This is a genomic window from Pseudomonas sp. NFPP12, assembly GCF_900103205.1.
GTDB lineage: Bacteria > Pseudomonadota > Gammaproteobacteria > Pseudomonadales > Pseudomonadaceae > Aquipseudomonas > Aquipseudomonas protegens.
Genome location: NZ_FMWW01000003.1, coordinates 169499 through 281193, shown reverse-complemented (window position 1 = coordinate 281193; position 111695 = coordinate 169499). Strand labels below are relative to the sequence as shown.

Sequence of the window (111695 nt, the reverse complement as noted above, 5' to 3'; positions counted from 1 at the left end):
GGTGGGCCTGACCCTGGGTGGCTGGATCGCCGACAAGATTCATCAGCGGGTAGCCAATGGTCGTTTGTTGTTCGCGGCCTGCAGCCTGATCATCTCGACCCTCGCCACCGGATGGGCACTGCATGCCGGGCGGGTGGAGGTCGGGGTGTTCGTCGCGGTATTCAGTGTCGGCTGGCTGTTTGCCTACAACTTCTATACCTGCGTCTATACCGCCCTGCAGGATGTGGTCGAACCGCGCTTGCGCGCCACCGCCATGGCCCTGTTCTTCGCCGGCCTGTACCTGTTGGGGGGCGGCTTGGGGCCGGTGGTGGTGGGGGCGCTCTCCGACCACTTCGCCCATTCGGCAATGTATGCCGCAGGCGCAGAGCTGATGACCGAAGAGTTCAAGGCCATCGGTCTGCACGATGCGATGTACCTGATTCCCGTGGCCCTGTTCCTGACCCTGCTGTTTCTGTTCCAGGCAGCACGCTGTTTTGTCCGTGACGCCCAGCGGATGAAAGAGGGGCTGGCCTGTGGGAATGCCGCTGATGCCCCAGCAGAGGTGAGTCTGCCGGCGATCAACGATGGTGCAGTGAGCCGCTAGGGCGCGTTGCTGCATTGGCAGGCGACAGGCAAAAAAAAGGCCCGCACAGTGCGGGCCTTTTGTTCAGTGCTGACAACCGGGCTATCAGCCCGCCACCAGCACCCGGATCGCTTCCAGGCGCAGGGCGGCTTTTTCCAGCATGGCCAGGCCCTGTTCGCGCTGTTGACGCAGGGCCACCAGCTCGCTGTCACGGACAGTCGGGTTGACCGCCTGCAACGCGGTCAGGCGCGCCAGTTCTTCGTCGGTGTCGGCTGCCAGGCGGCGTTGCGCCTCGGCCACGCGTTCGGCGTGACGCGGTGCGACCTTGGCTTCGCCGGCGTTGATCTTCGGCGCCAATTGATCGCGCTGGGCCTGGATGAACTTGTTGGCGCTGGCCTTGGGCACGCTTTCCAGCTGGTCGTTCAGGGTCTCGAAGGCGACCCGCGCCGACAGGTCGTTGCCATTGGCGTCCAGCAGGCAGCGCAGGGCAGCCGGCGGCAGGTAGCGGCCCAGTTGCAGCGAGCGCGGGGCGACCACTTCACTGACGTACAGCAGCTCCAGCAGCACGGTGCCGGGTTTGAGCGCCTTGTTCTTGATCAGCGCCACGGCGGTGTTGCCCATGGAGCCGGACAGCACCAGGTCCATGCCGCCCTGCACCATGGGGTGTTCCCAGGTGATGAACTGCATGTCCTCGCGAGACAGCGCCTGGTTGCGGTCGTAGGTGATGGTCACGCCTTCGTCGTCGCCCAGGGGGAAGCTGGCGTCGAGCATCTTCTCGCTGGGCTTGAGGATCAGGGCGTTTTCCGAATGGTCCTCGCTGTCGATGCCGAAAGCGTCGAACAGGGTTTCCATGTAGATCGGCAGGGCGAACTGATCGTCCTGTTCGAGGATCGCTTCCACCAGGGCGTCGCCTTCGCCGGCACCACCGGAGTTCAACTCCAGCAGGCGGTCGCGACCGGTGTGCAGCTCGGCTTCCAGGCGCTCGCGTTCGCCGCGGGCGGCATCGATCAGTGCCTGCCACTCGCCGTCATCGGCATTTTCCAGCAGCGGCAGCAGGCGTGGGCCGAACTGGTGCTGCAGGGCGTTGCCGGTAGGGCAGGTGTTGAGGAAGGCGTTCAGGGCTTCGTGGTACCACTGGAACAGGCGCTCTTGCGGGCTGGTTTCCAGGTACGGCACGTGCAGTTCGATCACGTGCTTCTGGCCGATCCGGTCGAGACGGCCGATCCGCTGCTCCAGCAGGTCCGGGTGCGACGGCAGGTCGAACAGCACCAGGTGGTGGGCGAACTGGAAGTTGCGGCCTTCACTGCCGATTTCCGAGCAGATCAGCACCTGGGCGCCGAACTCTTCATCGGCGAAGTAGGCGGCGGCACGGTCACGTTCGAGGATGTTCATGCCCTCGTGGAATACCGTGGCCGGGATGCCGGAGCGCACGCGCAGGGCGTCCTCCAGGTCCATGGCGGTTTCCGCGTGGGCGCAGATCACCAGCACCTTGGTGCGCTTGAGCATTTTCAGCTGGTCGATCAGCCACTCGACCCGCGGGTCGAACTTCCACCAGCGCTGTTCGTCATCGCTGACGTCGGGCTGGGCCTGGAAGCTGACTTCCGGGTACAGCTCGGCGTGTTCGCCCAGGGGCAGTTCCAGGTATTCGTCCGGGCATGGCAGCGGGTAGGCGTGCAGCTTGCGCTCGGGGAAACCCTGCACCGCGGCGCGGGTGTTGCGAAACAGCACGCGGCCGGTGCCGTGGCGGTCCAGCAGTTCACGCACCAGGCGTGCGCTGGCTTCGCTGTCGCCGTCGTTGACCGCGGCCAGCAGGGCTTCGCCTTCGTTGCCGAGGAAACCGTGGATGGTCTTGTGCGCCTCGGGAGACAGGCGGCCTTTATCCATCAGTTCCTGCACGGCTTCGGCCACCGGGCGGTAGTTCTCGCTCTCGGCGCGGAAGGCCGCGAGGTCGTGGAAACGGTTCGGGTCCAGCAGGCGCAGGCGGGCGAAGTGGCTGTCCTGGCCCAGTTGTTCCGGGGTTGCGGTCAACAGCAGCACACCAGGAATGGTCTCTGCCAGCTGTTCCACCAGGGCGTATTCCGGGCTGACCTGGTCTTCGTGCCACACCAGGTGGTGGGCTTCGTCCACCACCATCAGGTCCCAGCCGGCGGCGAACAGCGCGTCCTGGGCCTTCTCGTCGTCCACCAGCCACTCCAGGGCCACCAGGGCCAGCTGGGTGTCTTCGAACGGGTTGCTGGCATCGCTTTCGATAAAGCGTTCTTCATCGAACAGTGCCACTTGCAGGTTGAAGCGCCGGCGCATCTCTACCAGCCACTGGTGCTGGAGGTTTTCCGGTACCAGGATCAGCACTCGGCTGGCGCGACCCGAAAGCAGTTGGCGATGGATCACCAGGCCGGCCTCGATGGTCTTGCCCAGGCCCACTTCGTCCGCCAGCAGGACCCGCGGCGCGATGCGGTCGGCGACTTCACGGGCAATGTGCAACTGGTGGGCGATGGGTTGGGCGCGCACGCCACCCAGGCCCCAGAGCGAGGACTGCAGCTGGCGGCTGGTGTGTTCCAGGGTGTGGTAGCGCAGGGAGAACCAGGCCAGCGGGTCGATCTGCCCGGCGAACAGACGGTCGCTGGCCAGACGGAACTGGATGAAGTTCGAGAGTTGGGTTTCCGGCAGGGTGACGGCTTCGTTCTGCCCATTGAGGCCGTGGTAGACCAGCAGGCCGTCGACATCATCGACTTCCTGTACGGTCATTTTCCAGCCTTCGAAGTGGGTGATGCTGTCACCCGGAGAGAACCTCACGCGAGTGAGGGGCGCATTCCGTAGCGCATACTGGCGGGTGTCGCCAGTGGCCGGATAGAGCACGGTCAGCAAGCGACCGTCCTGTGCCAGAACGGTGCCTAAACCCAGCTCGGCTTCGCTGTCACTAATCCAGCGTTGCCCCGGTTGATACTGCTGCGCCATGCTGCCTGACTCCCGCTTTGAAAAAGCCGACTATCTTAACGGAACGACGCTTCCAGTCCAAAGAACTCTGATCAATCCCCTGGATTAAAAGGTAGCGTACGGCGTGCATTCGTCGGGTGGCGGGGCACTATCGGCTGACGACTGGGTCACAGTTTTGCGACCGATGGCTCAAGTCGCCCATGCCGCAGCCGACAGCCTGCCGACAGGAGACCAATAATATGCTGCCACCGATGCTCCCCTTGAGTGCCGTGCCGATCACCGCCCAGCAGGATCCGATCCGCCAGCGACCGGACATCCCGCCTGTGGTACCGGTGCAGGAAAGCTCCAACGAAAGCACCATCGACCTGCAAAAGCGCGACCCCGAGGAGTCCGCCCTGCTGCTGCGCGAGGAACAGCGGCGCCAGCAACAGAAGCAGCGCCGTGAGCGTGAGGCCGAGGACGACCCCGAAGAGCACCTGGCAGTGCCCGGCGATGAACTGAACGCCGACAACACCGTGCCGGTTGTGCCGTTGATCGAAGATGCTCCGCGCCAGGGCCTGTGGGTGGATGTCGAGGTCTAGGAGCGCTTGTTCCCCGCCAGTTCCCCGAGGGCCTGCAACAGGCGCTCGATTTCCTCTTGTGTATTGAAGTAACTCAAGGCGATCCGGGCAATGTTGCCCAGGCCTCGGGCCTGCATGTCCAGTGGTGTGTAGTTGACGCCATTGGCGCCGATATTGATGCCGCGCCGCGCCAGTTCCTCCTTGAGTGCCAGCCCGTCCCAACCTTCGAGAGTGAAGGCGATCAGGCCCGATTGCTGCCCCGGGCTGCCCAGGTCCTGGAGTTGCAGGCCGGGCAAGCGCTGCAGCTTCTTGCGCAGCGGCTCGCTCAAGGCACTGATCCTTTGCGCAATGGCGGCCACGCCGATGCTTTCGAACTCCTGCAGGGCATTGGCAAGGCCAGCCAGCAGCACCATCGACACTTCACTGGTTTCAAAGCGCCGGGCATCGTTGCGCAGAGCGAAGCCCTGGCCGTCCCAGGGCGCCGACAGCACGTCCCGCGGCAGCGGATTCAACTGCTCGAGGAAGCCGGGCCTTATATAGAGCAGGGCCGTGCCTCGCGGGCCGCGCAGGTACTTGCGCCCCGCGCCCTTGAGCACATCGCAGTTGAGCGCCTGCACGTCGCAGGGCACCTGGCCCAGAGCCTGGCCGGCATCGATGAAGTAGGGGATGCGCCATTGGCGCGCCAGTTGGCCGATGGCTGCGGCCGGGTTGATCAGCCCGCCATTGGCCGGTAGCCAGGTCAAGGCGATGAGGCGCACCCGGGAGTCGAGCATGGACTCCAGCGCCGGGACTGAAACCGCACCGTGGCTGTCACAGGGAATGACTTCCAGCCGCGCGCCGGCGGCCACGGCCGGGGCCATGCAGGCCAGGTTGCCGGCCCATTCCTGGCGCCCCACCAGGATCCGGTCGCCCGGCTGCCAGGCGGGCAGGGCGTTGAAGGCCATGCCCCAGGCCGCCGAACCACTGCTGGTAAAGGCGATGGCTTGCGGGCAGGTGTTGAGCACTCGGGCGGCGGTCTGTCGCGCCTGCTCCTGCAACTGGGCGCCGGCGCCGGCCGCTTCCATCGGCCCGCTGTGGGCCTCCCGCTGCAGTTGCCCGGACATGGCGTCCAGGGTGCCCTGGCTGGGCAGGGACCCCCCGGCATGGTTGAAGTGACAGACCCGGGTGCAACCCGGTGTGGCCGCCCGTAGCCGGGCGATGTGGTCCGGGTTCAGGGGCATCACGGCTTGAGCTCGAAAATCCCGTCGACCTCCACGGCGACGCCGGCAGGCAGGCTGGCGACGCCCACCGAAGTGCGGGCATGCCGGCCTTTCTCGCCCAGGGCATTGACCAGCAGGTTGGAGGCGCCATTGGCGACCTGGCCATGGCCCTTGAAGTCGGCGCTGGCGGCAATGAACACCCCCAGCCGGCTGATGCGTTGCAGCCTCGACAAGTCGTCCCCCAGGGCCGCCGAGAGTTGCGCCAGCAGGGCCAGGGCCGCCAGTTCCGCAGCCTGGGCACCTTGCTCGATGCTGAGGTTGTCACCGAGCCGGCCCAGCAGATGGGGATGCTGCTCTGCTTGCGGTGTTTGCCCGGAGATGAACAGCAGGTTTTGGCTCTGGGCATGGTTGACGTAGTTGGCGATCGGCTGGCCGGGGATCGGCAGTTCAAGACCCAGTTGTTGCACTCGTTGCTGCAGAGAGTCGCGCATGGCAAGTCCTCGAATGGAAGGCTTGCAGCATCGGTGTTCAGGCTGGGGGCGACAAACGGATAGATCTAATCCGACGTATCTGAATTTTTCATGGGTCGCTCCCTTGCTCCAGCAGCCATTGGGCGAAGCACTGCACCGCCGGATTCGCCGGACCTTCGGCGGTCACCAGCCAGTAGCCGATCTGATCGTTGTGCAGAGCCGGGAGGTCGAAGGCATCCACCAGGCTGCCCTGGGCAAGGTGGCGCCGGATCAACTGGCGGCGGCCCATGGCGATGCCCTGGCCGGCCACCGCCGCTTCCACCACGATGTTGTAGTCGTGGAGCATGACGCTGGGGTGAGGGCTGAGGTCAACGGTGTTCTGCCTGCTCCAGTCGTCCCATTCAAAGGGCCGGTGGGAGCGGGCCATCAGCAAGGTGCCGTTGGCCAGGGCTCCGGCCTTGAACTCGGGGCTGCACACCGGTGACAGTTGCTCGGCGAGAAAGCGCGTGGCCTGGACGTTGGGCCAGTGGCCCTTGCCATAGCGAATGGCCAGGTCGACCTCGGCACCGGCCACATCTGCCAGGTTGATGGCCGGTTGCAGCTCCAGCTGGATCTGAGGGTGGCGGCGGCTGAAGTCCGCCAGGCGCGGCGCCAGCCACAAGGTGGCGAAGGAGGCCAGCAGGCCGATGCGCAGAACCTGCGATGGCTCTGCTGCCAACAGCGTCCGGGTGGCTTCGGCGATCTGCTCCAGGGCCGGCTGGATCTGTTGGTAATAGCTGGCGCCGGCGGTGGTCAGGTCAATGGCCCGGGTGCGTCGTACAAACAGCGGCTGGCCCAGGTGCTGTTCGAGTTTGTGCACTTGATGGCTGACCGCGCTCTGGCTGACGCACAGTTCCCGGGCCGCCTTGCTGAAACTCAGGTGCCGGGCCACGGCCTCGAAGGCGCGCAGGGCCAGCAGCGGGGGCAGGTGCTTGGGCATTTCCACATGCGGTTTCCTGTGGGGAGGGGCGGCCATTGTGCGGATAAAAAGTCTTCCCGGCAGCGACTTTATTGCAGTCGCCTTGGTCTGATCACTGGTCAGGTGCGGCGCCACGTCGCATTATTGGCACATTCGCCAGGGCCGCCCGCTGCTTCAAGGCGTGCGGCCGATATAGACCATGAGTGATGCAAGCCAAGCCATGAATCAAGACGACAAGCTGATCGACCTGAACGCCGAGCGTGCCAAGCGTGTGCATGATCTCAATGAAAAGCGCCTGAACGAAGTACGCCAGGCATTCGAACACGCCATGCCCTTGGGCAAGGCCAAGAAAAAACCGAAAAACAAACCGAAAAAGCGCTGATCTGGGCGCTTTCTGTTGATGCAAGTCACTTATTCCCCCTTCCTCGCGCCCAGTCATGGGCGACATTGACCCCGGTCAATTTCCCCCGCCTCCCGTTTGGTTAACTTAGCCCCATCGCAACAGGGCAAGAGCAGGAGGCCAGTCATGTTTTTCGACAATGTGGTGATCGCCGGAGTGCTGACTGTCGGCCTCATGGTTCTGTTTTTCGCAGGGTTTGGATTCTTTATCTGGAAAGACGCGAATAAGCGCAAGAAGCCTTAAGTCTTTCCAGGGCAACGAGCACGCAAGGCATTTTGGGCAACTTCGGTTGCCCTTTTTTTTGCCTGCAAGAAAGCTCAAGGCATAAAAAAAGGTGCGTCCCTGGGGACGCACCTTTTTTGTTGCCGGCTGGGGTATCAGGTACCCAGGATCTTGGAGGCTGCCCAGAACAGGCCGGCGGACAGGGCCACGGTCGCCGGCAGGGTCAGGACCCAGGCCAGGAGGATGGTCCGTACCGTTCCGCTCTGCAGGCCGCTCTTGTTGGCGACCATGGTCCCGGCCACGCCGGAGGAAAGTACGTGGGTGGTGGAAACCGGCAGGCTGAAGATGTTCGCCAGGCCGATCAGGCCGGCGGCGGTGATCTGTGCCGACATGCCCTGGGCGTAGGTCATGCCCTGCTTGCCGATCTTCTCGCCAATGGTCTGCACTACGCGCTTCCAGCCGATCATGGTGCCCAGGCCCAGAGCCAGGGCGACAGCCAGGATGACCCAGAAAGGTGCGTATTCGGTGGTGGCGGTCAGGTCTTTGCGCAGCTTGTCCAGGTCGGCCTTTTCACGGGCCGAGATGCCTGGCAGCTTGCCGACCTTTTTCGCGGTGTCATCCAGGCAAAGCAGGTAGCGACGCACTTCGATGCGGCTTTCCGGCGACAACGAATGGTAGTCGGAAACGCCCTTGAGGCTGCTCAGGAGCGCGGCGATGGTCGGTTCGGTTTGCTGCGGATTGCAGCGGAACTTGCCCGGCAGGTCGTCTTTCACGCTTTTGCCCAGGGCCAGGAACTCACCCAGGGACTCGTGATTGCGCTCGTAGAACTGGCTCAGGTGCAGGGTGGCGTCGCGGGTGCGCTCGATCTGGTAGGTGGTGCTGTTGAGGTCCATCACGAACTGGGCAGGCACGATACCGATCAGTACCAGCATGATCAGGCCGATGCCTTTCTGGCCGTCGTTGGAGCCGTGCACGAAGCTCACGGCCATGGCCGAGATCACCAGTACCAGGCGGTTCCAGAATGGCGGGTGCTTCTTGTCATCGACTTTGCGGCGCTGTTCCGGAGTCTTGTGCATCTTCGAGATCGGCCGCCACCATTTCAGGCCGATCAGTACCAGCGCTGCAATAATGAAGCCCGCCATCGGCGAGAACACCAGGGAAGCGCCGATGTCGATTGCCTTCTGCCAGTTCACGCCATCCCCCAGGGGGATGTCGCTGAGCAGGGCATTGGCCAGGCCGACACCGAGGATGGAGCCGATCAGGGTATGGGAACTGGAGGCCGGAATGCCGAAGTACCAGGTGCCCAGGTTCCAGGTAATGGCCGCGGCGAGCAACGAGAAGACCATGGCCAGGCCGTGGCCGGTGTTGACGTTGATCAGCAGCTCGACCGGCAGCAGGTGGACGATGGCATAGGCCACGCCAACCCCGCCCAGCAGCACACCGAGGAAATTGAACACACCGGAGAAGAACACGGCCAGGTGCGGCGGCATGGCCTTGGTGTAGATAACAGTGGCAACCGCATTTGCGGTGTCATGAAAGCCGTTGATGAACTCGTAGGCGAGGACAAAAGCCAGGGCGAGCAAGAGGCTCACAAGCACCCAAGCATCCAGTCCGCTGAATAAATCGATCATGAAGGTTTTCTGACCCGGTCATAAGGGGGCGCGATTATGCCAGAAAACCCCGCTAATCAATGCACAAGGTGCTCGCCGGTAACATTCTTCAACGAAAAAACTGACCGGGAGCAGAGTTTTCGCACATACCCCTCAAACACGGCAAGCCATTGAGTTTATTGGGCACGAGCGGTCAATCCGATGGCCTGGGCGCGGAAATCAGAGGGTTAAAACGCGTGTATGAAATTTCAACCAAAGGGCTTGCCCGGTAGCCTCTCTCGCTGTGGATGGGCGAGATGGCCATGGGCCCGGGGTAACGAGCATCAATGGTCTGCCTGGCCGCCGGGATGATCGGGCGGGCAAGTAGAGCAAGCCCTGAATGAGTCAGGCTGCCAGCATTACGGCTGTTCGGCCTTGAGCTCTTTTTCCATCTTTTGCAGTTCTTGGGTGAAGGCCTGATCGAGAATACTGGCGCGTTTGCGCCAAGGTTTGCGTTCAGGTTCCGGCTGGGCGGCATAACGGGTGATCTCGCCGCCGTAAACTTCCTTGTAACGTTGCTCCTGGCGCTCAAGTTCCGCGCGCAGTTCATCTTTCGTCACAGTGTTACCTAATTGAGTGAAGGTCCAGTCCGGTGCGACGCATTGCTTGCGGGCATCTACGCAGAGCTGAAGTCAGTGCCAGTCTGGCCTTGACTTCGAGTCTCTCAAGCGTGCCGTTAATTGCATGCGGCCACGTCACCGGATGAAAACAACTGTCGTAGCAACAGTGTTGTTGGTTGCAAGCGGGCTGGCCAAATCTGGTTCGGGGTCAAGCGCTTGCGGCAGGTGACCGATTACCGTCTCAAGTCACCCGAGAGAGGAGCATGGGGCAACTGACTCCACATTCCTCACTCCGGCAGTATAGCTTCGGCGAAGAATAACTCTATGGGCGGCAAGTTTAAAATGACCAACTTTATTGTGAGCGTTTTGTGACACAAAAGTTCTAACCATTTCCTACACAAGGAAAGCCTGATTCTTACTCCGCTGGTACAAGTCTATATGGGGAGTCTGCATCTTGATGCAAGTGGTCGGTTGCAAAAGACTCGGGATAACCGGGTATTCCACGGGTGATTATTACTATGGTTTTTTGCAATAAACCCAGGGGCTCACTGCCGCGGATGCCAGGCTTGGCGGATTGCGATTATCGGTCGATGGTTCGATAATCGCCCAATGTTGCCGGCCCCAGCTTGTGCTTCTTCGCCAATACGGCTTGTAATACCGAAGAATTTCGTCGCAGAGAGCCTGAAATGAACGATCAGATGCGTAATTCCTTTACCTCAGTGGCCCCGCCGATCGTGGCGTCTGCGGCAAAGAGGATTCAGGCGTTGACCGGTGACCCGGATTTCATGACCTCTCTGGCCCGGGGCCTGGCGGTGGTGCAGGCGTTCCAGGAGCGCAAGCGGCACTTGACCATCGCCCAGATCAGCCATCGCACGGAAATCCCCCGGGCTGCGGTGCGCCGTTGCCTGCACACCCTGATCAAGCTGGGTTACGCCACCACCGACGGGCGTACCTATTCATTGCTGCCCAAGGTGCTGACCCTGGGCCACGCCTATCTTTCGTCGACGCCTCTGGCGGTCTCCGCCCAGCCCTACCTGGACCGCATGAGCGAGCAACTGCACGAGGCGTGCAACATGGCCACCCTGGAAGGCGACGACATTCTCTACATCGCCCGTTCCGCCACGACCCAGCGGCTGATCTCGGTCGACCTGTCTGTCGGCGGCCGCTTGCCAGCCTATTGCACCTCCATGGGGCGCATCCTTCTCGCGGCCCTGGACGATTCGTCACTGCATGAATACCTCGACCATGCGGACCTGCAAGCCAAGACCAGCCGCACCCTGCACACCCCGGAAGCCTTGCTGGAGTGCCTGCAGCAAGTGCGCCAGCAGGGCTGGTGCATCGTTGATCAGGAACTGGAGCAGGGCCTGCGCTCCATTGCGGTACCGGTGTACGACGCCTCCGGCCAGGTGCTGGCGGCGCTGAACGTCAGTACCCACGCCGGGCGGGTCAGCCGTGCCGAGCTGGAGCAGCGCTTTCTCCCCGGTTTGCTGAGCGCCAGCCGCGACTTAAGCGCCCAACTGTTTGCTTAAGCTGTTCGATAAACGCACAGATACGCCTTTGGCGAATTGACGCTGTTTCCCCTGGCTCATTAATGTCGCGGCAGCGTCATCGGCGGCAAACAGGCATGTGTGCCCGCCGCTGGTGGCCCGCCCAATAATAAAGAAGAGGCCAACACTCATGAGCACGCTTTCCCTGCGTCGTTGCCGCGACCGTTCCTGCCGTCCCGCTCGCATCGCCTGATACTGCCACCCCTTTAGTGACCTGATCAGCCCTGGCGGCCTGTGCTCGCCTGCGTTTTAGCGTGGAAATAACAACAATGAACCAACCCCAATCCGCTGTAGGGAACTGCCTTGATGTGCAGTCCTTCATCAATGCCCAGCCGCTGTCCCGTTACCAGTGGCGCGTGGTGATCCTGTGTTTCCTGATTGTCTTCCTCGATGGCCTGGACACCGCGGCCATGGGCTTCATCGCCCCGGCGCTGTCCCAGGACTGGGGCATCGACCGCGCCAGCCTCGGCCCGGTCATGAGCGCTGCATTGATCGGCATGGTCTTCGGCGCCCTGGGCTCCGGCCCCCTGGCCGACCGTTTCGGCCGCAAGGTGGTGCTGGTGGGGGCGGTGCTGCTGTTTGGTGCCTTCAGCCTGGCTTCGGCCTACAGCACCAACGTCGACCAGTTGCTGGTCCTGCGTTTCCTTACCGGCCTGGGCCTGGGGGCGGGCATGCCCAACGCCACCACGCTGCTTTCGGAATACACCCCCGAACGCCACAAGTCGTTGCTGGTGACCAGCATGTTCTGCGGTTTCAACCTGGGCATGGCCGGCGGCGGTTTCATTTCCGCCAAGCTGATCCCGGCCTTCGGCTGGCACAGCCTGCTGCTGATCGGCGGGGTCCTGCCGCTGATCCTGGCCCTGGTGCTGGTGCTCTGGCTGCCGGAGTCCGCGCGTTACCTGGTGGTGCGCAATCGCGGCACCGACAAGGTGCGCAAGACCCTGGCGCCGATTGCCCCGGCCATAGTCGGCGAGGCTGGCAGCTTCAGCGTGCCGGAACAGAAGACCGTGAAGGCGCGCAACGTGTTCGCGGTGATCTTCTCCGGCACCTATAGCGTCGGCACCCTGTTGCTGTGGCTGACCTATTTCATGGGGCTGGTGATTGTCTACCTGCTCACCAGCTGGCTGCCGACCCTGATGCGCGACAGCGGGGCGAGCATGGAACAGGCGGCCTTTATCGGCGCCCTGTTCCAGTTTGGCGGCGTCCTCAGCGCGGTGGCCGTGGGCTGGGCCATGGACCGTTTCAACCCGCACAAGGTGATCGGCTGTTTCTACCTGCTGGCTGGGGTCTTTGCCTACGCCGTCGGGCAGAGCCTGGGCAACATCACCCTGTTGGCCACCCTGGTGCTGATCGCCGGCATGTGCGTCAACGGTGCGCAATCGGCAATGCCGTCGTTGGCCGCGCGCTTCTACCCGACCCAGGGGCGTGCCACCGGGGTCTCCTGGATGCTTGGCATCGGCCGTTTCGGCGCCATTCTCGGTGCGTGGATGGGGGCGACCCTGCTGGGCCTGGGCTGGAACTTCGAACAAGTGCTGACTGCCCTGGTGATTCCGGCGGCCCTGGCCACCACCGCGGTGGTGATCAAGGGCATGGTCAGTCACGCAGACGCGACCTGACCGCGGACTACCCTGTAGCCGCTGCCGCAGGCTGCGGCCGGGCTCGAAGGGCCCGCTGCTCCTGAAGGGCGCAGAGGGTTCTTCGAACGTTATCCTCGCCCGCAGCAGCGGCCCCCGAAGGCCGGCAGGGCTGTTGCGGGGTTGAGGAAAAGCAATCGATAGCCCTGCAACAATCTGTTCGATAATCGAACGCTCAGTCGATTATCGGATTGTTTGGGGTTTGGCCCCGGCTTAATCTTCAGTCACTGCGGCGCGCCCAGAGCGCCTTTTTCTCCAGTCGCTGAATAACAATCGGGAGACCCCATCCATGGCTGAAATCCTTTCGCTGCACGACGCGGTGAAGCAATTCGTCAACGACGGCGACACCGTCGCGCTCGAAGGCTTCACCCACCTGATTCCTACGGCCGCAGGTCATGAAATCATCCGCCAGGGCAAGAAAGACCTGACCCTGGTGCGCATGACCCCTGACCTGATCTACGACCAGTTGATCGGTGCCGGTTGCGCTCGCAAGCTGATTTTCTCCTGGGGTGGCAACCCGGGCGTGGGCTCCCTGCACCGCCTGCGCGACGCCGTGGAAAAGCAATGGCCACAGCCCCTGGAGATTGAGGAACACAGCCACGCCGACCTGGCCAACGCCTATGTCGCCGGCGCCTCGGGCCTGCCCTTTGCCGTCCTGCGGGCCTACGCCGGTTCCGACCTGCCCAAGGTCAACCCCCTGATCAAGACCGTGACCTGCCCGTTTACCGGTGAAGTGCTGGCGGCGGTGCCTTCGGTGCGCCCGGACGTCACGGTAATCCACGCGCAGAAGGCCGACCGCAAGGGCAACGTGCTGCTGTGGGGCATTCTCGGGGTACAGAAAGAGGCCGCCCTGGCCGCCAAGCGCTGCATCGTCACCGTCGAGGAAATCGTCGACGACCTGAACGCACCGATGAACGCCTGCGTACTGCCGACCTGGGCGCTGAGCGCGGTCTGCCATGTGCCTGGTGGCGCCCATCCGTCCTACGCCCACGGCTACTCCGAGCGCGACAACCGCTTCTACCAGGCCTGGGACCCGATCGCCCGCGACCGTGACGCGTTCACCGCCTGGATCAACGAATACATCCACGGCAGTGCCGATTTCAGCGAATTCCAGGCCAAGCTGGCCGCAGCTTCGGAGGCCCAGTAATGACCTACTCCACCAATGAAATGATGACCGTGGCCGCGGCCCGTCGCTTGCAGAACGGCTCGGTGTGCTTCGTCGGCATCGGCCTGCCGTCCAAGGCCGCCAACCTGGCACGCCTGACCTCATCACCGGACGTGGTGCTGATCTACGAGTCCGGCCCGATCGGCGCCAAGCCCAGCGTCCTGCCACTTTCTATCGGTGACGGCGAGCTGGCGGAAACCGCCGACACCGTGGTGCCTACCGGCGAGATCTTCCGCTACTGGCTGCAGGGCGGGCGCATCGACGTGGGTTTCCTTGGCGCGGCCCAGGTTGACCGTTTCGGCAATATCAACACCACCGTGGTCGGCGACTACCACCGGCCCAAGGTGCGCCTGCCGGGCGCCGGCGGTGCTCCGGAGATCGCCGGTTCGGCCAAGAGCGTGCTGATCATCCTCAAGCAATCCTCGCGCTCCTTCGTCGACAAGCTGGACTTCGTGACTTCGGTCGGCCACGGCGAAGGCGGCGATTCGCGCAAGCGCCTGGGCCTGCCAGGGGCGGGGCCGGTGGGGATCATCACCGACCTGTGCATCATGGAGCCGGAAGCCGGTACCCACGAATTCGTCGTCACTTCGCTGCACCCGGGCGTGACCCGCGAGCAGGTGGTGGCCGCCACTGGCTGGGCGATCCGCTTCGCCGACCAGGTGGCCGAGACCGCAGCACCCACCGAGGTTGAACTGACCGCCCTGCGTGACCTGGAAGCGCGCACCGCCGCGGCCCATGGCCAAGCCCCTGGAGAAGCCTGATGCGCGACGTATTCATCTGCGATGCCATTCGCACCCCCATCGGCCGTTTTGGTGGCGGCCTCTCGACAGTGCGCGCTGACGACCTGGCGGCGCTGCCGATCAAGGCCTTGATGGAGCGCAACCCCAGCGTGGACTGGAGCTCCGTGGACGAGGTGTTCCTCGGCTGCGCCAACCAGGCCGGCGAGGACAACCGCAACGTGGCGCGCATGGCTCTGCTGCTGGCCGGCCTGCCGGACAGCGTGCCCGGCGTCACCCTCAACCGTCTCTGCGCCTCGGGCATGGACGCCATCGGCACGGCCTTCCGCGCCATTGCCAGCGGCGAGATGGAGCTGGCGATTGCCGGTGGCGTCGAGTCCATGTCCCGCGCGCCCTTTGTCATGGGCAAGGCCGATACCGCCTTTTCGCGCAACATGAAGCTGGAAGACACCACCATCGGCTGGCGTTTCATCAACCCGCTGATGAAGGCCCAGTACGGTGTGGATGCCATGCCGCAGACCGCCGACAACGTGGCGGATGACTACAAAGTGTCCCGCGCTGACCAGGACGCCTTCGCCCTGCGCAGCCAGCAGCGTGCCGCGGCGGCCCAGGCCGCCGGTTTCTTCGCTGAGGAAATCGTTGCGGTGCGCATCGCCCACAAGAAGGGCGAGAGCGTGGTGGAGCAGGACGAGCATCCCCGTGCCGACACCACCCTGGAAGCCTTGGCCAAGCTCAAGCCGGTCAACGGCCCGGACAAGACCGTTACCGCCGGCAATGCCTCCGGGGTCAACGACGGTGCCGCGGCGCTGATCCTGGCCTCGGCCGAAGCCGTCAAGAAACACGGCCTGACCCCACGTGCGCGAGTACTGGGCATGGCCAGCGCCGGGGTTGCGCCGCGGGTCATGGGCATCGGCCCGGTGCCGGCAGTGCGCAAGTTGATCGAGCGCCTGGGCGTGGCGGTCAGCGACTTCGACGTGATCGAACTCAACGAAGCCTTCGCCAGCCAGGGCCTGGCGGTGCTGCGCGAGCTGGGCCTGGCGGACGATGCGCCCCAGGTCAATCCCAACGGCGGCGCGATTGCCCTGGGCCATCCCCTGGGCATGAGCGGCGCGCGGTTGGTGCTGACGGCTTTGCATCAGCTGGAAAAGAGCGGCGGCAAAAAAGGCCTGGCGACCATGTGCGTCGGCGTCGGCCAAGGGCTGGCGCTGGCTATCGAGCGCGTTTGACTGCCTGCCTTATATAAGAAGAGAACGAGGAACCACCATGAGTGACAAGCCCGGTTACCGGCGCCCGCAAGCGGGCACTCAGCCTGATTACCTGCACCCGGCCTACCAGTCGACCAACACCCGCTCGCCGTCCAAGCCGCTGGTGTTCATTCCCCACTCGCTGTCGGAAATCACCGGCCCGAGCATCGGCGCCGAGTCGATCCAGGAACGGGACAACGACCTGACGGCCCAGCACGAAGGGCAGCCCCAGGGCGAGCGCATCATCATCCACGGCCGGGTTCTGGACGAGAACGGCCTGCCGGTGCCGGGCATCCTGGTGGAGATCTGGCAGGCCAACGCGGCCGGTCGCTACAACCACGACCGCGACTTGCACGATGCGCCCCTGGACCCGAACTTCACCGGCACTGGGCGCACCGTTACCGATGCCGAGGGCTGGTACCAGTTCCAGACCATCAAGCCTGGGGCCTACCCCTGGGGCAACCACCACAATGCCTGGCGCCCGGCGCATATCCATTTTTCGCTGTTCGGGCCGAGCATTCTTACCCGCCTGGTGACCCAGATGTATTTCCCTGGCGACCCGCTGCTGGCTTATGACCCGATCTACAACTGCGTGCCGGACACCCGCGCCAAGGAACGCCTGATCGCCAGCTTCGACCTGGAGAAAACCATTCCTTCCTACGCCCTCGGTTACCGTTGGGACATTGTCCTGCGCGGCCGCGACGCCACGCCGATGGAGAAATAACGTGACCCTGACCGCGACTACATCCCACACCGTCGGCCCCTACTACCACATCGGCCTGACCTGGCTGAACCGCGAAGACCTGACCGAGGAAGGCACCCTGGGCGAGCGGGTGGCGATCACCGGCCAGGTGGTGGACGGCAACGGCAACTTCGTCAACGACGCGATGCTGGAAGTCTGGCAAGCCAACGCCGCCGGCAAGTACCGCCACCCCGAAGACGATCAGGACAAACCCCTGGACCCGAACTTCCAGGGGTTTGGCCGGGTGCCGGTGGACGCCGAAGGGCGCTTTCGCTTCACCACCATCAAGCCGGGCACGGTGCCGGGCCTGAAAGGCACGACCCAGGCCCCGCATCTGGTGGTACTGGTGTTCGCCCGTGGCCTGGTCAAGCACCTGCTGACCCGCATCTACTTCGAGGGGGAGCCGGCCAACGCCAGCGATCCGCTGCTGGCCTGCGTGCCCGAGGAGCGCCGAGGCACCTTGCTGGCCAAGGCCGATGCTGACGGTCACTACCAGTGGAACGTGATTCTCCAGGGTACTGACGCCGAAACCGTGTTCTTCGACTACTGACCCGGCCTTGTGTGGCCACTGCCGCGGGTTGCGTAGCAGGCGCGGCGGGCTTGAGACCGGCAGGGGTTCGGCTTGAGACCGTCAAGCAAGGCCCTCCGGGCCTTTTCGCAGCCTCGCCGTGGCTTGGCAGCGGCTACAGTCGCTACAGGTTGATAGGGTCGATTGACCTCTGCCCGGGAGAGGGCAGGGCGCTATCCGCAGGGAACGGGAATGTTGCCAAGTGTGTCTAGACTCACACTGTCCCCCATGAGTGAAAAAACCATGACAACAACGACAAGTCACTACACCGGAGAGGAACGCAGCAAAAGGATCTTTGCCATTGTCGGCGCCTCCTCCGGCAACCTGGTGGAATGGTTCGACTTCTATGTCTATGCCTTTTGCGCCATCTATTTCGCCCCGGCCTTCTTTCCCTCCGACGATCCGACGGTGCAGTTGCTCAACACCGCCGGGGTGTTCGCCGCCGGCTTTCTGATGCGGCCCATCGGCGGCTGGCTGTTCGGCCGGGTCGCCGACCGTCATGGGCGCAAGAACTCGATGATGATCTCGGTGCTGATGATGTGCGCCGGCTCCCTGGTGATCGCCTTCTTGCCGACCTACGCCAGCATCGGTGCCTGGGCGCCGTTCCTGCTGCTGGTTGCGCGCCTGTTCCAGGGCCTGTCGGTGGGCGGCGAGTACGGCACCACCGCCACCTACATGAGTGAGGTGGCGCTCAAGGGCCAGCGCGGCTTCTTTGCCTCCTTCCAGTACGTGACCCTGATCGGCGGGCAACTGCTGGCGGTGCTGGTGGTGGTGATTCTCCAGCAGTTTCTCGATGAGGCCGAGCTCAAGGCCTGGGGCTGGCGCATTCCCTTCGTGATCGGTGCCATCGCCGCGGTGATCTCGCTGCTGCTGCGCCGTTCGCTGAAGGAAACCACCAGCAAGGAAATCCGTGAGGACAAGGACGCCGGCAGCATCGCTGCGCTGTTCAAGAACCACTCGGCGGCGTTTATCACCGTGCTCGGCTACACCGCCGGCGGCTCGCTGATTTTTTACACTTTCACCACCTACATGCAGAAGTACCTGGTGAACACCGCGGGCATGCACGCCAAGACCGCCAGCTACATCATGACCGGCGCGCTGTTTCTCTACATGTGCATGCAGCCGCTGTTCGGCATGCTGGCGGACAAGATCGGCCGGCGTAACTCGATGCTCTGGTTCGGTGCCCTGGGTACGCTGTTCACAGTGCCGATCCTGCTGACCTTGAAGACCGTCACCAGCCCGTTCCTGGCCTTTGTGCTGATCACCCTGGCCCTGGCCATCGTCAGTTTCTACACCTCCATCAGCGGCCTGGTGAAGGCCGAGATGTTCCCGCCGCAAGTGCGCGCACTCGGGGTGGGCTTGGCTTATGCGGTGGCCAATGCGATCTTCGGTGGCTCGGCGGAATGGGTGGCCCTGAACTTCAAGAACATGGGCATGGAAAACACCTTTTACTGGTATGTCACGGCGATGATGGCGATTGCCTTCCTGTTCAGCCTGCGCCTGCCGAAACAGGCCGCCTACCTGCACCACGACCTTTGACCTGTGTACCTGCGCCCGGCTCGGGCGCAGGTTTGCCAAGGACTGTTTATGACCCTGACTGCGAGCAATCAGTTGTTCGATGCCTACTTTACTGCCCGGGAAATGCGCGGGGTGTTCTGCGATCAGGGGCGGGTCCAGGCCATGCTCGATTTCGAAGCCGCCCTGGCCCGGGCCCAGGCCCGCGTCGGGGTGATCCCGGCCAGTGCAGTAGCGCCCATCGAGGCCGCCTGCCATGCCGGGCTGTATGACTTCCAGATGCTGGGCGAGGCGATTGCCACGGCCGGCAACTCGGCCATTCCCCTGGTCAAGGCCCTGGGCCGGCAGATCGCCCGCAGCGATGGCGAGGCCGAGCGCTTTGTGCACCTGGGAGCCACCAGCCAGGACGTGATGGACAGCGGGCTGGTGTTGCAACTGCGCCGCGCCATGCTCCTGCTGGAGCAGGACCTGGAGCGCCTGGGGGACATCCTTGTTGCCCAGGCCCAACGTTACGCCACGACCCCGATGGCCGGCCGCACCTGGCTGCAACATGCCACGCCGGTAACCCTGGGGATGAAGATCGGCGGCTGGCTGGGGGCATTGACCCGCAGCCGCGAGCGCCTGCAGCAGCTCAAGCCGCGTTTGCTGGTGCTGCAGTTCGGCGGCGCTTCCGGAACCCTGGCGGCTTTGGGCGAGCAGGCCTTGCCGATTGCCCAGGCCCTGGCCGACGAGCTGCAATTGGCCCTGCCGGAGCAGCCCTGGCACACCCAGCGCGACCGCCTGGTGGAGTTCGCTTCGGTGCTGGGCCTGTTGGCCGGCAGCCTGGGCAAGCTGGGGCGGGATATCAGCCTGCTGATGCAGACCGAGGCGGCGGAGGTCTTCGAGCCCTCGGCGCCGGGCAAGGGCGGGTCGTCCACCATGCCGCACAAGCGCAACCCGGTGGGCGCGGCGGTGCTGATCAGCGCCGCGACCCGGGTTCCCGGCCTGCTGGCGACGATGTTTGCCGCCATGCCCCAGGAGCACGAGCGCAGCCTGGGCCTGTGGCACGCCGAATGGGAAACCCTGCCGGAGATCTGCTGCCTGGTGTCTGGCGCGTTGCAACAAGCATTACTGGTGGCCGAAGGCCTGGAGGTCGACAGCGCGCGCATGGCGCACAACCTCGACTTGACCCAGGGCCTGGTGCTGGCCGAAGCGGTGAGCATTGCCCTGGCCCAGCGCCTGGGCCGGGAAACCGCCCACCATCTGCTGGAACAATGCTGCAAGCGCGCAGTGGCCGAGAAACGCCATCTGCGTGGGGTATTGGGGGAGGATTCCCAGGTTACCGCCGAGCTGTCGGCGGCGGACCTGGATCGTCTATTGGACCCGGCGCACTACCTGGGCCAGGCGCAGGCCTGGGTCGAGCGCGCCGTGGCTGAACATTTTGCCTTGAAGGCCTGAAGGAGACTGCTGTGGGATTCGTGAAACTCGCCGAGGGCGAACTGCACTATCAACTCGAAGGGCCCGAGGGCGCGCCGGTACTGGTGCTGTCCAACTCCCTGGGCACCGACCTGCACATGTGGGACAAGCAGATGGCGGCCTTCACCCGGCACTTCCAGGTGCTGCGCATGGACACCCGTGGCCACGGCCGTTCCCTGGTCACCGAAGGTCCCTATAGCATCGAGCAACTGGGCCGCGACGTGGTGGCGCTGCTGGATGCGCTGGATATCCAGCGTGCGCATTTCTGTGGCCTGTCCATGGGCGGGCTGATCGGCCAGTGGCTGGGGATCAATGCCGGCGAGCGTCTGCACAAGCTGGTGGTGTGCAACACCGCGGCGAAGATCGGCGACCCGTCCGTATGGAACCCGCGGATCGAGACCGTGCTACGTGACGGCCAGGCGGCCATGGTGGCGCTGCGCGATGCCTCCATCGCCCGCTGGTTCACCAGCGACTTTGCCGAAGCTCACCCTGACCAGGCCAAGCTGATCACCGACATGCTCGCGGCCACCTCGCCGCAAGGCTATGCGGCCAACTGCGCGGCGGTGCGGGACGCGGATTTTCGTGAACGGCTTGGGGCGATCAAGGTGCCCACCCTGGTGATTGCCGGCACTGAAGACGCCGTGACACCACCGTCCGGTGGGCATTTCATCCAGCAGCATGTGGCGGGCGCGGAGTATGCCGAGTTCTATGCTGCGCATTTGTCCAACGTCCAGGCCGGCGACGCTTTCAGCGCCCGGGTCGTGGATTTTCTGCTGGCCTGAGAGTCGATTCAAGGAGCCCTTTGTGGACGAGAAACAGCGTTATGACGAAGGCATGCAGGTTCGCCGCGCGGTGTTGGGCGATGCCCATGTGGACCGCAGCCTCAATGCCCTGACCGAGTTCAACTCGGAGTTCCAGGAAATGATCACCCGCCATGCCTGGGGCGACATCTGGACCCGCCCGGGCCTGCCGCGACACACCCGCAGCCTGATCACCATCGCCATGCTGATCGGCATGAACCGCAACGAGGAGCTCAAGCTGCACCTGCGGGCCGCCGCCAACAATGGGGTGAGCCGCAGCGAGATCAAGGAAGTGATCATGCAGAGCGCGATCTACTGCGGAATCCCGGCGGCCAACGCCACCTTCCACCTGGCGGAATCGGTGTGGGACGAACTGGGCATCGAATCGCGCCTGTAATCCATTCCATGACCCAACGAAAAGGCCAGCCCGATCACCGGGCTGGCCTTTTCGTTGGGCGTTTCGCCGTTACAGCAAGTTCAACGGATAGCTGACGATCAACCGGTTTTCATCGAACTCGTTGTTGCTGAAGTCCCGACGCATGGTGGAGTTGCGCCACTTCAGGTTGAGGTTCTTCAGTGTGCCGCTCTGGACCGTGTAGGCCACTTCGCTTTCCCGGCCCCATTCCTTGCCGTCGCTGACGGTGGCGGTGTGCACGTTGCTGCCGCTGATGTAGCGGTTCATTAGGGTCAGGCCGGGAACGCCCAGCGCGGCGAAATTGTAGTCATGGCGCACCTGCCAGGACTTCTCCTTGGCGTTGTCGTAGCTGGCGTTGTAGCTGTCGTTGGCCAGGGTGCCGCCGCTGGTGCCATTGACCCGCATCCAGGCGCTGTCGCCAGTGAGCTTCTGCAGGCCTACATAGAAGGTGTTGCCGCCATATTTGGCCGAGAACAGGCCGGACCAGGTGCGGTTCTCCATGTCGCCGGCGCGGGCGCTGCCGTCTTCCTTGCCATAGAAGAAGCCCAGGTTGGCGCCCAGGGTCCAGTCGCCCAGGGGTTGGCTGTGGATCAGGTTGATGAACTGCTGGCTGTAGATGTCCTTGAGCTGGGCATTCCACAGGGCGATCTGGGTGCGCTTGTCGTTGAAGGCATATTCGGCGCCCTGGAAGTTGAAACGGTCGGAGGTGAAGGCCGCTTTGCCGAACATGCTCATGTCACTCATGCTGCTGTCGTCACGCGGGCTGTTGGCGCGGAACTGGCCGCCATAGAGGGTCAGTCCGGCAATTTCCTTCGAGGTGATCTGGCCGCCGCGAAAGGTCTGTGGCAGCGAGCGGCCGTCGTCGGAGCGCAGGATCGGCAGCACTGGCATCCATTCGCCGACCTTGACCTCGGTCTGAGACAGTCGCGCCTTGAAGGCTACTCCCAGGCGTCCGAAGTTGTCCGCCGGCCGACCGTCGTGATCCAGGGGCAGCAGTTGGGTGCCGCCGGTGCCCTTGCCGCCGTCGAGTTTCAGCGAGTAGAGGCCCAGCACGTCCATGCCGAAGCCGACGGTGCCCTGGGTGAAGCCGGACTTTGCATCGAGGATGAAGCTCTGGGTCCATTCCTCGGCCTTGCCCTGGGCCTTGGTCGGGTTGGTGAAGTTGCGGTTGAAGTAGAAGTTGCGCAGGGTCAGGTTGGCCTGGGCATCTTCGAGAAAGCCCGACTCTGCGGCCAGTGCCGGCAGGGCGGTGCTGCTCAGCGCCAGGGCCAGGAGGCTGGGTAGAAGGTAGGACGGCGGGGTGCTTGGCTTCATTCGTCGGTCTCTCTAATTGTTAGGGGTGCAGCCGGCCAGTGCCGCGCAAAGGGTCTGGGCACAGGTTTCAGGGGAGCAGGGTGGAACCGGAGGTATCAGCCGTAGCGGGCAGGGCGTGGGGGCATGGCATCGGACCTGTTGTTATTGGTGTGTCCAGGTGCCGGGAATGGTGCTTCGCGGATCAGGGCCAATCAATTGGACGAAACACTTTTTGGGCGGTAATCGAACACAAATGTTCCAGTTGGTACATATAAAAAAACCCACCGTCAGGTGGGTTTTTCATATGGCCAGGTGACGCTTCAGAACAGGTGCAGCGCCGGGGCTTTTTCCGCCAGTGGCTCGTTCTTCGCTGTCTGTTCGCTCCAGCCACCGCCGAGGGCCTTGTACAGGTTGACCTCGCTGGTGAGCTGCGACAGGCGATCGGTGATCAGTGCCTGCTGGGCGCTGAACAGCGACCGCTGGGCATCGAGGAAGGTCAGGTTGCTGTCGACCCCGATACGGTAGCGGCGCTCGGCCAGACGATAGTAGTCCTGGTTGGCGTTGACGAAATCACGCTGGGCCTGCAACTGCTGGTTGTAGGTCTGGCGTGCCGCCAGGCCATCGGAGACTTCCTGGAAGGCGGTCTGGATGGATTTCTCGTACTGCGCGACGGTGATGTCTTTCTGGATTTTCGAGTAGTCCAGGCTGGCGCGCAGGCTGCCGGCGTTGAAGATCGGCAGGTTGATCTGCGGCTGGAACAGCCAGGTGCCCGAGCCCCCCTTGAACAGGCCCGAGAGATCCGGGCTCAAGGTACCGGCATTGGCGGTCAGGCTGATGCTCGGGAAGAACGCTGCCCGCGCCGCGCCGATATTGGCATTGGCCGCCTTGAGCTTGTACTCGGCTTCGAGAATGTCCGGGCGCCGTTGCAGCAGTTCTGACGGCAGGCCGGCTGGCAGGTCGCTCAGCAGGTCGGCCGAGAGCGGTTGGGCCGCCGGCAGGTTGGCCGGAATCGCCGTGCCCAGCAGCAGGGTCAGGCTGTTTTCATCCTGGGCCACCTGGCGGGTGTAGCGCGCCAGCTGGACCCGGGCGTTTTCCACCGAAGTCCGCGACTGGCTCAGGTCCAGGGCCGAGGCCACGCCCACTTCGTTGCTGCGCGAGGTCAGCCGGTAGCTTTCCTCGTAGGCGGCGAGGGTGTCCTGGGTCAGCTTCAGCAGTTCCTTGTCGGCCTGCCAGGTCATGTAGGCGTTGGCCACGCTGGCCACCAGGCTGATCTGGGTGCTGCGCCGCGCTTCTTCGCTGGAGAAGTAGGTCTGCAAGGCCTGCTCGCTCAGGCTGCGAACGCGGCCGAACAGGTCCAGTTCATAGGCACTGACGCCCACGGTGGCCGAGTACTGGCTGGTGATCCCGGCTTCGCCGGTCTGCGACATGCGTGCCGGAGTGCGCTGGCGGCTGCCGCTGGCGTTGGCCGAAACCGCAGGGAACAGGTCAGCCCGCTGGATCTGGTACTGCGCGGCATAGGCATCGATGTTCAGCGCCGCGACCTTGAGGTCGCGGTTGTTTTCCAGGGACGTCTGGATCAGTTGCTGCAGCGCCGGGTCATGGAAGAACTGCCGCCAGCCCTGTTCGGCGGCCGCCACGTTGGCGGCCTCCTTTGGCGAGTAGGCAGGGCCTTGGGGGAACTGCGCCGCCACCGGCGCTTCCGGGCGCTGGTAATCCGGGATCAGCGAGCAACCACTTAGCGCGATGGCGGTGATTGCCAGGGAGAGTAGCGACTTGCTCATTGGCCAGCCTCATTAGGGGTTGCAGTAGTTTCTGACAGGTCCGCTTTCCTGCGGCCCATGGACGATACGGTGACAAAGAACAATGGCACCCAGAAGATCGCCAGGATAGTCGCGGTGAGCATACCGCCGATCACCCCGGTACCGATCGCATGCTGGCTACCCGAGCCGGCGCCCGTGGAGATGGCCAGTGGCACGACCCCGAGGACGAAGGCCAGGGAGGTCATGATGATCGGCCGCAGACGCATCCGGCAGGCTTCCACCGCGGCGTCTACCAGGCTGCGGCCCTGCTCGTGCAGTTCCTTGGCGAACTCGACGATCAGAATGGCGTTTTTCGCCGCCAGACCAATGGTCACCAACAGACCCACCTGGAAGTACACGTCGTTGGACAGGCCGCGCATGCTGGTTGCCATCAGTGCACCGATGATCCCCAGGGGCACAACCAGCATCACTGCGATCGGAATCGACCAGCTTTCATACAGCGCCGCCAGACACAGGAACACCATCAGCAGGGACAAGGCGTACAGCGCAGGTGCCTGGGAGCCCGACAGACGTTCCTCGTAGGACAGGCCAGTCCAGGAGATACCGACACCCGCCGGCAGCTTCGCGGCAATGGCCTCGACTTCGGCCATGGCTTCACCGGTACTGTAGCCAGGGGCCGGGGCACCGAGCACTTCCATGGCTTCCACGCCGTTGTAACGGGCCAGCTTGGGCGAGCCGTAGATCCACTCGCCTTTGGCGAAGGAGGAGAACGGCACCATGGTTCCGGCGCTGTTGCGTACGTACCACTTCTTCAGGTCTTCGGGGCTCATGCGGGCACCGGCCTGACCCTGGATGTACACCTTCTTCACCCGACCACGGTCGATGAAGTCGTTGACGTAGCTACTGCCCAGGGCAATCGACAGGGTGTTGTTGATGTCGGTGAGGGTCACGCCCAGGGCACTGGCGCGCTCGTCGTCGATGGTCAACTGGTACTGCGGTTCATCGTTCAGGCCGTTCGGACGCACCTGGGACAGCACCTTGCTCTGGGCTGCCATGCCGAGGAACTGGTTGCGTGCAGCCATCAGTTTCTCATGGCCGATACCGGCGCGGTCCTGGAGGAACACGTCGAAACCGGTGGCGTTACCCAGCTCCAGTACCGCCGGAGGGGCGAAGGCGAACACCATCGCGTCACGGAAACTGAAGAAGTGCTGCTGGGCGCGGGCTGCCAGGTTGAACACGTTGTTTTCCGCGGAACGCTCGCCCCACGGCTTGAGCATGATGAAGGCCATGCCCGAGCTCTGGCCGCGACCGGCGAAGTTGAAGCCGTTCACGGTGAACACCGAAGCCACGGTGTCCTTTTCCTTGTCCAGCAGGTAGGCGCGCATTTCGTCCACCACCACCTGGGTCCGCTCGGCACTGGAGCCGGCCGGCGTCTGTACCTGGGCGAACAGAACGCCCTGGTCTTCTTCCGGCAGGAACGCGGTCGGGATGCGGGTGAACAGCCAGATCATGCCCAGGACGATCAGCACGTAGGCCAGCAGGTACGGAACCTTGTGGTGCAGCATGTTGCCCACGCCGCGTTCGTAGCTCTTCACGCTGCGATCGAAGGTGCGGTTGAACCAGCCGAAGAAGCCGCGCTTCTCGGTGGCGTGTTCGCCTTGCGGTACGGCCTTGAGCATGGTGGCGCACAGGGCCGGAGTGAAGATCAGGGCAACCAGCACCGACAGAGCCATGGCCGAGACCACGGTGATCGAGAACTGCTTGTAGATCACCCCGGTGGAGCCGCTGAAGAAGGCCATTGGCAGCAGTACCGCGGACAGCACCAGGGCGATACCCACCAGGGCTCCCTGGATCTGGCCCATGGACTTTTTCGTCGCCTCCTTGGGCGACAGCCCTTCCTCGTGCATCACCCGCTCGACGTTCTCCACCACGACGATGGCGTCGTCCACCAGCAAGCCGATGGCCAGCACCATGCCGAACATGGTCAGGGTGTTGATGCTGAAACCGGCCGCCGCAAGGATGCCGAAGGTACCCAGCAGTACCACCGGCACCGTCATGGTGGTGATCACCGTGGCGCGGAAGTTCTGCAGGAACAGGAACATCACCAGGAACACCAGGACGATCGCTTCCACCAGGGTTTCAACCACACCCTTGATGGATTCGGTCACCACCGGGGTGGTGTCATACGGGAACACCACCTTCATCCCTTGCGGGAAGAAGGGTTCCAGGTCCTTGATGGTGTTGCGCAGGGCCTTGGCGGTGTCCAGGGCGTTGGCGCCGTTGGCCAGTTTCACTGCCAGGCCGGACGCCGGCTTGCCGTTGAACTGGGCGCTGATGGCGTAGTTCTCGCCACCCAGGCCGACGTCCGCGACATCGCCCAGACGCACTTGCGAGCCGTCCTTGTTGACCTTCAGCAGGATCGCCTTGAACTGCTCGGCAGTCTGCAGGCGGGTCTTGCCGATGATGGTGGCGTTGAGTTGCTGGCCGGGCAGGGCAGGCAGGCCGCCGAGCTGGCCGGACGATACCTGGACGTTCTGCGCGGCAACCGCGGTCTTCACGTCCACCGGGGTCAGGTTGTAGTTGTTCAGCTTGGCCGGGTCGAGCCAGATCCGCATCGCGTACTGGGCACCGAATACCTGGAAGTCACCGACGCCCGCGGTCCGCGAGATCGGGTCCTGCATGTTCGACACGATGTAGTTCGACAGGTCGTCCTTGGACATGCTGCCGTCCTCGGAAACCACGCCGATCACCAGCAGGAAGTTCTTCACTGCCTTGGTCACGCGGATGCCCTGCTGCTGCACTTCTTGAGGCAGCAGCGGAGTGGCCAGGTTGAGCTTGTTCTGTACCTGAACCTGCGCGGTGTCCGAGTTGGTGCCCTGTTCGAAGGTCGCAGTGATGGTCATGCTGCCGTCGGAGTTACTTTCCGAGGACACATAACGCAGGTTGTCGATACCGTTGAGCTGCTGCTCGATCACCTGAACCACGGTGTCCTGCACGGTCTGTGCGGAAGCGCCTGGGTAGGTCACGGAGATGGCGATCGCTGGCGGCGCGATGCTCGGGTACTGGTTGATCGGCAATTTGAGGATCGATAGAGCCCCGACCAACATGATCACCAGGGCGATTACCCAGGCGAAGATCGGACGGTCGATAAAAAATTTCGACATGGTTTACTCCCCTTTGCCGCCTGCAGCTTTGTCAGTTGCCTGTGCAGGGGCCGGGTTCTTCGCTGGAACGTTGGTTGCTTCGCTGGCCTTGACTTCAATGCCCGGCTTGACGAACTGCAGGCCTTCGGTGATCAGGCGATCGCCGGCTTTCAGCCCATCTTCCACCAACCACTGGCTGCCGACCGTGCGGCTGGCCTTGAGTTGACGCAGCTCGACCTTGTTATCCGGGCCAACCACCAGGGCGGTCGGGGTGCCTTTCAGGTCGCGCGTCACGCCTTGCTGGGGAGCCAGGATCGCCGCGCTGTTCACCCCGGCTTGCAGCTGGGCGTGGACGAACATGCCAGGCAGCAGGGTGTGCTCCGGGTTCGGGAACACTGCGCGCAGGGTCACCGAGCCGGTGGTTTCGTCCACCGAGACTTCGGAGAATTCCAGCTTGCCGTCGAGCTTGTACTGGCTGCCGTCTTCCAGGGTCAGTTTGACCTTGGCGGCATTGTCGCCGACTTTCTGCAGGCGGCCGCTTTCCAGTTCGCGACGCAGTTCCAGCAGTTCCACCGAGGACTGGGTAACGTCGACGTAGATTGGGTCCAGCTGCTGGATCACGGCCATGGCATCGGCCTGGCCATTGCTCACCAGGGCGCCTTCGGTCACCGAGGAACGGCCGATTCGGCCGGTCAGTGGCGACAGCACTTTGGTGTAGCGCAGGTTGATCTGGGCGCTTTGCAGCGAGGCTTCCGACTGCAGGCGGTTGGCCACGGCAGTGTCGTATTCCTGGCGGCTTACGGCCTGTTCGTTGACCAGTTGCTTGTAGCGATCAGAAATCGACTTGGTCGATTGCAGATTAGCCTCGGCACTCTTCAGCGTTGCCTCATAGACCGATGGATCGATCTGATAAAGCTGCTGACCTTCCTTGACGTCTCCACCTTCTTTGAACAGACGCTTGAGAATGATCCCATTTACCTGTGGGCGAACTTCGGCGATGCGGAACGCAGTGGTCCGGCCCGGGAGTTCGGAAGTCAAGGTAAAGGCTTGTGGTTGCAGGGTAACGACGCCGACCTGAGGGGCTTGAGGGGCAGGCGCCGCCTCTTCCTTTTTACATCCGCTGAGCAGCGATGCCAGGGCGACGGCAGTGACCAGAGCGGTAACAGCTGGCTTGAGTTGCATGAAAATCCTCGGGTCAGGCACGCAAGATGCGCACAAGAAAAGTGGAAGGGTAAAAATGCTTGGCTGAGTGGATAAGTAGCTTGCTAAGGAATATACTTACGTTCATGGTTGTTTGTAAATACCCCTGCGGCGTACCCATCCGGTTACAAAAGCCCCTGTAGGTGTTGAATTGTAGGCTGGGCAAACGGCACTCGAGATGCCGTTCCATATTTATTCAGAAGGTCTTCACGCATCGCTGAAAGATCCTGATCGAGGTTTTACTGCCATGGTCCGTCGTACCAAAGAGGAAGCTCAAGAAACTCGCAGCCAGATACTCGAGGCCGCCGAAAAGGCCTTTTACGAGCGTGGCGTGGCGCGTACCACCCTGGCCGACATCGCGGCGCTGGCGGGAGTCACGCGAGGTGCCATCTATTGGCACTTCAGCAACAAGGCCGACCTGGTGCAGGCCATGCTCGACAGCCTGCGTGAACCTTTGGATGAAATGGCCGCGGCCAGTGAGAATGTAGATGAAATGGACCCGTTGGGCTGCATGCGCAAGCTGCTCATTCATTTGTTTCATCAAGTTGCCCTGGACCCGAAAACCCGACGCATCAATGAAATCCTGTTTCACAAGTGCGAGTTCACCGACGAAATGTGCGACCTGCGCCGCCAGCGTCGCGCTGCCAGCCTGGACTGCAACGTACACATCGAGCTGGCGTTGCGTAATGCAGTGAATCGTGGGCAATTGCCCGAGAATCTCGATGCGGCGCGGGCAGCTATCACGCTGCATGCATTCATCGATGGCATTCTCTACCAATGGTTGCTGGCCCCGGACAGCTTCGCCCTGCACACCGAAGCAGAGCGCTGGATCGACATCGGGCTGGATATGCTGCGCTTGAGCCCCAACCTCCGTCATTAAGACAAAATGCGTAATTGAGTCCGGTTGTGTCAACATTTAAGGCGAGGGACGTTCATACCCGGGGTCGCACTTCACAATGGGGTGCTTTTATATACGGGCTTGCTGCAGGTTGATAGATAGCGAGCTACGTATTTTGTAGGGATTTTGTTGCGGGTGTGTGAATGAGTGTGAGCCCTTCACCGTTCAACGGCGCGGAACACCCCATCAAGGGGATCGCCCTGATCTGCCTGGCGGTCCTGCTGTTTGCCAGCCACGACACGTTATCCAAATACCTGTCGGCTTTTTATCCCATCGTCATGGTGGTCTGGGCCCGCTATGTGGTGCACACCCTGTTGATGCTGGTGGTCTTCGTGCCGCGCAGTGGTTTCTCTGCGGTGGTGCGCACCAAGCGCCCCGGGTTGCAATTGCTGCGGGCCCTGTGCCTGATCGGCACCAGCCTGCTGTTCACCACCGGCCTGCGCTATATCCCCCTGGCAGAAGCGACCGCGGTCAACTTCCTGGCGCCCTTGCTGGTGACTGCCCTGTCGGTGCCGTTTCTGGGGGAGCGGGTCAGTCGCGCCCAGTGGCTGGCAGTGCTGGCGGGGTTCGTCGGGGTGCTGATTGTGGTGCGTCCCGGTGGCGCGTTGTTCACGCCGGCAATCCTTCTGCCGCTGGGGTCGGCGCTGTGCTTCGGCTTCTACCAGTTGCTGACCCGCAAGCTCAGTGGTGTCGACAGCCCGACCACCAGCAACTTTCTCACCGGGATCCTCAACAGCCTGATCATGAGCGCGCTGCTGCCGTTCTTCTGGAGCACGCCGACTTTGGTTCATGGGCTGTTCATGATCGGCCTGGGCACCTGCGGCATGCTCGGCCACATGTTGCTGACCCAGGCGTTCCGCCATGCCGCGCCGGCGATGCTGGCGCCTTTCAGCTATGGGCAGATTCTTTTCGCCGGGCTCTTTGGCTACCTGATCTTCGACCATACCCCGGACCAGTACGCCCTGGTCGGTATCGCGGTCATCTGCCTCAGCGGCCTGGCGGTGGCCTGGGCCCAGCGCAAACGTTGAATGGCTTTCTGTAGTCGCTGCCGCAGGCCGCGACAAGGTCCGCAGGATCTTCATCGAACTTGAGAGGGTCGCGCCCCTTCGGGGCGACCGTGCGTACGCGGCCCGAGCCTGCGGCAGCGGCTACAACGAATGTGCAGGTCATGAAAAAGCCCCGGCTCGCGAGAGTCGGGGCTTTTTATCGAGCGAAGCAGGCTTACAGAGTCGGATAGTCGATATAGCCGACCGGGCCCTTGCCGTAGAAGGTTTCCGGGTGCGCTTCGTTCAGCGGCGCATCGGCCTTCAGGCGGGCTGGCAGGTCAGGGTTGGCGATGAAGGGCACACCAAAGGCCACGGCGTCAGCCTTGCCAGCGGCCAGCCAGGCGTTGGCGCTGTCCTTGGTGAAGCGTTCGTTGGCGATGTAGGGGCCGCCGAAGGCTTCTTTGAGTTGCGGGCCCAGGCTGTCGGCGCCTTCTTTCTCGCGGGAGCAGATAAAGGCGATACCGCGTTTGCCCAGCTCCCGAGCGACGTAGGTGAAGGTCTCTGCCAGGTTGGCATCACCCATGTCATGGGAGTCGGCACGTGGTGCCAGGTGCACGCCTACCCGGCCGGCACCCCAGATCTCGATGGCCGCGTCGGTGACTTCCAGCAGCAGGCGGGCACGGTTTTCCAGGGAACCGCCGTACTGGTCGGTACGCTGGTTGGTGCTGCTTTGCAGGAACTGGTCCAGCAGGTAGCCGTTGGCGCCGTGGATTTCCACGCCGTCGAAACCGGCGGCCTTGGCGTTTTCCGCGCCGACCCGGTAGGCATCGACGATGTCGGCGATTTCAGCGGTTTCCAGGGCCCGCGGAGTTGGGAAGTCGGCCAGCGGGCGCACCAGGCTGACATGCCCCTTGGGCTGCAGGGCGCTGGGTGCCACCGGGGTTTCGCCGTTCAGATAGGACGGGTGGGAGATGCGTCCGACGTGCCACAGCTGCAGGAATATCTTGCCACCGGCGCCGTGTACTGCCTTGGTCACATTGGCCCAGCCACGCACCTGGTCGTTGGACCAGATGCCGGGGGTGTCCGGGTAGCCCACGCCCATGGGGGTCACCGAGGTGGCCTCGCTGAGGATCAGGCCGGCGGAAGCCCGTTGTACGTAGTATTCGGCCATCAGCGCGTTGGGTACGCGGCCGGCATCGGCGCGGCAGCGGGTCAGCGGCGCCATGATGATGCGGTTGGACAGTTCGAGATCGCCGAGTTTGATCGGATCAAAGAGAGTCGTCATGGAATGCAGCCTTCTTTAAGGGATAAGGAGCGGATCAGTGGGTTGCAGGAGCCAGTTCGGCGTTGCCGCCCTGGCGAAAGGTAATCAGCGTCACCAGCAGGGCCAGGATCGCCAGGGCCGCAGCCGCCAACGGCACGCTGGTCAGGCCGAAGCCGTGGGCGATGACGCTGCCGCCGACCCAGGCACCCAGGGCATTGCCGATGTTGAAGGCGCCGATGTTCAGGGTCGAAACCAGGTTCGGTGCGGCCTTGCCGAAGGTCACTACGTTGACCTGCAACGCCGGCACTGCGGCAAACGAAGCGGTGGCCCAGAGGAACAGGGTGATCTCGGTGGGGATCAGCGCCACGCTGGTCCAGGTCAGTACGGTGGAGACCACGGCCATGGCCGCGAACACGCCGATCAGGGTGGCGCCCAGGCGCTTGTCCGCCAGTTTGCCGCCGATGATGTTGCCCAGGGTCAGGCCCAGGCCGATCAGCAGCAGGGTCCAGGTCACGCCCTTGGGCGAGACACCGGTGACATCACCGAGCAGCGGTGCAACGTAGGTGAAGAGGGTGAACATCGATGCGGCGAACAGCGCGGTCATGCTCAGGGACAGCCAGATACCCGCGCCCTTGAGGGCCGCCAGCTCCGCACGCATGTCGAGTTTTTCCTCGTCGCGCTTGGCCGGCAGGAAGCGCAGCAGGCCGATCAGCGCCACTACGCCGATCACCGTCACCACCCAGAAGGTTGAGCGCCAGCCCGCTGCCTGGCCCAGGGCGGTGCCCAGGGGCACGCCAAGGACGTTGGCCAGGGTCAGGCCGGTGAACATCAGGGCCACGGCCGAAGCGCGCTTGTTGGCGGGCACCAGGCCGGCGGCCACCACTGAACCGATACCAAAGAAGGCACCGTGGCACAGCGCGGTGATCACCCGGGCAAACATCAGCACGTTGTAATCACTGGCCAGTGCACACAGCAGGTTGCCGACAATGAAGATTCCCATCAGCGCCACCAGGGCTGCCTTGCGGGGCAGGCGGGCGGTGGCCAGGGCCATGAAGGGCGCGCCGATGGCCACCCCAAGGGCGTAGCCGGTGACCAGCCAGCCGGCGCCGGGAATCGACACCCCGAGGTCCGCCGCCACATCGGGCAGCAGGCCCATGATGACGAACTCGGTGGTACCGATGGCGAAGGCACTCAAGGCCAGGATGAGAAGCGAAAGGGGCATTGTCGGGTCCTTGTCAGGTCAGAGCTGTTGGCTCATTTGCGTGAGGAACTGCTGGATGGTTTCCTCGTTGCGTTTGAAAAAATGCCATTGGCCGACTTTCCGGCTGCTGATCAGGCCTGCGCGTTGCAAGGTGGCGAGGTGGGCGGACACGGTCGACTGCGACAGGCCGCAGCGTTGGTCGATCTGCCCGGCGCAGACGCCGTGCTCATTGCTGTGAGCCTGATCGGGAAATTCGACAGTCGGGTCTTTCAGCCAGTGCAGGATTTCCCTGCGAACCGGATGTGCCAGGGCTTTTATTATTTCGTCGAGGTCGAGGGACATGGCGGTGCTCGTTTTTTGTGAAACGTTGTATCGCGATGAAGCGAAATTTAAATCGTTATTTCGCGATATACCAATATGATTTTGGTCTTAAATGATTACTTATCGGTATATCGGGTTATAACGATATGTCGGTCGCAGTGCTAAGCTGCGTCCATGAATTATCTCGCACATCTGCACCTTGGCGGCCAGCGCCCGGGCCAATTACTCGGCAGCCTGTATGGCGATTTCGTCAAGGGACGCCTGCAAGGGCAGTTTTCGCCCGAGGTCGAGGCGGCGATCCAGCTGCATCGGCGCATCGATACCTACACCGACAGTCACCCGCTGGTGGCGGCGGCGCTGTCACGTTTCTCCCTGACGCGAAGGCGTTACGCCGGCATCGTCATCGACGTGTTCTTCGACCATTGCCTGGCCCGGGACTGGCAGCATTACGCCGACCGGCCCCTGCCGTTGTTCACCGCCGAGGTGTACCGGGTGCTGGCGGCCGAGCCGCAGTTGCCGGCGCGGCTGGCGCAGATTGCGCCTTACATGGCGGCGGATGACTGGCTGGGTTCCTATCGCGAGTTCGCGGTGCTGGAGCAGGTGTTGCGGGGGATTGCCCGGCGCCTGTCACGGCCAGAGGAGCTGACCGCGGCGATGGTCGAGCTGGAACGGCTGTATGAACCGTTGAGCGAAGACTTCCGCGCTTTCTACCCGCAATTGCAGGCATTCGCCGCGCAGCACATCCAATTGCCCTGACTCACGATGGCTGTTGTAGGAGCTGGCTTGCCAGCGAAGGTGCTCTCATGACCGACGCAGGTTTCAAGGGCCTTTTCGCCTGCAAGCCGGCTCCTACAGAGAGTTTCAGGCGGCGACCAGTTCGCCGTTGCGGCGTGGTTCGGCGGGCAGGGTTCGGTCACCGAACAGCGCCTTCTGCACTGCTTGCTGGGCCTGGAAGGCCAGCGCCGCACGTTCCTGGCCCTGGCAGGCAATCGGCTTGAGCAGGTGGATCTCCACCTGGCCCCGGTCATTGGCGAACAGGCGCATCAGGTGCGAGAGCAGATCGTCGTCGCCGATGAAGGGCGCCAGGGTATCGATCTGGCCGTCGCGCAGGTAACGGATCGCCACCGGTTGCAGGCAGACGTCGGCATCGATGGCGCTGGCCAGCAAGCGCCCGTGGAAGGTGCGCAGGCCACGGCCATCGGTGGTGGTGCCTTCGGGGAACAGCAGCAGTGGGTGCTGCTCCTGCAAATGCCGGGTCATCTGCTTGCGGATCAACTGGCTGTCACCGGCGCCGCGGCGGATGAACAGGCTGCCGGCCTTGGCGGCCAGCCAACCGGCCACCGGCCAGGTGCGCACTTCGGCCTTGGACAGGAAGGACAGCGGCGTCAGCATGCCCAGCAGCGGGATATCGGTCCAGGACACATGGTTGCTGATCCAGAGCATCGGTTGGCGGGGCAGCTCGCCATGCACCGAGACCTGAAAGGGCAGGGCATTGCTCAAGCGTGCCATGAAGAAGCGCGACCAGCGCTGGCGCCGGACCATGGAGTTGGCGACCCCCAAGCGTTCCAGCAAACCGAAGATACTGGCCATGCTCAGGCCCAGCGCCACCACCAGCAGCACTCGGGCGATGCGCCCGTAGACCCGCAGCCGGCGCATCAGACCGCCGCCTTGAAGTGCCGGGCGTAGCGCGGGCACAGCTCGTCGCGCTTGAGCAGGATGAACACATCGGCGACCTGGAAATCCTCGTCCCAGCACGGCTCGCCGCAGATCTTCGCTCCCAGGCGCATGTAGGCCTTGAGCAGGGGCGGCATCTCGGCGATCACATTGGACGGAATGTCCAGGCTCGGCAGCGGGTTCTTCGGCTCGGCCCGCAGGTGCTCGGTGCACAGGTAGCGCTCGCGCAGGCGCTGCATGATCGCCTGGGCCTGCACGCCGCCGTCCTGCATGGGGATGCTGGCGCAACCCATCAGGTAGCTGTAGCCGCCCTGATTGAGCACTTCCGCCAGTTCGCCCCAGAGCACGGCGATGGTGCCGCCGTTGCGGTAGGCCGGGTCGACGCAGGTGCGGCCGATCTCCAGGATCGGCCCCTTGAGCTGCACCAGGCCGTGCAGGCTGAATTCTTCTTCGCTGTAGAAACGCCCCAGGCTGCTGGCGGCCTGGTGGTCCAGCAGGCGGGTGGTGGCCACCAGGCGCCCGGTGTTCAGGTCGCGCACACCGATGTGGCTGCAATGAACGTCATAGTCATCCATGTCCAGACCCAGTTCCGCGCCCTTGAGCTTGGCGTTGAACTCGCCACTGAAGACGTTGAAACGCAGGGCCTGGGCTTCTTGCAGAGCCTTCGCGCCGATCAGGCGTTCGGCTTGCAGGCGGCGTTCAGTGCCGGTGTCGCTGATGCGGGCGATCTGAGTCATCGTGAATCTCCGTGCGGGCTACTGACCCGCCTTGGGTTGCAGCCAATCGACTTTGTTGTGCAAAGTCAGGCTATGTAGCCCCGGTGTCATCGCCATGAAGCTTTGGTGATGCTTATATGACAGCCCCTGAGGACCTTCGAATGCCCTGGCAAGCCCTGCTCGAGAGCCGTGAACGATTGCCCGCCAACCCCGACCTGGCCGAGGGCTACGGGGCTTTGCTGGCGCACCTGGGCAACGTCACGCCCTTCGAACTGGCGGTGCGCGGCGGGCGCTTGATGGCCACCCCGGGGCTGGCCTTCCTGGTGGGCTACCAGGCGGCATTGCGCATGTTGTGGCCCAGCGCGCCGTCCAGTCTGGGGGCTTTGTGCGCGACCGAACGCCGCAGCCTGCGCCCGGCAGACATGCAGACCCGCCTGGAGGATCTGCGCCTGCACGGGCGCAAGGATTTCGTCACCGCCGGCGATGCCGCCGACTGGCTGCTGGTGGCGGCTCGCTGCGAAGCCCCGGGGGAGCGCGCAGCCCTGCGCCTGACGGTGGTCTATCCCGGCGAGCCCGGGGTCAAGGTCCAGACCCTGCCCGCCATTGCCCTGATGCCGGAGATCAGCCACGGCTGCCTGGAGCTGGACAACGCCGCCTGCGAGTTGCTGGCCGGCGACGGCTGGGATGCCTACGTCAAGCCGTTCCGCACCCTGGAAGACATCTATGTCCTGAGCGCCATGCTGGCCTGGCTGTACGGCGTGGGGCAGGACAGCGGCTGGCCGCAGCCCTTGCAATTGCAATTGCTGGGCTTGCTGGCCGGCTGTGCCGAAGCCAGCCGGCAGAACCCGGCGCTGAGCAGCGGGCACATTCTGCTGGCGGGCCTGTTCGTGCAGTTCGAGGCGCTGAAACCCGAGATCGGCATTGCCTTCGCCCAGGGGCCACAGCTCTGGCGCGAGCAATGGACCCGCGACCAGGCCCTGCTGGACCTCGCCGCCAGCGCTCGCGCACAGCGCCTGGCCAAGGCCCTGGCCTCCCTGTAGGAGCCGGCTTGCCGGCGAAGGGGCGCGCGAGGAATGCGCAGTCTCCGAAACCGCATTCGCTGGCAAGCCAGCTCCTACAAGAAGCGGTTCTCGCGCCCTATCGAATATTCGGCCAACCCTGTAGGAGCCGGCTTGCCGGCGAAGGTTGTCGCGAAACGGTCATGTGCCCGCAATAGGCTCGGCCCCAGACGGCTCTCGAGTGTCCTTCATGCCCAAAGCTTGGTTGCTGCTGGCCCTGCTTCTATTACTCAGCCTGCCGGCCCGGGCCGAGGAGTGGCCGGCGCTGCAATGGAGCCAGGGCACGCCAGCCAGCGGCCCGGCGCTGCAGGCCCTGGAGGAATACGCCTTTGTGCCCCGGGACGATGAATCCCGCCAGGGCATTCGCACCGACGCCTTGCTGGTGATCCGCGACGGTCGACTGCTCTACGAGCGCTACGCCGGGGCAACCGGGCCACAGACGCCCCATCTCGCCTGGTCTGCCAGCAAGAGCCTGCTGGCGGTGCTGCTGGGGGTGGCCTTTGGCGAGGGGCGGTTCCAGTTGCAGGACCCGGCGGCGAAGTTCTACCCGCCGCTCGAGGCCCATCCCGACATCACCCTGGCGGACCTGCTGCACTGGGCCTCGGGCCTGGATTGGCAGGAAGACTATGAATACGCCCCTCTCAACTCTTCGGTGGTGGCCATGCTCTACACCCGCGGGCACCGGGACATGGCCGCCTTCACCGCGCAACAGGCCGCCTCCGGCCCGCCGGGCCAGGTGTTTCGCTATTCCAGCGGCGACAGCAACCTGCTGGCGGCCAGCCTGCGGGGCATGGTGGGGGAGGGGCAGTATGCGGACTATCCCTGGCGTGCCCTGTTCGAACCCCTGGGCATCACCCAGGCGGTGTGGGAGCGTGATGCAGCCGGCACTTTCGTCGCTTCCTCGTACCTCTACCTGACGGCCCGCGATCTGGCTCGCATTGGCCTGCTGATGCAGCGCGATGGCCGTTGGCGCGACCGGCAATTGCTGCCCAAGGCCTGGGTCGAATTCTGCCGCACGCCCTTTCGTGGCTATCGGGCCAACCAGGACGTGGCCGTGGCGGGCGGGCACTGGTGGCTCAACCGCGAGGTGGACGGGGCGCCACGGCCCTGGCCGGATGCCCCCGCCGATACCTACGCCGCGCTGGGACACTGGGGCCAGGCGCTGTATGTGCTCCCGGCGCAGCGCCTGGTGATCGTGCGCTATGGCGACGACCGTGACGGCAGCTACCAGCACAATGAACTGCTCAAGCGGGTGCTGGCCGCCTTCGCCACGCCGGAGCAGCCATGAAGCCCTGGCCCTTGATCCGTCGGCGTCCGCTGCTCAGCCTGCTGGCGCTCGGGCTGCTCCTGCTGCTGGGCTGGGGCTGGCAGCAGCGGGTGGCGTTGCAGGCCTTCCCGGACATCCTCGGGGCCTACACCGCCAAGGAGTACTGCTCCTGCCGTTACGTCATGCAACAACCTGCCGACTACTGCCGCGCCTACGTGCGCCAGTACCTGCCCACCAGCGCTTTTCTCGATGAGCCGCAGCCCCGTCGTGTCACCGCCAGCGCGCTGGGGCGCACCCATAGCGCGGTCTGGCGCAGTGCCCGTGAAGGTTGCCGCCTGGACCCCTGACCGGGGTCGAAACGATGGCGGCAGCTTTGTGTTCCATCCAGTGGAACCACATTTGATTGTCCTGTGCCCCGGCTCGCGGTTATCTGACGCAGAGCTTCGAGCACGCCCTGGCCCTCGTGCAGCGCTCCGAAAAAAAGAACGGGAACCCACCCGGCCCAGAGGAGATACGCCATGACCCGACACCAGCACATTCTTGCCTGGCTCAACGATGTCGCCAGCGACCTGCGAGCCATCCGCCAGGACATTCACGCCCACCCCGAGCTGGGTTTCGAGGAAAATCGCACCGCGGCGCTGGTGGCCCGCAACCTTGAAAAGTGGGGTTATGAAGTGCACACCGGCGTGGGCCGGACCGGCGTCGTAGGGGTGCTGCGCAACGGCAGCAGCCCCCGCACCCTGGGCCTGCGGGCCGACATGGACGCCCTGCCGATCATCGAGAACACCGGGGTGCCCTACAGCAGCCGCTACAGCGGTTGCATGCACGCCTGCGGGCATGACGGCCACACCACCCTACTTCTCGGGGCGGCCCGTTACCTGGCGGCGACCCGGCAGTTCGACGGCACCCTGAACCTGATCTTCCAGCCGGCGGAGGAGGGCCAGGGTGGCGCCGAGGCCATGCTTGCCGACGGCCTGCTGGAGCGCTTCCCCTGTGATGCCCTGTTTGGCCTGCACAACATGCCGGGGCTGCCGGCCGGGCACCTGGGCTTTCGCGAGGGGCCGATGATGGCCTCCCAGGACCTGCTCAACGTGATAGTCGAAGGCGTCGGCGGCCATGGCTCCATGCCGCACCTGACGGTAGACCCGCTGGTGGCAGCGGCGAGCATGGTCATGGCCTTGCAGACAGTGGTAGCGCGCAACATCGATGCCCAGGAAGCCGCGGTGGTCACCGTAGGTGCCCTGCAAGCGGGCGAGGCGGCCAACGTGATTCCCCAGCAGGCCCTGCTGCGCCTGAGCCTGCGGGCCCTCAACGCACCGGTGCGCGAGCAGATGCTGGAGCGGGTCAAGGCCATTATCCGCACCCAGGCCGAGAGTTTCGGTTGCTCGGTCAGCATCGAGCATCGCCCGGCCTATCCGGTGCTGGTCAACAGCCCGGAGGAAACCGAGTTCGCCCGCAAGATCGGTGTCGAGCTGGTGGGGGCCGAGGCGGTCAACGGCAATACGCCGAAGCTGATGGGCAGCGAAGACTTCGGCTGGATGCTGCAGCGCTGCCCGGGCAGCTACCTGTTCATCGGCAACGGCGTGGCCCAGCCGATGGTGCATAACCCGGGTTACGACTTCAACGACGACATCCTCCTTACCGGCGCGGCCTATTGGGGCGCCCTGGCGGAAAGCTGGCTCAAACCGTCCTGACCCTTCCTGTTCCTGTGTCCCTGACTGCCCCGGGCGTGCTGTAGGCGCCCGGCACTTTAGCGAGCCCGCCAGAAGGCTCAAAAGTCTCCAAGGAACATCCCATGAGCGTCTCGACTCCCTCTGTTTCCAGGACCCGGCAGGTGGTTGCCGCCGTGGTCGGCAACGCCCTGGAATGGTACGACTTCATCGTCTACGGCTTTCTCGCCAGCTTCATCGCTCGCCAGTTCTTTCCCGCGGAAGACGAATACACCTCGCTGCTGATGGCCCTGGCCACCTTCGGCGTGGGCTTCTTCATGCGCCCGGTGGGCGGTGTGCTGCTGGGGATCTATTCCGATCGCAGGGGCCGCAAGGCGGCGATGCTGGTGATCATCCAACTGATGACCCTGGCCATCGCGATGATCGTGTTCGCCCCCAACTATGCGGCCATCGGTATCGGAGCGCCGCTGCTGATCGTGGTGGCACGCATGCTCCAGGGCTTTGCCACCGGTGGCGAGTACGCCAGCGCCACGGCCTACCTGGTGGAGAGTGCGCCGCCCCACCGCAAGGGCCTTTACGGCTCCTGGCAGTTGGTGGGGCAGTGCCTGGCGGTATTCAGCGGGGCGGCGATGGTGGCGGCGGTGACCCATTTCTTCTCGCCCCAGACCCTGGAACTCTGGGGCTGGCGCCTGCCATTCGTGATCGGCCTGTTGATCGGTCCGGTGGGGCTGTGGATCCGCAAGTACATGGAAGAGCCGCAAGCCTTTGTCGAGGCACGCAAGCAGGTGCGTGGCAAAGGGCCCGGGTTGTGGCAGGTGGTATCGGCCTATCGCCGAGCGATCCTGGTGTCCATGTGCATGTGCTGCGGGGGCACCGTGTCCTTTTATGTGGTGCTGGTGAACATGCCGACCTTTGCCCACACCAACCTCGGCCTGCCCCTGGATCAGGTGCTGTTGGTGCAGATGTTCGCCGTGGCCCTGATGACCCTGGTGATTCCCTTTGCCGGGGCCCTGTCGGATCGCATTGGGCGACGTCCAGTGCTGATGGCGTTCACCCTGGCGTTTTTTGTCATGGTCTATCCCTTGTATGTGTGGGTCGCTGCGGCGCCATCCATCGAGCGCCTGCTGGTGATGCAGATGCTGCTGTGCGGGGCCATCGGCGGTTTCTTTGGCCCCGGCCCCACGGCCCTGGCCGAGCAGTTTCCCATCGAGGTGCGCTCCACCGGAGTGTCGGTGGCGTATAACGTCACGGTCATGCTGTTCGGTGGCTTTGCGCCGTTGATCGTGACCTGGCTGAGCAAGGTCATGGCCACGCCGGTGGCGCCAGCCTTCTATGTCCTGCTGACCTCGGTCCTCAGCCTGCTGGGTACCTACTGCATGTATGACGCGGTCAGAGACGAAAAACCCGATGCCGTGAGCCTGGGAGGTGAGTCTTGATCAACCCCGCAGAACCATCGATCAATACATCGATTGTCGACCTGGATGCCCTGGCGCTGTCCCGGGCCATCCATGCCCGCGAGCTGTCCTGCCGCGAAGTGATGCAGGCCTACCTGGCGCAGATCGAGCGCTGCAATCCACTGGTCAATGCCCTGGTCTCGCTGGGAGACCCCGAGGCCCTGCTGGAGCAGGCCGACGAGCGAGACCGGCAGTTGGCCCAGGGCCAGTCCATGGGCTGGATGCACGGCATGCCCCAGGCGATCAAGGACCTGGCGGCCACCGCCGGGATGACCACCAGCATGGGTTCGCCGCTGTTTGCCGAGCACGTGCCCCAGGGGGATGCCATCAGCGTGGCGCGGGTCCGGGCCAGTGGCGCGATCATCGTCGGCAAGAGCAACGTGCCCGAGTTCGGCCTGGGCTCCCATACCTACAACCAGCTGTTCGGCACCACGGGCAACGCCTACGACAGCACCCTGTGTGCCGGCGGCAGCAGCGGCGGGGCCGCGGTGGCTCTAGCCCTGCGCATGCTGCCGGTGGCCGACGGCAGCGACATGATGGGCTCGTTGCGCAACCCCGCAGCCTTCAACAACGTGTTCGGCATGCGGCCCTCCCAGGGCCGGGTGCCGTTCGGCCCGACTCCGGAACTGTTCGTGCAGCAGTTGGCCACCGAAGGTCCCATGGGGCGCACGGTGGCCGACGTGGCGCGGCTGTTGGGCACCCAGGCCGGGTTTGACGCCCGGGCGCCTCTGTCGCTGAAGGACCCATCGGCGCTGCCGGAGGCGGCGCTGCAACGAAATGTGAAGGGCCTGCGCCTGGGCTGGCTGGGGGACTACAACGGCTACCTGGCCATGGAGCAGGGCGTACTGGGCCTGTGCGAAAAGGCCCTCGGGGATTTCGCCAGCCTGGGCTGCGAGGTGGAAAGCTGCCAGCCGGACTTTTCCCTGGCCCAGCTCTGGGATTGCTGGCTGGTACATCGCCACTGGCTGGTCCAGGGCTCCCTGGGGGCGCTGTACGACGACCCGGACAAGCGCCGCTGGCTCAAGCCGGAAGCGTGCTGGGAAGTGGAGGGCGCGGCGAAGCTGAGCGCGGCGGATGTGTATCGCGCTTCCCAGAGCCGCAGCGACTGGTATCGTGCGTTGCAGCGCCTGTTCGAGCGTTACGATTTCCTGCTGCTGCCCACCGCCCAAGTGTTCCCTTTCGATGCACGGCAAGCCTGGCCGCGGCAGATCGATGGGCAGGAAATGGACACTTACCACCGCTGGATGGAAGTGGTGATCGGCCCGACCCTGGCCGGCTTGCCCAGTATCAGCATTCCGGTGGGTTTCAACCTGGCCGGTTTGCCCATGGGGCTGCAGATCATCGGTCCGGCCCAGGCCGACCACGCCGTGCTGCAATTGGCTTACGCCCATGAGCAGCTGACGCAGTGGGTGCGGCAGCGGCCGCCGGGCAACCTGCGGTAATCAAAGGGGTGTGGTCGCCAAGGTCCGCAGGCCCGCATCTTGCTGGGTAAAATCTTTTCCTCAGTCAGGGAGCTCGGACTATGGCCAGCAAGGTAGAAACCGGCAGCGTGCGCTCAGTGGAGCGGGCCCTGGCCATTGTCGAGCTGATCGGCCAGCACCAGGCCCTGGGCCTGGAGGAGCTGCACTACCTGACGGGCCTGGCCAAGGCCACGGTATCGCGCATGCTGCTGACCCTGCAGGAACAGGGCTGGATCTATCGAGGCCTGAGTGACCGGCGCTACCGCCTGAGCGCCCGGAGCCTGTTCGGAGACAGCCGGCAGCGCTTCAAGCGCCAGATGGTGGAGCAGGCGGCGCCCTGGTTGCTGGAATTGAGTGCACGTACCGGGTTGGTCACCGACCTGTCGAGCTTCGACGGCGAGAGCCTGGAGGTCCTGGAAAGTGCGGTGCCTGAGGTATTGCGCAAGCGCTACCCGAGCAACAGCCGGATTGTCGGCCAGCATGCCAGCCTGTTTCATTCGGCCATGGGCAAGGCCTGCCTGGGGGCCCTGGCCAGTGCAGAAGTCGAGCGTCTGGCCGAGCAGGAGCAGGTGCCGGCCGAAGCCCGGCAACAGTGCCTGGAATCCCAGCACCTGGGGTTCGGCCAGCGCACCGAAGGGCACTGGGAATACCCGGTGCGCCTGCCGTTCCTGATCCGCGCCGTGGCCTTGCCGCTGCAGGCCGAAGGCCGGGTGATCGGCAGTATCGCCCTGCACTGGCCGCGGGACCTGGCCTGTGTCGAACAGGTGCGCAACCGCCACCTGTGGCTACTGGCGGAAACCGTCGAGCAGGTGCAGAAAGACATCGCCTGAAACCTCCCGCTCGGGTATTTCTGCGCTCCCACATCCTCCTTTGGTATCGGGTTCCTGCTGTGCAACCAGTGCCCGTCGCTTTCAACCCGCGGCTCCTCGGTGAAACTGGCCCACCGCTTGGAACTGGCTCCAGGGCGCGACTCCGATATGCATGCCATCAGGTGGCGTCAGCACAATACCGGCAAGCGCCTTGAATATTCCTGAATGCGCGGGCTGTATGAGCCGCAGCGCTCCCCCGATGCCCGACCCATGGAACAGCTTATCCATGCAGGATGAGGAGGGTTTCAGCTGCTGGGAGGCATCATCAGCCATAGCGCCGAACGCTTCTACCTGAACTATACCTACCGCTTCCAGCTCTACTGCGCCGCCTGCCGTGACGTTTGCCAGCCTTCTGGCGGGCGGTTAAGGTGGCGCCTTCTGTTCATGGGAGCTTGCATGCGTACGCCGATCCGCCTTCTTTTCAGCCTGCTCGGGGTACTGGCCCTGCCGGCCCAGGCCAACTGGTACCTGGACAACGAGTCTTCCCGCGTGTCCTTCGTCACCACCAAGAACGCCAGTGTTTCCGAGGTCCAGCGCTTTCTGGTGCTGCATGGCAAGGTCGATGGCAAGGGCCAGGCGCAGTTGCAGATCGAACTGGAGTCGGTGAGCAGCGGGATTCCCTTGCGCGATGAGCGCATGCGCCAGGAACTGTTCCAGATCGCCCAGTTTCCCGAGGCGCGGATCAGTGCACAGATCAACCTGCGACCGATCAACGACCTGGCCCCCGGCGCACAGATCGAATTGCTGTTGCCGGTCACCGTCGCCCTGCACGGCGAGGAACACACCTACAACGCCGAATTGCTGGCCACCCGCCTGGATGACCGGCGCTTCCAGGTGGTGACCCTGGAACCTCTGGTGCTCAACGCCGAGGACTTCAACCTGGCCCCCGGCCTCGACAGCCTGCGCAAGATGGCCGGGTTGTCGGCCATCAGTTTCTCGGTGCCGGTGGGTGCGGTGCTGATCTTCACGGCGCGCTGACATGCGCGCAGCGGTGTTCCCCTGGCGCGAAGGCAACCGCTTCGAGTTGCTGATCGACGGTCCGCAGTTCTTCCCGCGGATGCTGGTGGCCATTGCCCGCGCCCAGCACCAGGTGGAACTGGAGCTGTACCTGGTGGAAGCCGGGACCTGCGCCGAGGCCATGGTCCAGGCCCTGGTGCAGGCAGCGCAGCGCGGGGTACGGGTGCGCTGCCTGTTCGACGACTACGGCAGCCTGGCCTTTACCCAGGCCCTGCGCCGCAGCCTGACCGAGGCCGGTGTCGAACTGCGCTTCTACAACCGGCTGAAATGGCGCCAGGGCTTTCTCAACCTGTACCGCGATCATCGCAAGCTGCTGCTGGTGGACCAGGCCCTGGCGGTGGTGGGCGGCACCGGAGTCACTGATGAGTTCTGGAAGCCCGAGGACAACAGCTGCGACTGGCATGAGGTGATGGTGGAGATTGCCGGCCCCATGGTCAGCGACTGGCAGCAGCTGTTCGACCGGCAATGGAGCGCCAACCTGTATCGCGGGGCCTGGAAGCCCGGTGCCGATTTCGGCCTGCCACGCCTGCCGCGCCTGCCCGATACCGGCGAGGGCATGGGCCGGGTGGCCTACGCCGACGCCCGTCAGCACCGCGACATCCTGCATTCGCTGATCCGGGCCCTGAGCAGCGGGCAGCGGCGCATCTGGCTGGCGACTCCGTATTTTCTGCCCACCTGGTCGGTGCGCCGTTCGTTGCGCAAGGCGGCGGCCCGAGGCCTCGACGTACGCCTGCTGCTGACCGGGCCGCGCACCGACCACCCGGCGGTGCGCTATGCCGGGCACCGCTACTACCCGCGCCTGCTCAAGGCCGGTGTGCGGATTTTCGAGTACCAGCCGCGTTTCCTGCACCTGAAGATGGCACTGGTGGACGACTGGGTGAGCGTGGGCTCGTGCAACTTCGACCACTGGAACCTGCGCTTCAACCTGGAAGCCAATCTGGAAGCCCTGGACCCTGCGTTGACCCAGGCAGTGGTGGCGAGTTTTGACGCCGACTTTGCCCAGAGCGAGGAAGTCAGCCTGGCGGTGTGGCGCAAGCGACCGCTGTGGCGGCGGATCAAGCAGCGGATATGGGGTTGGGTCGACCGTCTGGTGGTCAACCTGCTGGATCGGCGCGGCTGACTCACGCGGCTGACCGTCACGGCTGACACGGCTGGCTGTAGCCGCTGCCGCAGGCTGCGAACGAGCGCGAAGCGGTCGCGGCGGTCGTGAGTCCGATGGAGGTTTGGCTGGAGATCGACAAGCAAGGTCCTGCGGACCTTTGCGCAGCCTCGCAGGCTCGGCAGCGGCTACAGGTATTGCAGCGATTGTGGGGATTACAGAAGGAGTCGGCCGGCGCAGGTCATGCGCCGGCCGCTGGCAGGCTCAGAGCAGTTCGAAGCTCTGTTGCTTGACGTCCTGGGAATCCAGGCCGATCTGCACATTGAAGTCGCCCGGCTCTGCGGCGTACTTGAGCTGCGCGTTGTAGAACTTCAGGTCGTCCTCGGTGATGGTGAAGTGAATGGCTTTCTCTTCACCGGCCTTGAGCATGACTTTCTGGAAGTTCTTCAATTCCTTGATCGGGCGGATCATCGAGCCGGCCACGTCCTGGATGTACAGCTGCACCACGGTTTCGCCGTCACGCTTGCCGGTGTTCTTCACCGTCACGCTGGCGTCGAGCTTGCCGCTCTTGTTCAGGGTGGTGGAGGACAGGGCCATGTCCGACAGGCTGAAGCTGGTGTAGCTCAGGCCATAGCCGAACGGGAACAGCGGGCCGGTGGTGTCGTCGAAGTACTGCGAGGTGTAGTTGCCCGGCTTGCCCGGGGTGAACGGCCGGCCGATGGTCAGGTGGTTGTAGTAGGTGGGGATCTGCCCCACGGAGCGGGGGAAGGTGATCGGCAGCTTGCCCGACGGGTTGTAGTCGCCGAACAGCACGTCGGCGATGGCGTTGCCACCTTCGGTGCCGCTGAACCAGGTTTCCAGGATCGCATCGGCCTGCTGGTTTTCTTCCAGCAGCGACAGCGGCCGGCCATTCATCAGCACCAGCACCAGTGGCTTGCCGGTGGCCTTGAGGGCCGTGATCAAGTCGCGCTGGCTGGCAGGAATGTGCAGGTCGGTGCGGCTCGAGGATTCGTGGGACATGCCTCGGGATTCACCCACCGCGGCCACGATCACATCCGATTGCCGGGCGGCCTTCACCGCTTCGTCGATCATCTGCTGCGCCGTGCGCGGGTCGTCCACCACTTCCGGGGCATCGAAGTTGAGGAAGTTCAGGTAGTCCACCACCTTCTTGTCGGCGGTGATGTTGGAGCCCCGGGCGTACACCAGTTGGGCCTTGTCTCCCAGTACATTGCGCATGCCGTCGTAGAGGGTCACCGATTGCGCCGGCACCCCGGCGGCGGCCCAACTGCCCATCATGTCGATCGGTGCCTTGGCCAGCGGGCCCACCAGGGCGATCTTCGCGGTTTTCTGCAGTGGCAGGGTGTCGTTCTGGTTCTTCAGCAGCACCAGGCTGCGTCGCGCGATATCCCGGGCGTCGCTGCGGTGCAGGCGGCTTTCGGCGTTGGTGTCGGCGGGGTCGTCCTCGGCCTTGCCGATGCGCACGTACGGGTCCTTGAACAGGCCCATGTCGTACTTGGCGGCCAGCACTTCACGCACGGCGTTGTCGATGTCCTTCTGTTCTATCTCGCCGGACTTGAGCAGCCCCGGCAGCTCCTTGCCGTACAGCGAATCGTTCATGCTCATGTCGATGCCGGCCTTGATCGCCAGTTTGGCGGCTTCACGTCCGTCCTTGGCGACGCCATGGCGGATCAGCTCGATGATCGCCCCGTGGTCGCTCACCGCCAGGCCCTTGAAGCCCCATTCCTTGCGCAGCAGGTCGTTCATCAGCCAGGTGTTGGAGGTGGCGGGCACGCCGTTGATCGAGTTCAGGGCCACCATCACCCCGCCGGCGCCGGCGTCGATCGCCGCGCGGTAGGGCGGCAGGTAGTCCTGGTACATCTTCACCGGGCTCATGTCGACGATGTTGTAGTCGCGACCGCCTTCCACCGCACCATACAGGGCGAAGTGCTTGACGCTGGCCATGATGCTGTCCGGCAGGGCAGGGCTCTGGCCCTGGTAGGCCTTGACCATGACCTTGGCGATGCGCGAGACCAGGTAGGTGTCTTCGCCAAAGCCTTCGGAGGTACGGCCCCAGCGCGGATCGCGGGAGATATCGACCATCGGCGCAAAAGTGATGTCCAGGCTGTCGGCGCTGGCTTCCTTGGCGGCAATGCGCCCGGAGCGGCCGATGGCATCCATGTCCCAGCTGGAGGCCAGGGCCAGGCTGATGGGGAAGATGGTCCGGTGGCCGTGGATCACGTCGTAGGCGAAGAACATCGGGATCTTCAGCCGGCTGCGCATGGCCGCGTCCTGCATCGGCCGGTTTTCCGGGCGGGTGATGGAGTTGAAGGTGCCGCCGATATTGCCCGCGGCAATTTCCTTGCGGATCAGCTCGCGGGGCATTTCCGGGCCGATGCTGATCAGCCGCAGCTGGCCGATCTTCTCTTCCAGGGTCATGCGCTTGAGCAGGTCGCTGATAAAGGCTTCTTTGTTTTCCAGGGGGACCGGGGCAGTTTCGGCCAATACAGGGTGACTGGCCAGGCTGACCAGCAGGCCCAGCAAACACAGCTTCTTCATGAATATTGTTCTCAAGGGCTCGAGACCGACGCATGAGTGACGCGTCGAACAGCCAAAATTTAGGGAGCGACTATTGTTGTTCAGATAATTCCCGCACACTTCAGGCCATGTGAAAACTGCTGCGTTCGGCAATACGGCGTTAAAAACAGGCTCGGAATGCTCATGTAGGCTCCTACACTCCGCTTCCTCGCCTGTTTTTGCCTTGTCTTGCCTTCACTCGCGACGTTTTCACACCGCCTTATTTCTGAACTCTTTTTCGCGCTGGGCATCTTTTAGCCCATCAGCCCGATGCATTCCAGTGGCGCAGGCAGATTTTGCCCACAGGATGTGTGAAAGCGGGCAAAAGCTTCATTTCAATCAGGTTGTGCAAGGAGCCTCACCCATGAACATCACTCAAAGCCTGCGTTCGAGCTGGCCCATCGCTGCCTTGTTGCTGCTTACCAGCCTGCTCAGCGGCTGCGGTATCAACAACATTCCGACCCTGGACGAGCAGGTCAAGGCCGACTGGGGCCAGGTGCAGAACCAGTACCAGCGCCGCGCCGACCTGATCCCCAACCTGGTGGAAACCGTCAAGGGCTACGCCAAGCACGAAGAGCAGACCCTCACCGCGGTGATCGAGGCGCGGGCCAAGGCCACCTCGATCCAGGTGGACGCCAGCACCCTGGACAACCCGGAAAAACTCAAGCAGTTCCAGCAGGCCCAGGACCAGTTGAGCGGTGCCCTGAGCCGCCTGATGGTGGTCTCCGAGCGCTACCCGGACCTCAAGGCCAACCAGAACTTCCTGGCCCTGCAATCCCAGCTTGAAGGCACCGAGAACCGCATCGCCGTGGCCCGTCGTGACTTCATCCTGGCGGTGCAGAAGTACAACACCGAGATCCGTACCTTCCCCGGCCGCCTGTGGCACAGCCTGATGTACAGCGACATGCCGGTGCGTGAGTCCTTCGAGGCCACCAGCCCCGACGCCGAGAAAGCGCCGCAAGTCAAATTCTGATGAGCCACGGGCGGCGCGTGCTGCAAGGCGCGCTGCTGTGGCTATGGCTGGTGGGTGGCGCCGTACTGGCGCAACCACCCGGGCCCACACCCACGGATGGGGTGCCGTTGCGTTCGTCGCAACCCGCTGTCCAGGTCGAGCCCGCACCGACCACTGCGACAGCGGCACCGATTGAACGCTTGTTTCCCAAGCTGACCGGGCGGGTGGTGGACACCGCGCAGTTGCTCACGCCATCCGCGCAGGTCTACCTGGCGCAGATGCTGGAGCGGCTCGAGCAGACCACCACCGACCAGGTCGTGGTGGCCACGGTGCCGAGCCTGGGAGGCCATAGCATCGAGGAGTTCGGCCTGCAGTTGGGCCGGCACTGGGGGATCGGCCGGAAGGACAAGAACAACGGCGTCCTGTTGCTGGTGGCCAAGGACGATCGCAAGGTGCGGATCGAGGTCGGTTACGGCCTGGAGGGGCGGCTCAACGACATGGTGGCCCACTTCATCATCGATGGTTCGATCATTCCGTACTTCAAGGACGACCTGTATTCCTCGGGGATCATTGCCGGGGCCACGTCCATCGTGAACGTACTGTCGTCCACCGACCGGCCGATGCTGGTGTACCGCTCGGTGGAGAAAAGCTGGTACCAGGACATCGAGTGGATGTGGTGGTTCGAGAGGTTGTTCTACCTGGTGTTCGTCGGTGTACCGTTGTTCGGGTTCCTGACCCAATGGCGCAGCGGCGATGACTCGCCGGTTGTTGCCAGCGGCGATTCGGCCAGGCGCGAAACCAGGGCCGAGCGCGACACCGGTTCGAGCAGCAGTTCGTTCGACTGGTTCGACTCCAGCAGTTCCAGCTCCAGTTCAAGCTCGGGCAGCTTCAGTGGGGGCGGTGGCAGTTTTGGCGGTGGCGGGGCGTCCGGCAGTTGGTAGCACAAGCGGACAATCATTAAGGACGAGGTGCTGATGCGACTCTATAAAATTGGCCTGGTGCTGTTGCTCTGGGTCTTTGCGGTCTCGGCCCAGGCCGAGCTGAAGTTCCCGGCCCTGAGCGGGCGGGTGGTGGACGACGCGCAGATGATCGAGCCGACCACCAGCGCCCTGCTGACCCGGCAACTGCAAGCCCACGAACAGGCCACCGGCGAACAGCTGGTGGTGGTGACCCTGCCGGACCTGCAAGGCGCCAGCATCGAGGAATTCGGCTACCAGTTGGGGCGCCACTGGGGCATCGGCCAGAAGGACAAGAACAACGGCGCGCTGCTGATCGTGGCCCGGGACGAGCGCAAGCTGCGCATCGAAGTGGGCTACGGCCTGGAGGATCGCCTGACCGACGCCCAGGCCTCGGTGATCATCAACCAGGTGATCACCCCGGCGTTCAAGACCGGGCAGTTCAGCAAGGGCATCAGCGACGGGGTCTCGGCCATGCTCCTGGTGCTGGGCGGCACGCCGCTGGACGAGCCGACCACGGTGTATGACAGCGGTGATAGCAGCAGCCAGGACGACTTTGTCCAGCGTCACCCGTTGCTGTTCATCTTCCTGGTGCTGCTGTTCATCCTGGTGATCATGGTGGCGCAGGCGCTCGGCTTGATCACCACCACCAGTGGGCGCGGCGGTGGCGGAGGCGGTGGCTTCGGCGGTTTTGGTGGCGGCTCCGGCGGCGGGGGCGGCTTCAGTGGTGGCGGCGGCAGCTTTGGCGGCGGCGGTTCCTCCGGCGGCTGGTAACTGACAATAAAAAGCGGAAATCCAACGACATGGCATTACTCAGTGAATTCGAACAACGGCAGGTGGCCGAAGCCATCGCCCGGGTGGAACAGCAGACCGACGCCGAACTGGTGACGGTGCTGGCGGCCCGGGCCGACGACTACGCCTATATCCCGCTGCTCTGGGCCAGCCTGCTGGCGCTGGTGGTGCCGGGGCTGGTGCATTACGCCACCGGCTGGCTGAACATGCACCTGTTGCTGCTGGCGCAATGGGCGACCTTTATCGTGCTGTGCCTGGTGTTCCGCCTGCCGCGGGTCACCACCCGGCTGATTCCGCGATCGGTGCGTCACTGGCGCGCTTCCAACCTGGCCCGGCGCCAGTTCCTCGAACAGAACCTGCACCACACCGTGGGCGGCACCGGGGTGCTGATCTTTGTCAGCGAAGCCGAGCGCTATGTGGAGATCCTGGTGGACGAGGGCATCTCCAGGCGCCTGGACAACAAGAACTGGAACGCGATTGTCCAGGCCTTTACCCAGCAGGTCCGGCAAGGCCAGACCCTGCTGGGCTTCCTTGATTGCATTGAAGCCAGCGGCGAGTTGCTCAAGACCCATGTGCCCCTGACCCAGGTACGCAACGAATTGCCCAACCGCCTGGTGGTGCTCAACTGACCCACCCAGCTGGGGACTATGGCGTGCTACCTGTGTAGGAGCCGGCTTGCCGGCGAAGAGGCCCCCGAGTCTTGCACCGCCCTTAAGGACGCCTTCGCTGGCAAGCCAGCTCCTACAGCGGTGCGATACCGTTGTTGTTCTTGTAGGGGCCGGCTCGCCGGCGAACAGCTCCTTGAGCCTTGCACCGCCCTCGGGCGAGGATTTTTTACCGTCGGGTGAATAACTTCGTGCCCCGGCGGGGCTTGCTCCCTAAAATACCCGCTATTCCCTGATCGACACCGCGCATCGCCCGAGGCTCCCGCCCCCATGTCTGTTACCGCACCTTCCGCCCGCCCTGCGCCGGATCATCACGCCCAGTTCCTGCAACTGCTCGACACCAGCCTCACGCAGAACGCCTTTATCAAGCTGGTACTGGCCAAGCACGTGGGCCCGGAGGCGGACCTGCAACGCCTGATCATCAAGCAACTGACGGTCAAGGAGCAGCCGTGCCTGTCCTTCGTCTATCGCTACAAGACCCGGGACATCACCAAGAACTTCTCCCTGGACGAAGGCATCGCCGCCATCGCCGAGCTGCTGCCGGCTGCGTTCAAGAACGCCCACCTGCTGACCCTCACCGACGAGGTACAGCTCGAATACAGCAAGAAGGGCAAGAGTTCGCTGTTCAAGGGCAAGCCGCAAACCCAGCGCGATGCGCCGTCCGCCGAGCACAACCGGGAGAAGAACCGCTTCCTCGACCTCAGCCGGCCGTTTCTCGCCGACCTGGGGGTGACCAACAAGCAGCATGAGCTGATTCCGGCGATGTCACGCAAGTGGAAGCAGATCAACAAGTTCATCGAGGTCTTCAGCCACGCCCTGGGCAGCTCGCCGATCAAGCTCGACCAGCCGGTGCGGGTGGCGGACTTCGGCTCCGGCAAGGGCTACCTGACCTTCGCCATCCACGACTACCTGCGCAATACCCTCAAGGCCGAGGGCGAAGTCACCGGCGTCGAGTTGCGCGAGGACATGGTGACCCTGTGCAACGCCGCCGCGCAGCGCCTGGAGCACCCGGGCCTGGTGTTCAAGTGCGGTGACGTGCGCAGCGTGGCCCCCAGCCAGCTGGAAGTGATGATCGCCCTGCACGCCTGTGATATCGCCACCGACTACGCGATCCACACCGGTATCCGCTCCGGCGCGGCGATCATCATGTGCTCGCCGTGCTGCCACAAGCAGATCCGCCAACAGATCCAGAGCCCGGCGCTGCTCAAGCCGATGCTGCAATACGGCCTGCACCTGGGGCAGCAAGCGGAAATGGTCACCGACAGCCTGCGGGCGCTGTTCCTCGAAGCCTGCGGTTATGAAACCAAGGTCTTTGAATTCATCTCCCTGGAGCACACCAACAAGAACAAGATGATTCTGGCGGTCAAGCGCGCCGAACCGCAGGATCCCAACCAGCTGCTGGCCAGGATCGAAGAGCTCAAGGCCTTCTACCAGATCAGCGAACACTGCCTGGAAACCCTGCTCAAGGCCGACGGTTACCTCGGCTGAGGGCTGGCCGGCGGCGTGGACAGCGGTGTGGCCGGGCGCACCGCGGTCTTGCGCCCCAGGACCACGGTAAGGATCACGCCCACCGCGAACACCCAGGTAATGGGCTGCACCTGCTCACCGAAGAACAGGGCGGAAAAGGCGATGGTGAAGAAGATCTGCAGTAGCTGGATCTGGCTCACCCGAGCAATTCCGCCCATGGCCAGCCCGGCATACCAGGCGAAAAAACCCAGGAACTGCGAGAACAGCGCAACGTAGCCGAAGGCCCACCAGGTCCTCATGGAAATCGCCCCCTGGTGCTGCGCCGCCAGGTACCACACCGGGCCGATCAGCAGCGGCGTGGACAGCACCAGAGCCCAGCAGATCACCTGCCAGCCACCCATCTCCCGCGCCAGCCGGCCCCCTTCGGCATAACCCAGGCCGCCCACGGCAATCGCCCCGAGCATCAGCACATCACCGGCCTGGATGCTGCCCGCGCCACTGAGCAGCGCATAACCCAGCACCAGCGCACTGCCCAGGGCGGCGCAAGCCCAGAAGGCCTTCGACGGCCGTTCGTGGGACAGCCACGCCGCATACAGCGCCACGCACAACGGTTGCAGGCCATTGACCAGGGCGCCGTGGGACGCGGGCAGGGTCTGCATGGCCCAGGCCGAAAGCACTGGAAAGCCGAGGATCACCCCGAGAATCACCACGCTCAGGCCCTTGACCTGTTTCCAGGTCGGCCATCTTTCCCGGCGCCAGAGCAGCAGCAAGGCCGCCGGGATCGCCGCGAACAGCGCGCGGCCCAGGCCGTTGAGCAAGGGGTGCATCTGCTCCACCACTATCCGGGTGAAGGGCAGGGTCAGGCTGAAAATGATGACACCCAGCAGGCCGAGGGCCATGCCGGTGTTTTCGCGCGAGGACATGATGCCTACCAGAATTCGTACAGGGACACAGGTGCCTGCATCTAGCCATAAAGCCGCGCGATCCTGGTGCTACAGCTGGGTGCAGAGTTGTCCGTACAGTTGTCGCTGTAGTACCGGGTTATTACCCAGGCCGGTGGATTGGGGCTACCTTGAATACTCCTTGCGCCCCCGTCTTTCACTGAAAGGAGTCCACTCCATGGCCGCGAAAAAGATTCTCATGCTGGTTGGCGATTACGTCGAAGACTACGAAGTGATGGTGCCGTTCCAGGCCCTGCTGATGGTCGGTCACAACGTGCATGCGGTGTGTCCCGACAAGAGCGCCGGGCAGACCGTGCGCACGGCGATCCACGACTTCGAGGGCGACCAGACCTACAGCGAAAAGCCGGGCCATCTGTTTGCCCTGAACTTCGATTTCGCCCAAGTGAAGTCCAGCGATTACGACGCCCTGCTGATCCCCGGTGGCCGTGCCCCGGAATACCTGCGCCTGAACGAAAAGGTCCTGCAACTGGTCAGGGAATTCGACCAGGCTGGCAAGCCGATTGCCGCGGTGTGCCACGGTGCGCAACTGCTGGCGGCGGCCGGCATCCTCGAAGGCCGCGAATGCAGCGCCTACCCGGCCTGCGCCCCGGAAGTGCGGCTGGCGGGGGGCACCTATATCGATATCCCCGTGACCCAAGGCCATGTTCAAGGCAATCTGGCCACCGCCCCGGCCTGGCCGGCGCATCCCAGTTGGCTGGCCGGTTTCCTGGGCCTGCTGGGCACCAAAATCACCCTGTAAGCGAGGGCCGCGCCATGTGCGAGCTGTACGTCAAAGCCGACCCGATTCTCTACGAATCCCGTTCCCGCTCGTTGCGCATCTGTGGCGTGGTCACGACCTTGCGCCTGGAAAACCAGTTCTGGGACATCCTCAGCGAGATCGCCGAAGTGGACGGCATGACCACCAACCAGCTGATCGCCAAGCTGTATGAGGAGGTCATGGACTACCGCGGCGAAGTGGTGAATTTCGCCTCCTTCCTGCGGGTCAGTTGCACCCGCTACCTGAGCCAGCGCCGCAGCACCGCCCCCGACCTCAGCCTGGTAAAGCGCAACGCACTGTAGCCGCTGCCGCAGGCTGCGAACGGCCCGCAGGGACGCGGGATTCTGAGGGCCGCTGGAGGTTTGGCAGGCGATCGCCAGGCAAGGTCCTGCGGACCTTTGCGCAGCCTCGCGGGCTCGGCAGCGGCTACAGGGCTCAGCTGATTTTGCTGAGGAAGCCGGGTAGTTCCGGTTCCGGGAGCACCGACAGCACTTTGAGGCGTTGCAACATGCGCTGGCGGGCGCGCTGCAGGTGTTCTCTGAGGTTCAGGGCCGCAGCGTCGTAGGCACCGTGCAGCAGCAGTTCGAGGATCAGTCGGTGCTCGGCGAGCATCGCCGGGTCGGCGCCGATGCCCAGCAGGCGGTAGAAGATCCGGTTGATGATCATCGGGCTCTGGGCCTGACGGATCAGCGCCGCCATCTTGCGGTTCTGCAAGCCACCCAGGCATTGCTGGTGCAGGTCTTCTTCCAGGCGTTCCAGGGCCTCCAGCCCACAGTGCTCGGCCTGTTGCGCCTGGGTCACCCGTTCCAGCATCTGTTCCAGGCGTTCGCGACCCAGGCCCGGCGCGCTCTGGCGCAGGGCTTCGGGTTCCAGGCAGGCGCGCAGTTCGTAGTCTTCGGTGACTTCCCGGGCGGTCAGCGGCCCGGCCAGCCATTGGGAGTAGGGTTCCTTTTCCACCAGACCGCGATCGCGCAGACGCATCAGTGCTTCGCGGACCACCGCGCGGCTGACGCCGTAGTGCTCGGCAGCAGCCTGCTCGTCGAGGCGAAAGTGACCGAAGGCGATGCAGGTGGAGAGGGCACTGCCCAGTTCTTCGTAGATCCGTTCCCCCAGGGGCCGGGTATCCACCAGTTCTTCGTCGCTGGCCAGCCCCAGGTGGGCATGGCTCAGGGGCAGGCGCAGCGGTTCGATCTCCAGGCCCTGGGGGTTGATCAGGTAGCCGCGGCCGTCAAAACGGCTGATCAGCCCTTCGCCGTGCAACAGATCGAGGGCCTTGCGCACCGGCACTCGGCTGGTGCCGAACAGTTCCGCCAGGGGCGCTTCCAGCAGCACCAGGCCCTGCAGGGCGGTGCCCTGGAGGATGGCGTCGCGCAAGACCTGACGGATCATGGCGTAGCGCGATGCGGTGCGCGGGTCCTCTGCTGACACTGCTTTCATCGGTTCCTCTAGGGGCTGTTGCCGGTGGGTGACGAGCCCGTTGCCGGGCCGCGGTGGCCGGGGATTCTCTCACAGTTGCCAAGTGTCACTGAGTGCCACGTTTGGTTGCCCCGTTCTGGGGCCGCCCTGGGTGGGTTGTTACCTTTCTGCACCAAAATGTACTTTTTAATAAAAGATACATTATTTCAATGGCAGACCCTTGGGCGAGGATTTTCTCCGTCGGTCGCCGCGCGGCCTCTGTCAGTAACCCACTCTGGCTAGCTATTACAGGCGAATCTGGGGGATTTCCCGAAAGCACGCGGTGCTCCCTGCGTTTTGAACTGGCACGGAATCTGCTCTGCATAAAATGTACATTTTAATATTTAGTACATTTTTAGATTTTTGCGGAGTGAGCCATGCCCCCTGATTCGCTGAACGACGCCACGGCCATGGCGCAAGCCTTTGCCTCGGGCCGCACCGATCCGGTCCAGGTTCTGGAGCAGGCCCTGGCGCTGGCCGAGGCAACGCCCCATGTGTTCATTTCCCTGTGCCCGGCCCGGGCCCGGCGCGAGGCTGAGGCGGCGGCTGCCCGCTGGCGGGCCGGCCAGCCGCTGAGCCTGCTGGATGGTGTGCCCCTGGCCTGGAAGGACCTGTTCGACCTGGCCGGCAGTATCACCACCGCCGCCGCCCAGGTGCGTCGCGAGGCGCCGCCGGCCAAGGTGGATGCGCCCAGCGTACGGCAGCTGTGCCGGGCCGGGCTGGTCAGCCTGGGCAAGACCAACCTCAGTGAGTTCGCCTATTCCGGGCTCGGCCTGAACCCGCACTTCGGCACTCCGATCAACCCCCACAGCGATGCCCAGCCACGGATTCCCGGTGGTTCCTCGGCAGGTTCCGCGGTGGCGGTGGCGGCCGGTATCGTGCCGATCGCCATGGGCACCGACACTGCCGGTTCGATCCGCATTCCCGCGGCCTTCAATGGCCTGGTGGGCTACCGCGCCACCTCCCTGCGCTATGACCGCGAGGGGGTGTTTCCCCTGGCCGAAAGCCTCGACAGCCTCGGGCCGCTGACCCGCAGCGTGCGCGATGCCTGGCTGATCGACGGGCTGTTGCGCGGTGGCGACCCCCGGCAATTGCCGCCGCCCCGCAGCCTGGCCGGGCAACGCTTCTGGGTCGATTCGCAAGTGCTTGACGACAGCCGTACCCAGGTTGCCGTGCGGGCCAATCTGCTGGTGGTCATCGAAAGCCTGCAACAGGCCGGGGCGCTGGTGGAGCAACGGCCGCTGCACAGCCTGCAAGCCACCCTGCAACTGATCCAGGAACAAGGCTGGCTCGGCGCCGCCGAAGCCTTCGCCCTGCACCAGCCGTTGCTCGACAGCGAGTACGCCGAACAGCTCGATCCGCGGGTGCGACGGCGCCTGGAAAGCGCCCGGCAGATGCCCGCCAGCCAGTTGCTGCGGCTGTACCAGGCGCGGCGCCAGTTGCAGCAACAGGTGCAGGACGAACTGGACGGCGCGGTGCTGATTACCCCCACCGTGGCCCATGTGGCGCCGCCCCTGGCGCCCCTGGAGCAGGACGACGAGCTCTTTGCCCGGACCAACCTGGCGACCCTGCGCCTGACCATGCCCGGCAGTTTCCTCGACATGCCCGGCGTGGCCCTGCCCAGCGGCCGCGATGCCCAGGGCTTGCCCACCGGGCTGTTGTTGAGCCTGCCCCAGGGCCATGACCGGCAACTGCTGGATGCGGCCCTGGCGCTGGAGGCGGCGTTACCGCGCTAGCTTCGACGATTTTTTTCAACCACAAGCAATCACTGGAGGCCGCTCATGGCTAAAGAAATTCTCTGTGCATTTGGTGTCGATGTGGACGCGGTGGCCGGCTGGCTCGGTTCCTACGGCGGCGAGGATTCGCCGGACGACATCTCCCGCGGCCTGTTCGCCGGCGAGGTCGGCGCGCCGCGCCTGCTCAAGCTGTTCGAGCGTTATGGCCTGCGCACCACCTGGTTCATTCCCGGCCACTCCATGGAGACCTTTCCCGAGCAGATGAAGGCGGTTGCCGAGGCCGGACACGAGATCGGCGTGCACGGCTACAGCCACGAAAACCCCATCGCCATGACCCCGGAACAGGAAGAGATCGTCCTCGACAAATCCATCGAGCTGATCACCCGGGTCACCGGCAAGCGCCCCACCGGCTACGTTGCGCCCTGGTGGGAATTCAGCAAGGTGACCAATGAGCTGCTGCTGAAAAAGGGCATCAAGTACGACCACAGCCTGATGCACAACGACTTCCATCCCTACTACGTGCGGGTCGGCGACAGCTGGACCAAGATCGACTACAGCCAGCACCCCGACACCTGGATGAAACCTTTGGTGCGGGGCCAGGAAACCGACCTGGTGGAGATCCCGGCCAACTGGTACCTGGACGACCTGCCGCCGATGATGTTCATCAAGAAGGCGCCCAACAGCCACGGTTTCGTCAACCCGCGGCATCTGGAGGAAATGTGGCGCGACCAGTTCGACTGGGTCTACCGCGAGCATGAGCACGCGGTGTTCACCATGACCATCCACCCCGACGTCTCTGGCCGCCCGCAAGTGCTGTTGATGCTCGAACGCCTGATCGAACACATCCAGAGCCATGCCGGCGTGCGCTTCGTCACCTTCGACGAGATCGCCGACGACTTTATCCGCCGCCACCCGCGCAACCGCTGACCCCGGCCACTTCATCGAGGCGTGACTGATGTCTATCTATAACAAGCTTGACCTGACTGGCTGGAAACCCCAGCAGTTGACCCCGGCCCAAGTGCGCTTCGCCACCTGGATCGCCTTCTTCGCCTGGGTGTTTGCGGTGTACGACTTCATTCTGTTTGGCACCCTGCTGCCGGAGATCGGCCGGCACTTCGGCTGGGGCGAGGTCGAGCAGGCCGAGATCGCCACCTGGGTGGCGGTGGGCACCGCGGTGGTGGCCCTGGCCATCGGGCCGCTGGTGGACAAGCTGGGCCGGCGCATGGGCATCATTTTCACCGTCAGCGGCTCGGCCATCTGCTCGGCGCTGACCGCTATCGGCGGCGCCTGGGGCAAGTCGCCGCTGATCCTGATCCGCTCCCTGGGCGGCCTGGGCTATGCCGAGGAAACGGTGAACGCCACCTACCTCAGCGAGTTGTACGCGGCATCCGACGACCCGCAACTGGCCAAGCGCCGGGGCTTCATCTACAGCCTGGTGCAGGGTGGCTGGCCGGTGGGGGCGCTGATCGCCGCCGGGTTGACCGCGGTGCTGCTGCCGATCATCGGCTGGCAAGGCTGCTTCATCTTCGCCGCGATCCCGGCCATCGTCATTGCGGTGATGGCGCGCAAGCTCAAGGAGAGCCCGCAGTTCCAGATCCACCAGCGCATCAGCCAACTGCGCAAAAGTGGTTCGGTGAGCGAGGCCCAGGCGGTGGCGCTGACCTATGGCGTGGACTATGACGAGCACAGCAAGGCCGGCCTGGCCGCGGCCTTTCGTGGCCCGGCGCGGCGCGCGACCCTGGTGATCGGCGCGGCGATCCTGCTCAACTGGGCGGCGATCCAGGTGTTCAGCGTGCTCGGCACGTCGGTGATCGTCAGCGTGCACCACATCTCCTTCGAGAACTCGCTGATCATCCTGGTGCTCTCCAACTTGGTGGGCTACTGCGGCTACCTGAGCCACGGCTGGATGGGCGACAAGATCGGCCGGCGCAATGTCATCGGCCTGGGCTGGATGCTCGGCGGCCTGTCGTTCGCCGGCATGCTCTACGGCCCGAGTAACATGCCGATGGTGGTGGGTCTCTACAGCCTGGGCCTGTTCTTCCTGATCGGCCCGTACTCGGCGGCGCTGTTCTTCATCAGCGAAAGCTTCCCTACCAGCATCCGCGCCACCGGCGGCGCGATCATCCACGCCATGGGGCCGATCGGCGCGGTGGTGGCGGGTTTCGGCGCCACCCAGGTGCTGTCCGCCGGTGGCGACTGGCAGACCTCGGCGCTGTATTTCGGCGCGCTGCCTTGTTTCCTCTCCGGTGCGCTGATGTTCGCCGCGCGCCATGTGCGTCCTGAATCCGTTCAATAAGGAAAGTTATCCATGACTCAAAAAGTCGCCGTGATCACCGGTGCCGCCAGCGGCATCGGCCAGGCCCTGGCCGTGGCCTATGCACGGGCCGGTGTGGCGGTGGTGGGCGGGTATTTCCCCGCCGACCCCCATGACCCGCAAGCCACCAGTGACCGCGTGGCCGAGGCGGGCGGGCACTGCCTGATGCTGCCCCTGGACGTGACCGACAGCGCCTCGGTGGACGCCCTGGCCGAGCAGGCCGTGGCGCACTTTGGCCGCCTCGATTACGCCGTGGCCAATGCCGGCCTGCTGCGCCGCGCACCCTTGCTGGACATGACCGACGCGGCCTGGAACGCCATGCTCGATGTGGACCTGACCGGGGTCATGCGCACCTTCCGCGCGGCGGCCAAACACATGGGTGAGGGCGGTGCCCTGGTGGCGATTTCCTCGATTGCCGGTGGCGTCTACGGCTGGCAGGACCACGCTCACTATGCAGCGGCCAAGGCCGGGGTGCCGGGGTTGTGCCGCTCGCTGGCGGTGGAACTGGCGGCCAGGGGCATTCGCTGCAACGCGGTGATCCCGGGGTTGATCGAGACCCCGCAGTCGCTGGACAGCCAGAACTCCCTGGGCCCGGAAGGCCTGGCCAAGGCGGCCCGGGCCATCCCCCTGGGCCGGGTCGGACGGGCCGATGAAGTGGCGTCGCTGGTGCGCTTTCTCACCAGCGAGGAGTCCAGCTACCTCACCGGGCAGAGCATCGTCATCGATGGCGGCCTGACGGTGCGCTGGCCGGATTGAACCCCTTCGCCAGCCAGCCGGCTCGTGCAGGCGGCTCACCGCCTCCGTAGGAGCTGGCTGGCCAGCGAACCGCACACCCTTGAAGGAGAAAGTCCCATGCAACACCTGCACAACCGCCGCGCCGTGATCACCGGCGCCGGCAGCGGTATCGGCGCCGCTATCGCCCGGGCCTACGCGGTGGCGGGAGCACGCCTGCTGCTGGCTGACCGCGACCCCGCGCGCCTGGCCGAGAGCGCCCAAGCCTGCCGCGAGCTGGGCGCTGAAGTCGTCGAATGCGTGGCCGATGTCGGCAGCGTCGAAGGGGCCCAGGCCGGAGTCGATGCCTGTGTCGAGCATTTCGGCGGTATCGATATCCTAGTGAACAATGCCGGCATGCTGACCCAGGCGCGCTGCGTCGATCTCTCCATCGAGATGTGGAACGACATGCTGCGGGTCGATCTCACCAGCGTCTTCGTCGCCAGCCAGCGGGCCTTGCCCCATATGCTGGCGCAGCGTTGGGGGCGGATCATCAACGTCGCCTCGCAGCTGGGAATCAAGGGCGGCGCCGAGCTGACCCACTACGCCGCGGCCAAGGCCGGCGTCATCGGCTTCACCAAGTCCCTGGCCCTGGAAGTGGCCAAGGACAATGTGCTGGTCAACGCCATCGCCCCGGGGCCGATCGAGACGCCGCTGGTGTCTGGCATCAGCAGCGCCTGGAAAACCGCCAAGGCCGCCGAGCTGCCCCTGGGGCGCTTCGGCCTGGCCGATGAAGTGGCGCCCACCGCGGTGCTGCTGGCCAGCGAGCCGGGGGGCAACCTGTTCGTCGGCCAGACCCTGGGCCCGAACTCCGGGGACGTCATGCCATGAAGGAGGGCTGAACATGTGCGGGTTATGCGGGCTGCTGGGCGAAGACGTGCACTGGAGCGATCCGCTGGGGGATGAACTGCCCCGGCGTCGCGAACGCTTGCGCAGAATCGCCGCGATCAACCGGGTACTGGTGCCGTTGCGGCTCAAGGTCGAAGACTTCCAGGGCTCGGCCTATCTGCTGCTGGGGGCTACCGGCCGCCAGGAACTGGCCAGCGGCCTGGAGCAGTTGTGGAGCCTGGCCGAATCCATGCTCGGCCGGCCCCTCGATCCTCTCGACCCTGTGATCCTCAAGCACCTGGAGCAACAGCCATGAGCCTGCCCCTGAACGTCATCACCGGGTTTCTCGGCAGTGGCAAGACCACCTTGCTCAACCGCCTGTTGCAGGACCAGAGCCTGGGGGACACGGCGCTGCTGATCAACGAGTTCGGCGATATCGGCATCGATCATTTGCTGGTGCAGGAGGTGGCGCCGGACACCGTGCTGCTGCCCAGCGGCTGTGTCTGCTGTTCGGTTCGCGGCGAACTGAAAGAGGCGCTGCTGGCGCTCCTGGCGCGGCGTAGCCGGGGCGAGGTTCCGGCCTTTCGCCGGGTGCTGCTGGAAACCACCGGGCTGGCCGACCCGGCGCCGATCCTGGCCACGGTGAACAACGATCCGCAATTGCGCGGGCGGGTGCACATCGGCCTGCTGGTGACCCTGGTGGATGCCAGCCACGCGGCGTTGCAGGAGCGCCTGCACCCGGAGTGGCTGGCCCAGGTGGCGGCCGCGGATCGCTTGCTGCTGAGCAAGACCGATTGTGTCGACGAAGCAACCCAGGCGGCGTTGCGCGAGCATTTGCAGCGGCTCAATCCCGGGGCGCCCCTGTTGCTGACCCAGGCGATCCAGAGTGGCGATCAGCTGTTGCTGGGGGAGGGGCTGCGCGGTGCGACGGCAGAGCGGGAAGTGGCGCGCTGGCAGTTGCAGGGGCCACTCAAAGCGGCTGCGCCACAGCATGGCGCGGCGCAAGTGTGCAGCCTGGAGTTCGAGCAAGCCCTGGATTGGGTGGGCTTCGGGGTCTGGTTGTCGATGCTGCTAAGATGCCACGGCGAACGAATTCTGCGGGTGAAAGGATTGCTCAACATCAACGCCAACCAGGCCCCCATCGTCATCCATGGCGTGCAGCATTGCCTGCACGCACCCGTGCATCTGCCCCGTTGGCCCAGTGCCGACCATCGCTCGCGGCTGGTGTTTATCCTGCGCGGGCTGGAGCCCGAACCACTGCGCCGCTCCTTCGAAGTGTTCGCCCGCAGTTTCGCCCCGGCCGCCGGGGAGGGTGCCTGATGGCGGCGACGCAATCGGTCACCCTGCGGGTGCTGGGCACCTCGGTGACCCTGCTCGAATCCCTGCGGGTGCGCGCCGAGCAGGACCTGGGCATCCGCCTGGTGTATCAGGTACACGATGTGGAGCAGGCCCAGCGCATCGCGGTGATGCAGCCGGACAGCTACGACCTCTATGACCAGTGGTTTCACAACGTCGATTTTGTCTGGCCGGCCCAGGCGATCCAGCCCATCGATACCCGGCGCATTGCCCTGTGGCACGAGATCAACGACCTGCCCAAGCGCGGGCGCCTGTCGCCGGACGATCGCCTGGGCAGTGGCAGCGTGCCCAGCGAACGGCTCTATGTGCAGCACGACGGTAGCCTGGGCAGTACGGCCAGCGAGCGCATCAGCATGCTGCCGCTGACCCACAACGCCGACAGTTTCGCCTACCGCCCGGAGCGCCTGCCGGCGGGTTTTTCCAGCGCCAACGAAAGCTGGGGCTGGCTGCTCGAGCCGGCCTGGAGCGGGCGCATTGCCTTGCAGAGCGATGCGGCGATCGGTGCCCTGGACGCCGCCCTGGCGGTGCAGGGCTGTGGCCTGGAAGCCTTCAAGGACATCGGCAACCTGAGCATCGAAGAGATCGACCGGCTGGCAGGGATCCTGGTGCGCAAGCAGCGTGAAGGGCACTTCGCGGCGTTCTGGTCGGACGATGAAGAGGCCGCGCAACTGATGCTCAGCCCGCGCATCGATATCCAGAGCCTGTGGTCGCCGACGCTGATGCGCCTGCACCGGGCGGGGGTCAAATACCGCCTGGCAGTGCCGAAGGAAGGCTACCGCGCCTGGTTCGGCGGGCTGTCGTTGTCGCGCCACGCCAAGGGCGCGGTGCTGGATGCAGCCTATGCCTACCTCAACTGGTGGCTGTCGGGCTGGCCCGGTGCGGTGATGGCACGCCAGGGCTACTACATCGGCAACCCGGCGCGTACCCGCGATCACCTGAGCAGCGCCGAGTGGGATTACTGGTACGCCGGCAAACCGGCCCGGGAAGAGTTGCCGGGCAGCGACGGCGAACCGCTGATCGATATCGGCGAGACCCGCGATGGCGGTTCCTACCAGCAGCGCATGGGGCATATCGCCGTGTGGAACTCGGTGATGGACGAGCACAACTACCTGGTGCGGCGCTGGGGGGATTTCCTGCGGGCGGGGCGGGTCGCGGGCCGGGGCAAAGGCTGAAGGTCAAAGCCCCAGGCGCGCCAGCTGGCGCAGGTCGGCGATCACCGCGGGGTTGCCGCCTTCGAGCACATCCAGGCGCATCTGCGCGATCAGCGCTTTCAGCAGCTCGGTCTGGGTCATCCGGGTGGCTTGCAGCAGGCGCGCAAGATCCTCGGCCACATAGTGGTTGACCTTCAGCGACAGGCGTTTCATGACCTGCACGGCAGGTAACTGGCGGGCCTCGGCCTGTTCGGCCAGGTACGCGGCGAAGCCGCTGTGCACTTGCTCCAGGGACGACGCCGCGGGGGCGCTGAGGTAGTAGCCGAGGAACAGTTTGCGCATCTGCACTCCGGCATCCGGGGCCACGCAGTGCATCGCCGCATCCAGTACATCGAGGTAGACCGCCGGCAGCCGCGCCTCGATGGAGGTCAATGACTGCTTGCGCGCTTCCTTGATCGCCGGTGTGGACTGGGGCGGGATGGCCACCACCGTGGCGCAGAGGTCGCAAACCCCCACCAGGATGTCCCGGGCCAGGCCATGGCCGTCGCTGAAAGGGACGTCGCGCCGCAGGTAGGTGATGCCGACGACCTGTTGGCAATGCTCGCAGAGCGCCTTGCCCCGGTCGCCTTGCAGAAAGAGTTTCATGGGATGCCCTCATCGGTGAACGCTGATGAACCACGCATCTGGCTCGATAAAGTAGAACTTGATGTACCAGCCGGCCTTTTTCAGCACGTGGACCGCGATGCCCGGGACGCTGTGGTGGGCGCTGCAACTGTGGTCCTGGCCCTTGCAGGCGCCTACGACCTGGATCAGTTGACTGGTCGAGATCTCGCCGGTGGCCAGCAGGTTCTTGACCTCGATCGAGCCGCGCGCGGCTTGCAGATAGTGGCCGCTTTGTAAGGCATTGATCAGGTCCCGCCTGACCTTCCTGAAGCCTCTGTCCATGACGTCTTCTCGGTTGTACGACAAGTGTCGTACATAATCAATGGGAAGTTGACTGAAAGCGCCCAAAGGCATTTCAGCGGTGTTCAGAGGGGAGTCGATCTTAGCCCGACGGGTGCGGGCGGCAGGGCTTGGCTAACGGCTTGCAATACATCCGTGATGGCCAACGGCTGGCCTGTTGCGGTGCGTCCGATGCACCGCAGCCAGTTGCCGTCAGAAGAAGCGGGTCACGCTGATCTTGGCGTTGCGCCCCAGGCTGGATGCGTTATCGCCGCTCAGTGGTGGGCGATAGTCACGGTTGAACATGTTGTCCAGGGTGAAGTTGACTTCGGTGCCCTTGAGGTAAGGCTGCTGGGGTTTCCAGTTGGCGAACAGGCCGTGCACGTTGTAGCGGTCGTTCTTGTACTGGTCCCAGGCGGAGTCGCCCAGGACGCTGGCCGGGCCGCTGGCATAGATGTCGCTGGGCACCCGGTCGGTCTGGCGTACCCACTGGCCCTGCCAGCCTACTTGCGCGTCCCACTGTGGAATCTTCACTCCCAGGCTGGCCACCCACTTGCGTGGCGGGATGTCCCGGGCCCAGACGTTCGGTCCCCAAGGGTTGGTGTAGGCACCTTCATGCTTGCCGGTGATCCATGAGTAGGACAGGGAGCCGAACAGGTAGGTCGAGTCGTAGAAGCTTTCCACCTCGAAGCCCTTGATGGTCAGGTCGCCGATGTTGCGATAGACCCCGATGGTCGGCTGGTTGCACACCTGGCTGATGCTCTTGCCGCTGGTGAGTTGCTCGGGGCAGCCGATCCCGAGGTTCTTCATGATTTCGTCTTTGATGGTGTTGTGGAACAGCGTGGTACGCACCTGGACGCGGTCGGCCTGGGTGAACACGTCGGAGAAGCTGGTGATGTTACCGGCGCGCAACGCGGTGATGCGTTCCGGGTCGAGGTCGCGGCTGGTGGCGGAACGGGTGGAGGCGGCCGACTGGACCTCGTACTGCTCGTCGATCACCGGCGCGCGCCAGGTCTTGCTGTAGTCGGCGAACAGGGCGAATTGCGGGGTCACTGTCCAGAACGCCGACAGCCGAGGCGACCAGCCGGTGTAGGTCTTGTCGCCGTAATCGTGGCCCGCCACCGGGTCGGGGCTGTTGTAGAACGGTGCGTCGTTCTTCTCGCCGCGGTTGCGCACATGGTCGTAGCGCAGGGACGGGGTCAGGGTGAAGTCCCCCAGGGTGATGGCGTCCTGGATGTAGAAGGCATTGTTGTCGACCTTGCCGTGGGGCATGAAGCCAGGCTGGTAGTGGCCGTAGTTGTACTTGGGTACTTCATAGGTCTTGCCCGGCATCCACATGTCCACTTCGCGAGTGTGCTTGCGGATCTGGATGCCATTGGTCAGCGCGTGTTCCAGCGGGCCGGTGCTGAAGCGGCTGGTGTTTTTCAGGGCCAGGATCTTGTCGTCATAGCCCACGGTGATCTTGCGGCCACCGGATGTAGGCTGGAAGAAGGCGTTCGGCCCGCGTTCGTCGGTCTGGTCGGTGGTGGAATCGGAGTACTTGGCCTCGAAGTCGATCCATGGATTGTCCACGGGGGTGTACTGGTACTTGGCGATCCAGGTGGTGTCGATGGTATTGCGCTGGGCCAGGAAGCGGCGGGTGGCGCCGTCATAACCGTACTTGTTGATGTCGCTCTGGCTCGGTGGCGTCGGGTAGCTCTTGGCCGAGAAGGGCGCCCAGATGTCGCTGTTGGAGCGCATGTAACTGAAGCCCAGGCGATGTTCGTCGGTCAGTTGCATGTTCAGCTTGAACAGCTCGCCTTCCATGTCCTGGGCGGTATTGGGCAGGCGCTTGGGGTTGATCGGGTAGGCGTTGCGCGGGTCGGGCTGGGCGCTGGCGATCTTCATGTCGTCGCCGTCGCGCTTGGTCCAGTAGGCCAGGGCATCGAAGCGGTGATCATCGGTACGGCCGTACACCGCGCCGGTATAGGCCTGTTCATGGCTGTTGCTGCTGTAGCCGTACTTGACCATGGCGCCGGCGTTGCGACCTTCCTGCAGCAGGTCCGGGGCGTCCTTGGTCTCCATGTGCACGGTGCCGCCGAAACCACCGTTGCCGGTCTCGGGGGAGTGCGGGCCTTTTTCCACTTCGATGCGCTTGATCAGCTCCGGCTCGATGAACACCGAACCCTGCTGGTAGCGTTCGAAGCCGCTCTTGGTGGCGCCATCAACGCTCATCGGCACGTCTTCGGCATCCCCCAGGCCCCAGATGTTGATGGTCTGGCCGCCGGGTTTGAGCGAGCCGCCCAGGCTCACGCCGGGCAGGGTGTCGATCAGGCTGACCACGTTGGTGGCCTGGTGGCGATCGATTTCCGCCTGGTTCAGGGTCGAGCGGCCGACACTCGAGGAGTCCACTTCGGTGCCGTTGCCGATCACGCTCATGGCCCCCAGTTGCAGGGCCGAACCACTGCTCAGGTTGGTGTCGGCGGGGCGCACGATGTAGGTGTTGTCGACCTTCACCAGGTTGAACCGACCGTCCTGCAGCAAGGTGCGAATCGCCTCTTCCGGGCTGTAGTCACCCTGCAGGGCCGGAGCCTTGGCGTTGCGCAGCAGTTGCTCATCGAACAGCAGCTGGATCTTCGCCTGCTGGGCGATCTGGCTCAGGGACGCGGCCAGAGGCTGCGCCGGCAACTGGAAATGCAGCGGCCCGGCGTAGGCCTGCAGGCTGAATGCCAGGCAGGCGGCGAGCAGGGTAGGGCGGGTACGGACTAACGGAACAGGCAAGAGCGCGCGAAACATGACTTCCCCCAGAGCGGCTTAAAGGCCAAAAAAGCGCTGCGTACAGATCGCAGACGGGAGGAAGACGCGGCAGTGAAAAAAAACCTCATATGCGAATGCAAAATATTCTCATATGAGTTGGATCAACGAGCCTCGAGCCTCAGCTGGCCGTCGGCCAGGGGTACGGCTTTTACCGGAATCAGCACGGGCAGTGCCTTGATCAGGGCGTCGGGGTCGTTGACATCGAGGTTGCCCGAGACCTTGTAGGCCCCCAGAGAACCCTCGGCCAGTTGCACCGGCTGGCGCCGATACAGGTTCAACTCATCCACCAGGCTGGCCAGGTCGCGGTTGCGAAAGGCCAGGTGCCCGCTGCGCCAGTCCGCGACCTCATCGCTGTCCAGGGTCTGCTGGCGCAGGGTGCCTTTGTGCAGGTCATAGGTGGCTTGCTGGCGGGCGCCGAGCAGGGTCAACTCCCCGGGCTTGCCGTCCGGGCTGAAGGCCACCTGGCCGTGGGCGACGCTGACCACCAGCTGGCGCTGGCCACGACGCACGTCGAAGGCGGTGCCCACCACCCGCACTTTGGCCGCGCCGCTGTGCACCCACAGTGGGCGCTCCTTGTCGGCGGCCACTTCCAGGTACAGCTGGCCCTGTTGCAGGTAGATATCACGCTGTTGGGCGCTGAAATCCACTTTCACCTGGGTGTTGGCGTTGACGTACAGGGTGCTGCCATCGGGCAGCTTGAAGGCGCGGGCGCCCTTTTCCTGGATCGCCACCTGCTGGATGTAGGGCCCCTGGGGCGTGCCCAGGTTGACTGCCAGCACCGCACAGAGCACCGCCGCGGCCGCCGCCAGGGCCGGGCGCCAGGGGGCGGGCTTGCGCCGGGGCAGGGGAATGGGCCGGCCCAGTTGCTGCAATTGCGCAAGATCGACCCACAGTTCTTCGAACTCGGCATAGGCCCGGGCGTGGGCCGGCTCGCTGACCCAGGCATCGAAGGCCTTGCGCGTGGCGCGGTCCGGGTCGTTGCGGTTGCGGGCGAACCAGCTGGCGGCCTCGGCGTCGATCTGCTCGCTGTCGAGGTCGTTGTGGGTGCCGGAAAAGCGGGTCATTCAGGCTGCTCCTTGCCGTTTTCTCGTTGTAGGTGCTGCTTGCAGTGCAGCAGGGCAAAGGCGATGTGTTTTTCCACCATGCTCACGGAAATGCCCATGCGCTCGGCGATCTGCGTCTGGCTCAGCCCTTCGAAGCGGTGCAGCATAAGGGCTTCGCGGCGGCGCGGCGAGAGTTGGGCGAGGACTTCTTTCAACTGTTCCAGGCGTTGCAGGCGCTGGGCCGCGGGCAGGGGCTCATGCTGCTCGTCGGCCAGGGGTTCGTTGTCCAGGCTTTGCTCGTGGTGCCCGTCCTGCTGAGCCCGGGAGCGTACCTGCTGGCGCCGCCAATGATCACGCAGCAGGTTGCGTGCCATCTGGAACAGGAAGGCCCGGGGCTGTTCGACCTGGGCCCGGTCACGGTAGTCGAGCCATTGGGTGAACACGTCCTGGGTCATGTCCGCCGCGTCGCTGGCGTTGTCCGTGCGTTTACGCAGGAAATGCAGGATGTCCGCATAGAACCCGCGAACAGAGTCCGCCGACGCAGAGTCGGGCTTGGAGCGAGACATGGATATCCTTCTTGACGACGCGGTGAGCACAAGGTCGCGAATGATATCGAGAATTATTGCTATTTGTCATCCGGGCGATTGATGATCCACCAGCACCGCCTGCGCGCCCGAAATACCCCCCCCCTTGCAGGAGCGGGCTTGCCCGCGAGGGTGCCCTTGCGAGCGATGCCCGGCCTGCGGCCTCTTCGCCGGCAAGCCGGCTCCTACAGGGCAGAGGCGGGGTCTGTAGGAGCAGGCTTGCCAGCGAAGCGGTTCAGATGACGAAGAAGCCGTGGGTGCCATCCCGGCCCAACTGCGTCACCAGGCCGAATTCCCAGTCCAGGTAGCCCTGCATGGCTTCTTTCGGGTTGTCGGTGCCTTCATAGGGGCGCCGGTAGCGGTCGATCCGGGGTGAAGCCAGTTGCTGGCGACTTTCTTCCACGGGCAGGCCGGCTTCGATCCAGGCCGCGGTGCCACCGCTGAGGAGGAACACCGGACGCTGGGTCAGGGCCTGCAGCTGCGGCACCACGAAGCGCGCCAGCAGGCTGCTGCCGCAGGTCAGGACATAGCGCTCCGGTTGTGGCAACTGGGCCAGGGCTTCCTGCAACTGGCTGGGCAATGCCCACCAGGCGCCGGGGATGTGGCGCTGCACGTAGTTGGCGCTGGCGGTGAAGTCCAGTACCAGGGTGCCGGGCTCCTGGAGCCAGGTGGCGAGGGTGCGGGGGCTGATTTCTTCGGCCGGCGAGGTGTCCGGCAGTGGCGCCTGCCAGGGGCCGCGCACGCTGAAGTCGCTGTCGCGCAGGCCGTCCAGCACCGCCACCTGCCAGCCCATCTGGGCCAGCCAGGAAGCGCTCATGTTGGCGCGCACGCCGTCGTCGTCCACCAGGACCAGGCGCGCACCGCGCACGCTGGCGAAGTGGTCGGTTTCCTGCACCAGTTGCCCACCGGGGGTGGAGCGGGCGCCGGGCAGGTGGCCAGCGGCGAATTCCTCCGGGGTGCGCACATCGAACAGGTAGCTGGTGCGCTTGGGGTCGGCCTGCCAGCGCCGCCACTGGGCCAGGTCGATGCGTGCCACGTCGGCGCGGTCGGCCACGGCCCGAGCGGCATCCTGGGCTGGGGCCCGCTGGGCCTCGTTGATGGCCTTGAAGCGCCGGCTCTGACCGTGTTCGAGCTTCTGCCCGGCCAGGGTCCAGCCGATGGTGCCATTGCGCAGTGCCGCCACCGGGTTGGGGATGCCGGCATTCACCAGGGACTGGGTGCCGATGATGCTGCGGGTGCGCCCGGCGCAATTGACCACCACCCGGGTGCGGGGATCGGGGGCCAGCTCACGCACCCGCAGCACCAGTTCGGCCCCGGGCACGCTGGTGCTGCCGGGGATGCTCATGGTCTGGTATTCGTCGAAGCGCCGGGCATCGAGCACCACCAGGTCGGCCTGCTGGTCGAGCAGTGCCTGGAGCTCCTCGGCGGCCAGGGAAGGAGTGTGGCGCTCGGCTTCCACCAGTTCGCCAAAGGCCTTGCTCGGCACGTTGACGTCCTTGAACAGCTCGCCGCCGGCGCTGCGCCAACCCTCCAGGCCGCCTGCCAGCAGGGCGACATCGCTGTAGCCCAGTTGCCGCAGGCGCGTGGCGGCGCGCTGGGCCAGCCCCTCGCCCTGGTCGTAGAGGGTGATCGGGGTGTCGCGGCGGGGGATGCGCGCATACACCTCCAGCTCCAGTTTCGACAGCGCGATGTTGGCCGCGAACAGCGGGTGGGCCTCGGCGAAGGGCGCTTCTTCACGCACATCGATCAGTGCCAGCTCCTGGCGGTCGAGTAGGGCCTGGCGGATCTGTGCCGGGCTGCGGGTCGGGAAATCGGTCATTGCAGGGGCTCCTTCGACAAGTCCCAGAGGTTAGGCAGCAAATGGTTGGAGTAGCCGGAGACAAAGGGTTTTTCCTGGCCGTCCAGGTCGTACACGGCGCGCTGCACGGCACCGATATTGGCGCCATACACATGGATGCTGACGGATACCCGATCGGCATGGGCATTGCTCACCTGATGGATGTCGCCAATGCGTGGCGACACCGCTTCCACCTGGCCCGGCACCAGGCGCAGCGGCGCGCCGGCAGGCTGCAGGCGGCCGTCGGCCAGGCGTTCGAACCCCTGGCTGTCCTCGGCGCCGCGCAGCATGCCGATCAGGCCCCAGACCCGGTGGTCGTGGATCGGTGTGCGCTGCCCAGGGCCCCAGACGAAGCTGACGATGGAGAAGCGCTGGCGCGAGTCGGCATGCAGCAGGAACTGCTGGTAGCGCTGCGGATCCGGCTGGGCGAAGGCCGCGGGCAGCCAGTCGTCCTGGCTCACCAGCTGGTGCAGCAGCGCGGCGCCCTGGTCCAGCACCCGGGCTTCATCGGGATGGCTGTCCAGCAGCTCGGCCAGAGCGGCGATAAAGTCCCGCAGGCGGGCGAAGTTGGCTGATTCGATGGCGACTGTCGTGGCGTTGTGGGGCATGGGCTCCCTCCGTGGACACAAGGCAAATGACGCGAACTACACGGGCGAGCTAAAAGGTATTATTCTTATCGAACATTTTTCCAGTCATTTATTATGCGAAAAAAGAATGAAGATAGATGATCTGAATGCGTTCGTGGCGGTAATCCGCTGCCAGACCATCAGCCAGGCGGCCGATGCCCTGCAGTTGACCCAGCCAGCCATTACCCGCCGGGTGCAGAATTTCGAGGAAGCCCTGGGGGTGGAATTGCTGGACCGCAACACCAAGCCGCTCAAGCCCACCAGCATGGGCTTGCGGGTCTATGGCCAGTGCCTGGAAGTGCTGCGCAGCATCGACGCGCTGAATGAACTGGTGGCCAATGACGGCGCCCCCAGTGGTGCCCTGCGCATCGGCGTGCCGCAGACCATCGGCGATGTGGTGCTGCTCGATGCCCTGAGCCAGTTGAAGGCGCTGTATCCGCAGTTGCAGACCTCGGTGGCCACGGGCTGGGGCAGCCACCTGTTGAGCAAGGTCGAGAACGGTGAGCTGGATGTGGTGGCGGCGCTGTTTCCCGCTGGCAAGGTCTTCCCCGAAGGGGTGGTGGGCCGTTCCCTGGGCAGCATGAACCTGGTGGTGGTGGCGGCCAAGGGCGAGGTGCGCAAGCGCTCGTGCAAACTGGCCGACTGTTACCAGCGCGGCTGGGTGCTGAACCCGGACGGCTGCGGCTTTCGTGCCGGCCTGCAACGGGCGCTGAGCGCACAGGGGCTGTCGTTGCAGATCAACCTGGAAACCTTCGGCACCGAGCTGCAACTGGGGTTGATCGCCAATGGCCTGGGCTATGGCCTGGTGCCGCTGCCGCTGCTGGAAAACAGCAGCCATCGGGACAAGCTGGAGATCGTCCCGGTCAGCGACTTCAAGCCGGTGATCGACCTGTGGCTGGTCCACCCGCGGTTCCTCGGCAACCTGCAAGAGCCGGTGAGCATGTTCGGCGAGATGGTCGCCGCCCGCGTCGGCAAGGCTGCGCCGTAGGAGCTGGCTTGCCAGCGAAGGCGCCCTCTAGGCCGGCGCAAACCTCAGGGGGCTGTTCGCCGGAAAGCCGGCTTCTTCGGATTGTTTTTGATTATTGATTTGCATGTCTTGGCAATCATTGAATGCAATTTTTGTATATTAAGTTAGAACCAAAACGAATTTCACGGACGTTTTTTATGTAGTTAGCATGGGGCTCGAACGCGCTGAAATAAGGATGTTGCGATGCCTGCGCCAGCCCCCCTCACCTCGTCCCGTCGCTGGGCCGAGCGCCCCGGATACCAGCTCCTGGGCAACCTGCTGCTGCGCCTGGTCAGCCCATTGCTGCTTCTGCTGGTGTGGGAACTGGCCTCGCGCAGCGGGCTGTTGCCGGCGCGGATCATCGCCGCTCCCAGTACCATCGGCGGCACCCTGTGGCAGATGCTCGGCAGCGGCGAACTGGCCGGGCACCTGTGGGTGTCCCTCAAGCGCGCCCTCAGTGGCCTGGCCATCGGCGTCAGCCTGGGCACGCTCCTGGCCCTGGTGGCCGGGTTGTCCCGGCGCGGCGAGCTCGCCATCGATTCCCCCATGCAGATGCTGCGCACCCTGCCGTTCCTGGCCATAGTGCCGCTGTTCATTCTCTGGTTCGGCGTGGGCGAGACGCCGAAGATCGCGCTGATCGCCCTGGGCACTACCTTTCCTATCTACCTCACGCTGTTTTCCGGCATTCGCAGCCTCGATCCCAAGCTGGTGGAGGCCGCGACCCTGCTGGGCCTCAAACGCTGGGAACTGATCGTCCACGTGATCCTGCCCGGGGCCCTGCCGGCGTTCTTCGTCGGCCTGCGCTATGCCTTCGGCATCAGTTGGCTGGGGCTGGTGGTGGTGGAGCAGATCAACGCCAGCGCCGGTATCGGCTACCTGGTCAACGACGCGCGGGACTTCATGCGCACCGACGTGATCGTCATCTGCCTCCTGGTCTACAGCGTGCTCGGCCTGGGCATCGACGGGCTGGTGCGCGGCCTTGAACGTTGCGCCCTGGCCTGGCGCCCGACCTTTATCAGGAACTGACCCATGACTCTGTCATTGCCCCAGCAGGGCCGCCTGCGCGCTGCCGTCGAATGCCGCCGGATCACCCGGCGCTTTGCCGGGCAGGCGGTGCTCGATGGCCTGGATCTGGACATCGCTCCCGGGGAGTTCGTGGCCCTCCTGGGCAGCAGCGGTTCGGGCAAGACCACCTTGCTGCGAACCCTGGCCGGGCTGGAACCCATCGACCAGGGCCAGTTGCAGGTGCCTTCGGCCATGGCCGCGGTGTTCCAGGAGCCACGGTTGATGCCCTGGAAGCGCGTGTGGCGCAACGTTGCCCTGGGCGTGCGCGGGGCCGGGGCCCGGGAGCGGGCCGAGGCAGCACTGGAGGAGGTCGGGCTGGCCCACCGGCTCAATGCCTGGCCAGGCACCTTGTCCGGCGGCGAGGCCCAGCGAGTGGCGTTGGCCCGGGCCCTGGTACGCGAGCCGCACCTGTTGCTGCTGGATGAGCCCTTCGCCGCTCTGGACGCCCTGACCCGGATCCGCATGCACCAACTGATCATCCGCCTGTGGCGGGTGCACACCCCGGCGGTGCTGCTGGTGACCCACGATGTCGACGAGGCGCTGCTGCTGGCCGATCGGGTGCTGGTGCTGGCCAACGGGCAAATCGCCGAGCAATTGCCAATCCGCCTGCCGCGTCCGCGTCAGGCCTCCACCCCAGGGTTCCAGGCACTGCGCGCGCGGTTGCTGCAACTGCTGGGTGTGGAAACCGAGGCCGAGCCGGCCGTCGACATCTCCCTTCCCTTGAGCAGGACCGCCAGCCGATGAGCCTTTCCAGCGTGCAACCGTCTCCGTCCGTGTCCCGTCCCGTCCCTGATCCAGACTCCAGCGAGTTCGCCGACCTGCTGCAGCAACTGAGTGAAGAATTCGCCGCCACCGCAGCGTACTACGACCGTCACAGCGAATTTCCCCACGCCAACCTGCAACGCCTGCACCAGCATGGCCTGCTGGCCCTGACCGTGCCCCGGGCCCTGGGCGGCAGCGAGGCGAACCTGGCCCAGGCGCGACGAGTGATAGGCGCCGTGGCCCGGGGCGAGCCTTCCACCGCGCTGGTGCTGGTGATGCAGTACCTGCAGCACACGCGCCTGCAACAGAACACGGCCTGGCCGCTGCACCTGCGCCAGCGCGTGGCCCGGGAGGCGGTGCAAGAGGGTGCCCTGATCAACGCCCTGCGGGTCGAGCCGGACCTGGGTACCCCGGCCCGGGGCGGTTTGCCGGCGACCCTGGCACGACGGGTCGAGGGCGGCTGGCTGCTCAGCGGGCGCAAGATCTACTCCACCGGCATTCCCGGGCTGACCTGGCTTGCGGTCTGGGCCCGCAGCGACGAGGCCGAGCCGCAAGTGGGTACCTGGCTGGTCCGCCGTGACAGCCCCGGGATCAGCGTCGAGGAAACCTGGGACCACCTGGGCATGCGCGCCACCGGCAGCCACGACGTGATTTTCGATGAGGTGTTCGTGCCCGAGGAACAGGCGGTGGATATCCAACCGGCCCACGTGCCCCGGCCTTCCGAGCTGGACAGCAAGGGCGTGCTCTGGCTGGCGGTGCTGCTCTCGGCCATCTACGACGGCGTGGCCCGGGCCGCCCGCGACTGGTTGCTGGGCTGGCTGGCCCAGCGTGCCCCGGCCAACCTTGGCGCACCGTTGTCGAGCCTGCCGCGCTTTCAGGAACTGATCGGGCGCATCGACGCCTTGTTGCTCAACAACCGGGTGCTGCTCGATGCCGCCGCCGAAGGGCGGATCGCCCCGGGGGAGGCGACCCAGATCAAATACCTGGTGACCAGCAACGCCATCAACGCCGTGGAGCTGGGCATCGAAGCCATCGGCAACCCCGGGCTGGCCCGGGGCAACCCCATCGAGCGGCATTACCGCGATGTGCTGTGCAGCCGCATTCATACCCCGCAGAACGACGCGATTCTCGGTGCCGTGGGGCGCGCCGCCTTTGCCTTGCCCAGCCGCGGAGCCCAGGCGTGACGCGCATCGCCAGCCAGCTCGACGAGCACTTCAATCAGCAGTTGCGCCAGTGGCTGCCGGGGGTGGAAGTATTGAGCCTGCCCCGGGGCCTGCCGTGTGGCTTGCCCGCCGATATCGAGGTGCTGCTGGCCGCGCCCCACGCCGATTTTCGCAACGCGCCAGAGCCGCCGGCGGGCTGGCCGTTTGGCCTGCGCTTCGTGCAACTGGTGACTTCGGGCCTGGATTATTTTCCTCGCTGGCTGTTCCAGGACCTGCCGGTGGCCAGTGCCCGAGGCAGCACCGCCGAAAGCATTGCCGAGTTTGCCCTGGCGGCGATCTTCGCCGCCGCCAAGCAACTGCCCCAGGTGTGGATCGAGCGCGCCGAACACTGGCAGCAACGGCCGCTGGCCGCAGTGGCCGGCAGCACCCTGGGGCTGTTCGGCTTTGGCAGCATCGCCCGCGAACTGGCGCCCAAGGCCCAGGCCCTGGGCATGCAGGTACTGGCCCTGCGGCGTTCGGCGCAGCCGTTCGAAGTGCCTGGGGTGGAGGCGGTGGCCGACCTGCAGGAGCTGTTTGCCCGCGCCGATCACCTGCTGCTGGCGGTGCCGTTGACCGAGCAGACCCGGGGCATCATTGATGCCGATGTACTGGCAGCGGCCAAGCCAGGGTTGCACCTGATCAATATCGCTCGCGGTGCGTTGATCGATCAGCCGGCGCTGTTGCAGGCCCTGGACACCGGGCGCATCGCCCTGGCCAGCCTGGACGTGGCCGACCCCGAGCCGTTGCCCGAGGGGCATCCTTTCTATCGCCACCCGGGTATTCGCCTGTCGCCCCACACCTCGGCCAATTCGCCCCGGGTCTACCTGAATATCGCGCGCCTGCTGGGGCGCAATCTCCAGCGCTGGGGCGATGGCTTACCCCTGGAAAACCCGGTGGAGATCCAGCGTGGCTACTAACGCGCGGTTCCAGCCTTGGCCGGCAGCGCTTCGTGTAGCCGCTGCCGCAGGCTGCGCACGGCCCGAAGGGGCGCCGGGGTTCTCAAGGCCGCTGAAGGTTCGGCGGGCGGTCGCCAAGCAAGGCCCAGCGGGCCTTTTCGACAATTTCAAGGAGAGCGGATATGACCGCACATTTTCGCCCCGCGGTGTATGACTTGCCCCGCGATGGCCATACGGTTTTTCGCTGGGAGCATCCGCCCCAGCAGGCCACCGTCGAGCTGGAGCGCCTGCAGCGCAAGCAGAGCCTGGCCGCGGCGTTCCGGGTGTTCGCCCGGCTGGGGTTCGACATGGGCGGCGCCGGGCATATCACGGTGCGTGACCCGGGGCGCCCGGACCATTTCTGGGTCAACCCGGTGGGGGTGTATTTCGGCCATGTACGGGTCCGCGACCTGTTGCTGGTCAACCCCGAAGGGGCGGTGATCGAAGGCGAGGGCGCGTTGAACCTGGCGGCGTTCGCCATCCATGCGGCGCTGCATGAAGCCCATCCCGAGGTGGTCGCCGCGGCCCATGCCCATTCGCTGTACGGCAAGGCCTGGTCGAGCCTGGGGCGCTTGCTCGATCCGCTGACCCAGGACGCCTGCGCTTTCTATGAAAGACACGGGCTGTTCGACAACTTTTCCGGGGTGGTGCTGGAGGCCAGCGAGGGCGCGCGGATCGCCGCCGCACTGGCGGGGCGCAAGGCGCTGATCCTGCAGAACCACGGCCTGCTCACCGTGGGTGAAACCGTCGAGGCGGCGGTGTGGCGCTTCATCGCCATGGACAACGCCGCCCAGACTCAACTGCTGGCGGAAGCTGCCGGCACCCCGCGGCCCATTCCCCATGAGGTGGCGCGCCACACCGCACGCCAGGTCGGCACCGAGTTTGGCGGCTGGTTCAGTTTCCAGCCTTACCGCGAGCGGATCGTGCGCGAAGAACCGGACTTTCTCGATTAAGGACCATTGCCCATGCAGCGTCGTCATTTTCTTCAACTCTCGACCCTGGCCGGTCTGGCCGCGGCCTTGCCGCGCCTGGGCCTGGGAGCCTCCGTGGACCTGTCCGGGGTCACCCTGAACGTCGCCACCTACAAGGGGGCGGCGCCGAGCTTCTTTGCCGAGGCGGGCATCGAGCCGCCGCCCTACAAGGTCAAGTACGCTGAGTTCACCGGCGGCAACCTGAGCTTCGAGGCCCTGGTCAGCGGCACCCTGGACATCTCGCCGATGAGCGAGATCCCGCCGATCTTCGGGATCAAGAACCACGCCCCGGTGAAGCTGATCGCGGTGCTCACCGGCGACGTCAACAACCAGGCCTTCATCGTGCCCAAGGGCTCTGCGGTGCAGTCGGTGGCCGAGCTCAAGGGCAAGCGCATCGGTTATATCCGCTCCACCAGTTCCCATTACTTTCTGCTCAAGGCGCTGAAGGAGCAGGGCCTGGGTTTTGCCGATATCGTGCCCATGGCGTTGACTGCGCAGGACGGTTTCGCCGCTTTCCAGAACGGTGCCCTGGATGCCTGGGTCAGCTTCGGCTACTTCATCCAGCTGGCGGAACTGCGGGCCGGGGCCCGGGTATTGAAGACCGGCCAGGGCTACCTGTCCGGCAACTACGTGATCGCCGCCAACCAGCAGAGCATCGCCGACCCGGCCAAGCACGCGGCGATCACCGACTACATCCTGCGCGAGTACCGCTCCTGGCAGTGGATTGCCAGCCACCCCGAGGAATGGGCGACCAGGAGCGCGCAGATTCTCGGCATGCCCCGGGAAGTGTTCCTTGCCCAGTACCGGGCCCAGAGCGGCCCGCGCCTGCTGCAACCGGTGGACGACGCAGCGGTGAAATCCCAGCAGGACGTGGCCGACCTGTTCTTCGAGGCCGGCGTACTGCCCCAGCAACTGGATGTATCCGGCCTGTGGGACCGCAGCTTCCACTGGACCTGAGCCTGTAGCCGCCGGCTTGCCGGCGAAAGGGCGATGACGCCTTCGCTGGCCAGCCAGCTCCTACGGAACACCCGACACCCCATGTAGGAGCCGGCTTGCCGGCGAAGAGGCCCTCAAGCCTTGCACTGGCCAGGATGACGCTTTCGCTGGCCAGCCAGCTCCTGCGATCCGGGGGGAAATTCTTTCATTGGCCAGGAGGCCGCATGTTTACCCGAACCTTGCTGTGCCTGGCGCTGGCCAGCCCCTGGGCCTTGGCCGACAGCCCCGCCCAAGCCCTGCACCAGCGCCTGATCGTGCTCGACAGTCACCTCGATACCCCCATGCAACTGGCCCGCCCCGGTTGGGACATCACCCAGCGCCATCGCTACCAGGACGACCTGTCCCAGGTCGATCTGCCACGGATGAAAGAGGGCGGCCTGGACGGCGGTTTCTGGGCCATTTTCACCCCCCAGGGGCCGCTCACCGCCGAAGGCCGGACCCTGGCCAGCGAACATGGGCTGGCGGTGCTGGCGCGGATCCGCGACCTGCTGGGTGCCCACCCCGATGATTTCGCCCTGGCCCTGACGGCTGGCGATGTACCGGCCATTGTCGCCCGTGGCCAGCGTGTGGTTTTCATCAGCATGGAAAACGCCCAGCCCCTGGCCGCCGATCCGGCACGCTTGCACACCTATTACCGCCAGGGCCTGCGCATGCTCGGCCTGGTGCACTCGGCCAACAACGATTTCGCCGACTCGGCCACCGCCCTGCCGCAGTGGCGCGGCCTGAGCCCGGCGGGCCGGGAGCTGGTGGCCGAGGCCAATCGCCTGGGGATATTGCTGGATGTCTCCCATGCCTCGGACCAGGTGTTCGACCAGGTCCTGGCGCTGTCGAGGGCGCCGATCATTGCCTCCCATTCCAGCAGCCGTGCAATCACCGCCCATCCACGCAACCTGGATGACCGGCGCCTGCGGCAACTGGCGGCCAGGGGCGGTGTGGTGCAGGTCAACAGCTTTCCCAGCGACCTGATCAACCTTGCGCCCAATCCCGAGCGGGACAAGGCCCTGGGGCCGTTGTACCGCGAGTTCCGTCTGGCGGCGAGCATGAGCCCGGAACAGGTGGCGGACCTGGCCGAACGCATTCGCCAGGTCGAAGCCCGCTACCCGCAGCCCAGGGCCAGCCTGGACGATTACCTGCGCCACCTGCTGCACATCCTGGAAGTGGTCGGCCCGGATCATGTGGGCATCGGCGCCGACTGGGACGGCGGTGGCGGGGTACAGGGGCTCGAAGATGTCGCGCAACTGCCACGGATTACCCAGCGCCTGTTGGCGGCGGGCTACAGCGAAGCGGACCTGGCGAAGATCTGGGGCGGCAACTTGTTGCGCGTTCTCGACGCCGCCCAGGCCGTAGGAGCCGGCTTGCCGGCGAAGGGGCGCTGATGCCGGCGCGAGCCGTGGGGCTTCTTCGCTGGCAAGCCGGTTCCTGGCGGGGCGAGTATGGCCAGGCACGGCTAGGCGCAGGGCTATGCGCGGAGCGCAGAATCTTTTGGCTTGAATATGAAACAAAGTAATATTTGCATATGCTTAAAATGTATTTCTCTTATTAAATAAGCGCCCCTAGGATGGCTTCACATAGACCCAAGTGACTGCATAAGTCGCCGATCTATAACCGAACGCACTATCCATCCGCAGCAGGGAGCGCTTGCATGCCACTGACCAGAAGACAATTGATCGCCCGTATTGCCGCTGTCGGCGGGGTCCAGGCGGCGAGTGCGGTCATGGGCCTGTTCGGCGCCAGCGCAACGGCCGAAGCGTTCGAGGAAAACTACGCGGCGCTGCCCACGGCGGCGCTGGGCAAGGGGGCCAGCGTGGTGGTGATCGGCGCCGGGATCGGTGGCCTGGTCAGCGCCTACGAGTTGAGCAAGGCCGGGTTCAAGGTGACCTTGCTGGAAGCCCGGGACCGGGTCGGCGGGCGCAACTGGACGGTGCGTGGTGGCGATCGGGTGGAGTACAGCGACGGCAGCACCCAGGTCGCGCAATTCGGGGAGGGGTTCTACCTCAATGCCGGGGCCGGCCGCCTGCCCAGCCACCATCAGTTGATGCTCGGCTACTGCCGCGAGCTGGGGGTGGAGCTGGAGGTGCTGGTCAATACCAGCCGCAACGCCCTGGTGCGTCCGGACCTTGACCAGCCAGCGTTGCAGATCCGCCAGGCGGTCAATGACAGCCGCGGGCATTTTTCCGAGCTGCTGGCCAAGGCCGTCAATCGCCATGCCCTGGATCAGGAGCTGACACCAGCCGATCGCAGCAACCTGCTGAGTTTCCTGAAAACCTGGGGTGATCTTTCCGACAAGCTCGAATACCTGGGTTCGGCCCGCTCCGGCTACAAGGTCTGGCCCGGCGCCGGCGACCAGCTGGCGCAGAAGAATGATCCGCTGCCGTTGCAGACCCTGCTCAACCCGGCGCTGACCACGGCGTTGATGATCGACGAATACCCGGAGTTCTCGCCCACCATGTTCCAGCCGGTGGGCGGCATGGACCGCATTCCCCAGGCCTTTGCCCGGCGCCTGAAAGGCCAGTTGCGGCTGCACAGCGAGGTGCGTTCCATCAGCAACCAGGCCGACAGCGCCGAAGTGGTCTACCTGGACCGGCGCACCGGCCGCACCCACAACCTCAAGGCCGACTACGTGATCAGCAGCCTGCCCCTGCCGCTGCTGGCCAAGGTGCAGAACAACTTCAGCGCCCCGGTGCGCCAGGCCATCGGCGCGGTGCAGTTTGGCTACGCCAACAAGGTGGCCTGGCAGTCGCGGCGCTTCTGGGAAAGCCAGTACCAGATCTACGGCGGGCTGTCGTTCATCAACCAGGAAGCCTCCGGGCTGTGGTACCCCAGCGGCGGTTTCAACCAGGCCGAAGGGGTGCTGGTGGCGGCCTACAACAACGGCGAAACCGCCCGACGGTTCGGGGAAAAAACCCTGGCCCAGCAGATCGAGATTTCCCGTCAGGCGGTGGAGCTGCTGCACCCCGGGCACAGCCGGGAACTGCGCAATCCGCTGGTGATTGCCTGGAGCAAGATCCCCTACAACTTCGGCCCCTGGATCAGCCATGAAGTGGCCGAGCCGGACTACGGCCTGCTCAACCAGCCCCAGGGCCGGGTCTACCTCACCAGCGACGGCCTGGCCCACAGCGGCGTGGGCATCTGGCAAGAAGCCGCCGCTGGCGCGGCACGTCGGGTGGTGCGGCAACTTTTCCAACGGGCGCAAGGCTCGTCGCTACAGCAAACGGCCTGAAAAAGCCGAGCATTCACACAACAGCGGTAACCCATGCCGGGTAGCGGACCTCCGAGGCTGGCACACACAACCTTGGGAGCGTCTTTGCATGTCTTTGAAAAACACCGTCGTAGGGCTGGGGCTGTTGTTCGCTGCCAGCAGCAGTTGGGCCGCGGGAATCCAGCGCGTGCCGTCCAGCTACCCCAATTCACCGATCCTGCAATCGGTGACCCTGCCCGCCAACAGCGAGGTGACCTACCTCTCCGGGCTGCTGCCGGACCCGGTGGACCCCAAGGCGTCCAAGGAGCAGATCCACGCCGAGGGCAACACCGAGGCCCAGGCCCGGGTGGTGCTGCGCAAGGTGGAGACGATCCTCGCCAGCCAGGGCCTGAGCCTGGGGGACGTGGTGCAACTGCGCATCTACCTGGTAGGGGACCCGGCCCTGGGCGGCAAGCTGGATTTCGACGGCCTGCAAGTGGCCTTCCGCGAGTTCTTCGGCACCCAGAAGCAGCCGCTCAAACCCGCCCGGACCACGGTGCAAGTGGCGGGGCTGGTGCTGCCCGGCGCCTTGATCGAAGTCGAAACCGTTGCCGCCCGAGCGCGCTGAGCCGCCTGTCAAAGGATCTGAAGTCATGAGTATTTCCTTGCATAAAATCCTCTTCGGCGCGGCCCCCCTGAGCCTTGGCCTGCTGGGCCTGGCGCTGCCCGCCGAACTGCTGGCGGCCGACGAAACCCTGGGCACGGTGGTGGTCACCGGGGTGCGCGGCAGCCAGCAACGCACGGTGACCGACAGCCCGGCGCCGATCGATGTGATCGACAGCGAGCAGTTGCGCAGCATCGGCCAGAACGGCCTGAAAGAAATGCTCGGGCGCTTGCTGCCGTCGTTCAACGTACCGACCATCAACGGCGGCGGCACGGCGTTCCTGGTGCGGGGGGTGAGCATGCGCGGCCTGGGCGGCGACCAGGTGCTGGTGCTGATCAATGGCAAGCGCCGGCACAATTCGGCGCTGATCAACAACGGCGCACGGGTCGGCAACGCCTCGGTGCCGGTGGACCTGGACCTGATTCCCACCGCCGCCATCGAGCGCATCGAAGTGCTGCGCGACGGCGCGGCGGCGCAGTACGGCTCCGACGCCATCGCCGGGGTGATCAACATCATCCTCAAGCGCAATGCCGAAGGCCTGACCTCCGACACCACCCTGGGCCAGTACTACGACGGCGACGGCACCACCGGCCACGAAGCCTTCAACTGGGGCAACAAACTGGGAGAGAACGGCGGCTTCATCAACCTGTCCTGGGACGCCAAACTGCAGGAACCCTACGAGCGCTCCAGTGCCGCCAGCGGCCAGCTGTACTTCAAGCAGGCCGACGGCTCGCCGGACCCCCGGGAAAGCAATCGCCAGGGCTGGGGCACCGAGTACGGCCTGGGCCGCGACCGCACCACCAGCCTGGCCTACAACGCCGAGCTGCCTCTGGAGGACGACCTCAAGCTGTACTCGTTCTCGACCCTGAGCTACCGCAACAGCAACAAGGACCTGGGGCACCGCAAGCCCACCGACATCACCAGCCTGGCGGGCATTCCCAATGCGCCTTACCCCAACGGCGGCCAGGCGCGGCGGGAAATCCACGAGACCGATTTCCAGGTCGCCGGTGGTGCCAAGGGCCTGCTCGGTGGCTGGGACTGGGACCTGTCGAGCACCTACGGCAAGGATCGCGGCGTGCTCGACACGGCCAACAACCTGAACATTTCCAATGGCCCCTACAGCCAGCACGACTTCCACCTGGGCAACCTGGTGTTCGACCAGTGGACCAACAACCTGGACTTCTCCCGGGCCCTGGACATCGGCTGGAGCAGCCCGCTGGAAACCTCCTTCGGCGTGGAATACCGCTGGGAGAAATATGCGCTGGAGGAGGGCGAGGCCAACTCCTACAACCAGGGCAGCTATGTCCCCAACACCGGGCCTTTCGCCGGTGTGGTGCCGGACCCGGGGTTGTTCTCGGTCAACGGCACGACCCCGGAAGATGCCTACAGCCTCAAGCGCCACAGTGAGGCGGCCTATATCGACCTGGGCCTGAACATCACCCCCAACTGGTACGTCGGCGCGGCGGCGCGCTACGAGAAGTACAACCTAGGGGTGGGCGACACCACCAGCGGCAAGCTCACCACCCGTTACGAGTTCCTCCCCGGGTACGCGGTGCGGGCCGCGGTGAGCAACGGTTTCCGTGCACCGTCCCTGGCCCAGAGCGTCTTTTCCACCACCAGCACGGTCACCGAATTCGGCGCCGGTGGCACCACCACCTCGGTGCGTACCAAGCAGATGCGCCCCAACTCGCCGGAAGCGGTGGCCCTGGGCGCCAGGGACCTGGAGCCGGAAACCTCGCGCAACTACAGCCTGGGGTTCACCGCCGAGCCCACCGATCGGCTGCGCCTGACGGCCGACTTCTACCTGATCGACATCGACAAGCGCATTCTCCAGACCGGCATCCTCAAGGGCCCGGCGGTGTCGCAGATCCTGGTGGAGAACGGCCTCTCGCCGAACCTCGCCGGGCAGTACTACACCAACGCTGCCGACACCCGGACCAAGGGCGTTGACCTGGTGGCGGACTACCGCCAGTCCTTCGGCGAGTACGGCACGGCGAAATGGAGCGTCGCCTACAACCACAACAAGACCACCATCCGCGACCTGGCGGACACCCCGGCGGCCCTGTCGCGCCTGGGGGCGGGGTATGTGCTGTTCGACCGCCAGCAGCAGATCGACCTGACTAAATCCACGCCCAAGGACAAGTGGATCCTCTCCGGCAACTACAAGGTCGGCGACTGGACCACCAACCTGCAGTTGACTCGCTTTGGCGAGTACACCGAAGGCTCGAACATCCCGAGCAACGATCGCACCTACAGCGCCAAGTGGATCACCGACCTGGACGTGGCCTACGACGTGACCCAGAACCTCACCGTGGCCGTGGGCGCCAACAACCTGTTCGACGTGTACCCGGACAAGATCGGCCTCAAGGCCTGGGCGGGAACCTATGAATACGGAATGTTCTCGCCCTATGGCCTGGGCGGCGGCTACTACTACAGCCGCGTCAGCCTGGCGTTCTGAACGATGATCAAGCAGGCGAACGAGCACCCTGTAGCCGCTGCCGCAGGCTGCGATCGGCTGCGCAGCAGACGGCGGCTGGCGATCCTGGCGCTGCTTCTGTTCGGCAGCCATGCCCTGGCGCAGCCGGCGCTGCGGGTGTCCAGCCAGAAGCAGTCGCTGAAGATCCTGCTGCAAGCCGCCGGTGAGTTGGAGCAGGTGCCGTACCCCATCGAGTTCGCCTCTTTCGCCGCCGCCGCGCCCACCGCCGAGGCCCTGGCCGCCGGGGCGGTGGATATCGGCAGCCTGGGGGATGCGCCGTTCGTGTTCGCTGCCGCCGCCGGGGCGCCGATCAAGACCGTGGGGGTGATCAAGCTCAAGGTCACGCCGACGGCGGTGGCGATGCTGGTCAAGGACGACTCGCCGCTACGGGGCGCCGCCGACCTCAAGGGCCGGCGCATCACCACCACGCGCGGCTCCATCGGCCATTTCCTGGCCCTGGCCGCCCTGCGTTCGGTGGGCCTGCACGGCGTGGATGCGCAGTTCATCTTTCTCCAGCCGGCCGAGTCCCGCAGTTTGCTGAGCAACGGCCAGGCCGATGCCTGGTCGACCTGGGACCCCTACACCAGCATGGTGCAGATGGAAGGTGGCACCCGGGTGCTGGTCAGTGGCGAGGGGCTGTTCGCCGGGCACATGCTGCTGGTGGCCAATGACCAGGCGATCCGTGACAAGCCGGCACAGATCGCCGATTTCCTCCGGCGCCTGGACCGTGCCTATGCCTGGGCCAACCAGCACCAGCGCGAGTTTTCAAAGATCCAGGCTGGCTACAGCGGCCTGCCGTTGGAGGTGCATGAACGCTCCAATCGCTACTCGCTGCCCCGGCGCATCGGCGTCGGCCCGGCCGTGGTCGAGGACGTGCAGCACACCGCCGATCTCTACCGCGAGGAGGGGATCATTCAGAAGTCTTTCGATGCGGCAGCTTACATGGATGCTCAATTCAATGAAGTTGAATGAGTGCGTGGCAGTTTTATTAATGAAGCTCGGGAGGTTATCAATAAATAAAGAGCAATAATGTCCTTCGCTTACTTTAACTATCAGCAAATTTAATAATCTTCTAACAGCGCCTTTAAAGTGCCTGTTGTGGCAGCTATTTGCCTGATTTTCGATACATTTTTAAGTTTGGATATTAGAGATAAAGGATATTTCACAAGGCCATCGCAACTGCCTAAGGTGGCCCTGAAACAAATTATTACGTTCTACCGATGTTGTACTTCGTCGCTACTTCCAGGGAATTAAGGGAGCTTGCATGTTCACAGTCACTACGGCCGACAAACTCGAAGCGCGGCATATCCTCGATGTTGTGGAAAAACGCTCTTACGGCGTTCAGCTCAAAGGTTTCTGCCCACCGGATACCTTGCAGGTGGCGCGGGATCATCTGTATCAGCAGGAACTGCGCAGTGCCTTCAGCCAGCAGCAGGAGTTCGTCCGGGTCGGCAAGGCTTATATCGAGATCCAGGATGAGCAGAGCCGGGCCGAATACCACGCCCTGGCCCTGCCCAACATTCGCAAGATCCGCAATCTGTTCCGGCCACTGGCCTCGCCCATCGACGAACTGCGCCTGCTGCTGGACGAAGTCTGGCCGCAGGGCGCGCACCTGTTGCAGGTGGACGGGCAGAAGTGTTTCGTCGGCATTGCCCGCTTCCAGGGTTCGGGGGTCGATCTCACGCCCCACACCGACAAGCTTGAACGCAATGCCCCCGAGGGCCACAGCCCGCAGTTGCTGACCCAGCTGTCCACCAACATCTACCTGGAAATCCCCGAGGATGGCGGCGAGCTGGAGATCTGGGGCATCGAGCCGGACGAGCAGGAGTACAACCGCCTCAAGGGCGAACGGGCCTACGGCATCGAACGCCACCTGCTGCCGCCGCCGGATTTCGTGGTCAAGCCCGAGCCCGGCGACCTGATCCTCCTCAACCCGCGGCTTATCCACGCCGTGCGCCCTTCGGCCAGCAGCACCCGGGTCACCCTCGGGGTCTTTATCGGTTACTACGGCGAACACCAGCCTTTGGCCTACTGGAGCTGAACTCATGAGCAAGGTGCAGGAAATCAACCTCAAGGCCTACTTCAACAAGGGCGGCGAGGAGCACGAATTCGACGGCAAGCGCGTGGTACTGGCGGTCAGCGTCGGCCAGGAATATCACGAGGACCAGAAGCTGCGGTCCACCATTCACTTGATCAACCAGTCCGGTTTCAGCCACGTCAAGGTGGTGGTGGCCGATACCCTGCAACGCCACAACAAGCACGGCAAGTCCCCCGGGGAGGCGCTGTCGGCGGCGATCCGCGATGGCGATGCCTGGCTGGCGCGCAACCAGAGCATCCTCGACGGCCTGCGGGTGCCGTACCACATCACCCGCTGGAACCAGGAACTGGCCAGCGACCGCTATGCCGAGCTGCGCCAGCAACTGAACCAGGTCTACCAGCAGCGCGAGGAACTGCGCGACGCCATCGACAGCACCATCGGCGTGTTCACCGAGCGCCTGCGCCTGCGTGACGAACACGCGGACATCGAGCGGGCGGCGGCCCAGTGCCGGGAGTACATCCTGGAAGAGATCCCGATCATCCTGCCGCTGTGGGCCGACGAGGGTTACCACTACGTGCTCTACCCGCAGCAGATGACCACGGCCATGGCCACCAGCCGCGAGTTGCTGATCGAACCCCACAGCCCGGACCGGGTGCGCTGGCTGCCCCTGAAGTTCAAGAAGCGGGGGATCCCGATTCCCTTCACCTTGCCCGGCGCCATTCACCCCAACTGGACCAGCGGCGCCATCGCCATCTGATCCGCCGCGATCAATGTAGGCGCTGGCTTGCCAGCGAAAGCGCCCTTGCCGGCGATGCCGGATTCAAGGGGCTGTTCGCCGGCAAGCGGGCTCCTACAGAGCGTTTTTTATGACTGACAAGGAGTTTCCATGGGCGTTTTTGCGCAACAGCAACGCAAATGGTGGGCATTGCTCGGTGTGAGCATCGCCAGTTTTCTCGGCTGTGTGGATTTCACCATCGTCAACACCGCGTTACCGGCCCTGCAGGCCGACCTCGGGGCCTCGGTGGACGCCCTGCAATGGGTGATCAACGGCTTCATCCTGGCCCTGTCGAGCTTCATGGTGCTGGTGGGGCGCCTGGCCGACCTGCACGGGCGCAAGCGGGTGCTGTTCATCGGCCTGACGGTGTTCGGCCTGGCCTCCCTGGCGGCCGGGCTGGCGGGGCAGATCGATACCCTGATCGGTGCGCGGGTGGCCCAGGGGCTGGCATGCGCGGTGCTCTATACCGCCTCGGGGGCGATTGTCTCCAGCACCTTCGAGACCGCCGAGCAGGGCCGGGCCTTCGGCGTGCTGTTCGGGGTCAATGGAGTGGGGCTGGCGGTCGGCCCGGTGTTGGGCGGGCTGATAACCAGCGCCTTCGGCTGGCAGTGGATCTTTCTCATCAACGTGCCCTTCGTACTGCTGAGCCTGGGCATTTGCAGCTTCAGCGTGAAGGAGTCGCGTTCGGCCGAGACCGGGGCGCGCCTGGATGGTTGGGGCGCGCTGCTGTTGCTGATCGGCCTGCCGAGCCTGGTGCTGGTGATCGTCCAGGGCGGCAGCTGGGGCTGGGGCTCACCCCTGACCCTGGCCCTGGTGGCGCTGGCGGTGCTGGCCCTGGGCGCATTCCTGGCGGTGGAGCGGCGGGTGGCCGCGCCGATCATCGACCTCAAGCTGTTCGCCAACCGGCGTTTCGTTGCCGGGGTGGCGGCCAGTTTCGGCCTGGCGCTGTTCTACTGCGTGGCGTTTTTCGTCATGCCGCTGTACCTGGCGCAGATCCGCGGCGAAACGGTGCAGGCCAGCGGCCTGCTGTTGCTGCCCACCACCCTGGGGGTGGCGCTGCTGTCACCGCTGGTGGGGCGCCTGGTGGATCGCAAGGGGCCGGCGCTGCTGATCAAGACCGGGCTGCTGCTGTTCGTGCTGTCGGCGCTGTTGCAGGCCGGTTTCGATGGCCAGACTTCGCTGCCTTATCTGCTGGGCGCCTTTGTCGTCATGGGCCTGGGGTGGGCCAGCATTCTCGGGCCGTCCACGGTGCTGGGGATTTCCTCGGTGCCCCAGGAAGTGGGTTCGGTGGCCATGGGCTCGCTGATGACCTTGCACAACGTCGGTGGCGGTGTCGGGCTGGCGGTGGGGGTGGGGCTGTTCCATCACTTTTCCGCCACGCCGCTGGACGATGCCCAGGGCGCCTTTCTCAATGGTTACCGCGCGGTGATGGGCTTTCTGGCGGTGGTCACGCTGCTGGTCTGGGCCTCGGTGAGCCTGCTCTTGCGCACGGCCCCGGCGCCGGTGCCGACGGCCGAGGAGGGCACCAGCCGTGGCTGAGCGCGGCGGGCAGATGGGGCTGGGGGCTTTTCTCTCCGGCTCCGGCGCCCATGGCGGCAGTTGGCGCCATCCCCAGGCGGATGCCGACGCCTCGTTGAATTTCCAGCGCTACCGGCACTACGCGCAAACCCTGGAGCGGGGCTGTTTCGACGCCCTGTTTCTCAACGACAACGTGGCGGTGGGGGACCTGGACCCGCGGGTACTGGCCCGCAGTTCCTACAGCCTGCGCTGGGACCCGCTGACCCTGCTGCCGGCCCTGGCGGTGGTGACCCGGCATATCGGCCTGATCGCCACCGCCAGCACCTCCTACAACGAGCCCTACAACCTGGCGCGCAAGTTCGCCTCCCTGGACCACTTGAGTGAGGGCCGGGCTGGCTGGAACCTGGTAACCGGGCTGGTCGGCGGCGAGAACTTCAACCACCCCGAACCCCTGAGCCACGCCGAGCGGTACGCCCGGGCCGAGGAGTTCTTCAGTGTGGCCAGCGGGCTGTGGGACAGCTGGGCCGACGACGCCTTTCCCCGGGACAAGGCCAGCGGCCAGTGGCTGCGCCCGGAGCGCATGCACCTGTTGCAGCACCGGGGGCGGCACTTCCAGGTACAGGGGCCGTTGAATGCACCGCGGCCATTGCAGGGCTGGCCGGTGATCGCCCAGGCCGGGTCGTCCGGGCCGGGCTGTGAGCTGGCGGCGCGCTGCGCCGAGCTGGTGTTCACCGCCCAGACCGACCTGCAGCAGGCCAAGGCTTTCTATCGCGAACTCAAGGAACGGCTTCCCGCTTACGGGCGTCATGCCGGGCAGTTGAAAATCTTCCCCGGCATCGCCCCCACGGTGGGCCGCACCCTCAACGAAGCCGAGGAGAAGTACCAGCAATTGCAGGAATTGCAGGACCCCCAAGCACAGCTCAAGGCCCTGTCCTACCTGTTGGACCTGGGTATCGACCTGTCGCATCTGCCCCTGCATGCGCAGGTGCCGTTGCTGGACGCCGCCCCCACCGAGCGGCATAAAAGCCGCCGGCACCTGGTGCAGGAACTGATCCGCCGGGAGCGGCCGAGCCTGGCGCAACTGCTGCGCAGCCTGTCGGCCAGCGGGCACAAGGTACTGGTGGGCACGCCGGGGCAGATCGTCGATGAGCTGGCTACCTGGTACCAGGAATACGCCGCCGACGGTTTCAATGTGCTGTTCACCCATCTGCCGGGGGCCATCGACGATTTCGTGCAACTGATCACCCCCGAGCTGCAGCGCCGGGGTCTGTTTCGCCAGCGCTACACCGGCCGCAGCCTGCGCGAACACCTGGGGCTGTCGCGGGTGGAAAACCGTTTCTTCAGCCACCGGGGCAATGGCTGAATGGCTGAAAGAGTCTTTACTCTCAAGGCGCAACGCCCATCGATCACCCTAGGAGCTACAGCATGTCCGGATGGTATGAGTTGAAGAAAAGCAGCAACGGCCAGTTTCGCTTCGTGCTCAAGGCGGCCAATGCCGAGGTCATTCTCAGCAGCGAGCAGTACACCACACGCGCCGCAGCCGAGAACGGCATCGCCTCGGTGCAGGCCAACAGTCCCCTGGAAGAGCGCTACGAGCGCAAGAGCGCCAAGGATGGCAAACCCTATTTCAACCTCAAGGCGGCCAACCACCAGATCATCGGCAACAGTGAAACCTATTCCTCGGAAGCGGCCCGGGAAAAGGGCATCGCCAGCGTCAAGGCCAACGGCCCCAGCCACAACATCAAGGACCTGACGTCCGTTTAGGCCCGGCTTCACTCACCCTCGACAGCACCAGGCCCGAACCCAAGCAGCGTTCGGGCTTTGTGCTGTCAGCGGGTTTTCACAAGCACCTGGCATTTGCCTGGAGGCCGGGCGAGGGCAGCGTATTGTGATCTGGCAGGCCGCCAGCCAATTGGCGACTGGATTATGGCGCAATGCCATCATTTGTTTTATCCTCCGCGCCCGTCACCGGGCGCTCGGCAGGCTTGGCACTCTGGTTGACGTTATCAATCATTGTCCAAGGGATCTGCGACCTCATGATTCGCCCTCTCGTATTACTCGCCGCGCTGCTGGCGTTGAGCGGTTGCTACAGCCTGTCGTCCACGAAAGTTGCCGAGAGCATGCGCCCCGACTCGCAGTCGGGGGTGGCCTATGTGGTGGGGGTGGTCGGCATCTGGCCGAAGGCGGTGCACACCGCCAACGAACAAATGCTGCTGATTCGCCCGCGCGGCGGTGACGGGTTCGCCTCGGCGCGCTTGTACAACCAGATCTACGGCCGCACGCCACGGGATGTGCGCGAGACCTGGCACGGCATCGGCAGCCTGTTCGTGATGCCGCTCAAACCCGGGCGCTACGAGATCTACAACCTGCACTTCGACCGCGGTAACGCCACCGCCTGGAGCCGCGAAGATTTCTCCATCCCCTTGGAACTGGAAGCCGGCAAGGCTTATTACCTGGGTGATTTTCGCGCCGGCTGCCTGTCGGCGTCGGGGGCCAAGTGCGTGTTTCTGCACAGCGACCACCTGGAGCGCGACGCCGCCCTGGTGCGCGCCAAATACCCGCAGGTGCCGAACCTGCAACGGGTCGATCTGGAGAAAATGGAGGAGGTCACGTCGTTGATCGTCAGGGAGCAGGGGCCCAAGTCGTCGATGCTCAAGGCCATGCTGTCGGGGGATCTGTAATGCGTAGTCAATTGTGGTTTTTGATGGTGCTGATGCTGGGGCTTGGCGGTTGCCAGACCAGCCACAGTCTCAAGCGGGCCGAGGTGGATTATCAGCAGCGGCTACCGGCGATCAGCGTCAGTGTGATGGGGGCCATCCCTGCCGGCCTGATCCGTGACGAACTGCGTCGTCGCGGCACCTTCGAGCAGGTGCAGCCGGGGTTCAGTGCCGATGGCTACAACGTGATCGTGATGGCCAACAGTGATTACTTCGGCTGGCAGAACATTCCCATGGGGCTGCTCAGTGCCATGACCTTGTTTATCGTGCCGGGCCGGACCACTTGGGATAGCCAGGTGATGTTCCATGTCAGCCGCGGTGACCAGGAGGTGGCCAAGTATCGGGTCAGTAATCAGACCCGCTCCTGGCGTGGTTGGGCCAACACTGATGGCGGCCAATACCAGCATGTGCGGCGCATCACCGACGACTTCATTGCGCAGATGCTGCAGGACCCGCAGTTCAAGGCCCAGGCCCCGGTGGCGCTGGACAGTCACTGAGCCACGCTTGGACGCGGCACATGCCAAAGCCCGGACGGTGTCAGCCGTCCGGGCTTTTTTTCAGGAAATCAACCCAGGCTCTGCAGCAGCGTCTGCAACTGTTGGCGAGCGCCCTCGTTCAGCGCGAATACCGGCTTGCGCGGCTCCCCGGTGGGCAGCCCGGTGAGTTCCAGCCCGGCCTTGACCGTGGCCGGCAAACCGCCCTTGAGGATGAAGTCCAGCAGCGGCAACTGGCGGTAGAACAGCGCCCGGGCGCGGGCCAGGTCGTTGCTCAGCACGGCCTGATAGAGGTCGAGATTGAGCTGCGGGATCAGGTTCGCCGCCGCTGTGCACCAGCCACTGGCACCGGCAGCGAAAGCTTCCAGGGCCAGCGGGTTGCAGCCGTTGTAGAACGGCACTTGGCCTTCGCCCAGCAGTTGCAGCTTGTGCATGCGCTGGATGTCGCCGGTGCTTTCCTTGACCAGGGTGACGTTTTCCACGGCGTGGAAGATCTTCAGGATCAGTTCCACCGACATGTCGGTGCCGCTGGTGGCCGGGTTGTTGTAGAGCATGATCGGCACGCCGATGCTGGCGCCGATGGCCTGGTAGTGAGCGAGGATCTCGGCTTCGCTGAGCTTCCAGTAGGAGGCGGGCAGCACCATCACCACGTCGGCGCCCTTGGCTTCGGCAAAACGCGCGCGGCGGATGGCCTTGGCGGTGGTCAGGTCGGAGACGCTGACGATGGTCGGCACGCGCTTGGCCACGTGGCGGATGCTGAACTCGCTGACCTGGTCCCATTCGGCGTCGCTCAGGTAGGCGCCTTCGCCGGTGCTGCCCAGGGGGGCGATGGCGTGGACGCCCGCGTCGATCATGCGGTCGATGGAACGCCCGAGGGCGTCCAGGTCCAGGCCTTCGCCGTTGGGGCCGAAGGGGGTGACGGTGTAGCCGATGATGCCGTGGATCTGGGTAGTAGGCATGGTGCAACTCCTGCAAGGCATAAGGGGTGGATCAGTTCAGGCAGTCGGCGTGTTTTTTCAGGTTTTGCCGAGCGTAGTAGTTGAAGGCGGCGCTGTGGCGCTTGGGCTTGGAAATCCAGTCGTGGGCTTCGCGGCCCAGCTCCGGGAGGATCGGCTTGATGGTGCCGGCGGCCATGGCCAGCAGTTGCAGCTTGGCCGCACGCTCGATCAGTTGAGCGATCACGCAGGCTTCCTCGATGCTCGCGCCGGTGGACAGCTGGCCGTGGTGGGAAAGCAGGATCGCGCGCTTGTCGCCCAGGGCGGCGGAGATGATTTCGCCTTCTTCGTTGCCCACCGGCACCCCTGGCCAGGCTTCGAGAAAGGCGCAGTCCTCGTACAGTGGGCAGAGGTCCATGTGCGACACCGCAAGCGGCACTTCGATCATCGACAGCGCGGCGACGTGGGTCGGGTGGGTGTGGATGATGCAGTTCACGTCCGGCCGGGCGCGGTACACCCAGCTGTGGAAGCGGTTGGCCGGGTTGGGCATGCCGTGGCCTTCGAGGACCTCCAGGTCTTCGTTGACCAGCAGCAGGTTGCTGGCGCTGATTTCATCGAAGCCCAGGCCCAGTTGCTGGGTGTAGTAGGTGCCGGGTTGCGGGCCGCGGGCGGTGATCTGCCCGGCGAGGCCCGAGTCGTGGCCGTTCTCGAACAGAATGCGGCAGGTCAGGGCCAGCTTTTGTCGGTCGGTCCACGTATTATCCGCCAGGGTATTTTGCATCTGGGTCAGGGCTTGCTTGACCAGTTGGTCTTTGGGCAATGCTAATGTCTTGGCCATGTCGAAGGTCCTTTGAGAAGTGCAATGGACGTCGGATCTGCGCTTCACCTGCTGCTTGCGACGGCGCTGGGTGAATCGCGGTGACACTTAAGAGGCTATATGACACTTTGTGTCATTGGCAAGCGCCAATCGTTGTTTTCTAGATGGATTAACCGCTCTACATGTCTATCCGTTTGAAATTACTGAGAAAAAAACTGGGCGTGACCCTGGAAGCCCTGGCCGAGAAATCCGGGATGACCAAGAGCTATCTGTCGAAAGTCGAGCGCGGGCTGAACACGCCGTCGATCGCTGCCGCGTTGAAGCTGGCCAAGGCGCTGAACGTCAAGGTCGAGGAACTGTTCGCCGAGGACAGCATCAGCCTCGACAGCTACAGCCTGGTGCGCAGCGACCAGCGCCAGTCACTGGCGGCCAATGGGCAGGTCCCGGGTTATGCGGTGCTGGCCCATCAGGTCAGTGAACGCAATCTGCTGCCGTTCATCATCTATCCGGCCAAAGAGTTCAGTGACAAGACCTTCAAGGAACACCTGGGGGAGGAGTTCCTGTTTGTCCATGAAGGCCAGGTGGAAGTGGACTTCATGAACGAACGGGTGATTCTCAACCGTGGCGATGCACTGCACTTCAATGCGCAGAAACCCCACCGCATCCGTTCCGTGGGGGACGAGCAGGCGCAGTTGCTGGTGGTGGTGCACAGCAGCGAGGACTGAAGGCGTTCAGCGCCGCCAGGAGCCGGCTGGTTGGCGAATAGGCACCAAGACATGCATCGCCCCGGCGGACGTCTTCGCTGGCAAGCCAGCTCCTACAGGGCGGGAGTGCTCAGCGCTCCACGGGCACCGACAGGGCCGGGTTGCCCAGGGCGTGGGTCTTGGAGTCGAAGAAACGCAGACTCAGGTCCAGGCCTTCGAACAGCTTGGCGTAGTGGCGTTTCTGGTGCTGGATGAACGCCGCGCTGCGCGGGTAGATGGAGATCGCCAGGGTCTGGGTCGCCGACTGGCGGATCGCCTGGACCAGGTGGCTGTCCTGGGGCCCCAGGTTGTGGCCGAAGATGCACAGCGCGCCGCTGTGATCCAGCAACTGCTGGTAGCAGAGCGACAGGTAATCCGAGCTGCGGATGGTCTTGAGCTTGTCCGCCAGCGGCCCCTCGCTGACGAACAGCGGCACGTCGTCCAGGGTCTTGAGGGTGTTGTTGATGGCGAAGCTGCCCAGCAGGGTGCCTTCGGTGGAGGTCAGCTTGCGCGCGCTGCCGTCCAGGTTGCGCACCAGGTGCAGGCCGCCATGCAGGTAGAGGATGCGGGTCGGGGCGCTAGGGGCGCTGCCCAGTTCGAAGGCCGGATCGGCACCGTGGAACAGGTCGTCGATGCCTTGGCTGTCCTGTTGCACGGCCCAGTAGTTGAGCAGGTCATAGTTGCTGGTGAACACCGTGGGATAGCGCCGCAGTTCCTGGTTGATCGCCGCCAGGCTCTGCTCCTGGACCAGGCGCCAGGGAATGTGCACCGCGTGCACGGTGTTGATCAGCGCTTCCTTGATGGCGTAGTAGCGATTGCGCGGCGCCGCCGAGCTGACTGCCAGGGCCTTGTTGACTCGGCTGGTGGTTTTCAGGGCGCCCAGTACCTGCTCGAAACTGCGGGTCTGCAGGGCCTCGAATACGCTGAGCTCGGACTGGCTGAGGGGTTTTTCTTCCACTGTGCGAGCGTTTTCGAACAGTGAGTCGTAGGCAAAGTCTTCCCACACGGCACGGCTGGCGCCGTTGCCGATCAGCAGGCCACTGAACGGTGTGCTGGCACCCAGGGCGTTCCAGTCTTCAAGTTCGGCATCAAATTCCTGGAAATCCATCATCGCGGTCATCGGTCTCAAGGCTGGAGGTATTTCGGCTGGCGACTTTATCACGACCGACCCTTGAGCCAGATCAACAACGCCGGTGACCGATCGGTCGATCCTGTTTGGCAAACATTGCATCGACACCGTGAAATCGGCATTCGCCGGGAGACCTTCTGATGAGCAGCACCTTTTTCATTCCAGCCGTGAACATCATGGGCATCGGCTGTCTCGACGAGGCCATGAGCGCCATCCGCAACTATGGATTTCGCAAGGCGCTGATCGTCACTGACACGGGCCTGGCCAAGGCTGGCGTGGCCAGCATGGTGGCCGAGAAGCTGGCCATGCAGGACATCGATTCGGTGATCTTCGACGGTGCCAAGCCCAACCCGAGCATTGCCAACGTCGAGCAGGGCCTGGCGCAATTGCAGCAGGCACAGTGCGATTTCGTCATCTCCCTGGGCGGCGGATCGCCCCATGACTGCGCCAAGGGCATTGCCCTGTGTGCCACCAATGGCGGGCAGATCCGCGATTACGAAGGCGTCGACCAGTCGGCCAAGCCGCAACTGCCCTTGATCGCCATCAACACCACCGCCGGCACTGCCAGCGAAATGACCCGTTTCTGCATCATCACCGACGAATCGCGCCACGTGAAAATGGCCATCGTCGACCGCAACGTCACGCCGTTGCTGTCGGTGAACGATCCGGCACTGATGGTGGCGATGCCCAAGGGCCTGACCGCCGCCACCGGCATGGATGCCCTGACCCACGCGGTGGAAGCCTATGTGTCCACCGCCGCCAACCCCATCACCGACGCCTGCGCCCTGAAGGCCGTGGAAATGATCAGCGCCAACCTGCGCCAGGCGGTGCACGACGGCAACGATCTGCTGGCACGGGAGAACATGGCCTATGCGCAGTTCCTCGCCGGCATGGCATTCAACAATGCGTCCCTGGGTTTCGTGCACGCCATGGCCCACCAGCTGGGCGGCTTCTACGATCTGCCCCATGGCGTGTGCAACGCGGTGCTGTTGCCCCATGTGCAGAGCTTCAACGCCACGGTATGCGCCCAGCGCCTGACCGATGTGGCCCACGCGCTGGGCGCGGACATTCGCGGTTTCAGCCCGGAAGAGGGCGCCCAGGCGGCCATCGCGGCGATCCGCACCCTGGCCCGTGATGTGGAGATTCCCGCCGGTTTGCGCGAGTTGGGCGCCAAGTTGCAGGACATTCCGCTATTGGCGGCCAATGCCCTCAAGGACGCCTGCGGCCTGACCAACCCGCGTCCGGCGGATCAGCGGCAGATCGAGGAGATTTTCCGCAACGCGTTCTGAGGGACGGGACCCTTCGCTGGCAAGCCAGCGAAGGGTTCATCCGCACGCCCGGCACCACAGACTCCCGAGCAACTGCTCCCGGCGTTGAAAGCGCCCGCGCCGCGGAGGATAGTGCGACCTGAAATGGCGCTCTATCCGCCTGTCACAAGGAGTCGTGAATGATCCGTTGCTCTTCCCTGGCCCCGCTTCTGGGCAGCCTGGCCCTGCTGGCCGGTGCCACATCCGCCGCCGCCCAGTGCCTGCCGCCGCCACGCAATGCCGAAGTCCCGGGCTTTTCCCTGTGCAAGGACTGGCCGGCCTTTGCCGACCAGAGCATCAGCCTGCTGTCCGAGCAGGTTCCGGACCCCAGCGACACCGGCACCGATGACGGCACCTACAACCTGCAACTGGCAGTGCTGGACCGCAGCAGCGGACAGGCCCTGGCCAGCTATGAGCAGCCTGCCGCCTTTGTCTCCGACGCCTTTCGCCTGGAGAGCGTGAAGCTCGATACCGGGCGCTTCCAACTGACGCCTCAGGTTCGAGCGTTCGGGGTCCGGGCCGCGTTCGAGGGCTCGTCCCGGGTCAACCCCTTCAATCAGACCTGGCTCAGCCTCTACGTGCGCGAGGGCAGTACCCTGCGCCCGGTGCTGGAGAAGTTCGTGGCCCATTCCTACAACGGCGAATGGGATGGCCAGTGCGCCGGCGAGGGCACTAAAACCACGCGCACCCTGGATATCGCCAAGACCCGCAGCCACGGTTACGCCGACCTGATCGTGCGTTCGGTCAGCGTCAGTACCCAGAGCAAAAAAGTCGGGGAAGAATGCCAGTCCACCTCCGTGGCTGCCAAACCGGTGGTCAGCACCCTGCACTACGATGGCCAACGCTACGTCCTGCCCAATGGCTTCAGTGGCATCTGATACCGGCGAGCGATAAGGAAGCTTGATGAACCTGCTTGAACAATCGACCCGCGGGCTGGTGCTGTGCGCGTTGCTGGGCGTGGCGACGATGGCGCTGGCCGAGTGCGACAACAGCCCCAATTCCCCGGGAGAGCTCCATGTCTGCAAACCCTGGCCGGCGGAAGACGGCATCAACATCGGGGTTCGAGCAACGCCGATGCAAGGGGCCGAAAACGCCAAGGCACCTCGCTACAACCTGGATGTGGCGCTGCTGCTCGACGACAGCGGCTGGGCCGTGGCCAGCTACAACAAGGACCTGGCCCGGCGTTCCGATGGCTTGGCCTTGCAGGGGTTGCAGATCGATACCGGGCGTTACCAGTTGAGCGAGGAGGAGCGGGCCTTTGGCCTGCGGGCCACCTACCGCCGTACCTCAAGCACCCACCCCCATGAGAAAACCGTGCTGACCCTGTTCGTGCGTGATGGCAAGGGCCTTCCGCCGAGGCTCGAAGGGCTGGTGGTGGATGAGCGCCGCGCTGAGCTCGGCCGGGGCGGTGAGTGTGTCGGGCGCAGCCGGACCCTGCACCGGACCCTGGAACTGGGCAACGGCCAGCGCAACGGCCATGCCGACCTGCTGGTGCGTACGCGAATCGTCGACACCGAGCATTTCAAGGGACCGGCCGGTTGCGAGAGCCGCGACCTGGCGCCCAGGGACAGCCGTGTCACCTTGCACTACGACGGCCAGCGCTACCCCTTGGCGAAAACCTTGACCGGAGCGTGAATCATGCTCAAGGGGCTCAACCACCTGAGCCTGGCCGTCAGCGATCTGGCCTCGCGATTGCTGGCCTGGCGCGATCATCCTTACCCGGGAATGCGCTTTTACTCCGCCGATTGAGAGACCGTTCCACAGTGGCAGCTGACGAAAGCGGCTGGTGGCAAGGTGCCTTGTTCGTGCAGAATCCGCCACATTCCCCCTGTGCCTGGCGTTTTTGTCAGGCGCATCGTCCTGGAGTCTTGCTGATGACCTCATCGCTGTTGCTGGCTGTTATCGCCTCGGGTTTCATTTATGCGATCACCCCCGGGCCCGGAGTGCTGGCGGTGTTCGGCATCGGCGCGTCCCGCGGGCGGCAGGCGGGGGCCGGTTTTCTCTGCGGGCACATGCTGGGCGACGTGGTCTGGTGCAGCACGGCGCTGATCGCCATTGTCGGGGCCCGGGAGATCGGCAGCGATGCGTTCAATATCCTCGGCGTGCTCAGCGGCCTGTACCTGTTCTGGCTCGGCCTGCGGGCCATCCGCAGTAAACCGCGCGATGGCGACGAACCCCAGGGCCCGGCGCGCAACCCGTTCTGGCACGGGATCCTGTTCGGCCTGACCAATCCCAAGGCTTATCCGGTGGCGGTGGCAACCTTCACCGCGCTGCTCTCCAGCCGCGCGGAGCTGTTGACCTGGTCGATGCTGCCGGGGCTGATTGCCCTGAGTTTCCTTGGCGGCCTTGGCGCATACGCTATCCTCATCGGCATCGTCGGCGCGCGTAAGGTACGCAATTGGTACCAGCGCCACGAGCTGGCGATCACCCGGGTCTGCGGGGTGATGTTCATCGGTTTCGCGATCAATGCCCTGCTGCACGCAGTGCCAGGGTTGGTCGGCAACAAGGCGTGACGCGCCGCGCGGGTTGCGACGGTGTGCAGTTGCAGGCTTCGGCCTGCGACCGGGCTCAAGGGATGGGTACTCAGTGCATTTTTCATGGGTAGTAGCTTTCTCTGATGGCAACCAAGAACTCCGCGCCTCTGGCCAGTTTCATCGACCTGCTCCTGGACGCCGTGTGCGCCGTGGATGTCGAGGGTCGCTTCGTGTTCGTCAGCGCCGCTTGTGAGCGGGTCTTCGGCTACACCGCCGACGAGCTGATCGGCCGCCCGATGATCGAGCTGGTGCACCCGGCCGATCGTGAACGTACCTTGCAGGCCGCCCGGGAAATCATGGGCGGGGTGCCCAAGCCGAATTTCGAGAACCGCTACGTGCGCAAGGACGGGCGGGTGGCGCATATTCTCTGGTCGGCGCGCTGGTCGGAAGTGGATCAGTTGCGCATCGCCGTGGCCCGCGACATCACCGAGCGCAAGCAGGCGGAGTCCCGGCAGGCGGCGCTGTACGCGATTTCCGAGGCGGCCCATGCCACCGAAGACCTGCTGGTGCTGTTCCGGCATGTGCATCGGATCATCGGCGAATGGCTGCCGGCGCTGAACTGTTCCCTGGCGCTCTACGACGAGCGCAGCGCCAGCCTGAGTTTTCCCTATCACGTCGATGACTGCGAAGGCAGCCCGGAACTGCCGGGCACCTTGATCGAACGCTTCTGCGTCGAGGTGCTGCAATGCGGCCAGCCCTTGCTGCTGGCGCCGGAGTGCCCGGTGAACCGGGTGCTCTGGAGCGAATTCGCGGCTATCCAGGGTTCGCGCTGCTGGCTGGGCGTGCCGCTGAATTCGCAAAAGGGCACCATCGGCGTGCTGATGGTCAAGAGCGCCCCAGGCACCGAAAGCTACAGCGAACAGGACCAGGAACTCTTGCAGTACGTCAGCGCGCAGCTGGCCGCGGCCATCGAACGCAAGCAGCTGCATGCACGCCTGCACTACATGGCCGAATACGATCAATTGACTCACCTGCCCAACCGCGAACTGCTGCGCGAGCGCCTGCGTTCGGCCCTGGCCCGGGCCCGGCGCGAGTCGGGGCGCATGGCCCTGCTGTATGTCGACCTGGACAAGTTCAAGGAGGTCAACGACACCTGCGGGCACGCGGTGGGGGACATGCTGCTGCAAGCGGTGGCCAACCGGCTCAAGGGCTGCGTGCGGGAAACCGACACCGTGGCGCGGATCGGTGGCGACGAGTTCGTGATCCTGCTGGAGAGCGTGCAGCACAGCGAGGATGCCCAGCGGGTAGCGGAGAAGATCCGGCGGACGCTGGGCGAGCCGCTGCGCCTGGACGGCCACTCGTTGAACATCCTGCCGAGCATCGGCATCGGCCTGTATCCCGAGCATGGCCTGGAGGAAAAACAGCTGTTCAAGCACGCCGACGAAGCCATGTACGCGGTCAAGCGGGCACAGAAAAGCCGCTCCAACGCCTGAGCCGGCAAGCACCGGATGAAGCCCTGGCCCGGCCGTGCCGGGGTTCACCGTTCGTCGTGCAAGCGAGGGTTTTTCTAAACCTTTGCGCCCCCCACCTTTCCCTATGCAGACGGGAGCCATGGCTTCCGGCAGATCAATTTGCAAGCGGAGAGCCACCTCATGAACCCCATGGCCACAGTCATGCGCGGTGCCGGACTGGCACTGCTCCTGGGCCTTGGCGCCACCAGCGCCCTGGCCCAGTCCCCCGCGGATTTCATCGACGACGCCTCGGCCAAGGGCATGGCCGATATCGAAGCCAGCCGCCTGGCCCACCAGCAGACCTCATCCAAGGCGGTCAAGGAATACACCATCCAGGTGATCAACGACCGCACCACCGCCAACCAGCACCTGGCCAAGATCGCCAAGCAGCTGGACTTGCCGGTCGCCCCCCGGGACCAGGTGATGGACCAGGCCAAGCGCCTGATGCTCCGCGTACCTGAAACCGAGGGCGAGGACTTCGATCGTGCCTACGCCGCCAGCCAGGTCAAGGCCACCGAAGAAGCCATCGAGCAGATCCAGCAGCAGGCGCAGACCAGCGAGGTGCCGGAGCTCAAGGCATTTGCCGAAGAGACCCTGCCCAAGCTGGAAAACCACCTGCAGATGGCCAAGGCCCTGCAGGCCGGGCGCCGGTCCGACCGGCTGGACGGTTGAGCCCCGCCGTTGCCCCATCCTTGCCCTTTAGTTGGAGAGCACCATGTCGACTCAATCCGTATCCAATCAGTACGCGATGCAGGATCCCCTGACCCAGTACCCCCAGCCGGAATTTCCCGACCAGCCGCAAACGGCGCCGGGCATCGACCAGGACATGATCCCCCGTCCCGACCACGGCGAGCACAGCTATCACGGGTTTGGCCGGTTGCTGGGGCGCAAGGCCCTGATCACCGGCGGCGATTCGGGTATCGGCCGCGCGGCGGCCATTGCCTATGCCCGTGAAGGCGCGGACGTCGCCATCAACTACCTGCCCGAGGAGGAGCGCGACGCCCGCCAGGTGATAGAGCTGATCAAGGCCGCCGGGCGCAAGGCCGTTGCGCTTCCCGGCGATATCAGCGACGAACGTTTCTGCCGCGACCTGGTGCGCCGTGCCCATGAACAACTGGGTGGGCTGGACATCCTGGTCAACGTGGCGGGCAAGCAGGTGGCGCAGGAGGACATCGCCGACATCAGCACCGCTCAGTTCGACGCCACCTTGAAGACCAACGTGTATGCCTTGTTCTGGATCTGTCAGGCGGCCTTGCCGCTGATGCCGGCTGGCGCCACGGTGATCAACACCGCGTCGATCCAGTCCTACCAGCCTTCGGCCAGCCTCCTGGATTACGCCACCACCAAGGCGGCGATCGTGGCTTTCACCAAGGCCCTGGCCAAACAGGTGATCGGGCGGGGTATCCGGGTCAACGCCGTGGCGCCGGGGCCGATCTGGACCGTACTGCAACCCAGTGGTGGCCAGCCTCGGGAAAAGATCCCGCAGTTCGGCCTGCAAACCCCCATGAAGCGTCCGGGGCAGCCGGCCGAATGCGCTCCCCTGTACGTGCTATTGGCGTCGCAGGAATCGAGCTACATCACCGGCGAAGTGTTCGGGGTCACCGGCGGCAACCCTCTGCCCTAGGATGATCGGCGCAGGGGCCTGCCTTCGCCGAGCCGATCTCAGCACTGGTTGAGATCGGTCTTGTCCTGCTGGCTGGAGGTGCTGACGGACAGCTCGGAATCGCCGCCCTGGCCGATCTCGCGGTATTCGCGGCGCATCTGCTCCAGCTGCTTGAGGTCCAGCCCGTCCAGGCTGAGCATGGCGTTGTGGGCCGCCTTGGTGGCCCGCAGCAGCTCGTCGATCTTCAAGTGCAGAATGTCGTTGTCGCGGTTCTGGGTGTTCTGGATCAGGAACACCATGAGGAAGGTGATGATGGTGGTGGAGGTATTGATGATCAACTGCCAGGTGTCGTTGAAGTGAAACACCGGCCCGCTGAGCCCCCAGATCAGAATCAGCAACAGCGCGCCGAGAAAGGTTTTCGGGCTGCCGGCCCACATCGACAGCGCTTGCGAAATCTTCGAGAACTTCATGGCCGTGTTCCTTATGGGGAGGTGTCTGAAGGTGTGACAGCAGGGCTCTGGCGAAAGTGCTTTTTTCCAGTGTCCGCTTACACCTCACAACACTCCTTCGCACAATAAAACAGGATTGTGCTGGAGCTGTCGGGGCACTGGGCTTAACGTGGCCCGGGCCAGGTGCCCCATGGGGCGCCACGACGCTCAAGGAGGCAGCTTATGTCGGCCAGTACCGGTGCTTCGGTCATCGACCTGTATCACCAGGCGCAAGACTATTTCTTCGTTTCCATCTCCCAGTTCTATCGACGTTTCGGCAGTGGCCTGAGTGCCTATTGCACCGGGGTCGAAGCCAGCAGCCTGAACCTGTTGATGATGAATGACCGCGCCGTCGACGAGCCGGGGGCGTTGGCCGAAGGCGTGGCGTTCCTGCAGCGCACGGGCATGCCGTTCTGTGTGGTGGTGCCCGAGGCGCTGGTGCCCCGGGTCAGCGGGCAATTGCACCAGCAGCATCTGCTGGCGGCGGACAAGACCACCTGCATGGTGCTCGATCTGACGCGCCATGAGCCCCGGCAAGCGCTTGCGGCGCAGGCCCAGGTGCGCTGTAGCGACCTGCGCCTGGAGGATTGGGCGCAGCCCGTGCAGAGTGCATTCGAGTCCGGCGAGGGGGGGATCGAGCAGTACCTGGCCCGGCATCGGGCGGCGCTGTCGGCGGGCCGGGCCCTGAGCCATTTCACCCTATATGTCGAGGAGCGCCCGGTGAGTGCCCTGACTCTCTCGCTGCTGCCGGGGCTGGCGCGCCTGGATGACATCGGCACCGTGCAGGATTGCCAGGGCCAGGGCTATGCCTCGGCGCTGATTCAAGCGGTGCTGGCGTTCGCCCGGGCCAGGGGCGCCAGGACCTGCGTGCTGGAAGCCTCCCTCGATGGCCTGTCGATCTACCGCAAGGCCGGCTTCGAACCGCTGTTCGACTACCGCACCTTCTGCCAGGAATGAGCCCGCCCTAGCGGGCAGCGTTCTGCCGGAACTGGCGCGGGCTGAGCCCGGTGAGGGCCTTGAACTGGCGGCTGAAGGCGCTGTGGTCGGTGTAGCCGCATTGCAGCGCGACCTCGGTGATGGGTTCTTCGGTGAGCAGCAACTGCGAAGCGTGTTCCAGGCGGACCTTGTGGATCATCTGCCGTGGCGTGAGGTGGAAGATGCGCTTGCAGTAGCGCTCCAGCTGGGCAGTGGACAGGCTGGCGATGCGGGTCAGGTCGTCCAGGCGGATGGCCTCGCTGTAGTGCTCGCGGATATGCCGGTCCACCGCTGCCAGGCGTTCATAGGCCGGATGGGTGTCATGGGCGGCCTGCAGGTCCAGGGAGATCCCGGCCATGCCGATGATCTGTCCGTCACGCCCGTACAGCGGCAGTTTGTGGGTCAGGCACCAGCCGGGCTCGCGGCTGCCATACAGATGCAGTTCCAGCTGGCCCTTGATGGTGATGCCCTGGCGTAGCACGCGCTGGTCCTGCTCGGTGTAGACCGGGCCGAGCACCGCCGGGAAGACCTCGGCGGAGGTCTTGCCCAGCAGGGGCCGCACATTCTTGAAACCGCAGCGCTGGGCCAGGGTCAGGTTCGCCACTCGGTAGCGGGCCTGCAGGTCCTTGATGAAGAACACCGCGCTGGGGATGCAGTCCAGCAGCGGGGTGATCGGCGCCATATTGGCCAGCAGGCCATTGAGGTCCCGGGGTGCATGGGCGGCGATGGCCCGGGGCAAGTGGTGCAGCTGTGCGCCATCGATCATCGTCTGCCTCTCTCTATGGGGGCTTGGGGGATGGATCTGGGTCGATAAAGCCAAGGGGTTCAGGGGCCGCCGGTTGCATTGTCGGCGCCGGGGCGTGCCTGCTGGCTGTCGAGCAGCAGCGTGGCGATCCGCGCCGGCACCAGGGGTGCCCGTGGCGGGGTGGGCGCCCAGCCGAACAGGCGGTGGGCCGCGCTGGCACAGACCCGGCCCTGGCAGGCGCCCATGCCGCAGCGGCTCTGCAGCTTGGCCTGGGCCCAGTCGGGGGCTGCGGCCACGGCGGCGTAGGGCACATCCTCGCACCGGCACAGCAGAGTATCAGCTCGGGCCAGTTGCAGGACCTGCGGCTGCAGCTCGAAATGCCGCAGCAGGCGCTCGGCAAAATGCTGCCAGTGACGGCGCTGCTGGATCAGTTCGGCGGCCCGGTCTGCCTGCCCGCTGGCCACACAGCCGGCGATCCGGCCTTCGATCAGCGCCAGTTCGCTGCCACCGATGCCCGTGCACTCGCCGGCGGCCAGGACCTGGGGCAGGCTGCTGCGCTGTTGCTGATCGACCGCGATGGCGCCCTGTTCCAGGCGGCAGCCCAGGTGGCTGGCCAGGCGCACATTGGGCACCAGGCCGAAGCCACAGGCCAGGTAGTCGCAGGGGATTTCCAGGGTGCGCCGGCCCTGGCGGATGCGCACGGCCTGCAGGTGCTGCTCGCCCAGCGCCTCGACCACGTGGGCGTTGCAGCGATAGCTCGGGGTGGCCAGGCTCAGGGCCTGGGCCAGCTTGTTCGGCCAGCGCCACAACTGGGCGGCAAAGCCCAGCAACGAGGCCGCCGGGGCCTGTTCCAGCACCCGCACCACTCGGCCGCCGGCGCGGCGCGCGGTGGCGGCGCTGGCCAGCAGCAAGGGACCGCTGCCGGCGATCACCAGGGTCTTTCCTGCCACCGCCAGGCCGTTCTTGAGCAGCGCTTGCAGGCCGCCGGCCCCGGTCACCCCGGGCAGGGTCCAGCCGGGGAAGGGCAACAGCAGTTCCTGGGCGCCACAGCATAGGATCAGTTGTTCGAATTCCACGTGCCAGGCCTGCCGGGCATCTTCGAGCAACAGGCTGTGGGTGCCCAGGGTCGAGATGATGCGGGTGGCGCTGAGGTAGCGCACCGCCGGGTGCTGCAGCACCTTGAAGTGCTCGGCCTGGGCGGCGCTGGGCGGATGCTGGGGGCCGTGGCGCCAGATCTGGCCGCCGGGGCGCGGGTTGTCATCGACGATCAGGATCGAGCTGGCGCTGTGGCTGGCGGCCTGGGCGGCGGCCAGCCCCGCCGGGCCGCTGCCGACGATGAGGATCTGGCACTGCAGGTGGCGGGCGGTCATTGGCTGCGCTCCACCTGCATGCCGTCCCGGCACAGGGTCTGGCAGGCCAGCTGGCGGCGGCCATCGATGGTCATCCGGCATTCCTGGCAGATGCCCATGCCGCAGAACACGGTCCGCGGCTGGCCACCGCAGGAGGTGCGGGTGCGCGGGTCGGCACTGCCGGCCACGGCGGCGGCCACGCTGAGGCCGTTGGCCACCTGCAGGGCCTGCTGGTCCAGGTAGATGATCATGGCAAGTCTCCAGTCAGGGCGGCGAAGCGCCCGGGCAGATAGGGGCGCGGGTCGAGCGCCGGGCATTCGCCCAACATCAGGTCCACCAGCAGTCGCGCGCTGCCGGGGGCGGTGGTGACTCCCAGGCCTTCGTGCCCGACCGCCAGCCACAGGCCCGGTTGCCGCGGGTGTTCGCCGAGGATTGGCAGGCCATCCGGCGTGGCGGCGCGAAAGCCGGTCCAGGCGCGGATGCCGTTGAGCTCGGCGAGCGCCGGCAGGTAGTCCACGGCGCGCCGCAGCATGGGCGCCAGTACGCTAGGTTCGATGGCCGGATCGAGGGTGTCGAACTGTCGGGACGAGCCGATCAGCAACTGGCCGGTGGGCCGCGGCTGGACATTGAACGCCACCGAGGTGCCGTGGCTGGCGTGGGCGCTGGCGGCGTAACCCAGCTCCACCAGTTGGTGGCCGACCTGTTGCGGGTAGCGGTCGCTGATCAGCAGATGGCCCTTCTTCGGGCGCAGGGGCAGGGCCGGCAACAGTTCCCGGGCAGCGAAGCCGTTGGCCAGCAGCACCCGTTGTGCCCTCAGCACGCGACCGTCGGCGAGCTCCACCTGGTCCCCGGCGACGCTGCGCACCCGGGCTGCCTGGCGCCTGATCAGCGAAGCGTTGCCGAGCAGCCAGTGGGCAGTGGCCGGGGCGTAGAGGATCGCGTCGCCGGGGATCTTCAGCGCACCGGCCAGGCCTTTGCGCAACATCGGTTCCAGGCTCGCCAGCCGGGTGCTGTCCAGCAGCTCGCCGCTGATGCCGTGGTCGGCCAGGGCCTGCTGCTTGGTCCGCGCCAGGTCCCTCTCGTGGTGGTCGGCGGCCAGCCACAAGGTGCCGCAGTTCCGGTAGGCGCAGGCCTCGGGCAGGCGTTCGCGCAGCTGCCGCCAGAGGCCGAGGGAGTAGTGACTCAAGGCCAGTTCCGCCGGGTTGTCGTCCATCACCACCAGATGGCCCATGCCGGCCCCGGTGGCACCGCCACGACCATCGTCGAGCACCTGTACCCGCAGGCCGCGCCGGGCCAGCTCATGGGCGCAGGCGGCACCGATGATGCCAGCGCCCACCACTATCACCTCGGCCTCGGCCACCGGCGTCACGAGCCGATGCCCCAGGCGAACGGATCGCTGTCGTCCAGCAGCAGAGTGGCTTCGGCGCTGATGTGGGCACTGCCGCGAAGGATCGGAATCAGTTGCTCGCCGACCTTCTCATAGTGGGCGCTGAACTGGCTGCCGATGACACTGGCCTGGCGCCAGGCCTGGCCCGGGGCGAGCTTGCCGTCCGCCGCCAGGCACGCCAGTTTGGCGCTGGTGCCGGTGCCGCAGGGCGAACGGTCGTAGGCCTTGCCGGGGCAGAGCACGAAGTTGCGGCTGTCGGCCTGAGGGTCGTCGGCGAACAGTTCGATGTGGTCGATGACCCCGCCCTCGGCGCCGGTGATGCCGGCGGCTTCGAGGGCCTGGCGCACGCCCCAGGTGTAGTGGGTCAGGGCTTCGACATTGTCCAGGGCAATGCGCTGGCCGTGGTCGCTGATCAGGAAGAACCAGTTGCCGCCCCAGGCGATGTCGCCGTGCACCTTGCCGTGGCCGGGCAGTTGCAGCATCACCTGGGTGCGGTAGCGGTAGGCGGGGACGTTGCGCACGCTCACCGACAGGTCCTCGTGCAGGGTGGCCTCGACGGTGCCCACCGGGGTTTCGATACGGTGCACGCCCTGGTCGATGCGCCCCAGGTGATACAGCGAGCGCACCAGGCCAATGGTGCCGTGGCCGCACATGCCCAGGTAGCCGCTGTTGTTGAAGAAGATCACTCCGGCACAGGCGTCGCTGGCCTGCGGCTGGCACAGCAGGGCCCCCACCAGCACGTCGCTGCCCCTGGGTTCGAGGACGCAGGCCCGGCGCCACTGGTCGTGCTCGCGCTCCAGGATCTGCAAGCGTTCGGCCATGGAGCCGCGGCCCAGGTCGGGAAAGCCGTCGATGACCAGGCGGGTGGGTTCACCCCCGGTGTGGGAGTCGATCACGGTTATTTTTTTCATGAGGGCACCTGAGGGCAAAGAGCTACAGAGTGGCCTTGGCGGGGGCGCTGCCGCTTGTGGGTTTTCGCTGTCGTGGATGACGAAATCGGCACAGTCCGTTCGGCTGTAGAGGCGGTGTGCGAGGAACGCGCCGGTGAGCCGCGAGCGCCGGGCAAGTGTGCCGATTTCGTCTCCTTCGGGGGTGAAAAGTCTCAAGCTGCGACGGGGATAAAAGGCGACTCTGGATTTCGTATCCAACGCCTGTCGGCCCGGCCGACTTCATACAAGGACAAGACCATGAGCCGTAAAGCCATCCAGTGGAGCGGTGTGTTCCCCGCAGTGACCACCCAGTTCAACGCCGATTTTTCCCTGAACCTGCAAGCCACCCACAAGGTCATGCGCAGCCTGGTGGACGATGGCGTCTCGGGGCTGGTGGTGTGCGGCACCGTGGGGGAGAACACCTCGTTGACCACCGCGGAAAAACTCGCGGTGATCGAAGTGGCCAAGGACGCCGCCGGCGGCCGGGTGCCGGTGATTGCCGGGGTGGCCGAATTCACCACCGAGTTTGCCCGCAACACCGTGCGCGAGGCCGCCAGGGCCGGGGCCGACGGGGTGATGGTGATGCCCGCCCTGGTGTACTCGGCCAAGCCCCATGAGACCGCCGCGCATTTTCGCGCCGTGGCCACCGGCACCGACCTGCCGGTGATGGTCTACAACAACCCGCCCATCTACAAGAACGACGTCACCCCCGACGTACTGATCGCCCTGCAGGACTGCGAGAACATCGTCTGCTTCAAGGATTCCTCCGGCGATACCCGGCGCTTCATCGACCTGCGCAATGCCGTCGGCGACCGCTTCGTGCTGTTCGCCGGGCTTGATGACGTGGTGGTGGAAAGCGTTGCAGTGGGCGCCGAGGGCTGGGTCTCCGGGATGTCCGTGGCCTTCCCCAAGGAGGGCGAGACGCTGTTCCGCCTGGCCAAGGAAAAGCGCTTCGAGGAAGCCCTGGCCCTGTACCGCTGGTTCATGCCGCTGCTGCACCTGGATGCCCGTCCGGACCTGGTGCAGTGCATCAAGCTCTGCGAGGAACTGGTAGGGCGTGGTTCGTGCATTACCCGGCCGCCGCGCTTGCCACTGCAAGGCGAGACCCTGGCCGAGGTCAAGGCGATTGTCGCCAAGGCCCTGGCCACGCGCCCGAGCCTGCCCAACGTCGGCTTGTAAGGCGTTCACGGGCGCCCAGGGTGAAGGGCGCCCGCTTTCGAACAACAGCTCCGGGCAGCCACAAGGCACAGCCCGGGTGCAGTGCTGCAAGCGTCGGACGGCCCCGCCGACGTGACATTCCATCTGCCCATTCCAATAATCCAAAACAGGCGCAGCCCCATGTCAGGCAAAGGCAAATTCAAGAAACAACTCTCTCTGGTGGACCTGACCTTTATCGGTCTGGGTGCGATTTTCGGTTCCGGCTGGCTGTTCGCTGCCAGCCACGTTTCGGCGATTGCCGGGCCGGCGGGGATCTTTTCCTGGCTGCTGGGCGGCTTTGCCGTACTGCTGCTGGGCATCGTCTACTGCGAGCTGGGGGCAGCTCTGCCCCGGGCCGGCGGGGTAGTGCGCTATCCGGTGTTTTCCCACGGGCCGCTGCTGGGCTACCTGATGGGGTTCATCACCCTGATCGCCTTTTCCAGCCTGGTGGCGATTGAAGTGGTGGCGGCCCGGCAGTACGCCGCGGCCTGGTTCCCGGCGCTGACCCACGAGGGCTCGAGCAACCCGACGATCATTGGCTGGCTGGTGCAGTTCGCCCTGTTGTGCCTGTTCTTCTGGCTCAACTACTACAGCGTCAAGACCTTCGCCAAATCCAACAACTTCATCAGCCTGTTCAAGTTCATCGTGCCGCTGCTGGTGATCGGGGTGCTGTTCAGCTTCTTCAAGCCCGATAACTTCCATGTCCAGGGCTTTGCGCCGTTCGGTCTCTCGGGGATCGAGATGGCGGTCTCGGCGGGGGGCATCATCTTTGCCTACCTGGGGCTGACCCCGATCATTTCCGTGGCCAGCGAGGTGCGCAATCCGCAGCGCACCATTCCCATTGCCCTGATCCTTTCGGTGCTGCTCTCGACCCTGATCTACGGCCTGCTGCAACTGGCCTTCCTGGGCAGCATTCCCACGGAAATGCTGGCCAACGGCTGGAGTGGCATCAGCAAGGAGTTCTCTCTGCCGTACCGCGATATCGCCCTGACGCTCGGGGTCGGCTGGCTCGCCTACCTGGTGGTGGCCGACGCGGTGATCTCCCCCAGCGGCTGCGGC

The 111695-nt window shown here is 64.8% G+C and carries 106 protein-coding genes (2 of these 106 running past the window's edge); 72 read left to right on the top strand and 34 right to left on the bottom strand.

Annotated elements, in window-relative coordinates:
- Positions 1-583 carry the final stretch of a spinster family MFS transporter gene (locus tag BLS75_RS14070; protein WP_015634417.1) on the top strand. Its footprint begins 800 nt before the window's first position, so the window shows 583 of its 1383 coding nt (coding positions 801-1383); the start codon falls outside the window, past its left edge; the stop codon is at positions 581-583.
- 84 nt (positions 584-667) lie between these two features.
- Here BLS75_RS14070 and rapA read toward each other — a convergent pair whose 3' ends face one another.
- Positions 668-3517 (bottom strand): RNA polymerase-associated protein RapA, encoded by a 2850-nt coding sequence (gene rapA, locus BLS75_RS14065; protein WP_011059649.1) that lies wholly within the window; start codon positions 3515-3517, stop codon positions 668-670.
- A gap of 218 nt (positions 3518-3735) precedes the next feature.
- On the opposite strand from rapA, the gene BLS75_RS14060 reads away from it, so the two are divergent.
- Positions 3736-4077 carry a hypothetical protein gene (locus tag BLS75_RS14060; RefSeq protein ID WP_011059650.1) on the top strand — a complete coding sequence of 114 codons (342 nt, stop codon included), beginning with the start codon at positions 3736-3738 and terminating at the stop codon, positions 4075-4077.
- On the opposite strand, the gene BLS75_RS14055 is transcribed toward BLS75_RS14060, so the two are convergent.
- The 3 genes from BLS75_RS14055 to gcvA all read right to left on the bottom strand — a co-directional run bounded on the left by BLS75_RS14055 (position 4074) and on the right by gcvA (position 6704).
- Positions 4074-5276, bottom strand: a complete 1203-nt coding sequence (locus BLS75_RS14055; RefSeq protein ID WP_072451112.1) for an aminotransferase class V-fold PLP-dependent enzyme — start codon at positions 5274-5276, stop codon at positions 4074-4076. The genes BLS75_RS14060 and BLS75_RS14055 overlap by 4 nt on opposite strands.
- Positions 5276-5746 (bottom strand): RidA family protein, encoded by a 471-nt coding sequence (locus BLS75_RS14050; protein WP_011059652.1) that lies wholly within the window; start codon positions 5744-5746, stop codon positions 5276-5278. The genes BLS75_RS14055 and BLS75_RS14050 overlap by 1 nt, the downstream gene beginning before the upstream one ends.
- 88 nt (positions 5747-5834) lie before the next feature.
- On the bottom strand, positions 5835-6704 hold the full coding sequence (gene gcvA / locus BLS75_RS14045; protein ID WP_072451356.1) for a transcriptional regulator GcvA: 870 nt from the start codon (positions 6702-6704) through the stop codon (positions 5835-5837).
- A 178-nt stretch (positions 6705-6882) separates the two neighbouring features.
- Between gcvA and BLS75_RS14040 the strand changes: the two genes are divergently transcribed.
- Positions 6883-7065 (top strand): hypothetical protein, encoded by a 183-nt coding sequence (locus BLS75_RS14040; RefSeq protein WP_011059654.1) that lies wholly within the window; start codon positions 6883-6885, stop codon positions 7063-7065.
- A 144-nt stretch (positions 7066-7209) separates the two neighbouring features.
- A complete protein-coding gene (gene ccoM, locus BLS75_RS32795) occupies positions 7210-7326 on the top strand; it encodes a cytochrome c oxidase subunit CcoM (protein WP_015634423.1) in 117 nt (38 codons plus the stop codon).
- A gap of 134 nt (positions 7327-7460) precedes the next feature.
- Here ccoM and BLS75_RS14035 read toward each other — a convergent pair whose 3' ends face one another.
- The gene (locus BLS75_RS14035) at positions 7461-8936 is read right to left on the bottom strand and encodes an inorganic phosphate transporter (protein WP_011059655.1); all 1476 of its coding nucleotides are present in this window, start codon (positions 8934-8936) and stop codon (positions 7461-7463) included.
- A 377-nt stretch (positions 8937-9313) separates the two neighbouring features.
- Positions 9314-9514 carry a hypothetical protein gene (locus tag BLS75_RS14030; RefSeq protein ID WP_011059656.1) on the bottom strand — a complete coding sequence of 67 codons (201 nt, stop codon included), beginning with the start codon at positions 9512-9514 and terminating at the stop codon, positions 9314-9316.
- Positions 9515-10200: 686 nt separating this feature from the next.
- Here BLS75_RS14030 and pcaR point away from each other — a divergent pair.
- The 11 genes from pcaR to pcaC all read left to right on the top strand — a co-directional run bounded on the left by pcaR (position 10201) and on the right by pcaC (position 21318).
- Entirely contained in the window at positions 10201-11043 is an 843-nt protein-coding gene (gene pcaR / locus BLS75_RS14025) for a pca regulon transcriptional regulator PcaR (RefSeq protein WP_011059657.1), read from the top strand.
- 287 nt (positions 11044-11330) lie between these two features.
- Positions 11331-12677 carry a 4-hydroxybenzoate transporter PcaK gene (locus BLS75_RS14020; RefSeq protein WP_011059658.1) on the top strand — a complete coding sequence of 449 codons (1347 nt, stop codon included), beginning with the start codon at positions 11331-11333 and terminating at the stop codon, positions 12675-12677.
- Between the two features lie 307 nt (positions 12678-12984).
- Complete coding sequence (locus tag BLS75_RS14010; protein ID WP_072443197.1) at positions 12985-13842, top strand: CoA transferase subunit A; 858 nt, start codon at positions 12985-12987, stop codon at positions 13840-13842.
- Positions 13842-14621, top strand: a complete 780-nt coding sequence (locus BLS75_RS14005; RefSeq protein WP_072451111.1) for a CoA-transferase subunit beta — start codon at positions 13842-13844, stop codon at positions 14619-14621. The genes BLS75_RS14010 and BLS75_RS14005 overlap by 1 nt, the downstream gene beginning before the upstream one ends.
- On the top strand, positions 14618-15823 hold the full coding sequence (gene pcaF, locus BLS75_RS14000; protein ID WP_176876753.1) for a 3-oxoadipyl-CoA thiolase: 1206 nt from the start codon (positions 14618-14620) through the stop codon (positions 15821-15823). Before BLS75_RS14005 ends, pcaF begins: the two co-directional genes overlap by 4 nt.
- A gap of 37 nt (positions 15824-15860) precedes the next feature.
- Positions 15861-16565, top strand: a complete 705-nt coding sequence (gene pcaH / locus BLS75_RS13995) for a protocatechuate 3,4-dioxygenase subunit beta (protein ID WP_047284232.1) — start codon at positions 15861-15863, stop codon at positions 16563-16565.
- 1 nt (position 16566) lies between these two features.
- Positions 16567-17133 (top strand): protocatechuate 3,4-dioxygenase subunit alpha, encoded by a 567-nt coding sequence (gene pcaG / locus BLS75_RS13990; protein WP_011059663.1) that lies wholly within the window; start codon positions 16567-16569, stop codon positions 17131-17133.
- A gap of 246 nt (positions 17134-17379) precedes the next feature.
- A complete protein-coding gene (locus tag BLS75_RS13985; RefSeq protein WP_255313395.1) occupies positions 17380-18690 on the top strand; it encodes an MFS family transporter in 1311 nt (436 codons plus the stop codon).
- Between the two features lie 48 nt (positions 18691-18738).
- Complete coding sequence (locus BLS75_RS13980; protein WP_011059665.1) at positions 18739-20103, top strand: 3-carboxy-cis,cis-muconate cycloisomerase; 1365 nt, start codon at positions 18739-18741, stop codon at positions 20101-20103.
- Positions 20104-20114: 11 nt separating this feature from the next.
- Positions 20115-20903 (top strand): 3-oxoadipate enol-lactonase, encoded by a 789-nt coding sequence (gene pcaD, locus BLS75_RS13975; protein WP_072451109.1) that lies wholly within the window; start codon positions 20115-20117, stop codon positions 20901-20903.
- 22 nt (positions 20904-20925) lie between these two features.
- On the top strand, positions 20926-21318 hold the full coding sequence (pcaC, locus tag BLS75_RS13970; RefSeq protein WP_072451108.1) for a 4-carboxymuconolactone decarboxylase: 393 nt from the start codon (positions 20926-20928) through the stop codon (positions 21316-21318).
- Between the two features lie 69 nt (positions 21319-21387).
- On the opposite strand, the gene BLS75_RS13965 is transcribed toward pcaC, so the two are convergent.
- From BLS75_RS13965 to emhA, 4 genes are all read right to left on the bottom strand, one after another.
- Complete coding sequence (locus BLS75_RS13965) at positions 21388-22650, bottom strand: OprD family porin (RefSeq protein WP_072451107.1); 1263 nt, start codon at positions 22648-22650, stop codon at positions 21388-21390.
- 299 nt (positions 22651-22949) lie between these two features.
- Positions 22950-24410 carry an AdeC/AdeK/OprM family multidrug efflux complex outer membrane factor gene (gene adeC / locus BLS75_RS13960; protein ID WP_072451106.1) on the bottom strand — a complete coding sequence of 487 codons (1461 nt, stop codon included), beginning with the start codon at positions 24408-24410 and terminating at the stop codon, positions 22950-22952.
- Positions 24407-27553 carry an efflux RND transporter permease subunit gene (locus BLS75_RS13955; protein ID WP_072451105.1) on the bottom strand — a complete coding sequence of 1049 codons (3147 nt, stop codon included), beginning with the start codon at positions 27551-27553 and terminating at the stop codon, positions 24407-24409. Before BLS75_RS13955 ends, adeC begins: the two co-directional genes overlap by 4 nt.
- Positions 27554-27556: 3 nt before the next feature.
- Complete coding sequence (gene emhA, locus BLS75_RS13950) at positions 27557-28714, bottom strand: efflux RND transporter periplasmic adaptor subunit EmhA (protein ID WP_015634435.1); 1158 nt, start codon at positions 28712-28714, stop codon at positions 27557-27559.
- A gap of 265 nt (positions 28715-28979) precedes the next feature.
- Between emhA and emhR the strand changes: the two genes are divergently transcribed.
- Both emhR and BLS75_RS13940 read left to right on the top strand, forming a co-directional pair.
- A complete protein-coding gene (gene emhR / locus BLS75_RS13945) occupies positions 28980-29612 on the top strand; it encodes an efflux system transcriptional repressor EmhR (protein WP_011059675.1) in 633 nt (210 codons plus the stop codon).
- Between the two features lie 161 nt (positions 29613-29773).
- Positions 29774-30658 carry a DMT family transporter gene (locus BLS75_RS13940; protein ID WP_011059676.1) on the top strand — a complete coding sequence of 295 codons (885 nt, stop codon included), beginning with the start codon at positions 29774-29776 and terminating at the stop codon, positions 30656-30658.
- 193 nt (positions 30659-30851) lie between these two features.
- Here BLS75_RS13940 and BLS75_RS13935 read toward each other — a convergent pair whose 3' ends face one another.
- Genes BLS75_RS13935 through BLS75_RS13925 form a run of 3 tightly spaced genes read right to left on the bottom strand, consistent with a single transcriptional unit; the run spans position 30852 to position 33423 of the window.
- The gene (locus tag BLS75_RS13935; protein WP_011059677.1) at positions 30852-31901 is read right to left on the bottom strand and encodes an alkene reductase; all 1050 of its coding nucleotides are present in this window, start codon (positions 31899-31901) and stop codon (positions 30852-30854) included.
- 34 nt (positions 31902-31935) lie between these two features.
- A complete protein-coding gene (locus tag BLS75_RS13930; RefSeq protein WP_041116345.1) occupies positions 31936-33102 on the bottom strand; it encodes an MFS transporter in 1167 nt (388 codons plus the stop codon).
- Between the two features lie 18 nt (positions 33103-33120).
- A complete protein-coding gene (locus tag BLS75_RS13925; RefSeq protein ID WP_011059679.1) occupies positions 33121-33423 on the bottom strand; it encodes an ArsR/SmtB family transcription factor in 303 nt (100 codons plus the stop codon).
- 153 nt (positions 33424-33576) lie between these two features.
- Here BLS75_RS13925 and BLS75_RS13920 point away from each other — a divergent pair, with 153 nt between their 5' ends.
- Entirely contained in the window at positions 33577-34158 is a 582-nt protein-coding gene (locus BLS75_RS13920; protein WP_053149437.1) for an acyl carrier protein phosphodiesterase, read from the top strand.
- Between the two features lie 105 nt (positions 34159-34263).
- On the opposite strand, the gene BLS75_RS13915 is transcribed toward BLS75_RS13920, so the two are convergent.
- Together BLS75_RS13915 and olsB are read right to left on the bottom strand one after the other, a co-directional pair.
- Entirely contained in the window at positions 34264-35058 is a 795-nt protein-coding gene (locus BLS75_RS13915; protein ID WP_072451104.1) for a lysophospholipid acyltransferase family protein, read from the bottom strand.
- Positions 35058-35813: an L-ornithine N(alpha)-acyltransferase gene (gene olsB / locus BLS75_RS13910; RefSeq protein ID WP_015634439.1), complete on the bottom strand. Its 756-nt coding sequence runs from the start codon at positions 35811-35813 to the stop codon at positions 35058-35060. The genes BLS75_RS13915 and olsB overlap by 1 nt, the downstream gene beginning before the upstream one ends.
- 140 nt (positions 35814-35953) lie before the next feature.
- Here olsB and BLS75_RS13905 point away from each other — a divergent pair, with 140 nt between their 5' ends.
- The 9 genes from BLS75_RS13905 to BLS75_RS13860 all read left to right on the top strand — a co-directional run bounded on the left by BLS75_RS13905 (position 35954) and on the right by BLS75_RS13860 (position 45707).
- Positions 35954-36832, top strand: a complete 879-nt coding sequence (locus BLS75_RS13905; protein WP_011059683.1) for an acyl-CoA dehydrogenase middle domain-containing protein — start codon at positions 35954-35956, stop codon at positions 36830-36832.
- A gap of 208 nt (positions 36833-37040) precedes the next feature.
- The gene (locus BLS75_RS13900) at positions 37041-38138 is read left to right on the top strand and encodes a serine hydrolase domain-containing protein (protein WP_019096075.1); all 1098 of its coding nucleotides are present in this window, start codon (positions 37041-37043) and stop codon (positions 38136-38138) included.
- Positions 38135-38464, top strand: a complete 330-nt coding sequence (locus tag BLS75_RS13895) for a hypothetical protein (RefSeq protein WP_011059685.1) — start codon at positions 38135-38137, stop codon at positions 38462-38464. The genes BLS75_RS13900 and BLS75_RS13895 overlap by 4 nt, the downstream gene beginning before the upstream one ends.
- A 171-nt stretch (positions 38465-38635) precedes the next feature.
- The gene (locus BLS75_RS13890; RefSeq protein WP_072451103.1) at positions 38636-39811 is read left to right on the top strand and encodes a M20 aminoacylase family protein; all 1176 of its coding nucleotides are present in this window, start codon (positions 38636-38638) and stop codon (positions 39809-39811) included.
- A gap of 101 nt (positions 39812-39912) precedes the next feature.
- Positions 39913-41223 carry an MFS transporter gene (locus BLS75_RS13885; protein ID WP_011059687.1) on the top strand — a complete coding sequence of 437 codons (1311 nt, stop codon included), beginning with the start codon at positions 39913-39915 and terminating at the stop codon, positions 41221-41223.
- The gene (locus BLS75_RS13880) at positions 41220-42683 is read left to right on the top strand and encodes an amidase (protein WP_072451102.1); all 1464 of its coding nucleotides are present in this window, start codon (positions 41220-41222) and stop codon (positions 42681-42683) included. Before BLS75_RS13885 ends, BLS75_RS13880 begins: the two co-directional genes overlap by 4 nt.
- 80 nt (positions 42684-42763) lie before the next feature.
- Positions 42764-43531, top strand: a complete 768-nt coding sequence (locus tag BLS75_RS13875) for an IclR family transcriptional regulator (protein WP_015634445.1) — start codon at positions 42764-42766, stop codon at positions 43529-43531.
- Between the two features lie 435 nt (positions 43532-43966).
- Positions 43967-44548, top strand: a complete 582-nt coding sequence (locus BLS75_RS13865) for a YceI family protein (protein WP_011059691.1) — start codon at positions 43967-43969, stop codon at positions 44546-44548.
- 1 nt (position 44549) lies between these two features.
- Positions 44550-45707, top strand: coding sequence for a phospholipase D-like domain-containing protein (locus BLS75_RS13860; RefSeq protein WP_015634449.1), 1158 nt, complete (start codon positions 44550-44552; stop codon positions 45705-45707).
- A gap of 243 nt (positions 45708-45950) precedes the next feature.
- On the opposite strand, the gene bglX is transcribed toward BLS75_RS13860, so the two are convergent.
- Positions 45951-48242: a beta-glucosidase BglX gene (bglX, locus tag BLS75_RS13855; protein ID WP_072451100.1), complete on the bottom strand. Its 2292-nt coding sequence runs from the start codon at positions 48240-48242 to the stop codon at positions 45951-45953.
- 382 nt (positions 48243-48624) lie between these two features.
- On the opposite strand from bglX, the gene BLS75_RS13850 reads away from it, so the two are divergent.
- The 5 genes from BLS75_RS13850 (at position 48625) to BLS75_RS13830 (ending at position 53113) form a co-directional block, all read left to right on the top strand.
- Entirely contained in the window at positions 48625-49233 is a 609-nt protein-coding gene (locus BLS75_RS13850; protein ID WP_072451099.1) for a LemA family protein, read from the top strand.
- Positions 49233-50153, top strand: a complete 921-nt coding sequence (locus BLS75_RS32740; protein ID WP_072451098.1) for a TPM domain-containing protein — start codon at positions 49233-49235, stop codon at positions 50151-50153. The genes BLS75_RS13850 and BLS75_RS32740 overlap by 1 nt, the downstream gene beginning before the upstream one ends.
- A 33-nt stretch (positions 50154-50186) precedes the next feature.
- Positions 50187-50942 carry a TPM domain-containing protein gene (locus BLS75_RS13840; protein ID WP_072451097.1) on the top strand — a complete coding sequence of 252 codons (756 nt, stop codon included), beginning with the start codon at positions 50187-50189 and terminating at the stop codon, positions 50940-50942.
- Positions 50943-50971: 29 nt separating this feature from the next.
- A complete protein-coding gene (locus BLS75_RS13835) occupies positions 50972-51589 on the top strand; it encodes a TPM domain-containing protein (protein ID WP_072451096.1) in 618 nt (205 codons plus the stop codon).
- Positions 51590-51895: 306 nt separating this feature from the next.
- Complete coding sequence (locus BLS75_RS13830; protein ID WP_072451095.1) at positions 51896-53113, top strand: class I SAM-dependent methyltransferase; 1218 nt, start codon at positions 51896-51898, stop codon at positions 53111-53113.
- On the opposite strand, the gene BLS75_RS13825 is transcribed toward BLS75_RS13830, so the two are convergent.
- Positions 53101-54015 carry a DMT family transporter gene (locus BLS75_RS13825; RefSeq protein ID WP_072451094.1) on the bottom strand — a complete coding sequence of 305 codons (915 nt, stop codon included), beginning with the start codon at positions 54013-54015 and terminating at the stop codon, positions 53101-53103. The genes BLS75_RS13830 and BLS75_RS13825 overlap by 13 nt on opposite strands.
- A gap of 196 nt (positions 54016-54211) precedes the next feature.
- Between BLS75_RS13825 and BLS75_RS13820 the strand changes: the two genes are divergently transcribed.
- A complete protein-coding gene (locus BLS75_RS13820) occupies positions 54212-54793 on the top strand; it encodes a DJ-1/PfpI family protein (protein ID WP_011059700.1) in 582 nt (193 codons plus the stop codon).
- Between the two features lie 14 nt (positions 54794-54807).
- Positions 54808-55113 (top strand): ribbon-helix-helix domain-containing protein, encoded by a 306-nt coding sequence (locus BLS75_RS13815; protein WP_041116370.1) that lies wholly within the window; start codon positions 54808-54810, stop codon positions 55111-55113.
- A gap of 133 nt (positions 55114-55246) precedes the next feature.
- On the opposite strand, the gene BLS75_RS13810 is transcribed toward BLS75_RS13815, so the two are convergent.
- The gene (locus BLS75_RS13810; protein WP_011059702.1) at positions 55247-56248 is read right to left on the bottom strand and encodes a GntR family transcriptional regulator; all 1002 of its coding nucleotides are present in this window, start codon (positions 56246-56248) and stop codon (positions 55247-55249) included.
- A 395-nt stretch (positions 56249-56643) separates the two neighbouring features.
- Between BLS75_RS13810 and BLS75_RS13805 the strand changes: the two genes are divergently transcribed.
- From BLS75_RS13805 to BLS75_RS13770, 8 genes are all read left to right on the top strand, one after another.
- Positions 56644-58002: an amidase gene (locus BLS75_RS13805; protein WP_072451093.1), complete on the top strand. Its 1359-nt coding sequence runs from the start codon at positions 56644-56646 to the stop codon at positions 58000-58002.
- A gap of 45 nt (positions 58003-58047) precedes the next feature.
- Complete coding sequence (locus BLS75_RS13800) at positions 58048-58929, top strand: polysaccharide deacetylase family protein (protein WP_011059704.1); 882 nt, start codon at positions 58048-58050, stop codon at positions 58927-58929.
- Between the two features lie 28 nt (positions 58930-58957).
- The gene (locus BLS75_RS13795; RefSeq protein WP_011059705.1) at positions 58958-60298 is read left to right on the top strand and encodes an MFS transporter; all 1341 of its coding nucleotides are present in this window, start codon (positions 58958-58960) and stop codon (positions 60296-60298) included.
- Between the two features lie 12 nt (positions 60299-60310).
- Positions 60311-61072, top strand: coding sequence for an SDR family NAD(P)-dependent oxidoreductase (locus BLS75_RS13790; protein ID WP_072451092.1), 762 nt, complete (start codon positions 60311-60313; stop codon positions 61070-61072).
- A 96-nt stretch (positions 61073-61168) separates the two neighbouring features.
- Complete coding sequence (locus BLS75_RS13785) at positions 61169-61918, top strand: SDR family NAD(P)-dependent oxidoreductase (protein WP_011059707.1); 750 nt, start codon at positions 61169-61171, stop codon at positions 61916-61918.
- 13 nt (positions 61919-61931) lie between these two features.
- Complete coding sequence (locus tag BLS75_RS13780) at positions 61932-62231, top strand: hypothetical protein (protein WP_011059708.1); 300 nt, start codon at positions 61932-61934, stop codon at positions 62229-62231.
- Positions 62228-63235, top strand: coding sequence for a CobW family GTP-binding protein (locus BLS75_RS13775; RefSeq protein ID WP_072451091.1), 1008 nt, complete (start codon positions 62228-62230; stop codon positions 63233-63235). Before BLS75_RS13780 ends, BLS75_RS13775 begins: the two co-directional genes overlap by 4 nt.
- Positions 63235-64443, top strand: a complete 1209-nt coding sequence (locus tag BLS75_RS13770) for an ABC transporter substrate-binding protein (protein WP_072451090.1) — start codon at positions 63235-63237, stop codon at positions 64441-64443. Before BLS75_RS13775 ends, BLS75_RS13770 begins: the two co-directional genes overlap by 1 nt.
- A 3-nt stretch (positions 64444-64446) precedes the next feature.
- On the opposite strand, the gene BLS75_RS13765 is transcribed toward BLS75_RS13770, so the two are convergent.
- The 7 genes from BLS75_RS13765 to BLS75_RS13735 form a co-directional block, all read right to left on the bottom strand.
- Positions 64447-65067, bottom strand: coding sequence for a hypothetical protein (locus tag BLS75_RS13765; RefSeq protein ID WP_072451089.1), 621 nt, complete (start codon positions 65065-65067; stop codon positions 64447-64449).
- Between the two features lie 9 nt (positions 65068-65076).
- Entirely contained in the window at positions 65077-65367 is a 291-nt protein-coding gene (locus tag BLS75_RS13760) for a hypothetical protein (RefSeq protein ID WP_239690667.1), read from the bottom strand.
- Between the two features lie 210 nt (positions 65368-65577).
- Positions 65578-68139 (bottom strand): TonB-dependent receptor, encoded by a 2562-nt coding sequence (locus tag BLS75_RS13755; protein WP_072451087.1) that lies wholly within the window; start codon positions 68137-68139, stop codon positions 65578-65580.
- Positions 68140-68261: 122 nt separating this feature from the next.
- Positions 68262-69224 carry a FecR family protein gene (locus BLS75_RS13750; protein ID WP_072451086.1) on the bottom strand — a complete coding sequence of 321 codons (963 nt, stop codon included), beginning with the start codon at positions 69222-69224 and terminating at the stop codon, positions 68262-68264.
- Positions 69221-69769 carry an RNA polymerase sigma factor gene (locus tag BLS75_RS13745; RefSeq protein WP_072451085.1) on the bottom strand — a complete coding sequence of 183 codons (549 nt, stop codon included), beginning with the start codon at positions 69767-69769 and terminating at the stop codon, positions 69221-69223. The genes BLS75_RS13750 and BLS75_RS13745 overlap by 4 nt, the downstream gene beginning before the upstream one ends.
- Positions 69770-70022: 253 nt before the next feature.
- The gene (locus BLS75_RS13740; protein ID WP_072451084.1) at positions 70023-71606 is read right to left on the bottom strand and encodes a rhodanese-related sulfurtransferase; all 1584 of its coding nucleotides are present in this window, start codon (positions 71604-71606) and stop codon (positions 70023-70025) included.
- Entirely contained in the window at positions 71603-72232 is a 630-nt protein-coding gene (locus BLS75_RS13735) for a cysteine dioxygenase family protein (protein WP_011059717.1), read from the bottom strand. Before BLS75_RS13735 ends, BLS75_RS13740 begins: the two co-directional genes overlap by 4 nt.
- Positions 72233-72338: 106 nt before the next feature.
- Here BLS75_RS13735 and BLS75_RS13730 point away from each other — a divergent pair, with 106 nt between their 5' ends.
- The 19 genes from BLS75_RS13730 (at position 72339) to BLS75_RS13640 (ending at position 93050) form a co-directional block, all read left to right on the top strand.
- The gene (locus BLS75_RS13730; RefSeq protein ID WP_011059718.1) at positions 72339-73238 is read left to right on the top strand and encodes a LysR family transcriptional regulator; all 900 of its coding nucleotides are present in this window, start codon (positions 72339-72341) and stop codon (positions 73236-73238) included.
- A gap of 222 nt (positions 73239-73460) precedes the next feature.
- The gene (locus BLS75_RS13725; protein WP_015634466.1) at positions 73461-74282 is read left to right on the top strand and encodes an ABC transporter permease; all 822 of its coding nucleotides are present in this window, start codon (positions 73461-73463) and stop codon (positions 74280-74282) included.
- Between the two features lie 3 nt (positions 74283-74285).
- Positions 74286-75065, top strand: coding sequence for an ABC transporter ATP-binding protein (locus tag BLS75_RS13720; protein ID WP_011059720.1), 780 nt, complete (start codon positions 74286-74288; stop codon positions 75063-75065).
- The gene (locus BLS75_RS13715; RefSeq protein WP_072451083.1) at positions 75062-76267 is read left to right on the top strand and encodes an acyl-CoA dehydrogenase family protein; all 1206 of its coding nucleotides are present in this window, start codon (positions 75062-75064) and stop codon (positions 76265-76267) included. The genes BLS75_RS13720 and BLS75_RS13715 overlap by 4 nt, the downstream gene beginning before the upstream one ends.
- Complete coding sequence (locus BLS75_RS13710; protein WP_072451082.1) at positions 76264-77202, top strand: D-isomer specific 2-hydroxyacid dehydrogenase family protein; 939 nt, start codon at positions 76264-76266, stop codon at positions 77200-77202. Before BLS75_RS13715 ends, BLS75_RS13710 begins: the two co-directional genes overlap by 4 nt.
- 161 nt (positions 77203-77363) lie before the next feature.
- A complete protein-coding gene (locus tag BLS75_RS13705; protein WP_015634468.1) occupies positions 77364-78173 on the top strand; it encodes a class II aldolase/adducin family protein in 810 nt (269 codons plus the stop codon).
- A gap of 12 nt (positions 78174-78185) precedes the next feature.
- Positions 78186-79148, top strand: coding sequence for an ABC transporter substrate-binding protein (locus tag BLS75_RS13700; RefSeq protein ID WP_072451081.1), 963 nt, complete (start codon positions 78186-78188; stop codon positions 79146-79148).
- A gap of 203 nt (positions 79149-79351) precedes the next feature.
- Entirely contained in the window at positions 79352-80563 is a 1212-nt protein-coding gene (locus BLS75_RS13695; RefSeq protein ID WP_019094807.1) for a dipeptidase, read from the top strand.
- A gap of 266 nt (positions 80564-80829) precedes the next feature.
- Positions 80830-82407: a flavin monoamine oxidase family protein gene (locus tag BLS75_RS13690; RefSeq protein WP_072451080.1), complete on the top strand. Its 1578-nt coding sequence runs from the start codon at positions 80830-80832 to the stop codon at positions 82405-82407.
- An 88-nt stretch (positions 82408-82495) separates the two neighbouring features.
- Positions 82496-82993, top strand: coding sequence for a RidA family protein (locus BLS75_RS13685; RefSeq protein WP_072451079.1), 498 nt, complete (start codon positions 82496-82498; stop codon positions 82991-82993).
- A gap of 25 nt (positions 82994-83018) precedes the next feature.
- A complete protein-coding gene (locus BLS75_RS13680) occupies positions 83019-85487 on the top strand; it encodes a TonB-dependent receptor plug domain-containing protein (protein ID WP_072451078.1) in 2469 nt (822 codons plus the stop codon).
- Positions 85488-85490: 3 nt separating this feature from the next.
- A complete protein-coding gene (locus BLS75_RS13675) occupies positions 85491-86477 on the top strand; it encodes an aliphatic sulfonate ABC transporter substrate-binding protein (protein WP_239690666.1) in 987 nt (328 codons plus the stop codon).
- Positions 86478-86769: 292 nt separating this feature from the next.
- The gene (locus BLS75_RS13670) at positions 86770-87546 is read left to right on the top strand and encodes a 2OG-Fe(II) oxygenase (RefSeq protein ID WP_011059730.1); all 777 of its coding nucleotides are present in this window, start codon (positions 86770-86772) and stop codon (positions 87544-87546) included.
- 4 nt (positions 87547-87550) lie between these two features.
- Positions 87551-88300: a tRNA-dependent cyclodipeptide synthase gene (locus tag BLS75_RS13665; RefSeq protein ID WP_011059731.1), complete on the top strand. Its 750-nt coding sequence runs from the start codon at positions 87551-87553 to the stop codon at positions 88298-88300.
- 129 nt (positions 88301-88429) lie between these two features.
- Entirely contained in the window at positions 88430-89857 is a 1428-nt protein-coding gene (locus BLS75_RS13660) for an MFS transporter (RefSeq protein ID WP_072451077.1), read from the top strand.
- Positions 89858-89870: 13 nt separating this feature from the next.
- Positions 89871-91199 carry an LLM class flavin-dependent oxidoreductase gene (locus tag BLS75_RS13655; protein WP_072451354.1) on the top strand — a complete coding sequence of 443 codons (1329 nt, stop codon included), beginning with the start codon at positions 89871-89873 and terminating at the stop codon, positions 91197-91199.
- Positions 91200-91261: 62 nt separating this feature from the next.
- Positions 91262-91600: a YegP family protein gene (locus BLS75_RS13650; RefSeq protein ID WP_011059734.1), complete on the top strand. Its 339-nt coding sequence runs from the start codon at positions 91262-91264 to the stop codon at positions 91598-91600.
- A gap of 272 nt (positions 91601-91872) precedes the next feature.
- A complete protein-coding gene (locus BLS75_RS13645; protein ID WP_011059735.1) occupies positions 91873-92517 on the top strand; it encodes a hypothetical protein in 645 nt (214 codons plus the stop codon).
- The gene (locus BLS75_RS13640) at positions 92517-93050 is read left to right on the top strand and encodes a hypothetical protein (protein ID WP_072451076.1); all 534 of its coding nucleotides are present in this window, start codon (positions 92517-92519) and stop codon (positions 93048-93050) included. The genes BLS75_RS13645 and BLS75_RS13640 overlap by 1 nt, the downstream gene beginning before the upstream one ends.
- Positions 93051-93118: 68 nt before the next feature.
- Here the strand turns inward: BLS75_RS13640 and BLS75_RS13635 are convergent, their stop codons facing one another.
- Both BLS75_RS13635 and BLS75_RS13630 read right to left on the bottom strand, forming a co-directional pair.
- Complete coding sequence (locus tag BLS75_RS13635) at positions 93119-94006, bottom strand: dihydrodipicolinate synthase family protein (RefSeq protein ID WP_072451075.1); 888 nt, start codon at positions 94004-94006, stop codon at positions 93119-93121.
- Positions 94007-94037: 31 nt separating this feature from the next.
- Positions 94038-94820 carry an aldolase gene (locus tag BLS75_RS13630; RefSeq protein ID WP_011059738.1) on the bottom strand — a complete coding sequence of 261 codons (783 nt, stop codon included), beginning with the start codon at positions 94818-94820 and terminating at the stop codon, positions 94038-94040.
- Positions 94821-94981: 161 nt separating this feature from the next.
- Between BLS75_RS13630 and BLS75_RS13625 the strand changes: the two genes are divergently transcribed.
- On the top strand, positions 94982-95524 hold the full coding sequence (locus BLS75_RS13625) for a helix-turn-helix domain-containing protein (protein ID WP_072451074.1): 543 nt from the start codon (positions 94982-94984) through the stop codon (positions 95522-95524).
- A gap of 109 nt (positions 95525-95633) precedes the next feature.
- On the opposite strand, the gene BLS75_RS13620 is transcribed toward BLS75_RS13625, so the two are convergent.
- Positions 95634-96653, bottom strand: a complete 1020-nt coding sequence (locus BLS75_RS13620; protein ID WP_072451353.1) for a DUF4917 family protein — start codon at positions 96651-96653, stop codon at positions 95634-95636.
- A gap of 158 nt (positions 96654-96811) precedes the next feature.
- Here BLS75_RS13620 and yiaY point away from each other — a divergent pair, with 158 nt between their 5' ends.
- From yiaY to BLS75_RS13585, 7 genes are all read left to right on the top strand, one after another.
- The gene (gene yiaY / locus BLS75_RS13615; protein ID WP_011059741.1) at positions 96812-97960 is read left to right on the top strand and encodes an L-threonine dehydrogenase; all 1149 of its coding nucleotides are present in this window, start codon (positions 96812-96814) and stop codon (positions 97958-97960) included.
- A 158-nt stretch (positions 97961-98118) separates the two neighbouring features.
- A complete protein-coding gene (locus BLS75_RS13610) occupies positions 98119-98856 on the top strand; it encodes a PA3715 family protein (RefSeq protein WP_053149500.1) in 738 nt (245 codons plus the stop codon).
- 25 nt (positions 98857-98881) lie between these two features.
- Entirely contained in the window at positions 98882-99613 is a 732-nt protein-coding gene (locus BLS75_RS13605; protein WP_072451073.1) for a PA3715 family protein, read from the top strand.
- Between the two features lie 239 nt (positions 99614-99852).
- Positions 99853-100491, top strand: coding sequence for a LysE family translocator (locus tag BLS75_RS13600; protein WP_072451072.1), 639 nt, complete (start codon positions 99853-99855; stop codon positions 100489-100491).
- 104 nt (positions 100492-100595) lie between these two features.
- Positions 100596-101945, top strand: coding sequence for a sensor domain-containing protein (locus tag BLS75_RS13595; protein WP_011059745.1), 1350 nt, complete (start codon positions 100596-100598; stop codon positions 101943-101945).
- A 159-nt stretch (positions 101946-102104) separates the two neighbouring features.
- Entirely contained in the window at positions 102105-102635 is a 531-nt protein-coding gene (locus tag BLS75_RS13590; RefSeq protein WP_072451071.1) for a DUF4142 domain-containing protein, read from the top strand.
- 43 nt (positions 102636-102678) lie between these two features.
- A complete protein-coding gene (locus BLS75_RS13585; protein WP_072451070.1) occupies positions 102679-103587 on the top strand; it encodes an SDR family oxidoreductase in 909 nt (302 codons plus the stop codon).
- Between the two features lie 38 nt (positions 103588-103625).
- Here BLS75_RS13585 and BLS75_RS13580 read toward each other — a convergent pair whose 3' ends face one another.
- Positions 103626-104036, bottom strand: coding sequence for a low affinity iron permease family protein (locus BLS75_RS13580; protein WP_072451069.1), 411 nt, complete (start codon positions 104034-104036; stop codon positions 103626-103628).
- 201 nt (positions 104037-104237) lie between these two features.
- Here BLS75_RS13580 and BLS75_RS13575 point away from each other — a divergent pair, with 201 nt between their 5' ends.
- Positions 104238-105011 carry a GNAT family N-acetyltransferase gene (locus BLS75_RS13575; RefSeq protein WP_072451068.1) on the top strand — a complete coding sequence of 258 codons (774 nt, stop codon included), beginning with the start codon at positions 104238-104240 and terminating at the stop codon, positions 105009-105011.
- Positions 105012-105018: 7 nt separating this feature from the next.
- On the opposite strand, the gene BLS75_RS13570 is transcribed toward BLS75_RS13575, so the two are convergent.
- From BLS75_RS13570 to BLS75_RS13550, 5 genes are read right to left on the bottom strand one after another with little or no spacing between them, the layout of a single operon-like run.
- Positions 105019-105795: an AraC family transcriptional regulator gene (locus BLS75_RS13570; protein WP_011059750.1), complete on the bottom strand. Its 777-nt coding sequence runs from the start codon at positions 105793-105795 to the stop codon at positions 105019-105021.
- Positions 105796-105854: 59 nt separating this feature from the next.
- Positions 105855-107144: an NAD(P)/FAD-dependent oxidoreductase gene (locus BLS75_RS13565; protein ID WP_072451067.1), complete on the bottom strand. Its 1290-nt coding sequence runs from the start codon at positions 107142-107144 to the stop codon at positions 105855-105857.
- Positions 107141-107374: a 2Fe-2S iron-sulfur cluster-binding protein gene (locus BLS75_RS13560; RefSeq protein WP_041116425.1), complete on the bottom strand. Its 234-nt coding sequence runs from the start codon at positions 107372-107374 to the stop codon at positions 107141-107143. The genes BLS75_RS13565 and BLS75_RS13560 overlap by 4 nt, the downstream gene beginning before the upstream one ends.
- Positions 107371-108492 carry an NAD(P)/FAD-dependent oxidoreductase gene (locus tag BLS75_RS13555; RefSeq protein WP_072451066.1) on the bottom strand — a complete coding sequence of 374 codons (1122 nt, stop codon included), beginning with the start codon at positions 108490-108492 and terminating at the stop codon, positions 107371-107373. The genes BLS75_RS13560 and BLS75_RS13555 overlap by 4 nt, the downstream gene beginning before the upstream one ends.
- On the bottom strand, positions 108489-109421 hold the full coding sequence (locus BLS75_RS13550; RefSeq protein ID WP_072451065.1) for a 4-hydroxyproline epimerase: 933 nt from the start codon (positions 109419-109421) through the stop codon (positions 108489-108491). Before BLS75_RS13550 ends, BLS75_RS13555 begins: the two co-directional genes overlap by 4 nt.
- Before the next feature lie 276 nt (positions 109422-109697).
- Here BLS75_RS13550 and BLS75_RS13545 point away from each other — a divergent pair, with 276 nt between their 5' ends.
- Both BLS75_RS13545 and BLS75_RS13540 read left to right on the top strand, forming a co-directional pair.
- Positions 109698-110618, top strand: coding sequence for a dihydrodipicolinate synthase family protein (locus tag BLS75_RS13545; RefSeq protein WP_072451064.1), 921 nt, complete (start codon positions 109698-109700; stop codon positions 110616-110618).
- Positions 110619-110777: 159 nt separating this feature from the next.
- Positions 110778-111695, top strand: partial view of an APC family permease gene (locus BLS75_RS13540; protein WP_011059756.1) — the 5' portion only. The gene runs 654 nt beyond the window's last position; the window shows 918 of its 1572 coding nt (coding positions 1-918); it begins with the start codon at positions 110778-110780; the stop codon falls past the right edge of the window.

Excerpts from the sequence above, each read along its gene's own strand:
- rapA (WP_011059649.1), bottom strand. The coding sequence starts at position 3,517 with ATGGCGCAGCAGTATCAACCGGGGCAACGCTGGATTAGTGACAGCGAA.
- BLS75_RS14060 (WP_011059650.1), top strand. The coding sequence starts at position 3,736 with ATGCTGCCACCGATGCTCCCCTTGAGTGCCGTGCCGATCACCGCCCAG.
- BLS75_RS14055 (WP_072451112.1), bottom strand. The coding sequence starts at position 5,276 with ATGCCCCTGAACCCGGACCACATCGCCCGGCTACGGGCGGCCACACCG.
- BLS75_RS14050 (WP_011059652.1), bottom strand. The coding sequence starts at position 5,746 with ATGCGCGACTCTCTGCAGCAACGAGTGCAACAACTGGGTCTTGAACTG.
- gcvA (WP_072451356.1), bottom strand. The coding sequence starts at position 6,704 with ATGCCCAAGCACCTGCCCCCGCTGCTGGCCCTGCGCGCCTTCGAGGCC.
- BLS75_RS14040 (WP_011059654.1), top strand. The coding sequence starts at position 6,883 with ATGAGTGATGCAAGCCAAGCCATGAATCAAGACGACAAGCTGATCGAC.
- ccoM (WP_015634423.1), top strand. The coding sequence starts at position 7,210 with ATGTTTTTCGACAATGTGGTGATCGCCGGAGTGCTGACTGTCGGCCTC.
- BLS75_RS14035 (WP_011059655.1), bottom strand. The coding sequence starts at position 8,936 with ATGATCGATTTATTCAGCGGACTGGATGCTTGGGTGCTTGTGAGCCTC.
- pcaR (WP_011059657.1), top strand. The coding sequence starts at position 10,201 with ATGAACGATCAGATGCGTAATTCCTTTACCTCAGTGGCCCCGCCGATC.
- BLS75_RS14020 (WP_011059658.1), top strand. The coding sequence starts at position 11,331 with ATGAACCAACCCCAATCCGCTGTAGGGAACTGCCTTGATGTGCAGTCC.
- BLS75_RS14010 (WP_072443197.1), top strand. The coding sequence starts at position 12,985 with ATGGCTGAAATCCTTTCGCTGCACGACGCGGTGAAGCAATTCGTCAAC.
- BLS75_RS14005 (WP_072451111.1), top strand. The coding sequence starts at position 13,842 with ATGACCTACTCCACCAATGAAATGATGACCGTGGCCGCGGCCCGTCGC.
- pcaH (WP_047284232.1), top strand. The coding sequence starts at position 15,861 with ATGAGTGACAAGCCCGGTTACCGGCGCCCGCAAGCGGGCACTCAGCCT.
- BLS75_RS13985 (WP_255313395.1), top strand. The coding sequence starts at position 17,380 with ATGAGTGAAAAAACCATGACAACAACGACAAGTCACTACACCGGAGAG.
- BLS75_RS13980 (WP_011059665.1), top strand. The coding sequence starts at position 18,739 with ATGACCCTGACTGCGAGCAATCAGTTGTTCGATGCCTACTTTACTGCC.
- BLS75_RS13965 (WP_072451107.1), bottom strand. The coding sequence starts at position 22,650 with ATGAAGCCAAGCACCCCGCCGTCCTACCTTCTACCCAGCCTCCTGGCC.
- adeC (WP_072451106.1), bottom strand. The coding sequence starts at position 24,410 with ATGAGCAAGTCGCTACTCTCCCTGGCAATCACCGCCATCGCGCTAAGT.
- BLS75_RS13955 (WP_072451105.1), bottom strand. The coding sequence starts at position 27,553 with ATGTCGAAATTTTTTATCGACCGTCCGATCTTCGCCTGGGTAATCGCC.
- emhA (WP_015634435.1), bottom strand. The coding sequence starts at position 28,714 with ATGCAACTCAAGCCAGCTGTTACCGCTCTGGTCACTGCCGTCGCCCTG.
- emhR (WP_011059675.1), top strand. The coding sequence starts at position 28,980 with ATGGTCCGTCGTACCAAAGAGGAAGCTCAAGAAACTCGCAGCCAGATA.
- BLS75_RS13940 (WP_011059676.1), top strand. The coding sequence starts at position 29,774 with ATGAGTGTGAGCCCTTCACCGTTCAACGGCGCGGAACACCCCATCAAG.
- BLS75_RS13935 (WP_011059677.1), bottom strand. The coding sequence starts at position 31,901 with ATGACGACTCTCTTTGATCCGATCAAACTCGGCGATCTCGAACTGTCC.
- BLS75_RS13930 (WP_041116345.1), bottom strand. The coding sequence starts at position 33,102 with ATGCCCCTTTCGCTTCTCATCCTGGCCTTGAGTGCCTTCGCCATCGGT.
- BLS75_RS13925 (WP_011059679.1), bottom strand. The coding sequence starts at position 33,423 with ATGTCCCTCGACCTCGACGAAATAATAAAAGCCCTGGCACATCCGGTT.
- BLS75_RS13920 (WP_053149437.1), top strand. The coding sequence starts at position 33,577 with ATGAATTATCTCGCACATCTGCACCTTGGCGGCCAGCGCCCGGGCCAA.
- BLS75_RS13915 (WP_072451104.1), bottom strand. The coding sequence starts at position 35,058 with ATGCGCCGGCTGCGGGTCTACGGGCGCATCGCCCGAGTGCTGCTGGTG.
- olsB (WP_015634439.1), bottom strand. The coding sequence starts at position 35,813 with ATGACTCAGATCGCCCGCATCAGCGACACCGGCACTGAACGCCGCCTG.
- BLS75_RS13905 (WP_011059683.1), top strand. The coding sequence starts at position 35,954 with ATGCCCTGGCAAGCCCTGCTCGAGAGCCGTGAACGATTGCCCGCCAAC.
- BLS75_RS13900 (WP_019096075.1), top strand. The coding sequence starts at position 37,041 with ATGCCCAAAGCTTGGTTGCTGCTGGCCCTGCTTCTATTACTCAGCCTG.
- BLS75_RS13895 (WP_011059685.1), top strand. The coding sequence starts at position 38,135 with ATGAAGCCCTGGCCCTTGATCCGTCGGCGTCCGCTGCTCAGCCTGCTG.
- BLS75_RS13890 (WP_072451103.1), top strand. The coding sequence starts at position 38,636 with ATGACCCGACACCAGCACATTCTTGCCTGGCTCAACGATGTCGCCAGC.
- BLS75_RS13885 (WP_011059687.1), top strand. The coding sequence starts at position 39,913 with ATGAGCGTCTCGACTCCCTCTGTTTCCAGGACCCGGCAGGTGGTTGCC.
- BLS75_RS13875 (WP_015634445.1), top strand. The coding sequence starts at position 42,764 with ATGGCCAGCAAGGTAGAAACCGGCAGCGTGCGCTCAGTGGAGCGGGCC.
- BLS75_RS13865 (WP_011059691.1), top strand. The coding sequence starts at position 43,967 with ATGCGTACGCCGATCCGCCTTCTTTTCAGCCTGCTCGGGGTACTGGCC.
- BLS75_RS13860 (WP_015634449.1), top strand. The coding sequence starts at position 44,550 with ATGCGCGCAGCGGTGTTCCCCTGGCGCGAAGGCAACCGCTTCGAGTTG.
- bglX (WP_072451100.1), bottom strand. The coding sequence starts at position 48,242 with ATGAAGAAGCTGTGTTTGCTGGGCCTGCTGGTCAGCCTGGCCAGTCAC.
- BLS75_RS13850 (WP_072451099.1), top strand. The coding sequence starts at position 48,625 with ATGAACATCACTCAAAGCCTGCGTTCGAGCTGGCCCATCGCTGCCTTG.
- BLS75_RS32740 (WP_072451098.1), top strand. The coding sequence starts at position 49,233 with ATGAGCCACGGGCGGCGCGTGCTGCAAGGCGCGCTGCTGTGGCTATGG.
- BLS75_RS13840 (WP_072451097.1), top strand. The coding sequence starts at position 50,187 with ATGCGACTCTATAAAATTGGCCTGGTGCTGTTGCTCTGGGTCTTTGCG.
- BLS75_RS13835 (WP_072451096.1), top strand. The coding sequence starts at position 50,972 with ATGGCATTACTCAGTGAATTCGAACAACGGCAGGTGGCCGAAGCCATC.
- BLS75_RS13830 (WP_072451095.1), top strand. The coding sequence starts at position 51,896 with ATGTCTGTTACCGCACCTTCCGCCCGCCCTGCGCCGGATCATCACGCC.
- BLS75_RS13825 (WP_072451094.1), bottom strand. The coding sequence starts at position 54,015 with ATGTCCTCGCGCGAAAACACCGGCATGGCCCTCGGCCTGCTGGGTGTC.
- BLS75_RS13820 (WP_011059700.1), top strand. The coding sequence starts at position 54,212 with ATGGCCGCGAAAAAGATTCTCATGCTGGTTGGCGATTACGTCGAAGAC.
- BLS75_RS13815 (WP_041116370.1), top strand. The coding sequence starts at position 54,808 with ATGTGCGAGCTGTACGTCAAAGCCGACCCGATTCTCTACGAATCCCGT.
- BLS75_RS13810 (WP_011059702.1), bottom strand. The coding sequence starts at position 56,248 with ATGAAAGCAGTGTCAGCAGAGGACCCGCGCACCGCATCGCGCTACGCC.
- BLS75_RS13805 (WP_072451093.1), top strand. The coding sequence starts at position 56,644 with ATGCCCCCTGATTCGCTGAACGACGCCACGGCCATGGCGCAAGCCTTT.
- BLS75_RS13800 (WP_011059704.1), top strand. The coding sequence starts at position 58,048 with ATGGCTAAAGAAATTCTCTGTGCATTTGGTGTCGATGTGGACGCGGTG.
- BLS75_RS13795 (WP_011059705.1), top strand. The coding sequence starts at position 58,958 with ATGTCTATCTATAACAAGCTTGACCTGACTGGCTGGAAACCCCAGCAG.
- BLS75_RS13790 (WP_072451092.1), top strand. The coding sequence starts at position 60,311 with ATGACTCAAAAAGTCGCCGTGATCACCGGTGCCGCCAGCGGCATCGGC.
- BLS75_RS13785 (WP_011059707.1), top strand. The coding sequence starts at position 61,169 with ATGCAACACCTGCACAACCGCCGCGCCGTGATCACCGGCGCCGGCAGC.
- BLS75_RS13780 (WP_011059708.1), top strand. The coding sequence starts at position 61,932 with ATGTGCGGGTTATGCGGGCTGCTGGGCGAAGACGTGCACTGGAGCGAT.
- BLS75_RS13775 (WP_072451091.1), top strand. The coding sequence starts at position 62,228 with ATGAGCCTGCCCCTGAACGTCATCACCGGGTTTCTCGGCAGTGGCAAG.
- BLS75_RS13770 (WP_072451090.1), top strand. The coding sequence starts at position 63,235 with ATGGCGGCGACGCAATCGGTCACCCTGCGGGTGCTGGGCACCTCGGTG.
- BLS75_RS13765 (WP_072451089.1), bottom strand. The coding sequence starts at position 65,067 with ATGAAACTCTTTCTGCAAGGCGACCGGGGCAAGGCGCTCTGCGAGCAT.
- BLS75_RS13760 (WP_239690667.1), bottom strand. The coding sequence starts at position 65,367 with ATGGACAGAGGCTTCAGGAAGGTCAGGCGGGACCTGATCAATGCCTTA.
- BLS75_RS13755 (WP_072451087.1), bottom strand. The coding sequence starts at position 68,139 with ATGTTTCGCGCGCTCTTGCCTGTTCCGTTAGTCCGTACCCGCCCTACC.
- BLS75_RS13750 (WP_072451086.1), bottom strand. The coding sequence starts at position 69,224 with ATGACCCGCTTTTCCGGCACCCACAACGACCTCGACAGCGAGCAGATC.
- BLS75_RS13745 (WP_072451085.1), bottom strand. The coding sequence starts at position 69,769 with ATGTCTCGCTCCAAGCCCGACTCTGCGTCGGCGGACTCTGTTCGCGGG.
- BLS75_RS13740 (WP_072451084.1), bottom strand. The coding sequence starts at position 71,606 with ATGACCGATTTCCCGACCCGCAGCCCGGCACAGATCCGCCAGGCCCTA.
- BLS75_RS13735 (WP_011059717.1), bottom strand. The coding sequence starts at position 72,232 with ATGCCCCACAACGCCACGACAGTCGCCATCGAATCAGCCAACTTCGCC.
- BLS75_RS13730 (WP_011059718.1), top strand. The coding sequence starts at position 72,339 with ATGAAGATAGATGATCTGAATGCGTTCGTGGCGGTAATCCGCTGCCAG.
- BLS75_RS13725 (WP_015634466.1), top strand. The coding sequence starts at position 73,461 with ATGCCTGCGCCAGCCCCCCTCACCTCGTCCCGTCGCTGGGCCGAGCGC.
- BLS75_RS13720 (WP_011059720.1), top strand. The coding sequence starts at position 74,286 with ATGACTCTGTCATTGCCCCAGCAGGGCCGCCTGCGCGCTGCCGTCGAA.
- BLS75_RS13715 (WP_072451083.1), top strand. The coding sequence starts at position 75,062 with ATGAGCCTTTCCAGCGTGCAACCGTCTCCGTCCGTGTCCCGTCCCGTC.
- BLS75_RS13705 (WP_015634468.1), top strand. The coding sequence starts at position 77,364 with ATGACCGCACATTTTCGCCCCGCGGTGTATGACTTGCCCCGCGATGGC.
- BLS75_RS13700 (WP_072451081.1), top strand. The coding sequence starts at position 78,186 with ATGCAGCGTCGTCATTTTCTTCAACTCTCGACCCTGGCCGGTCTGGCC.
- BLS75_RS13695 (WP_019094807.1), top strand. The coding sequence starts at position 79,352 with ATGTTTACCCGAACCTTGCTGTGCCTGGCGCTGGCCAGCCCCTGGGCC.
- BLS75_RS13690 (WP_072451080.1), top strand. The coding sequence starts at position 80,830 with ATGCCACTGACCAGAAGACAATTGATCGCCCGTATTGCCGCTGTCGGC.
- BLS75_RS13685 (WP_072451079.1), top strand. The coding sequence starts at position 82,496 with ATGTCTTTGAAAAACACCGTCGTAGGGCTGGGGCTGTTGTTCGCTGCC.
- BLS75_RS13680 (WP_072451078.1), top strand. The coding sequence starts at position 83,019 with ATGAGTATTTCCTTGCATAAAATCCTCTTCGGCGCGGCCCCCCTGAGC.
- BLS75_RS13675 (WP_239690666.1), top strand. The coding sequence starts at position 85,491 with ATGATCAAGCAGGCGAACGAGCACCCTGTAGCCGCTGCCGCAGGCTGC.
- BLS75_RS13670 (WP_011059730.1), top strand. The coding sequence starts at position 86,770 with ATGTTCACAGTCACTACGGCCGACAAACTCGAAGCGCGGCATATCCTC.
- BLS75_RS13665 (WP_011059731.1), top strand. The coding sequence starts at position 87,551 with ATGAGCAAGGTGCAGGAAATCAACCTCAAGGCCTACTTCAACAAGGGC.
- BLS75_RS13660 (WP_072451077.1), top strand. The coding sequence starts at position 88,430 with ATGGGCGTTTTTGCGCAACAGCAACGCAAATGGTGGGCATTGCTCGGT.
- BLS75_RS13655 (WP_072451354.1), top strand. The coding sequence starts at position 89,871 with ATGGGGCTGGGGGCTTTTCTCTCCGGCTCCGGCGCCCATGGCGGCAGT.
- BLS75_RS13650 (WP_011059734.1), top strand. The coding sequence starts at position 91,262 with ATGTCCGGATGGTATGAGTTGAAGAAAAGCAGCAACGGCCAGTTTCGC.
- BLS75_RS13645 (WP_011059735.1), top strand. The coding sequence starts at position 91,873 with ATGATTCGCCCTCTCGTATTACTCGCCGCGCTGCTGGCGTTGAGCGGT.
- BLS75_RS13640 (WP_072451076.1), top strand. The coding sequence starts at position 92,517 with ATGCGTAGTCAATTGTGGTTTTTGATGGTGCTGATGCTGGGGCTTGGC.
- BLS75_RS13635 (WP_072451075.1), bottom strand. The coding sequence starts at position 94,006 with ATGCCTACTACCCAGATCCACGGCATCATCGGCTACACCGTCACCCCC.
- BLS75_RS13630 (WP_011059738.1), bottom strand. The coding sequence starts at position 94,820 with ATGGCCAAGACATTAGCATTGCCCAAAGACCAACTGGTCAAGCAAGCC.
- BLS75_RS13625 (WP_072451074.1), top strand. The coding sequence starts at position 94,982 with ATGTCTATCCGTTTGAAATTACTGAGAAAAAAACTGGGCGTGACCCTG.
- BLS75_RS13620 (WP_072451353.1), bottom strand. The coding sequence starts at position 96,653 with ATGATGGATTTCCAGGAATTTGATGCCGAACTTGAAGACTGGAACGCC.
- yiaY (WP_011059741.1), top strand. The coding sequence starts at position 96,812 with ATGAGCAGCACCTTTTTCATTCCAGCCGTGAACATCATGGGCATCGGC.
- BLS75_RS13610 (WP_053149500.1), top strand. The coding sequence starts at position 98,119 with ATGATCCGTTGCTCTTCCCTGGCCCCGCTTCTGGGCAGCCTGGCCCTG.
- BLS75_RS13605 (WP_072451073.1), top strand. The coding sequence starts at position 98,882 with ATGAACCTGCTTGAACAATCGACCCGCGGGCTGGTGCTGTGCGCGTTG.
- BLS75_RS13600 (WP_072451072.1), top strand. The coding sequence starts at position 99,853 with ATGACCTCATCGCTGTTGCTGGCTGTTATCGCCTCGGGTTTCATTTAT.
- BLS75_RS13595 (WP_011059745.1), top strand. The coding sequence starts at position 100,596 with ATGGCAACCAAGAACTCCGCGCCTCTGGCCAGTTTCATCGACCTGCTC.
- BLS75_RS13590 (WP_072451071.1), top strand. The coding sequence starts at position 102,105 with ATGAACCCCATGGCCACAGTCATGCGCGGTGCCGGACTGGCACTGCTC.
- BLS75_RS13585 (WP_072451070.1), top strand. The coding sequence starts at position 102,679 with ATGTCGACTCAATCCGTATCCAATCAGTACGCGATGCAGGATCCCCTG.
- BLS75_RS13580 (WP_072451069.1), bottom strand. The coding sequence starts at position 104,036 with ATGAAGTTCTCGAAGATTTCGCAAGCGCTGTCGATGTGGGCCGGCAGC.
- BLS75_RS13575 (WP_072451068.1), top strand. The coding sequence starts at position 104,238 with ATGTCGGCCAGTACCGGTGCTTCGGTCATCGACCTGTATCACCAGGCG.
- BLS75_RS13570 (WP_011059750.1), bottom strand. The coding sequence starts at position 105,795 with ATGATCGATGGCGCACAGCTGCACCACTTGCCCCGGGCCATCGCCGCC.
- BLS75_RS13565 (WP_072451067.1), bottom strand. The coding sequence starts at position 107,144 with ATGACCGCCCGCCACCTGCAGTGCCAGATCCTCATCGTCGGCAGCGGC.
- BLS75_RS13560 (WP_041116425.1), bottom strand. The coding sequence starts at position 107,374 with ATGATCATCTACCTGGACCAGCAGGCCCTGCAGGTGGCCAACGGCCTC.
- BLS75_RS13550 (WP_072451065.1), bottom strand. The coding sequence starts at position 109,421 with ATGAAAAAAATAACCGTGATCGACTCCCACACCGGGGGTGAACCCACC.
- BLS75_RS13545 (WP_072451064.1), top strand. The coding sequence starts at position 109,698 with ATGAGCCGTAAAGCCATCCAGTGGAGCGGTGTGTTCCCCGCAGTGACC.